The organism is Methylotetracoccus oryzae, assembly GCF_006175985.1.
Lineage (GTDB): Bacteria > Pseudomonadota > Gammaproteobacteria > Methylococcales > Methylococcaceae > Methylotetracoccus > Methylotetracoccus oryzae.
Window position 1 is genome coordinate 115,344 of record NZ_SRSH01000001.1, and the last position, 115,343, is coordinate 230,686.

101 protein-coding genes and 2 tRNA genes (1 of these 103 only partly in view) are annotated in these 115,343 nt (G+C 62.8%); 40 read left to right on the plus strand and 63 right to left on the minus strand.

Annotated features, from left to right (window positions below):
- Positions 1 to 156 precede the first annotated feature (156 nt).
- Positions 157 to 864, plus strand: a complete 708-nt coding sequence (locus BWR02_RS00530) for a glutamine amidotransferase (protein ID WP_139555836.1) — start codon at positions 157 to 159, stop codon at positions 862 to 864.
- A gap of 41 nt (positions 865 to 905) precedes the next feature.
- Here BWR02_RS00530 and uvrB read toward each other — a convergent pair whose 3' ends face one another.
- Positions 906 to 2,957, minus strand: a complete 2,052-nt coding sequence (uvrB, locus tag BWR02_RS00535) for an excinuclease ABC subunit UvrB (protein WP_139555837.1) — start codon at positions 2,955 to 2,957, stop codon at positions 906 to 908.
- 186 nt (positions 2,958 to 3,143) lie between these two features.
- Between uvrB and BWR02_RS00540 the strand changes: the two genes are divergently transcribed.
- Positions 3,144 to 4,328, plus strand: a complete 1,185-nt coding sequence (locus BWR02_RS00540) for a pyridoxal phosphate-dependent aminotransferase (RefSeq protein ID WP_139555838.1) — start codon at positions 3,144 to 3,146, stop codon at positions 4,326 to 4,328.
- Between the two features lie 46 nt (positions 4,329 to 4,374).
- Positions 4,375 to 5,700, plus strand: coding sequence for a tRNA (N(6)-L-threonylcarbamoyladenosine(37)-C(2))-methylthiotransferase MtaB (gene mtaB / locus BWR02_RS00545; RefSeq protein ID WP_139555839.1), 1,326 nt, complete (start codon positions 4,375 to 4,377; stop codon positions 5,698 to 5,700).
- Between the two features lie 70 nt (positions 5,701 to 5,770).
- Here mtaB and epsI read toward each other — a convergent pair whose 3' ends face one another.
- The 11 genes from epsI to BWR02_RS00600 form a co-directional block, all read right to left on the minus strand.
- On the minus strand, positions 5,771 to 6,451 hold the full coding sequence (gene epsI / locus BWR02_RS00550) for an exosortase-associated protein EpsI, B-type (protein WP_162559953.1): 681 nt from the start codon (positions 6,449 to 6,451) through the stop codon (positions 5,771 to 5,773).
- Complete coding sequence (xrtB, locus tag BWR02_RS00555) at positions 6,451 to 7,341, minus strand: exosortase B (RefSeq protein ID WP_139555841.1); 891 nt, start codon at positions 7,339 to 7,341, stop codon at positions 6,451 to 6,453. Before xrtB ends, epsI begins: the two co-directional genes overlap by 1 nt.
- 38 nt (positions 7,342 to 7,379) lie before the next feature.
- Complete coding sequence (epsG, locus tag BWR02_RS00560) at positions 7,380 to 8,273, minus strand: chain length determinant protein tyrosine kinase EpsG (RefSeq protein WP_201276082.1); 894 nt, start codon at positions 8,271 to 8,273, stop codon at positions 7,380 to 7,382.
- A gap of 138 nt (positions 8,274 to 8,411) precedes the next feature.
- The gene (gene rapZ / locus BWR02_RS00565; protein WP_139555842.1) at positions 8,412 to 9,284 is read right to left on the minus strand and encodes an RNase adapter RapZ; all 873 of its coding nucleotides are present in this window, start codon (positions 9,282 to 9,284) and stop codon (positions 8,412 to 8,414) included.
- An 85-nt stretch (positions 9,285 to 9,369) separates the two neighbouring features.
- Positions 9,370 to 9,666: a ribosome hibernation-promoting factor, HPF/YfiA family gene (hpf, locus tag BWR02_RS00570; protein WP_139555843.1), complete on the minus strand. Its 297-nt coding sequence runs from the start codon at positions 9,664 to 9,666 to the stop codon at positions 9,370 to 9,372.
- A gap of 38 nt (positions 9,667 to 9,704) precedes the next feature.
- Positions 9,705 to 11,162, minus strand: a complete 1,458-nt coding sequence (locus BWR02_RS00575) for an RNA polymerase factor sigma-54 (RefSeq protein ID WP_139555844.1) — start codon at positions 11,160 to 11,162, stop codon at positions 9,705 to 9,707.
- Positions 11,163 to 11,306: 144 nt separating this feature from the next.
- Entirely contained in the window at positions 11,307 to 12,032 is a 726-nt protein-coding gene (lptB, locus tag BWR02_RS00580; RefSeq protein WP_129882598.1) for an LPS export ABC transporter ATP-binding protein, read from the minus strand.
- A 12-nt stretch (positions 12,033 to 12,044) separates the two neighbouring features.
- On the minus strand, positions 12,045 to 12,554 hold the full coding sequence (gene lptA / locus BWR02_RS00585; protein ID WP_236101787.1) for a lipopolysaccharide transport periplasmic protein LptA: 510 nt from the start codon (positions 12,552 to 12,554) through the stop codon (positions 12,045 to 12,047).
- A 9-nt stretch (positions 12,555 to 12,563) separates the two neighbouring features.
- Positions 12,564 to 13,160 carry an LPS export ABC transporter periplasmic protein LptC gene (lptC, locus tag BWR02_RS00590; protein ID WP_162559954.1) on the minus strand — a complete coding sequence of 199 codons (597 nt, stop codon included), beginning with the start codon at positions 13,158 to 13,160 and terminating at the stop codon, positions 12,564 to 12,566.
- A 44-nt stretch (positions 13,161 to 13,204) separates the two neighbouring features.
- Positions 13,205 to 13,771: a KdsC family phosphatase gene (locus BWR02_RS00595; RefSeq protein WP_139555846.1), complete on the minus strand. Its 567-nt coding sequence runs from the start codon at positions 13,769 to 13,771 to the stop codon at positions 13,205 to 13,207.
- A gap of 43 nt (positions 13,772 to 13,814) precedes the next feature.
- Positions 13,815 to 14,828, minus strand: coding sequence for a KpsF/GutQ family sugar-phosphate isomerase (locus BWR02_RS00600; RefSeq protein WP_328591495.1), 1,014 nt, complete (start codon positions 14,826 to 14,828; stop codon positions 13,815 to 13,817).
- A gap of 243 nt (positions 14,829 to 15,071) precedes the next feature.
- Here BWR02_RS00600 and BWR02_RS00605 point away from each other — a divergent pair, with 243 nt between their 5' ends.
- Positions 15,072 to 15,488: a septal ring lytic transglycosylase RlpA family protein gene (locus tag BWR02_RS00605; RefSeq protein ID WP_236101789.1), complete on the plus strand. Its 417-nt coding sequence runs from the start codon at positions 15,072 to 15,074 to the stop codon at positions 15,486 to 15,488.
- Positions 15,489 to 15,774: 286 nt separating this feature from the next.
- On the opposite strand, the gene BWR02_RS00610 is transcribed toward BWR02_RS00605, so the two are convergent.
- Positions 15,775 to 15,851, minus strand: a tRNA-Arg gene (locus tag BWR02_RS00610).
- Between the two features lie 193 nt (positions 15,852 to 16,044).
- Positions 16,045 to 16,449, minus strand: a complete 405-nt coding sequence (locus BWR02_RS00615) for a hypothetical protein (RefSeq protein ID WP_139555847.1) — start codon at positions 16,447 to 16,449, stop codon at positions 16,045 to 16,047.
- Positions 16,450 to 16,900: 451 nt separating this feature from the next.
- Between BWR02_RS00615 and BWR02_RS00620 the strand changes: the two genes are divergently transcribed.
- Positions 16,901 to 18,391: an alkaline phosphatase PhoX gene (locus tag BWR02_RS00620; RefSeq protein ID WP_162559955.1), complete on the plus strand. Its 1,491-nt coding sequence runs from the start codon at positions 16,901 to 16,903 to the stop codon at positions 18,389 to 18,391.
- Between the two features lie 125 nt (positions 18,392 to 18,516).
- On the opposite strand, the gene BWR02_RS00625 is transcribed toward BWR02_RS00620, so the two are convergent.
- The 4 genes from BWR02_RS00625 to nhaD form a co-directional block, all read right to left on the minus strand.
- Positions 18,517 to 19,662 (minus strand): glycosyltransferase family 2 protein, encoded by a 1,146-nt coding sequence (locus tag BWR02_RS00625; RefSeq protein ID WP_139556186.1) that lies wholly within the window; start codon positions 19,660 to 19,662, stop codon positions 18,517 to 18,519.
- A gap of 222 nt (positions 19,663 to 19,884) precedes the next feature.
- Positions 19,885 to 21,339 (minus strand): polysaccharide deacetylase family protein, encoded by a 1,455-nt coding sequence (locus BWR02_RS00630; RefSeq protein ID WP_139555849.1) that lies wholly within the window; start codon positions 21,337 to 21,339, stop codon positions 19,885 to 19,887.
- A 230-nt stretch (positions 21,340 to 21,569) separates the two neighbouring features.
- Positions 21,570 to 21,968 carry a hypothetical protein gene (locus BWR02_RS00635; protein WP_139555850.1) on the minus strand — a complete coding sequence of 133 codons (399 nt, stop codon included), beginning with the start codon at positions 21,966 to 21,968 and terminating at the stop codon, positions 21,570 to 21,572.
- A 238-nt stretch (positions 21,969 to 22,206) separates the two neighbouring features.
- The gene (nhaD, locus tag BWR02_RS00640) at positions 22,207 to 23,565 is read right to left on the minus strand and encodes a sodium:proton antiporter NhaD (RefSeq protein WP_236101791.1); all 1,359 of its coding nucleotides are present in this window, start codon (positions 23,563 to 23,565) and stop codon (positions 22,207 to 22,209) included.
- 306 nt (positions 23,566 to 23,871) lie between these two features.
- Here nhaD and BWR02_RS00645 point away from each other — a divergent pair, with 306 nt between their 5' ends.
- Both BWR02_RS00645 and BWR02_RS00650 read left to right on the plus strand, forming a co-directional pair.
- Positions 23,872 to 25,527, plus strand: a complete 1,656-nt coding sequence (locus BWR02_RS00645) for a nitrite/sulfite reductase (protein WP_139555852.1) — start codon at positions 23,872 to 23,874, stop codon at positions 25,525 to 25,527.
- Positions 25,514 to 26,002: a DUF934 domain-containing protein gene (locus tag BWR02_RS00650; protein WP_139555853.1), complete on the plus strand. Its 489-nt coding sequence runs from the start codon at positions 25,514 to 25,516 to the stop codon at positions 26,000 to 26,002. Before BWR02_RS00645 ends, BWR02_RS00650 begins: the two co-directional genes overlap by 14 nt.
- A 110-nt stretch (positions 26,003 to 26,112) precedes the next feature.
- Here BWR02_RS00650 and BWR02_RS00655 read toward each other — a convergent pair whose 3' ends face one another.
- The gene (locus BWR02_RS00655) at positions 26,113 to 27,438 is read right to left on the minus strand and encodes a S41 family peptidase (protein WP_139555854.1); all 1,326 of its coding nucleotides are present in this window, start codon (positions 27,436 to 27,438) and stop codon (positions 26,113 to 26,115) included.
- 534 nt (positions 27,439 to 27,972) lie between these two features.
- Here BWR02_RS00655 and BWR02_RS00660 point away from each other — a divergent pair.
- The 4 genes from BWR02_RS00660 (at position 27,973) to BWR02_RS00675 (ending at position 30,382) form a co-directional block, all read left to right on the plus strand.
- Complete coding sequence (locus BWR02_RS00660) at positions 27,973 to 28,287, plus strand: ArsR/SmtB family transcription factor (protein ID WP_139556187.1); 315 nt, start codon at positions 27,973 to 27,975, stop codon at positions 28,285 to 28,287.
- A gap of 69 nt (positions 28,288 to 28,356) precedes the next feature.
- Positions 28,357 to 28,800 (plus strand): rhodanese-like domain-containing protein, encoded by a 444-nt coding sequence (locus BWR02_RS00665; RefSeq protein ID WP_236101793.1) that lies wholly within the window; start codon positions 28,357 to 28,359, stop codon positions 28,798 to 28,800.
- 46 nt (positions 28,801 to 28,846) lie between these two features.
- Positions 28,847 to 29,320 (plus strand): protein-export chaperone SecB, encoded by a 474-nt coding sequence (gene secB, locus BWR02_RS00670; RefSeq protein ID WP_139555855.1) that lies wholly within the window; start codon positions 28,847 to 28,849, stop codon positions 29,318 to 29,320.
- Positions 29,321 to 29,371: 51 nt separating this feature from the next.
- Positions 29,372 to 30,382: an NAD(P)H-dependent glycerol-3-phosphate dehydrogenase gene (locus BWR02_RS00675; RefSeq protein ID WP_139555856.1), complete on the plus strand. Its 1,011-nt coding sequence runs from the start codon at positions 29,372 to 29,374 to the stop codon at positions 30,380 to 30,382.
- Here the strand turns inward: BWR02_RS00675 and BWR02_RS00680 are convergent.
- The 8 genes from BWR02_RS00680 to secA form a co-directional block, all read right to left on the minus strand.
- The gene (locus BWR02_RS00680; protein ID WP_139555857.1) at positions 30,379 to 30,864 is read right to left on the minus strand and encodes a tRNA (cytidine(34)-2'-O)-methyltransferase; all 486 of its coding nucleotides are present in this window, start codon (positions 30,862 to 30,864) and stop codon (positions 30,379 to 30,381) included. The genes BWR02_RS00675 and BWR02_RS00680 overlap by 4 nt on opposite strands.
- A gap of 38 nt (positions 30,865 to 30,902) precedes the next feature.
- The gene (locus tag BWR02_RS00685; RefSeq protein WP_139555858.1) at positions 30,903 to 33,413 is read right to left on the minus strand and encodes a glycogen/starch/alpha-glucan phosphorylase; all 2,511 of its coding nucleotides are present in this window, start codon (positions 33,411 to 33,413) and stop codon (positions 30,903 to 30,905) included.
- Between the two features lie 175 nt (positions 33,414 to 33,588).
- Positions 33,589 to 34,995 (minus strand): nitrogen regulation protein NR(I), encoded by a 1,407-nt coding sequence (gene ntrC / locus BWR02_RS00690; RefSeq protein ID WP_129882615.1) that lies wholly within the window; start codon positions 34,993 to 34,995, stop codon positions 33,589 to 33,591.
- Positions 34,958 to 36,058, minus strand: coding sequence for a nitrogen regulation protein NR(II) (glnL, locus tag BWR02_RS00695; protein ID WP_139555859.1), 1,101 nt, complete (start codon positions 36,056 to 36,058; stop codon positions 34,958 to 34,960). The genes ntrC and glnL overlap by 38 nt, the downstream gene beginning before the upstream one ends.
- A gap of 270 nt (positions 36,059 to 36,328) precedes the next feature.
- Complete coding sequence (gene glnA, locus BWR02_RS00700) at positions 36,329 to 37,738, minus strand: glutamate--ammonia ligase (protein WP_139555860.1); 1,410 nt, start codon at positions 37,736 to 37,738, stop codon at positions 36,329 to 36,331.
- 162 nt (positions 37,739 to 37,900) lie between these two features.
- Positions 37,901 to 38,905 (minus strand): Nudix family hydrolase, encoded by a 1,005-nt coding sequence (locus BWR02_RS00705; protein WP_139555861.1) that lies wholly within the window; start codon positions 38,903 to 38,905, stop codon positions 37,901 to 37,903.
- The gene (gene argJ / locus BWR02_RS00710; RefSeq protein WP_139555862.1) at positions 38,874 to 40,073 is read right to left on the minus strand and encodes a bifunctional glutamate N-acetyltransferase/amino-acid acetyltransferase ArgJ; all 1,200 of its coding nucleotides are present in this window, start codon (positions 40,071 to 40,073) and stop codon (positions 38,874 to 38,876) included. The genes BWR02_RS00705 and argJ overlap by 32 nt, the downstream gene beginning before the upstream one ends.
- 15 nt (positions 40,074 to 40,088) lie before the next feature.
- On the minus strand, positions 40,089 to 42,806 hold the full coding sequence (gene secA, locus BWR02_RS00715; RefSeq protein ID WP_139555863.1) for a preprotein translocase subunit SecA: 2,718 nt from the start codon (positions 42,804 to 42,806) through the stop codon (positions 40,089 to 40,091).
- Between the two features lie 223 nt (positions 42,807 to 43,029).
- Here secA and uvrC point away from each other — a divergent pair, with 223 nt between their 5' ends.
- Both uvrC and pgsA read left to right on the plus strand, forming a co-directional pair.
- On the plus strand, positions 43,030 to 44,871 hold the full coding sequence (gene uvrC, locus BWR02_RS00720) for an excinuclease ABC subunit UvrC (RefSeq protein WP_139555864.1): 1,842 nt from the start codon (positions 43,030 to 43,032) through the stop codon (positions 44,869 to 44,871).
- A complete protein-coding gene (gene pgsA / locus BWR02_RS00725; RefSeq protein ID WP_407941046.1) occupies positions 44,868 to 45,431 on the plus strand; it encodes a CDP-diacylglycerol--glycerol-3-phosphate 3-phosphatidyltransferase in 564 nt (187 codons plus the stop codon). Before uvrC ends, pgsA begins: the two co-directional genes overlap by 4 nt.
- Before the next feature lie 61 nt (positions 45,432 to 45,492).
- Here pgsA and BWR02_RS00730 read toward each other — a convergent pair whose 3' ends face one another.
- The 3 genes from BWR02_RS00730 to arsS form a co-directional block, all read right to left on the minus strand.
- Positions 45,493 to 45,834 (minus strand): hypothetical protein, encoded by a 342-nt coding sequence (locus BWR02_RS00730; protein ID WP_139555866.1) that lies wholly within the window; start codon positions 45,832 to 45,834, stop codon positions 45,493 to 45,495.
- A gap of 207 nt (positions 45,835 to 46,041) precedes the next feature.
- The gene (locus BWR02_RS00735) at positions 46,042 to 47,163 is read right to left on the minus strand and encodes a DUF8838 domain-containing protein (protein ID WP_139555867.1); all 1,122 of its coding nucleotides are present in this window, start codon (positions 47,161 to 47,163) and stop codon (positions 46,042 to 46,044) included.
- Positions 47,160 to 48,155 (minus strand): arsenosugar biosynthesis radical SAM (seleno)protein ArsS, encoded by a 996-nt coding sequence (gene arsS, locus BWR02_RS00740; RefSeq protein WP_139555868.1) that lies wholly within the window; start codon positions 48,153 to 48,155, stop codon positions 47,160 to 47,162. The genes BWR02_RS00735 and arsS overlap by 4 nt, the downstream gene beginning before the upstream one ends.
- A 184-nt stretch (positions 48,156 to 48,339) precedes the next feature.
- Between arsS and BWR02_RS00745 the strand changes: the two genes are divergently transcribed.
- The gene (locus BWR02_RS00745) at positions 48,340 to 50,487 is read left to right on the plus strand and encodes a dihydrolipoyl dehydrogenase family protein (protein ID WP_139555869.1); all 2,148 of its coding nucleotides are present in this window, start codon (positions 48,340 to 48,342) and stop codon (positions 50,485 to 50,487) included.
- The gene (locus BWR02_RS00750; protein WP_201276083.1) at positions 50,480 to 51,160 is read left to right on the plus strand and encodes a TIGR04283 family arsenosugar biosynthesis glycosyltransferase; all 681 of its coding nucleotides are present in this window, start codon (positions 50,480 to 50,482) and stop codon (positions 51,158 to 51,160) included. The genes BWR02_RS00745 and BWR02_RS00750 overlap by 8 nt, the downstream gene beginning before the upstream one ends.
- Before the next feature lie 273 nt (positions 51,161 to 51,433).
- Here BWR02_RS00750 and BWR02_RS00760 read toward each other — a convergent pair whose 3' ends face one another.
- The 5 genes from BWR02_RS00760 to BWR02_RS00780 form a co-directional block, all read right to left on the minus strand.
- The gene (locus tag BWR02_RS00760) at positions 51,434 to 52,276 is read right to left on the minus strand and encodes a RibD family protein (RefSeq protein ID WP_139555870.1); all 843 of its coding nucleotides are present in this window, start codon (positions 52,274 to 52,276) and stop codon (positions 51,434 to 51,436) included.
- Between the two features lie 73 nt (positions 52,277 to 52,349).
- Positions 52,350 to 52,736 carry a cupin domain-containing protein gene (locus tag BWR02_RS00765; protein WP_139555871.1) on the minus strand — a complete coding sequence of 129 codons (387 nt, stop codon included), beginning with the start codon at positions 52,734 to 52,736 and terminating at the stop codon, positions 52,350 to 52,352.
- A 26-nt stretch (positions 52,737 to 52,762) separates the two neighbouring features.
- On the minus strand, positions 52,763 to 53,593 hold the full coding sequence (locus BWR02_RS00770; protein WP_139555872.1) for a hypothetical protein: 831 nt from the start codon (positions 53,591 to 53,593) through the stop codon (positions 52,763 to 52,765).
- A gap of 101 nt (positions 53,594 to 53,694) precedes the next feature.
- On the minus strand, positions 53,695 to 54,933 hold the full coding sequence (locus BWR02_RS00775) for a porin (protein ID WP_139555873.1): 1,239 nt from the start codon (positions 54,931 to 54,933) through the stop codon (positions 53,695 to 53,697).
- 728 nt (positions 54,934 to 55,661) lie between these two features.
- Positions 55,662 to 56,105, minus strand: a complete 444-nt coding sequence (locus BWR02_RS00780; protein ID WP_139555874.1) for a nucleoside deaminase — start codon at positions 56,103 to 56,105, stop codon at positions 55,662 to 55,664.
- Between the two features lie 255 nt (positions 56,106 to 56,360).
- On the opposite strand from BWR02_RS00780, the gene BWR02_RS00785 reads away from it, so the two are divergent.
- The gene (locus tag BWR02_RS00785; RefSeq protein WP_139555875.1) at positions 56,361 to 56,876 is read left to right on the plus strand and encodes a methyltransferase family protein; all 516 of its coding nucleotides are present in this window, start codon (positions 56,361 to 56,363) and stop codon (positions 56,874 to 56,876) included.
- A 309-nt stretch (positions 56,877 to 57,185) separates the two neighbouring features.
- Here the strand turns inward: BWR02_RS00785 and BWR02_RS00790 are convergent, their stop codons facing one another.
- The 5 genes from BWR02_RS00790 to BWR02_RS00810 form a co-directional block, all read right to left on the minus strand.
- Positions 57,186 to 58,472: an OmpA family protein gene (locus tag BWR02_RS00790; protein WP_236101795.1), complete on the minus strand. Its 1,287-nt coding sequence runs from the start codon at positions 58,470 to 58,472 to the stop codon at positions 57,186 to 57,188.
- A gap of 411 nt (positions 58,473 to 58,883) precedes the next feature.
- Positions 58,884 to 58,971: transfer RNA gene (locus BWR02_RS00795), tRNA-Ser, on the minus strand.
- A gap of 48 nt (positions 58,972 to 59,019) precedes the next feature.
- Entirely contained in the window at positions 59,020 to 59,733 is a 714-nt protein-coding gene (dnaQ, locus tag BWR02_RS00800) for a DNA polymerase III subunit epsilon (protein ID WP_139555876.1), read from the minus strand.
- Between the two features lie 11 nt (positions 59,734 to 59,744).
- Positions 59,745 to 60,206 (minus strand): ribonuclease HI, encoded by a 462-nt coding sequence (gene rnhA / locus BWR02_RS00805; RefSeq protein ID WP_139555877.1) that lies wholly within the window; start codon positions 60,204 to 60,206, stop codon positions 59,745 to 59,747.
- Between the two features lie 3 nt (positions 60,207 to 60,209).
- Entirely contained in the window at positions 60,210 to 60,977 is a 768-nt protein-coding gene (locus BWR02_RS00810; RefSeq protein ID WP_139555878.1) for a class I SAM-dependent methyltransferase, read from the minus strand.
- A 45-nt stretch (positions 60,978 to 61,022) separates the two neighbouring features.
- Between BWR02_RS00810 and BWR02_RS00815 the strand changes: the two genes are divergently transcribed.
- Entirely contained in the window at positions 61,023 to 62,798 is a 1,776-nt protein-coding gene (locus tag BWR02_RS00815) for a transglycosylase SLT domain-containing protein (RefSeq protein WP_139555879.1), read from the plus strand.
- A 229-nt stretch (positions 62,799 to 63,027) separates the two neighbouring features.
- Here the strand turns inward: BWR02_RS00815 and BWR02_RS00820 are convergent, their stop codons facing one another.
- A complete protein-coding gene (locus BWR02_RS00820) occupies positions 63,028 to 64,041 on the minus strand; it encodes a tryptophan--tRNA ligase (RefSeq protein WP_139555880.1) in 1,014 nt (337 codons plus the stop codon).
- A gap of 272 nt (positions 64,042 to 64,313) precedes the next feature.
- On the opposite strand from BWR02_RS00820, the gene BWR02_RS00825 reads away from it, so the two are divergent.
- Positions 64,314 to 64,607 (plus strand): PilZ domain-containing protein, encoded by a 294-nt coding sequence (locus BWR02_RS00825; protein WP_268921367.1) that lies wholly within the window; start codon positions 64,314 to 64,316, stop codon positions 64,605 to 64,607.
- Between the two features lie 89 nt (positions 64,608 to 64,696).
- Positions 64,697 to 65,158, plus strand: a complete 462-nt coding sequence (locus BWR02_RS00830) for a DUF1249 domain-containing protein (RefSeq protein ID WP_139555882.1) — start codon at positions 64,697 to 64,699, stop codon at positions 65,156 to 65,158.
- A 62-nt stretch (positions 65,159 to 65,220) separates the two neighbouring features.
- On the opposite strand, the gene BWR02_RS00835 is transcribed toward BWR02_RS00830, so the two are convergent.
- Positions 65,221 to 66,357, minus strand: a complete 1,137-nt coding sequence (locus BWR02_RS00835) for a 5-(carboxyamino)imidazole ribonucleotide synthase (protein ID WP_236101797.1) — start codon at positions 66,355 to 66,357, stop codon at positions 65,221 to 65,223.
- Complete coding sequence (purE, locus tag BWR02_RS00840; RefSeq protein ID WP_139555883.1) at positions 66,354 to 66,839, minus strand: 5-(carboxyamino)imidazole ribonucleotide mutase; 486 nt, start codon at positions 66,837 to 66,839, stop codon at positions 66,354 to 66,356. Before purE ends, BWR02_RS00835 begins: the two co-directional genes overlap by 4 nt.
- A 162-nt stretch (positions 66,840 to 67,001) precedes the next feature.
- Here purE and ubiG point away from each other — a divergent pair, with 162 nt between their 5' ends.
- The 4 genes from ubiG (at position 67,002) to BWR02_RS00860 (ending at position 71,294) form a co-directional block, all read left to right on the plus strand.
- Positions 67,002 to 67,727 (plus strand): bifunctional 2-polyprenyl-6-hydroxyphenol methylase/3-demethylubiquinol 3-O-methyltransferase UbiG, encoded by a 726-nt coding sequence (gene ubiG / locus BWR02_RS00845; protein WP_201276084.1) that lies wholly within the window; start codon positions 67,002 to 67,004, stop codon positions 67,725 to 67,727.
- Between the two features lie 93 nt (positions 67,728 to 67,820).
- Positions 67,821 to 68,207, plus strand: a complete 387-nt coding sequence (locus BWR02_RS00850; RefSeq protein WP_139555885.1) for a thiol-disulfide oxidoreductase DCC family protein — start codon at positions 67,821 to 67,823, stop codon at positions 68,205 to 68,207.
- Entirely contained in the window at positions 68,200 to 69,741 is a 1,542-nt protein-coding gene (locus tag BWR02_RS00855; protein WP_201276085.1) for a cryptochrome/photolyase family protein, read from the plus strand. Before BWR02_RS00850 ends, BWR02_RS00855 begins: the two co-directional genes overlap by 8 nt.
- 101 nt (positions 69,742 to 69,842) lie before the next feature.
- Positions 69,843 to 71,294 carry a cryptochrome/photolyase family protein gene (locus BWR02_RS00860; protein WP_139555886.1) on the plus strand — a complete coding sequence of 484 codons (1,452 nt, stop codon included), beginning with the start codon at positions 69,843 to 69,845 and terminating at the stop codon, positions 71,292 to 71,294.
- Between the two features lie 28 nt (positions 71,295 to 71,322).
- Here the strand turns inward: BWR02_RS00860 and cysZ are convergent, their stop codons facing one another.
- The 4 genes from cysZ to BWR02_RS00880 all read right to left on the minus strand — a co-directional run bounded on the left by cysZ (position 71,323) and on the right by BWR02_RS00880 (position 75,739).
- Positions 71,323 to 72,063 carry a sulfate transporter CysZ gene (gene cysZ, locus BWR02_RS00865; RefSeq protein ID WP_139555887.1) on the minus strand — a complete coding sequence of 247 codons (741 nt, stop codon included), beginning with the start codon at positions 72,061 to 72,063 and terminating at the stop codon, positions 71,323 to 71,325.
- 95 nt (positions 72,064 to 72,158) lie between these two features.
- Entirely contained in the window at positions 72,159 to 73,514 is a 1,356-nt protein-coding gene (locus BWR02_RS00870; RefSeq protein ID WP_201276086.1) for a sigma 54-interacting transcriptional regulator, read from the minus strand.
- Positions 73,507 to 74,202, minus strand: coding sequence for a hypothetical protein (locus BWR02_RS00875; protein ID WP_139555889.1), 696 nt, complete (start codon positions 74,200 to 74,202; stop codon positions 73,507 to 73,509). Before BWR02_RS00875 ends, BWR02_RS00870 begins: the two co-directional genes overlap by 8 nt.
- A gap of 19 nt (positions 74,203 to 74,221) precedes the next feature.
- Positions 74,222 to 75,739 carry a sensor histidine kinase gene (locus BWR02_RS00880; RefSeq protein WP_139555890.1) on the minus strand — a complete coding sequence of 506 codons (1,518 nt, stop codon included), beginning with the start codon at positions 75,737 to 75,739 and terminating at the stop codon, positions 74,222 to 74,224.
- Positions 75,740 to 75,903: 164 nt separating this feature from the next.
- Here BWR02_RS00880 and BWR02_RS00885 point away from each other — a divergent pair, with 164 nt between their 5' ends.
- A complete protein-coding gene (locus tag BWR02_RS00885; RefSeq protein ID WP_236101799.1) occupies positions 75,904 to 76,662 on the plus strand; it encodes an ABC transporter permease in 759 nt (252 codons plus the stop codon).
- Positions 76,659 to 77,405, plus strand: a complete 747-nt coding sequence (locus BWR02_RS00890; protein WP_139555891.1) for an ABC transporter ATP-binding protein — start codon at positions 76,659 to 76,661, stop codon at positions 77,403 to 77,405. The genes BWR02_RS00885 and BWR02_RS00890 overlap by 4 nt, the downstream gene beginning before the upstream one ends.
- Before the next feature lie 79 nt (positions 77,406 to 77,484).
- On the opposite strand, the gene BWR02_RS00895 is transcribed toward BWR02_RS00890, so the two are convergent.
- Entirely contained in the window at positions 77,485 to 77,778 is a 294-nt protein-coding gene (locus tag BWR02_RS00895) for a hypothetical protein (protein ID WP_139555892.1), read from the minus strand.
- Between the two features lie 266 nt (positions 77,779 to 78,044).
- Here BWR02_RS00895 and BWR02_RS00900 point away from each other — a divergent pair, with 266 nt between their 5' ends.
- Positions 78,045 to 78,464 carry a secondary thiamine-phosphate synthase enzyme YjbQ gene (locus tag BWR02_RS00900; RefSeq protein WP_129882941.1) on the plus strand — a complete coding sequence of 140 codons (420 nt, stop codon included), beginning with the start codon at positions 78,045 to 78,047 and terminating at the stop codon, positions 78,462 to 78,464.
- 24 nt (positions 78,465 to 78,488) lie between these two features.
- Here the strand turns inward: BWR02_RS00900 and BWR02_RS00905 are convergent, their stop codons facing one another.
- The 3 genes from BWR02_RS00905 to BWR02_RS00915 form a co-directional block, all read right to left on the minus strand.
- Entirely contained in the window at positions 78,489 to 79,427 is a 939-nt protein-coding gene (locus BWR02_RS00905; protein WP_139555893.1) for a hypothetical protein, read from the minus strand.
- 6 nt (positions 79,428 to 79,433) lie between these two features.
- Complete coding sequence (locus tag BWR02_RS00910; RefSeq protein ID WP_129882943.1) at positions 79,434 to 80,021, minus strand: LemA family protein; 588 nt, start codon at positions 80,019 to 80,021, stop codon at positions 79,434 to 79,436.
- Between the two features lie 63 nt (positions 80,022 to 80,084).
- The gene (locus BWR02_RS00915; RefSeq protein WP_129882944.1) at positions 80,085 to 81,131 is read right to left on the minus strand and encodes an AI-2E family transporter; all 1,047 of its coding nucleotides are present in this window, start codon (positions 81,129 to 81,131) and stop codon (positions 80,085 to 80,087) included.
- 146 nt (positions 81,132 to 81,277) lie between these two features.
- Here BWR02_RS00915 and glyQ point away from each other — a divergent pair, with 146 nt between their 5' ends.
- From glyQ to BWR02_RS00950, 7 genes are all read left to right on the plus strand, one after another.
- Positions 81,278 to 82,213: a glycine--tRNA ligase subunit alpha gene (glyQ, locus tag BWR02_RS00920; protein WP_236101801.1), complete on the plus strand. Its 936-nt coding sequence runs from the start codon at positions 81,278 to 81,280 to the stop codon at positions 82,211 to 82,213.
- The gene (gene glyS, locus BWR02_RS00925) at positions 82,206 to 84,281 is read left to right on the plus strand and encodes a glycine--tRNA ligase subunit beta (RefSeq protein ID WP_139555895.1); all 2,076 of its coding nucleotides are present in this window, start codon (positions 82,206 to 82,208) and stop codon (positions 84,279 to 84,281) included. Before glyQ ends, glyS begins: the two co-directional genes overlap by 8 nt.
- A gap of 37 nt (positions 84,282 to 84,318) precedes the next feature.
- Positions 84,319 to 85,095 (plus strand): lysophospholipid acyltransferase family protein, encoded by a 777-nt coding sequence (locus BWR02_RS00930; RefSeq protein ID WP_139555896.1) that lies wholly within the window; start codon positions 84,319 to 84,321, stop codon positions 85,093 to 85,095.
- 232 nt (positions 85,096 to 85,327) lie between these two features.
- Entirely contained in the window at positions 85,328 to 86,746 is a 1,419-nt protein-coding gene (locus tag BWR02_RS00935) for a TolC family protein (RefSeq protein ID WP_139555897.1), read from the plus strand.
- A 13-nt stretch (positions 86,747 to 86,759) separates the two neighbouring features.
- Positions 86,760 to 87,836, plus strand: coding sequence for an efflux RND transporter periplasmic adaptor subunit (locus BWR02_RS00940; RefSeq protein WP_139555898.1), 1,077 nt, complete (start codon positions 86,760 to 86,762; stop codon positions 87,834 to 87,836).
- On the plus strand, positions 87,836 to 91,075 hold the full coding sequence (locus tag BWR02_RS00945) for an efflux RND transporter permease subunit (protein ID WP_139555899.1): 3,240 nt from the start codon (positions 87,836 to 87,838) through the stop codon (positions 91,073 to 91,075). Before BWR02_RS00940 ends, BWR02_RS00945 begins: the two co-directional genes overlap by 1 nt.
- 47 nt (positions 91,076 to 91,122) lie before the next feature.
- Complete coding sequence (locus BWR02_RS00950; protein WP_139555900.1) at positions 91,123 to 91,533, plus strand: Dabb family protein; 411 nt, start codon at positions 91,123 to 91,125, stop codon at positions 91,531 to 91,533.
- A gap of 27 nt (positions 91,534 to 91,560) precedes the next feature.
- Here BWR02_RS00950 and BWR02_RS00955 read toward each other — a convergent pair whose 3' ends face one another.
- Entirely contained in the window at positions 91,561 to 92,799 is a 1,239-nt protein-coding gene (locus tag BWR02_RS00955; protein WP_139555901.1) for a DUF1015 domain-containing protein, read from the minus strand.
- A 202-nt stretch (positions 92,800 to 93,001) separates the two neighbouring features.
- On the opposite strand from BWR02_RS00955, the gene BWR02_RS00960 reads away from it, so the two are divergent.
- From BWR02_RS00960 to BWR02_RS00980, 5 genes are read left to right on the plus strand one after another with little or no spacing between them, the layout of a single operon-like run.
- Positions 93,002 to 94,141, plus strand: a complete 1,140-nt coding sequence (locus BWR02_RS00960) for an ABC transporter permease (RefSeq protein WP_139555902.1) — start codon at positions 93,002 to 93,004, stop codon at positions 94,139 to 94,141.
- A complete protein-coding gene (locus BWR02_RS00965; RefSeq protein WP_139555903.1) occupies positions 94,138 to 94,908 on the plus strand; it encodes an ABC transporter ATP-binding protein in 771 nt (256 codons plus the stop codon). The genes BWR02_RS00960 and BWR02_RS00965 overlap by 4 nt, the downstream gene beginning before the upstream one ends.
- Before the next feature lies 1 nt (position 94,909).
- On the plus strand, positions 94,910 to 95,833 hold the full coding sequence (locus BWR02_RS00970; protein WP_139555904.1) for an MlaD family protein: 924 nt from the start codon (positions 94,910 to 94,912) through the stop codon (positions 95,831 to 95,833).
- Positions 95,830 to 96,456, plus strand: coding sequence for an ABC-type transport auxiliary lipoprotein family protein (locus tag BWR02_RS00975; RefSeq protein WP_139555905.1), 627 nt, complete (start codon positions 95,830 to 95,832; stop codon positions 96,454 to 96,456). Before BWR02_RS00970 ends, BWR02_RS00975 begins: the two co-directional genes overlap by 4 nt.
- 44 nt (positions 96,457 to 96,500) lie before the next feature.
- A complete protein-coding gene (locus BWR02_RS00980; RefSeq protein WP_139555906.1) occupies positions 96,501 to 97,682 on the plus strand; it encodes a hypothetical protein in 1,182 nt (393 codons plus the stop codon).
- A 9-nt stretch (positions 97,683 to 97,691) separates the two neighbouring features.
- Here BWR02_RS00980 and BWR02_RS00985 read toward each other — a convergent pair whose 3' ends face one another.
- The 4 genes from BWR02_RS00985 to BWR02_RS01000 all read right to left on the minus strand — a co-directional run bounded on the left by BWR02_RS00985 (position 97,692) and on the right by BWR02_RS01000 (position 104,028).
- A complete protein-coding gene (locus tag BWR02_RS00985; protein WP_139555907.1) occupies positions 97,692 to 99,035 on the minus strand; it encodes a POT family MFS transporter in 1,344 nt (447 codons plus the stop codon).
- Positions 99,036 to 99,554: 519 nt separating this feature from the next.
- Complete coding sequence (locus BWR02_RS00990) at positions 99,555 to 100,262, minus strand: DUF1294 domain-containing protein (RefSeq protein WP_236101803.1); 708 nt, start codon at positions 100,260 to 100,262, stop codon at positions 99,555 to 99,557.
- Positions 100,263 to 100,344: 82 nt separating this feature from the next.
- Positions 100,345 to 102,312, minus strand: a complete 1,968-nt coding sequence (gene asnB, locus BWR02_RS00995) for an asparagine synthase (glutamine-hydrolyzing) (RefSeq protein WP_139555908.1) — start codon at positions 102,310 to 102,312, stop codon at positions 100,345 to 100,347.
- A gap of 3 nt (positions 102,313 to 102,315) precedes the next feature.
- Positions 102,316 to 104,028, minus strand: coding sequence for a glycosyltransferase family 39 protein (locus tag BWR02_RS01000; protein ID WP_162559956.1), 1,713 nt, complete (start codon positions 104,026 to 104,028; stop codon positions 102,316 to 102,318).
- A 377-nt stretch (positions 104,029 to 104,405) separates the two neighbouring features.
- Here BWR02_RS01000 and BWR02_RS01005 point away from each other — a divergent pair, with 377 nt between their 5' ends.
- On the plus strand, positions 104,406 to 106,700 hold the full coding sequence (locus tag BWR02_RS01005) for a glycosyl hydrolase family 28-related protein (RefSeq protein ID WP_139555910.1): 2,295 nt from the start codon (positions 104,406 to 104,408) through the stop codon (positions 106,698 to 106,700).
- Positions 106,701 to 106,727: 27 nt separating this feature from the next.
- On the opposite strand, the gene BWR02_RS01010 is transcribed toward BWR02_RS01005, so the two are convergent.
- The 7 genes from BWR02_RS01010 to BWR02_RS01040 all read right to left on the minus strand — a co-directional run bounded on the left by BWR02_RS01010 (position 106,728) and on the right by BWR02_RS01040 (position 113,800).
- Complete coding sequence (locus tag BWR02_RS01010; protein WP_236101805.1) at positions 106,728 to 108,224, minus strand: efflux transporter outer membrane subunit; 1,497 nt, start codon at positions 108,222 to 108,224, stop codon at positions 106,728 to 106,730.
- A complete protein-coding gene (locus BWR02_RS01015; RefSeq protein ID WP_139555911.1) occupies positions 108,221 to 109,207 on the minus strand; it encodes an efflux RND transporter periplasmic adaptor subunit in 987 nt (328 codons plus the stop codon). Before BWR02_RS01015 ends, BWR02_RS01010 begins: the two co-directional genes overlap by 4 nt.
- A 23-nt stretch (positions 109,208 to 109,230) precedes the next feature.
- Complete coding sequence (locus BWR02_RS01020) at positions 109,231 to 109,944, minus strand: ABC transporter ATP-binding protein (RefSeq protein ID WP_139555912.1); 714 nt, start codon at positions 109,942 to 109,944, stop codon at positions 109,231 to 109,233.
- 2 nt (positions 109,945 to 109,946) lie between these two features.
- Entirely contained in the window at positions 109,947 to 111,107 is a 1,161-nt protein-coding gene (locus BWR02_RS01025) for an ABC transporter permease (RefSeq protein ID WP_139555913.1), read from the minus strand.
- Between the two features lie 3 nt (positions 111,108 to 111,110).
- The gene (locus BWR02_RS01030; RefSeq protein ID WP_139555914.1) at positions 111,111 to 111,755 is read right to left on the minus strand and encodes a CerR family C-terminal domain-containing protein; all 645 of its coding nucleotides are present in this window, start codon (positions 111,753 to 111,755) and stop codon (positions 111,111 to 111,113) included.
- A 179-nt stretch (positions 111,756 to 111,934) separates the two neighbouring features.
- Entirely contained in the window at positions 111,935 to 112,327 is a 393-nt protein-coding gene (locus BWR02_RS01035) for a response regulator (RefSeq protein ID WP_139555915.1), read from the minus strand.
- A 621-nt stretch (positions 112,328 to 112,948) separates the two neighbouring features.
- On the minus strand, positions 112,949 to 113,800 hold the full coding sequence (locus BWR02_RS01040; protein ID WP_162559957.1) for a class I SAM-dependent methyltransferase: 852 nt from the start codon (positions 113,798 to 113,800) through the stop codon (positions 112,949 to 112,951).
- 254 nt (positions 113,801 to 114,054) lie between these two features.
- On the opposite strand from BWR02_RS01040, the gene BWR02_RS01045 reads away from it, so the two are divergent.
- Positions 114,055 to 115,343: the 5' portion of a lipopolysaccharide biosynthesis protein gene (locus tag BWR02_RS01045; protein ID WP_139555917.1), read on the plus strand. Its footprint extends 256 nt past the window's final position; the window shows 1,289 of its 1,545 coding nt (coding positions 1–1,289); the start codon lies at positions 114,055 to 114,057; the stop codon falls past the right edge of the window.

The window sequence follows — 115,343 nt, forward strand, 5'->3', positions numbered from 1 at the left end:
CAGGGCAAGCGCGCATAGTACCGGGAATTCAGACCTCGGGTCAAGCCCATCGAGATGCGACGGGGCAGCCACCTTGCTTCCGCCCTTTCACAGGACCGTAGTGCGAAAAATCATGTTAAATGTACCGAATCCCACTCGCTCACCGACCTCATCGCGATGAAAACAGCCCACGTCATTCGCCACGTCCCCTTCGAAGACCTCGGCAATCTGGCCCCCGCGCTCGCCGCTGCGGGCTTTACCGTGGACTATTCCGAAGCCGGGCTCGACGATCTGGCCTCTTTCGATGCGGCCGGCCCGGACCTTTTGATCGTGCTGGGCGGCCCGATCGGGGTTTACGAAGAGCATGCCTACCCATTTCTTGCCGATGAGCTGCGACTGCTCGAGCGACGCCTCGCGGCCGACCGCCCCACGCTGGGCATTTGTCTCGGCGCGCAACTGATTGCCGCTGCGCTCGGCGCCCGCGTCTATCCCGGCGCACGGGGCAAGGAAATCGGCTGGTCGACACTCCATCCCGGGTCCGACCTCACCGCTGCTTCTCCCCTGGCGGATCTCATCGCCGACGGCGTCGAGGTACTGCATTGGCACGGCGACACCTTTGATCTACCGGACGGGGCGACGCACCTCGCCGCAAGCACCCTGTACCAGAACCAAGCCTTCGGCTGGGGCAAGCGGACGCTGGCGCTGCAGTTCCACCCGGAAGTCACCCGCACCGGCCTCGAGCGCTGGTATATCGGCCATGCCTGCGAACTGTCTCAGGCCGGTCTGGATCCGGCGGCAATGAGGGCCGAAGGCGCTGTCAAGGCACCGCGCCTCGCCCAGGCGGCGGCGACTTTCTGGCAGGCCTGGCTGGCCGATGGCAGCTAAGCTCGCCCTCCGGAGAACGACCGGGCGGACCGCAGCCGACTTCAAGCCTCGAAGGACACGGATCGGATCTGCTGGATCTGGTCTCTCAGCCGCGCCGCTTCCTCGAACTCCAAATCCCGCGCATGGGCATACATCTTGTCCTCGAGCTGTTTGATAAGCCGCGCCGCTTCCTTCGGCGCCATCGGCGCGTATTCGGCCGGCGTCTCGGCCACGCGCTTGCGGCCAGGTTTGCTGTTCCGCGCAAACCCCACGCCCGGGATCGGCACCTCCAGGATATCGGTGACGGCCTTGCTGATGCCGCGCGGCGTCAGCCCATGGAGTTCGTTGTAGCTGCGTTGCTTGCACCGACGCCGTTCGGTTTCCTCGATCGCCCGTTCCATGGATCCCGTCATCCGGTCGGCATAGAGGATCGCCTTGCCGGTGAGGTTGCGTGCAGCCCGGCCAATCGTCTGAATGAGCGATACGGTCGAGCGCAGGAAACCCTCCTTGTCTGCATCCAGTATCGCGACCAGCGAAACCTCCGGAATATCCAGCCCCTCCCGCAGCAGGTTGATACCGACCAGCACATCGAAAACGCCGAGGCGCAGGTCGCGAATGATCTCGACCCGCTCCACCGTATCGATGTCGGAATGCAGATAACGCACGGCAACGCCATGTTCGAGCAGATACTCGGTCAGGTCCTCTGCCATGCGCTTGGTCAGCGTCGTCACCAGCACGCGCTCCTTCCGCCCGACGCGCTCACGAACCTCGGACAGCAGATCATCGACCTGCGTCGTAGCCGGCCGCACCTCGACCTCGGGATCCACCAGACCCGTCGGCCGCACGACCTGCTCGACCACGACGCCCGAGTGTGTCTGCTCATAGGGACCCGGCGTGGCCGAGATGTAGATGCGCTGCGGCGAGCGCAGTTCAAACTCCTCGAACCGCAGCGGCCGGTTGTCCAGCGCCGACGGGAGGCGAAAACCGTATTCGACCAGCGTTTCCTTTCGGGAGCGGTCACCGCGGAACATCGCGCCGATCTGCGGGATCGTCACGTGGCTTTCGTCGATGAACAGCAGTGCATCGGGCGGCAGGTAATCGAACAGCGTCGGCGGCGAGTCGCCCGCGGCCCGCCCCGAAAGATACCGGGAGTAGTTCTCGATGCCGGGACAATAGCCAACCTCCAGCATGATCTCGATATCGAACAGCGTCCGTTGCTCGAGTCGCTGCGCCTCGACGAGCTTGTTCATTGAATACAGCTGTTCGAGTCGCTCCTTCAGCTCGACCTTGATTTCCTCGACGGCGGCGACAATCTTCTCGCGCGGCGTAACGTAATGGGTCTTCGGGTAGACCGTATAGCGGGCAATACGGCTCAGCACCTCCCCCGTTAGCGGATCGAACAGCGACAGGCGCTCGATCTCGTCATCGAACAACTCGACCCGCAGGGCTTCCTTCTCGCTTTCCGCCGGGTGGATGTCGATCACGTCGCCTCGCACACGGAACGTACCGCGTCGCAACTCGGTCTCGTTGCGGGTGTACTGCAGCTCGGCGAGGCGCATCAACATCTGGCGCTGGCTGATCATGTCGCCGCGAACCAGATGCAAGACCATCGCAAAATACGAGGCCGGTTCGCCGAGGCCGTAGATGGCCGAGACGGTCGCCACGATGACCGTGTCGCGTCGTTCCAGCAGCGCCTTGGTCGCCGACAGCCGCATCTGCTCGATGTGCTCATTGAGCGACGCGTCCTTCTCGATATAGGTGTCGGACGACGGCACGTAAGCTTCGGGCTGGTAATAGTCGTAATACGAGACGAAGTACTCGACGGAGTTCTCCGGAAAGAACTCCTTCATCTCCCCGTACAACTGCGCTGCCAGGGTCTTGTTCGGCGCCAGAATCAGCGCCGGGCGCTGCACTGCCGCGATGACATTGGCCATCGTGAAGGTCTTGCCCGACCCGGTGACACCCAGCAAGGTCTGGTGGACCTCCCCGTCGGCGAGCCCCTCCACGAGCCGCCGGATGGCCTCGGGCTGATCGCCCGCAGGCGCGAAGCTGCTGTTAAGGCGCAGTTTCTTATCTTTCAGCGGATACAGATTGCTGGTTTGATCGGTTATCATATCTGGCTTTTTCAAGGTTTCAGCCGCATCGCGAGACAAAGCCGGCTGTGGAAATCCCTGTTTCGATTGTGTTTCGTATCGGGCATCACCGCGACGCGGTCCCCCTCGCTACGCAAGGCTTTCCATTCCGCCCATCCGGGCGGGCGCTTTGTTCAACTGTCTGACTTCCAGCTTCGAGCCTACCCCATGAGCATCCGTCTTTCCGATCGCGTTCAAGCCATCAAGCCCTCCCCGACACTCGCCGTCACCGCACGCGCCGCCGCCATGAAGGCCGCCGGCAAGGACATCGTCGGCCTAGGCGCCGGCGAGCCGGACTTCGACACGCCGGAGCACATCAAGGAAGCGGCGATCAAGGCCATACGCGACGGCTTCACCAAATACACCGCGGTCGACGGCACGGCGGGCCTCAAGAAGGCCATCGCCGCCAAGTTCAGCCGCGAAAACGCGCTCGAATACCCGACGAACCAGATCCTCGTGTCGTGCGGCGGCAAGCAGAGCTTCTACAACCTCGCGCAAGCGCTGCTGAACCCCGGCGACGAAGTGGTTATCCCGGCACCCTACTGGGTATCTTACCCCGACATGGTCATGCTGGCAGGCGCCACGCCGGTGATCGTCACGGCCGGACAGGAGCAACAATTCAAGATCACCGCGAACCAGCTCGAGAGTGCGCTGACCCCGCGCACCCGCCTGTTCGTGATCAACAGCCCGTCGAATCCGACCGGCATGAACTACAGCGAGAGCGAACTGAAGGCCCTGGCCGACGTCCTGCTTCGCCATCCGCAGGTGGTCATCGCAACCGACGACATGTACGAGCACATTCTGTGGAGTCGCGGCCCATTCAGGAACATCCTGAATGTCTGCCCGGCGCTGGCCGACAGGACCATGGTCCTGAACGGCGTGTCCAAGGCCTATTCGATGACCGGCTGGCGCATCGGCTATGCGGCCGGACCGAAGCCCCTGATCGAGGCGATGACGAATATCCAGTCGCAGAGCACATCGAACCCGACCTCGATCTCACAGGTCGCGGCCGAAGCCGCGCTGAACGGCGACCAAAGTTTCATCGAAACCATGGTGTCGGCCTTCAAACTGCGCCACGACTTCGTCGTCAGCTCGCTGAACCAGATCCCGGGCGTCGACTGCCTGGGGACCGACGGCACCTTCTACGTGCTGCCGAGTTTCCAGGGCGTCATCGACCGGATGCCGGCGGTTGCCGATGATCTCCAGCTCGCGGAGTACCTGATCGAGCAGGCGGGCGTGGCAGCCGTGCCGGGCTCGGCCTTTGGCGCGCCGGGACACATGCGCCTGTCCATCGCAACCAGCATGGGGAATCTCGAGAAAGCCGTCGACCGGCTCCGGACGGCACTGGCGTGAAACCTTGCCCCATCGGATAGCGAACCACCGGACCTAACCCGCGCGCATGCGAGTCGCCCTGCAAACACTCGGCTGTCGCGTCAACGAAGCGGAAATCGAGCGGTGGTCCCGAGAGTTTCGCGCGGCGGGACATCAGGTCGTGCCGCCATCCGAGAATCCCGAACTGGTCGTTCTGAACTCCTGCGCCGTCACGCAGGAAGCGGTGCGCAAGTCACGCGGCCTGCTCCGACGGATCCACCGCGAACACCCCGCAGCCAAGCTCGTCCTGAGCGGGTGCTACGCGACGCTGAGCCCGTCGGCAGCGGCCGCCCTGGGTGTCGATCTCGTGGTCGCCAATAGCGAGAAGGATCGGCTGCTGGAGCGGGTAGAACAGGAGTTGGCTGTCGCCACGATGCCGGCCATGGCTGCCGATCCGGACCAGGGTTCGCTGCTCTTGCCGGTCAACCGCCACCGTGCCTTCGTCAAGGTGCAGGACGGCTGCCGCTACCGCTGCACCTTTTGCATCGTCACGGTCGCGCGCGGCGCGGAACGCAGCCGGCCACCCGCCGACGTGGTCGACGAGATCAATACGCTGCACGCGAGCGGAGTCGAGGAGGTCGTACTGACGGGAGTCCACCTCGGCGGCTACGGCAGCGACCTCGGTCAAGGCTTGGACCAACTCGTGCGCACGGTGCTGGACCGGACTGCGATCCCGCGCCTTCGCTTCGGCTCGATCGAGCCCTGGGATTTGCCCGAGGCCTTCCTTGAGTTGTGGCGCAGCCCACGACTGATGCCACACCTGCACCTGCCACTGCAGAGCGGCTGCGACGCGACGCTGCGTCGTATGGCTCGCCGCTGCAAAACCAGGGACTACCGGCGGCTTGTCGACCAGGCGCGCGCGGCCATTCCGGAGCTCAACATCACGACCGACGTCATCGTGGGCTTTCCCGGCGAAACCGATCAGGAATGGGAGGCAAGCCTGGCCTTCATCCGCGACTGCGGCTTCGGCCACGTGCACATCTTCCCCTACTCGCCGCGCGAGGGCACCAAGGCAGCCGAGCTGCCTGGCGCCGTCCCCCCGGAAACGCAGAAGGCACGGGCCCTGAGCCTGCGGGAGGCGGCGATGGAGGCGCGCCGTGCCTTTCAGGCACGCTGCGTCGGGCAGCGCGTGGAGGTGTTGATCGAGGGTGACCTCAAGAAGGCGGGCGCCGATGAAATCCGGAGCCTGTCTGGTTATTCGCCGAACTACCTGCGGGTGGGAGTCGAAACATTTCCACCGCCGACAGCCGGGAGCCGGATCATGACCGTGGAGATCACCGGCACCGATCCACAGCGGGACACACTCCTTGGACGCAGCATTCCGGCCGCTGATCGGCGAACACCCCCGGCCTGATGGCCGGCGCGGTCGCGGGCTACGAACGGGAACGAAAACCCCATCCGTTCGCACCACCCGTTGTGCGCACTCACCCGGCAGGTTGACCGAAAATACGAGCCCGCGCCGCGCCGTCGAGCGCCTTCAGCAAGTCGTCGACGAAGCGTTGCTCAATTTCGAAGGCACCTTCGTTGTCGTTGTCGATACTCGATACCCGCACCAGAAAGCCGTCCGGCACGACTCCGGACAGTGCAAAGTGCAGCCGGACCAGCTTCGCGTCCCAGCCGGACTGGACCAGCCGGCCACCAATGACCATCCAGTACGTCACGGGCTCGTTGCGGAGAGACTTGCGGGCAACGAAGCGCATGACCGGCAAATCCCCGGCCAGGGTCTTCAGCGTCGCCTTGAACGGCTCAACCACTGCGAAGCCCTGAGCCCGATAACAGACCTTGGGTTCATGCAGGCGCAGGCTGTCGCTTTGGGCCGCACCGTAAGCGATCGACAGCATCACCTGCCGGCCGTCGGACGCGACGTACGAGCGCGCGATCGTTTGCGAATAAATCCGCTCCAACTCGGCCTGCGCATTGGGCTCCGGCACGACCGGCAGAATGCTGGGATCCTCGCGCCAGTCGCCGAAGGCCGCAGGAATGGTGGCCGCCAGATCGATCGCGTTGACGGCCGGGATCGCTCTCGGTCGCAGCGCCGACGAGGCCGCGACGCTGGCGATCATCAGCAGCGCAACGACTACGGCCCTGGCGCGCGGACCCGACATCATGCTCTGTGGCCGAGGTTGAAACCTAACCGCCGCGCCACCGGCATCAGCACTCCGTCCAGGGCCATCACCAAGCTCAACGCAACGGCGAACAACAACAGACCGGCAAAGGAATGCACGAAACCCTGCCCGGCCTCGTCGCCAAAGTGATAAGTCACGAGGACCAGCACGACCACACGGACCACGTTGGCGGCAATCGCGATCGGCACGGCGCAGGCTAGCAGCATCAAGTTGTAGGACAGACTGCGGTAACGCATCAGGTACAGGTAGAGCGCCGTCAGCGCCACCAGCGTAAAGATGGAATTCAGGCCCGAACAGGCATCGGCCACGAGCAACTCGTAGGGTCCAACGCTGAGAATCACCCCGCTGCGCGCAATCGGATATCCAACGGCGTAGAGCAGGTTCTCCGCGATCACCGAGACCAGCTGCTTCAGCGGGCCGGTGAGCCCACTGATGACAAAATCCGGGAGCGGAATCAGAAACAACAGAAAGAAGATAGGAAACCAGACCGTCCGCAACGACGGCCAACCACGGATCGCCAGGATCGCACCGGGAAACACCAGCAACTGCGACCCCAGACTCAGCATGTAGATGTCCTGCGAGCGGCCCAGGGCATAGAGCATCAGACCGACGGCGAGCGCCACCCAGCCAATCACACGTCCGGCAGCGTCATCGGCTAGGGCCGTGGCGAAATCACGCCATCGCTGCCATGCCAACCACAGGCAAACGGCGAGAATGATCGGGCCGTGAAAATCGTCCTCTATCGGCCACACGTCCTGGGCGAGGCCGATGTAAACCGGTACGTAGAGTACCGCGACACACAAAAATACCAGCAGGTAGGGCCAAGACGGGCTGTCAAGCCAGCGCCGTTGCTCCATTGAAGCAGTCATGTCACCACGTGCAGGACTACCCGCGGGAAAACACCCGATCAAGCGTCGATCAGCACTGACCCGAGCACGTTGACCCCCACTTGGCGGAGCGTCTCAGCGACGTTGCCAACGCCCGACAAACTGGTCTTGCCCTTCTTGGCGATAACCAGAGCCGCTCCGGCCGCCGCCGCGACGATATGTACGTCGGCGATGCCCTCAGCCTCGGGTGTGTCGAGAATGATCACATCGTAGTCTTCACGCAGTTCGTTGATACGCTTGTTGAAAGCGCCGCGGGCCAGCAGTTCCTGCGGATTGGGCGGCTTGGGACCAGCCGGCAGGACCCACAGGTCAACCAGATCAGGTATGTGGCGGATGGCGTCATTCCATGAAGCGCGCCCCGACAATACCGATGACAATCCGACCGAGGGGTCCAGCTGAAAGAGGTCATGCTGACGCGGATGACGCATGTCCGCGTCGATCAACAGGGTCTTCTCGCCCACCTGGCAAAAGACAATCGCGAGATTTGCAGCGAGCACGCTGCGCCCCTCACCTCGCGCCGGACTGACGATGACCAGCGCCCGGTGACCCGGCTCGCCGGTGAACCACCGCAGCATGATGTGGCTGCGAAGTGCCCGCAAGGCTTCGGCACGCTGGCCGTACGGTTCGAACGCCGCGACCAGTTCGGGTGACAATAAGCTGGATTCGCGCGCGAGATAGGGGTAATTGAATTGTCTCGCCAGCGCGTACTGGATATCTTCGGGCGTCAGCACCCCAATCGCGATGCCGGCCTCGCCGAATTCGAGTCCCTGGTCCTCCTGAACGTCGCGAATGCGGTCGAGATCCTCGGGCGACAGACGGCCCGTCTCGATCAGGATTGCACCCAGCGACAGATTGTATCCGGGTTCGCTCACGTCGTCGGCCGACGGAAGATTCATCGTCCTTTCTTTGGTCATCGGTCCAGGCCTGAGTTATGAGAGATACGTGACGAGCGCCGCTAGAATACCAGAAATGCCCGAGTCGCTGGACTTCGGGGCACGGACCGATGATGGCAGGGCTCGTCTTCTGTAACCACTGCACGGCCGCCGGGGGCGTTACAGGACCTGCGTATCGCCGACCTCGCGGTGTCTGACGAGAACGTCCCAGGCGCCGGATTCGAAGCGGCGGGCCAGCGTTTCGGCAACGTAGACGGATCGGTGCTGCCCCCCCGTACAGCCGATGGCGATCGTCAGATAACTCCGGTTCTCGGCCTGGAAACGGGGTATCCAACGGCTCAGAAACCCCGTCAGATCGTCGAGATACCCGTTCACATCGCTGCTGTTCGATAGAAACTCGGCCACGGCAACGTCCTTGCCTGTCATGGCACGCAAGGTGGGCTCCCAATAAGGGTTGGGCAGACAGCGCACGTCGAACAGAAAGTCCGCGTCGAGCGGCACGCCATGCTTGAAACCGAAAGACAGGAAATAGAGTGACATGAGCGGCTTCCGGTCGGTATCGAAGCGTGCCCGCACCAGTTCCCGCAATTGCCGTACGTTCGTATGCGTCGTGTCAATCACGACATCCGCACGACAGGATACCGGCTCGAGCAATTCGCGCTCGAACACGATCGCCTCCCCTAGCGGCAGTCCCGAACCCGTCAGCGGATGCTTGCGGCGCGTTTCGCTGAAGCGCTTCAGCAAGGCGCCGTCTTCCGCCTTGAGAAATAAAACCCGGGCATCGATGCCGAGTTGCCTGGCCAGTTCCAGACTGCCCGGAAACTGGTCGAGGCTGACCTGCTGACTGCGGGCATCGATACTGATCGCCGTGCGCCGGAAGGCGTCTTGTGAAGATGCGACCGCCTGCGTCAGGAAAGACTCCAGCAGCGTGACGGGCAGATTATCGATGCAGTAGAAGCCGCAGTCCTCCAGCGTTTCCAGCGCAACGCTCTTGCCGGAACCGGAGAGTCCGCTGACAACGACCAGCTTCATGTCATCCCCCCGTGGGTAAGTCGCACTTTCGGCCACTGCGCCACCTGAACAGCCGAGCTTGCCGCCGTTTGACGCCGCCTGCGAATCAGCCCCGATTGACGAGCTGGGTCTTTTCCTTGTGGCGCAGGACCTGGCGATCCAGCTTGTCGATCAAGCCATCGATCGCCGCATAGAGGTCCTCCTGCACGTCCTCGGCATGGATCTTCGCACCGTTGAGTTGTACGGTCGCTTCGGCTTTCTGCTCCAGCTTCTCGACGGTCAGAACGACATGCACGTCGATCACGTGGTCGAAATGACGTTCGATGCGGCTGAGTTTCTCGGACACGTACGCGCGCAACGCGTCAGTGAGGTTCACATGGTGGCCGGTGATACTGATTTGCATGGCTGTCTTCCTTAAGGTGTCGTGATGTGGGCAGGCGTTCAGATCACCTGCCTGCGCTCGTTGGAAGGCGGTATGGCCAGCGCCTCCCGGTACTTGGCGATCGTGCGGCGTGCCACGTTGATACCCTTTTGCTTGAAGATATCCGCTATGGCGTGATCGCTCAGGGGCTTTTCCGGGTTCTCGGCATCGACGATGGCGCGCAGATGCGCCTTTATGGCCGTCGCCGAACACTCGCCGCCAGCATTCGTCGACACGTGGCTGGAAAAAAAATACTTGAACTCGAATATGCCGTTCGCAGTGTGCATGTACTTCTGCGTGGTGACCCGCGAGATCGTCGACTCGTGCATGCCAACCTCCTCGGCCACATCCCGCAGTACCAACGGCTTCATGGCCATGGGTCCCTGCTCGAGAAAGTCCTTCTGGTGCTCGACGATGGAGCGCGCGACCTTCAGCAAGGTTTCATTGCGACTGTGCAGACTCTTGATGAACCAGCGTGCTTCCTGCAGGTGATTCTTCATGGCGACATTGTCGGCACTGCTGTCGGCCCGGCGCACCATGCCCGAGTAGAACGGGTTGATCCGGAGCTTCGGCGCGATATCCGGGTTCAGGTTCACCACCCATTGCGATCCGACCTTCGACACGAAGACGTCGGGAACGACATACTGCGATTCCCCAGTCTGGACCAGGCGCCCCGGTTTGGGCTCGAGCGTGCGGATCAGCGCGACGATTTCCGCCAACTGGGCATCGTTGACGTCCAGAACCCGCTTCAGACGCGCCAGATCCTTTTTGCCGAGCACCTCGAGATAGTGCTGGACCAACTCCAAGGCCTTTTTGCGATGTGGCGTCGCCTCGGGCAGCTGACGAAGCTGGATGGCAAGGCAATCGGCCAGATCGGCTGCGGCCACGCCCGCCGGGTCGAGGTTCTGAACCAGATGCAGGACCGCGGTGACTTCCTCCGGGTCCAGTCCGTCCAGCTGTGTCTGCAGAGACTGCACGATGTCGTTGATCGGGCTGCTCAGGTAACCCTCATCGTTGACCGCATCGACGATGGCAAGGCCGATGGCATGGTCTCGCTCGCTCAACGGCAGCATGTCGAGTTGCCAGCCAAGATGATCCCGCAAGCTCTGTGGTTGAGCCCGCTGGAAGACGAAATCGTCGCCATCGCTGTCGGGGAGCGAGTTGGAGTAGGACTGCAGTCCTTCATAGACCTCATCCCAGGAGGAGTCGATCGGCAACTCCTGAGGAATATCGGAGGCTTTGTCGAGGTCAGGCAGCTCCTGAAAATCCGTCGTGGCCGACTCCACGGGAACGGTGTCGGACGACTCCGGAAAGGCACCGTCATCCTCTGCCGCCTCGAGCATCATGTTGGAGTCCAGAGCCTGCTGGATCTCCTGATGCAGTTCGAGGGTCGACAACTGCAGCAGCTTGATGGCCTGTTGCAGCTGGGGCGTCATCGCCAGCTGCTGGCCCAGACGGAGTTGGAGGCTTTGTTTCATTGGGCAATCGAATCGCGCTGAGCGAAAAAGTCTACTGCTGGACGACCTTGCCCGAGGCTCTCGGCGCGTCGCCGGACCAGGCGATGACATCGCCTCGCCCCACCTGAGCACCACCCGTCAAAGTTCGCCGTCATGCCACCGCGCCTACATTGAGAAATTTTCACCCAGATACACCTGGCGCACTTCGGGATTAGCGACAATCTGCTCGCTGTCCCCCTCAGCGATCACACGGCCACCGGCCAGGATATAGGCGCGGTCGCAAATTCCCAGGGTTTCCCGAACATTGTGCTCGGTGATCAGAATCCCAATACCCCGATCCTTCAGGTGATTGATGATTTTCTGGATGTCGATGATCGAGATGGGGTCGACACCGGCAAAGGGCTCGTCGAGCAACATGAAGCGCGGCTCGCACGCCAAGGCGCGAGCGATCTCCACACGTCGCCGCTCGCCGCCCGAGAGTCCCATCGCCTTTTGCGCATGAAGGTGTCCGATGGCGAATTCCTCGAGCAATTCTTCGATGATCAACTCTCGCTGGCCATTCGTCAGTTCGTCGCGCAATTCGAGCACCGCACGCAGATTCTGACGGACGGTCAGCCGCCGAAAGATCGACGGTTCCTGCGGCAGATAACCAATGCCGAGCCGAGCTCTGGCATGCATCGGCAGGTGAGTCACGTTTGCCTCATCGATCGCGATGCCGCCGCTGTCCGGCCGGATCAGGCCGACGATCATGTAGAAGCTGGTCGTCTTGCCGGCGCCGTTCGGGCCCAGCAGGCCGACAATCTCCCCGGACTGTATGGAGAGGCTGACGCCGTCCACCACCTTCCGTTTGTGGTAATCCTTGCACAGATTGACGGCGGACAGTACGGTCATCGGTCATTCACACTATTTGTCTTTCGGCTGCAGCGTCACATGGACGCGCTTGCTCGCGGATGCGGGGCTGCCCGCTTTAGCGACGCCCTTCGCACTGTCGTACTCGATCCGATCGCTCTCCGTCGTCATTGTGCCCTGGGTCACCACGGCCCGCTCGAGCAGAATCAGAATGCCGGTTTCCGGAAAGTATTCCATCCGCTGGGAGACCCCATTCAGTTCCTCGCCGCCCCCCTCTGGCGTCTGTTTCAGGCGGACCGGACGGCCTACCGCGACGACCTTGTCAGTCTTTGAATCCTTCTGGTACACGGTCATCTGATCGGAGTTCACGACCAGACTACCCTGCGTAGCCTGAACATCGCCGATGTAGACGGTCTCCCCGGTCGTCTCGTCGAACGTCGCCTGATTGGCCTCGATGAAGATAGGCTGGCTGGAGTCGCTGTCCAACGCCAGTGCCGGGGTCATCCACAGCGCCCCTGTCCCCAGCATCAAACAAACACGACGCAAGACCCGAATCGTCAACATAAGCTCAGCCTATTTTCTTTTCCCGGCCTGCTGCGGCCGCACCTTGCGTCGCGGCCGCGCGTCGGGCGCGCGGACCACGTCGTGCCTGCGTCGCACCGACGACAGCACCGTCACCTTGAAAGCCTTTCCGAAATGTGCCTGCATGCCCACGCCCGACAACTCGTCGGGGGGGCTTACGATCTGCACGAAATCGTCCGTTTCACCATACTCCTCGTCGGGCAGGATCTTGACGTTGGAGGCTTCCGCCCGGACCGTGCGTCCATTGCGGTCGGCATCACGCAGAACCAGCACCGGCCCCTTGAGAAAGACCTCGCTGCCGCGAGACGACACGGTGCCCTGTTCCCCGTGTACGACCCAGGGCGGCCCGTCTCCGGAGAACATCGTCAGCACCGGCTTTTCCAGCTCCGAATGGTCATCGTTGTCATAATGCGTCAGCCTTTCGGCGTACAGGATATTCTTGGTCTTCCCCGCTTCGTCGGCAATGGTGCGCAGCAGGTTTACCGCATAATAGTCGACCGTGCCCTTGGGCTTAGGTTCGATCGGCTCGGCGGGTGGCGTCAACCGCTGGGCCAGCCAGCCCGTGCCGCCGACGATCAGCAGCAGCACCCCATACAGCAACACGCTCCGCGGCGACGCGGACGTCGGGAGCTTCATGCGTAGCGCTCGATCACCCCAGGCAAAGTCCCTTGCGCATACATGACGAGATCACAGACCTCGCGCACCGCTCCGTGCCCGCCGGTTTGCCGCGTCTGCCAGTGCGCGATGGCAAGCAGCGTGAAATGCGCATCGGCCACGGCAATGCCAAGCCCCACCCTCCGCATGACCGCCAGATCCAATAAGTCGTCGCCGACATAGGCCACCTGATCGAGGGACAGCGCCTGCTGTGCACAGAGAACCTGCAGGACCGGCAGCTTGTCCTCGATACCCTGAAAGACACGATCGATCCCGAGGTTTTCCATACGCCGCGACACCGACTCGGACTTGCGCCCGGAAATCACCGCGGTCTCGACCCCGGTCGATCGCAACAGCTTCAGACCATGGCCATCCCGCGCATGGAAGGCCTTGTACTCCCTCCCCTGTTCATCGAAAAAGAGTTTGCCATCGGTCAGAACCCCGTCGACATCGAAGACCACGAGCCGGACCTTCGCCGCCCGCGCCACCACGTCGGGAGCGACGTCAAGCGCGATGGGTGGCAGAGGCGGGGGAAGACTGTGCATAGAAGCAGGGCTCGGCAAAGGCGTTCAGTCGGGTCGCAGGTAGCTACATCACTCCGGCACGCAGCAGGTCATGCATGTTCAAGGCTCCCATTAGGCGGTGTTCCGGATCAACGATCAGCAAGGCATTGATGGACAGTTCCTGCATCAGGCGCAGTGCTTCCGCGGCAAGCACATCGGGGCCCAGCGTACGGCAACCCCGCGTCATGACGTCGGCGATCGGTGTGGCATGAATGTCATGAGCCTTTTCAAAAAGTCGACGCAAATCGCCATCCGTGAAAATGCCGCAAACCCGGTCGTCGGCGTCGGCCACCGCCGTCATGCCCAGCTTCTTGGCGGTCATTTCCAACACGGCGTCGCTGACCGCTACGGTGGGCGGAACCACCGGGATCTCATCGCCCTGATGCATGACGTCGCGAACACGTAGCAACAGGCGCCGGCCAAGGCTGCCGCCCGGATGGGACAAGGCGAAGTCTTCCTGGGTGAACCCGCGGGCTTCCAATAGCGCAACCGCCAAGGCATCGCCAATCACCAGTGCCGCGGTCGAACTCGAGGTTGGCGCCAGACCGAGCGGGCAGGCCTCGACCCTGACACTCGCATCGATGTGGGCATCTGCCTCGCGGGCCAGCGTCGACCCTGGGTTGCCGGTAATGGCCACCAGAGGGACACCCAGACGCTTGATCAAAGGAAGGATGGTCAGTAACTCCTCGGTGCAGCCCGAATTCGATAGCGCCAGCACGACGTCCGCGGCGGTGATCATGCCCAGATCCCCATGGCAGGCTTCGCCCGGATGAACGAAAAAGGCGGGACTGCCCGTGCTGGCCAGGGTCGCCGCAATCTTGCCGCCCACATGCCCTGACTTTCCCATGCCTGTCACGACGATGCGTCCGGCACACTCCATCAAAAGGCGGCAGGCATGAGCGAATTGCCTATCGATGCGCGCCTCAAGCGCCGCCACCGCTTCGGCCTCGATCGCAATCACCCGCCGCCCCATGGCAAGGAAGGTGTCGTCAGCGGATGACTTGATTGCAGCCAGAGTAGCAGCCGATGGTTTGCTCATTTCAATAATTATGCCATGAACATTCCCGGCTGTACCCGTCACACTCATCCTGAAGTGCCTCAGAGGTATTGATGAACTCCTCGGAACGGCATCGATGAGGCGCTGTGCACCGCGAGGAGGCGCGTCGTGCTGGACGCGGATGTGAGGCCCGGTAATAAGCAAACGCGGGGGAAGTTTGACAAATCATATCTGTTGCTTATCATGGGGTCGCGGAGGCTTTTCCGCCAACCGAAGGAGGCCCGCGTGGCTTTGTCAACAAAAAAGTTTAAATTTTTATTTTTATTGGTTTTTTTTGGAGCACAAACAATAAGCTCCCTGGCTTCGGCGCATCAGACCGCAGTAGGCACGGCGTCGTTCTACGCAGAACGCTTCCACGGCCGGAAAACTGCCAGCGGCGAACGCTACAACATGCACGACCTCACAGCCGCAACCGTGCATTCGCGCTATCCGTTGGGTTCCATTCTGCGGGTGACGAACCTTGGCAACGACCGTAGCGTCGAGGTACGCGTAAACGATCGAGGCCCGTTGCCGCGCGGACGCGTTCTCGACCTATCCAAGCGCGCCGCCACGGAGCTGGGCTTTTTGCACGCTGGCCTGGCCCGTGTAAAGGTGGAAGTCCTGCGTTGGGGCAGATCGGAATCTGGAAACGAACCGTCCTGAGGGATAGACGGAACCTCTAACATCGGAAAACCTTGGATATGACCGAAGTTTTCGGCGATGTTACTCGACTAGCACGCTCCGCAACGGCAGCGTGCCGTTACCGTGACCTGAAGCGGATCGCCAGTAAGCGCCACCCCGCCCCGTGAGGGCGAGCTCCGGAAGCGAACTGGCGATACGCTCCCTCCTTCAAGGACACCCCAGCGAAACGGGACGCCCCGGCACAAAGACGGGGCAGATTCCAAAAGCGGGGCTTGCAATTATCTCCGCCCCAGAGAACCTAAAGAGTTGGCGCGCCCGGAGGGACTCGAACCCCCGACCACCTGGTTCGAAGCCAGATACTCTATCCAACTGAGCTACAGGCGCTTCTGCCGCTCTATTCTACGGACACCGCCGGCGCGCGTCACCTGGGCTCGATTCCGTCTGGCGATTGCAGGCGACCGAGACGCCTCGCCGAACAGGTCTCGCGGGCACGCTCCACAAGGACGAGAGCCTTGATCCCCTCCCCGGCCGTGAGTGGCATCCTTGGTGAGCCCCTGATATGAAGGACCCTGCCAACTCACCGTAATGGCGAACTGACCAGCACCTTGTTGGCGCTGTCCCGGAGATCCAGATTGCCTCGTACCAGCGCTTTTGCCTCGTTGATCCAGATCTTGCAGGCATAGACGGAACCGCCTCCGATGTCGCCGCTGACGAGACACGTCTTGTTCGGCCCCAGGGGCAAATTGAAATGACCGCAGTGCCCTTCCTGAGTCGGGAGGGTTACGTCGGTTCCCGACTGATCGAGGATTCTGCGAGCACCAAAGGTGATACTCGTTCCGCTAGCGTTGAACACGTAACAGTAAGCCTTGACCTGCGAGGATCCACCATGGACTCCCCCGACGGCAAGCAGGGATGCCGCGGCCGAGGGCATACTGCAGACCAGCAGCATTGTGCTGATAGCAGGGGTTAGCACGTTCTTCATGGCACGCTTCTCCGTTCAAAACGCTGTCAAGCCGTTGTCAGTGACTCTCTCGTCGGCCCTTTATCGCCGCTCACGGGGCAGGCCGTTTAGTTGAGTCATGGCCGTGTGTCCAGCGAACTCCGCACCGCCGCGGTGCGACGGCCGATTCGCCCCCGCCCTTCAACACCCTACGACCGTCGCAGAATCCAGTCTATGGGCAGGACTGCCTAAGCCGAAACAGCGCAGAGAACTCCCGCCCGGCAACTCCGCTGGTGTGATCACACGGCCGCTTGTCGGCCGCGCTAGGTGCTTGACGGCGAACTCACGGCGCAATCTCCATCTACGAACCGCAACGGTAACGCTACCGTAAGTAGCACGACACATCCGCCGTATATCGTCGCGCCGCCGAGACCCTCTCGGCCATCGCCTATGCGCGATGCAAACCCAAGCTGAATTTCTAATGGGAAACACCATGAGTTTGATGCTACGACAAGCGATCACGTCCGCGCTGGCCCTAACTTCTAGCTTTGCTTTCGCGGCCGGCAACAGCCCAGACTTCGGTCTGCGCGTCCAGCGCATGCTCGGCAACGCCAGCCTTAATTACTTCGGCGTCGAAGCGCCCCTGGCAAAATCTGCCGTCGATCCGAACGGGGAGGACACGCCTTCCCGAGATCCCGGCCAAGCCGCATCCAGCCTGATCACCCTGGCCGATGGATTATCCGCCCGCTACCTGACGCGGTCTGCCGCCGATAGCACCGACATGATGGCCTTCTGGCCCAGCGACGATGCCCCGACGCATATCATCAGTTGCGTCGAAGGCGGTCTAGAAACGCTCGGAAACGGCCTCAAGAATCCTTCCGTGCAACGCATTCGGCTGTCGGACGGCAAGGTCGACACCATTCTGCGCGGCATGGAGGGTTGCGACGGCATACGGCTAACGCCCTGGGGAAGCATCCTGGCCACGGAAGAAACCGATGACGGCGGTGCCTACGAGATCATTCGCCCCACGCTCATCAACGATTCGACGATCACCGATCGCACCACCGGAACCATCGTCAAGGCGGACGACGCGGTAGAAACGCGAATCGCCAAGCGCCCGGCTTTGGCGAAGCTGCGTTGGGAAGGTCTCCAGGTGTATCCGAACGGCGTCGTCTATTTCGGCGATGAATTGCGACCGGGCGACCGGGAGGATGCCGGCGGCAACAAGATCGCAGATTCCGACGGCGGCGCGATGTACAAGTTCGTGCCCACCACCCCTCGCACCGGTGCGGAACGGATCAACGCCCTCAGCGATTCGCCCCTGGTTTCGGGGAACAACTATGCCATGCGCCTGTCCTGCCTCGAAAGCGGCGTACAGTACGGGCAGGGCTGTGAGGTCGGTAGCGGGAGCTGGGTCCCGGTCAGCGCCAGCAATGCACCCGTTGACGCCGCGAAGGCCGGAGCCACTGGTTACTACCGACCGGAAGACCTGCACAGCGATCCGCTTTACGTAGCGCGCAAGTCAATGCCCAACGGCGTTCGCTTTTGCTGGACGAATACCGGTCGCGCGGACAACGCCCATTACGGTGAGGTGATGTGTGCCGAAGATGTCGATTCCTCAGCCGCCGATTCGAAAGTCACGACCCAGCGCCTCCTGGAAGGAGACCGTCAACTGAATCAGCCAGACAACCTCGCATTCCAGCCGGTCACTGGCAACGTCTACGTTATCGAGGACAATCCCAATGGCGATGTCTGGGCCTGCCTGAGGGACGGACGCGACCGGGACAACAAGAGCGATGGCTGCGTGCGCATGTTGTCGGTGGTCGACGCCTCAGCCGAGCCGACCGGATTCTTCTTCAGCGCTGATGGCACCAAGGCCTACGTGTCGATACAACATTCCGCCGACGACAACATGCCGCTGGTAGACGGGTACGGCACTGACGACGTACTCGAGATCAGCGGGTTCAAGATGACCTCACCCTAAGCTCGGGCCAGTTTAGGCCGCGGCGGCCGGGGACGCAGGAAACGCGGCTCCCGGCCATCTCGGTCCCGACTACCGTCGCCAAGCCCGGAACGGGAGACACCCCCTCTGAACAGGGCGGCATGGCGCTATGTCGACTTCCACGTGTAAATCGACGTGACGGCATAGTTCCAGACCGCACCCACCACGATGCCCGCGATGGCCGACAGCACCCAGAAGGCTTTCTCTTCCTGAAAGAGATAGGTCGCGATTCCGACGTTGGCCAGGGCTCCGACGCTGCAAGCCAGCACGAAGGTGATCCAACCCCAGAGCCAGCCCCAACCCGACAGTCGGCGGTCGCGGTACGTGAACACGTTGTTGACGATGAAGTTGAACGTCATCGCCACCAGGGTCGCCACACTTTGCCCCGACAGGAAGCTGCTTCCCGCCAGCTTGAACATCGAGGTCAACACGGCAAGATGCACGAACACGCCCAACCCCCCGACCATCATGAACACGACGAAGCGCACGGGTATGAATCGCCCGAGCGTCTTGTCGAGAATCAGCATCAGATAATCCCAAGCGACCTTGGAATCCAGCTTGCTCTCGCCCGCGATCCGCTCTCTGAACTGATAGGGCAGTTCACGGACGCGCAGGCCTTGCGCCGATGACGCGAGAATATCCAGCAGAATCTTGAAGCCGATGGCCGATAGGTGGCGCACGGTGTCATGCAGGACCTCGCTACGCAGCGCGAAGAACCCGCTCATGGGGTCGCTAAGAGGCACCTTGACCGCAAAGCGGGCCAGCCGGGTGGCGAACCGGCTTTTCCGGAGTCGGGAGGCGTCCCAGTTGCCCACGCCACCGCCCGCGACATAACGGCTGCCGACCACGACATCCACGTCGCCCGTACGCAGCGCACGCAGCATGTCGGGCAACAGGCTTTCGTCGTGCTGCAGATCGGCGTCCATGACCGCGACGTAGGGCGCAGAACTGGCCAGCATACCCTCGACGCAAGCCGACGACAGTCCACGCCGCCCGACTCGCTGCAGACAGCGCACACGCCGGTCGACACGGCCGAGTTCCCGTACCGCATCGGCGGTCCCGTCGGGCGAATCGTCATCCACGAAGATGACTTCCCAGTGGATCCCGGCCAGCACGCGCCTGAGCCTCGCTACCAGTTCGGCGACGTTCGCCCTTTCCTTATAGGTCGGGACTACGATCGAGAACTCGGGCCCGTCTGCGGCGAGTTCAATGCGGCTGCCCTCGGCGCTCAGCTCGTCGCTATCCACCAGCATCAAGTCAAAAACTCCATCGGATAATCGGATTGGTCATCGCACCGTCAAGTCTGTCGACGCAACATGGAGCGACCGGAAGGGGAAGATCACAGGACCGGGCAGGAGAACGCTTGGCGTCGGCGACTCACCGCAGGGCGACAGCCGCCCACATCATCCACGTACCCCGCGCCCGATGCGCGAGGCTGTTGTCACCGGCTGTGACGGCATTACCAGCCGCTAACGTCATAGATCATGACGCAGGATGTCGGAGACCCGGCGGCACAATTCACGGCCGTAATCGGTCCAGAGCCCCTGCCCCCAGTAGCGATAACAGCTTGTCTGGGCGGTCATCAGGTGAAACAGCGCATTACGGAAACGCGGATCGTTCTTGGGGATCCCGGGCTTGATCGCCCGTTCGTAGAACAGCGCGCTGGCCTCGTCCATCGGACGAAGAACGTCCTCATATCCGCGCACCCACGAGATGTCGTTCGTCCAGCTGCCACCCTCCATGTGGAAATGCGGAATTTCCTGCTTCAACTCCTCGATCAGCGCAGCCATCTTCTCCGGACCCGCTCCAGGACTGAAGCGATCCCATATGGGCTTCTGGAGGATGGGTTGGAGCACCGGAAGCTCGTCCGGTGTAACGCCGGCCGCATAGAGCAGTTCGAGATACTCGCTGACGTTCATCAACGGAGTCTGCGAACCGCTGCCCTCGCGCACGACCTCCATGTACTTCCCTGGAAACTCATTCATCATTACACCGCCGTTCTCCCCATCGGCGATCTGGGTCACCAGCGGGGGTAACCGCCGGCCGGCAAGCTCCTGTCGTTCAAGGCTCTTGGCTTCGTAATAGGGTTGCATCTGCGCCACCAGCTTGGTGTCGCTGCCCTGCGTCTTGATGATGGCGATGATACTCGCCGACTCGCCACGGGAATTTGTGCAGACCAGCCGATGCGGCAAATGCTTGAGGGATGGCCCCTGTCCCGTCTCGGGGTTCTCGACCGTGTGCTCCTGCACCAGCACCCACTGGTAGCCACAATCGCGAAGCGTCTTCACGAACTCGTAGGCGACGTCGGGGTGGTTCGGCAAAGCCATCTCCGAGGGCGAAAAGCCCCTTACCCGCGTCAGCGCCTCGAGCCCGAAGATCGCCGCGAAGTGGTGCTGCCACGCGCGCACGTGCAAATGATAATCCTGCGTCGGCGTCGAGGGCGCGACCGCATGCCCCCACGGTGCGCCCAGCCATTCGACAGCGCGTTGATAACGCGGCTCGCATGTGACCACCCGCAGGGCATCGAACACGTCATGGAGGCCCATCTTGCGGAGACCGTGGAACAGCGTTCCGGAGTATTCCAGCATGACGCGGGGCTCCTTGCCCTCATCCATCAGCTGCGGAACGATCTCGCCCATCCGCTTGTAGCACCAATGAAAACCGGGGGCGTTGTGGTTGTCACCTACCCCCTGGTTCTCCATCATGTACTGCAGGTTGCTGATCAGTTCGGCGGTCGCGAGATCCTGCCCACCCGCCGGAATCAGGGGCTGATGCATGTGCAACGCGACGGCACATGCGCTCTTGATGCTCTCGAGCGCAGGCGTGCCCGGCGTCTTGTAAATCCATTGGCGACCCTGCCCGAGAGCATTCTCGATCTCGGCCTCGGAACCGCTGATATTGGGCAAACCGTCGACGTACTCACTGAGCATAAGTCGGAAACCTCATCCTATTGAATGGACTTTCAAGGGCGTCGGCATCCTTACCCTGAAAGACGCCACACATGGGCTCACGCCCGCGAGCCGCCTCCTCGTCACTCCCCGCGTGCGAATACCTTGTCGGTCGGGATACTGAGATAACGGGCGACGCATGCCGGCGCTGCGTGCAAGACCAGAGGGCTAAGGCGCATGCCTCCCCCCACAGCGGACGGCGGGCCGGTCGGCTAATCTGCCGCGTCGTCACTGTAGGTCGCCAGGAGACCTGCAAAAGCCGCGAGGAAACCGTTGACCATCATCCAGAAGGGCAGTCGTGCCAGCTCCGGAAACGGCGCATCCATGGTGACCGACCACAGTGCTGCGGCGAGCGCAGACAGCAGCGTGCCCAGAGCGCCCACGCCCAGCCCGTAGAAGAATCCGTTCTTGCCAGAAACCGTTGCCGCCACGTATCCCGACGCCATACAGGTCGCCAAGCCGAGGAACTGATGCACGCCGAATACGATCGACTCGGCGTCACCCTTTGCAAAGGCCTTCGACAGCCATGGCAGGATCAGCAAATGAATGCAGTACAGGGCGATGAATACCAGCGTACCCTGCATCAGCGCTCGAACATTGATCTGTTTCATGACGTCTTCCAGTTTCGACGAAACCACCCTTCGTTGACGGGTCGAGGCAAGCCCCCACGACGCAGGACTCACGTCGAGGCTCAATTCGCGCGATGCGCCCGGGTCCCGACCACAGAACCAAGCACTTGCTCGTCAAACTACGTTCCTGGCCCCCAGGCGGACGCCGGCGTTCCCCCCACACTCCGGTCGTCCGCCCGTCCCGCGGCTCCCTTGCCCCCGGCAGAAATCCGAACGGATCCTAGCCGTTGATCCAGTAATGCGTCAGGATGCTCGCGGCGTAACCTGCCGCAACCGCGGGAGTCCATTTGATGTGACTGAAGAAGGTGTACATCCCGCGCGAAGTCCCCATCAGTGCGACGCCAGCCGCCGATCCGACCGATAGCATCGAACCGCCCACACCCGCCGTCAGCGTGACCAGCATCCACTGATACAGGTCCATGTCGGGGTTCATGTTCAGCACTGCAAACATGACCGGGATGTTGTCGACGATCGCCGACAGGATGCCGATCAGAATGTTGGCTGTCGTTGCGCCGAGCCCGTCGTACATCGCGATGGAGGCCAGCTCGAGATATCCGATGTAGCCCAGACCACCGACCGCGAAGACCACCCCGAAAAAGAACAGCAGCGTGTCCCACTCGGCGTCGCGCACGTTATTGAAGACATCGAACCGGTCTTCTGCATCGTGAAAAATCATTTTCAGGCGGTAGCCGAAGAACATCAGAATCGACAGACCAACCATCATGCCCATGAACGGCGGCAGGTGAAGAAACTGCTTGAACGACACCGCGATGGCGATCGTCAGGATGAACAGACCACAAATCACGAGGGCCCCGGGCTTCATCTGCACCTGATCTTCCTCGGGGAAACTCGGCAACTCGTCCGGGATCGCAAAATGCATCATGGCGGCCGGCACGACGAAATTGACGACCGACGGGACGAACAGCATGAAGAAGTCGAAGAACTCCGCGCGGCCAGCCTGCCAGACCATCAGCGTGGTAATGTCGCCGAACGGGCTGAAAGCGCCACCGGCGTTCGCGGCGATTACCAGGTTGATGAAACCCAGACTGACGAACTTGGGGCTGTTGGCCCCGACGGCCATGACCACCGCACCGACCAGCAGGGCGGATGTCAGATTGTCGGCGACCGATGACAGGAAGAACGTGATGACGCCGGTAATCCAGAACAGTTTCCGGTAACCGAACTTGCGACTGACCAGCCAGGACCGCAGCGCCTCGAACACGTTGCGCTCGGCCATCGCGTTGATGTAGGTCATGGCCACCAGCAGGAACAGCATCAATTCGGCGTATTCCTTCAGGTCATGCTCGAATGCCTGATGGACCTGTTCCGACGGGACGTTGCTGGTGCTCGCCATGTAGGCGACCTGTGCCCAGATGATGCCCGCCGCCAGGATGACCGGCTTGGACTTGCGCAGGTGTGTGAACTCCTCGGTCATCACGAAGGCGTAGGCGATGACGAAGATCAGCAGACAGTAGATGCCGCGTTGAGCGCCGGTCAGTCCAAGATTTTGAAACTCTTCAGCGAACGCCACCTCCGGCAGGAGGAGCGACAGGGACAGGAATACAAGCGCGCGTGCCAAGTTGGAACCCTCTTCTTTCTCGATGCGGTGACTGGAACCCATCACACCAACTGCCGCTCATTGTGCGGCGTTGGCCACTCCCAAAAAAACCCGCCGATTATATAGGAGCGTCCTCGGGTTGGACACCTCCGCGCCCATGCCGTCCCCTTTCGGGCAGGGTCTCGGGCACAGCGTGTTGAATTTCCACAGCCTCACCTGAAGCTAAAAGTTATAAGGCTAGCATTTTTTATCACTTCCGAACGGGATGCGTGACATGTTAACCTGAGCGGCAAAGTAGGCTTTACCGGATGTACAACAGAGTTTTCCATGTATCAGTACGATGAATTCGATCAGCGGATTGTCGACGAGCGGGTGCGGCAGTTCCGCGACCAAACGGCCCGCTTCCTCGCTGGACAACTGACCGAAGACCAGTTCCGCCCCTTGCGGCTGATGAACGGCTTGTACCTGCAGCGGCACGCACCGATGCTGCGGGTGGCGATTCCCTATGGCCTGTTGTCGACCAGGCAACTGCGTATGCTGGCGCACATCGCCCGCACCTATGACCGGGGCTACGGGCATTTCACGACTCGTCAAAACGTCCAGTACAACTGGCCTGACCTGGACCGAGTCCCCGACATTCTTGCGGACCTCGCCTCCGTCCAGATGCATGCGATCCAGACCAGCGGCAACTGCATCCGTAACGTCACCAGCGACCCTATCGCCGGCGTGGCCGCCGACGAGCTCGAAGATCCGCGCCCCTACTGCGAGATCATCCGCCAATGGTCGACGTTCCATCCCGAATTCAGCTATCTGCCGCGCAAGTTCAAGATCGCCGTCACCGGGGCCGAACAGGATCGCGCAGCGGTGCAGGTGCACGACATCGGACTGCGCCTCGTTCGGAATGAGGCCGGCGAAGTGGGTTTCGCAGTGCTGGTCGGGGGCGGCCTGGGCCGCACCCCGATCATCGGGGAAACGATACGCCCGTTTCTCGCGAAGCGGGACCTCTTGTCCTACCTCGAAGCGATACTCCGCGTCTATAACCGCTTCGGGCGGCGCGACAACAAATACAAGGCGCGCATCAAGATTCTGCTGAAGGAGACCGGGGTCGCTGCCTTTACGACGCAGGTGGAACAGGAGTGGCAACAGATCAAGGATCACCTGGTGCTCGATGACACCGAAATCGAGCGCGTGAAAGCCCACTTCACCGAGCCGCCCTACGAGAACCTGCCTGCGGAACTGCCGGGGGCCGTGGCACAGCGGACCGAATCCGATCCGGCCTTCGCGGCCTGGTTCCGCCACAACACGTTCGCGCACAAAGTCCCCGGCTATCGCATCGTCTTCCTGTCGCTGAAACCCCCCAAGGTGCCGCCCGGCGACCTGGACCACCGGCAGATGGACGCCATCGCCGAACTGGCCGACCGCTTCAGCTTCGGCGAAATCAGGGTTACGCACAACCAGAACATGATCTTCGCGGATGTGCGGGCGTCGGAGCTCCACGCGCTCTGGACGGAGCTTCGCGAATGGGGCGTAGCGACCCCGAACATCAACAAAGCCACGGACATCATCTGCTGCCCCGGGCTGGATTTCTGTTCACTCGCCAATGCCAGCTCGATCCCGATCGCCGAGGAAATATATTCACGCCTCGACAATTTCGATTATCTGTATGACCTGGGTGACCTGCGTATCAATATCTCCGGCTGCATGAACGGCTGCGGCCACCATACCGTGGGGCACATCGGTATCCTCGGCGTCGACAAGAAGGGCGAGGAGTGGTACCAGCTGACCCTGGGCGGCTCATCCGCCAACGAAGCCGCTCTGGGCGAGCGCCTCGGGCCCGCCATCGCCAAACCGGACGTGGCCGACGCGGTCACGACCATCTTGAAGACCTACGTGGAACTCCGCGCACCGGACGAATCCTTTCTGCAAACGGTGCGCCGGATCGGCATTACCCCCTTTCAGGAGCAGGTTTATGGTCATCATTAAGGACGGTCGGGCGATAGCCGGCGAATGGCTGCACCTGGACAATGACGCGGCGATACCGCCGTCCGGTCAGGTGACCGTGTCCCTGCACCGCTGGCAGGCAGAGCGGACAGCACTGATGGCAAGGCCCGAACCGGTCGGTTTGCGTCTCGAAGCAGGGGATGCGCCTGACGCGATTGCCGACGACCTGCAGCGCTTCCCGCTGATTGTACTGAGCTTTGCCACGATGGCCGATGGGCGCCTGTTCAGTCTGGCGCGCCTGCTGCGCGAGCGTTTCGGGTTTGCCGGCGAGTTGCGGGCCCGCGGTGACTTCATCGTGGACCAGATCTTTTTTCTGAATCGCGTTGGTGTCGATACCTTCGAGCCGACCGAGGACATCAGCCCGGAAGCGGTGGGGCAAGCGATTAGGACGTTTTCGGTCCGTTATCAGGCAGCCACCGACGAGAAACAACCGTTATATCGTCGGGAGCGCAGATAGGCACCGAGAGTGAGGATTAGGTAGCGGGTGAACGGCACGCGGGAATCGCTTCGGCGACGCGTTGAGAACCTACTCCGCGCCAACCGCCTTGAAGTCGGCGCTGGTGAGCGTTACTTCTTCGCGAGTCCCTTGCTACCCGTATGCCGCATGATGTTGATCCCCTTCAGCAGGTTCAGGGCCTCGTTCAACGGAAAATCCTGAACCGCCAGAGCATCGTCGTCCTTCGCCGCCTCATCGCCCTTGCCCTCTTCCCCGGCGGGCGCTTTCTCGTTGGTCAAGTGGTTGGCCAAGTCGGCCTCCTTGATCGGTGCAAATTCGGACTTCTCCGCCATCTGCAGCTTGACCTTCGAAATGGGGACGTCCGGAGCGATCCCCTCGGCCTGTATCGAGCGGCCCGATGGCGTGTAATAGCGGGCCGTCGTGAGCTTTACGGCACCGCCATTGCTGGTAGGCATGATCGTCTGCACGGAACCCTTGCCAAAAGTCTTCTCGCCCATGATGACGGCGCGCTTGTGATCCTGGAGCGCCCCGGCAACGATCTCCGAAGCCGATGCGGAACCCGCATTGATCAGCACCACGATCGGCGCACCCTTCAACACGTCGTTCGCCGTCGCACTGAACTTCATCTTCGAGTCCTCGATGCGACCATCCGTGTAAACAATCAGACCGCTCTCGAGGAACGCGTCGCTGACCGCGACGGCCGCGTTGAGCACGCCACCTGGATTATTTCGCAAATCGAGCACCAGCCCCTTGATCTCCCCCTTCTTCCCGAGTTCGTCGATCGCCTCGACGACGCTGTCGCCGGTTTGTGACTGGAAACTGGTGATGCGGACGTAGGCGTAGCCGTCCTCCAGCAGGCGGCTCTTGACGCTCTTGATGCGGATCACGTCGCGGGTGATCGTGATCTTCAGCGGTTGCTGCACACCCTCTCGCACGACGGTCAGGACGATGTCGGTGCCGGGTTCCCCGCGCATCATCTTCACTGCATCATTCAGCGCCATGCCCTTGACCGGGCGATCATCGAGACGAATGATCAGGTCGCCCGCCTTGATGCCGGCCTTGTCGGCCGGCGTATCGTCGATCGGTGCGATGACCTTGACGAAGCCGTTTTCCATACCGACCTCGATACCCAGACCGCCGAACTGCCCGGTCGTACCCACCTTGAGTTCGTTGTACTGCTCCTGATCGAGGTAAGCCGAATGCGGGTCGAGACCCGTCAGCATGCCTCGAATGGCGTCCTCGAGCAGCTTTTCGTCAGGAACGGACTCGACATAGTCCTGCCGGATTCTCCCGTAGACTTCCGAGAACGTGCGCAGCCCCTCGTAGGGAATCGCACCCACTCCCGGCTCGGGCTGTTTGTCGGCCGCCAGCGGAGCCGTACCGCCCAGCAGCGTTAGGATCGTCAGCCGAGTAGCGAACTGGCGTGTGCTCAACATCGAAATCTACCGGAAGAAAAACGGGGAAAGGGACGGGAGGCCCCAGGAAACCGATGGCCTTCGCGCCGCCGGGACCCTGGCGGCATGCCGCGCTCGATCCGCAGGCGGATCTCCCGCATCGCTGACGCGGACCCGGTCAGCTGAAAGCTCTCGGTTGATGTGCCACGGGCAGGGCTCTACGCATTACCTTCGAACTTCTGCCCGAACTCAGGCCTGGACACCCACGACCGAGAAATTGACGCCATGCACCGCGCGCCGCAAAACCGGGCCGAGCATCAGCATACGAACCCGCAACGTGATGGGGCCGGCCGCTCCGAGACCACGGCCGGCCGGGGCTGGCCGCGGAGACAAATGGTGTGGCAACCGAATGGATCAACGTATACTGCAACAATGCAATTGGACCTTAAGGATCTCAGTGGCGACCGCCGGCCACCACCTGTTTGGACATCGACAATAGCATGATTGTATCTTTTTTGAGAGCATAAGTCGTTGCCCGACACGAGCCTGTTCCCGGAAACGCAGCGTAGCCCCGAGATGACCGAACCCAAGAAGAGCCTGCTGATCGCCGATGACGCCGACATTCGGCGCGCTGCCCATTGCCTGAAGGCCATGTCACATCCCTTGCGGTTGAAGATTCTATGCACGCTGGGTCATGCAAGTATCAGCGTTCAGGATATCGTCGACAGCGTCGGAACCACGCAGAGCAACGTGTCGCAGCACCTCGGAATCTTGCGAGAGAAAGGCATTCTGGCTTGCAGGAAGGACGCAAACCGGGTGTACTACTACGTTGACGACAAGCGGACACTGCAGCTGATCGAGATGATGAAAGAGGTGTTCTGTCCGCACTGAGCTCGCTACCGGTCAGCGGCTGCTTCGCCCTCCTCGCCCGTTTCCCCGTCAAATCTCAAGGCCCCTTGTATGGATCTGGATCGTATTTTCGAATTTCTCGGCAACCATTGGATCATGGTCGGAGCGACCGTCGTAGTCGCAGTCTTGCTGGCCCAGGATCTCATCGAGACCTTGCTGCGGAAGCACAAACTGGTGACGCCCGCCGGTGCAGTTGCGCTCATGAATGGCGAGGAGACCATCGTGATCGATGTCCGGGAACCTCACGAATTCTCGGCAGGGCACATTGAAAATGCGCGCCACATACCACTTGGCAAGATCGACGACCGCGCCTACGAGCTGCAGGAATCCAAAACCTCCCCGGTGATCGTCGCCTGTCAGTCGGGTACCCGCTCTCCGCAGGCATGCCGCAAGCTGGCAGCGCTCGGATTCACCGACGTTTACGAACTGCAAGGCGGGATGGTGGCCTGGGAAGAGGCCAAACTGCCGATAAGCCGCAAGCGTTCGAAGAGTTAACACCACCCCTCATCAACCCTACAATCACTTTCACGAAGGTTCTCGGATGGCCGACGAAGACAAGCAACCCGAAAGGCAGCTCGCGCTGCAGAAGCTGTATGTCAAGGATGTCTCGTTCGAGACCCCCAACAGCCCCAACGTGTTCACGCTCAAATGGGAGCCTGCGGTTGAGTTCAACCTCAATACCAATGCCACTACGCTGCAGGAAGACCTCTACGAAATCACCCTGACGGTGACCGTCACCGTCAAACTCGAGGACAAGACCGCTTATCTCGTGGAGGTGTCTCAAGCCGGCATCTTCGCCCTGATGGGTTTTTCCGCGGCAGAACTCGGCCCGCTGATCGGTAGCTATTGCCCCAACATCCTGTTCCCGTTCGCGCGCGAAGCGGTCTCGGATTTGGTCATCAAGGGCGGGTTTCCACCGATGCTGCTCGCGCCGGTGAACTTTGACGCGCTTTATGCCCAACACCTGCAACAGGCTCAGGAGGCCTCGCCCGACGCCTCACAGCGCAGTCATTGACCGCAAACCAACCTGCGGGATACGAGGCTTGAGGGCGATAAGCCGGGTTAGATGACGGGGTCGACGATCGCAATCCTGGGTGCCGGTTCGTGGGGTACCGCTCTGGCGATCCGGCTGGCGCGCAACGGCCATCGCTGCATGCTGTGGGGCCACGATCCGGCCCATATTGCTCGGCTTCGCGCCGACCGCAGCAACCAACAGTATCTGCCCGGCATCCCTTTCCCTCCGCAACTCGATGTTTGCGAGGACCTCCAAGCAACCGTCGCCGGTGTCGGATTGGTCGTGCTCGTGCTGCCCAGCCATGCGTTTCGGTCCTGTCTGCAGACCGTCGCGCCGTGGCTGGCTCCGGACGTCCACATCGCCTGGGCGACCAAGGGTCTGGAGCTGACCACCGGGCGACTGCTGGATGACGTGGTATCCGAGCTCCTCGGTCCGGCCACACCTGCCGCCGTGATCTCGGGACCCACTTTCGCCGCAGAGGTCGCAGCGGACCTCCCCACCGCCGTCACGGTCGCCTCGCGTCAGCCCGCGTTTGCCCAGGAAGTCGCTGCGCGGCTGCACAGCGAGCAGTTCCGCGCCTATACCAGTGACGATGTGATCGGCGTACAGGTTGGAGGCGCCACGAAGAACGTGCTCGCGATCGCCGCCGGAGTGGCCGATGGTATCGGCTTCGGAGCCAATGCCCGCGCCGCCCTGATCACTCGCGGCCTGTCGGAAATCATGCGGCTCGGCCTGGTTCTAGGCGCGCGTAGCGAAACGCTGATGGGGCTCGCAGGCCTGGGCGATCTGATCCTCACCTGCACCGACAATCAGTCACGCAATCGGCGGTTCGGACTGGGCCTGGGTCGCGGACTCCGCAGAGAAGATATTGCCGCGGAGATCGGACAGGAAATCGAAGGAGTCGTCACGACGCGACTCGTCTATCAGCGCTCACGGAATCTGGGGGTCGACATGCCGATCACCGAGCAGGTGTACCGTATGCTCTACGAAGATCTGCCCGCCGTCGACGCGGTGAGGAATCTGCTACTGCGCAGCCAGAAAGCGGAGACGATCGGCCGTTAACCAGCCGCCTCCGTGACGATGGGATCGCTCACGAACCCGCATTGTCGCCAGGCCTCGTACGCGATCACCGCCACACAATTCGACAGGTTCATACTGCGGGAACCGGCCGCCATCGGCACCGACAAGCGGGAGCCGGCATCAAACGTATCGAGCAGGCTCCTGGACAGGCCGCGCGATTCCGGACCGAACACCAGGCCATCGCCAGCTTGAAACTGAACCTCGGCATAGCACCGCTCGCCCTTCGTCGTAATCGCGAAAGTCCGCTGCGGACGAACCGCCTCGACGAAGCCCATCCACGACACGTGTTCGCTGACTCGAGCCAGATCTCGATAGTCCATGCCAGCCCTTCGCAGATGCTTGTCGCTGAGTTCGAACCCCAGCGGGTGAATCAGGTGCAGATGCGCCCCCAAGTTCGCGGTGAGGCGGATTATGTTGCCCGCATTGGGCGGAATTTCCGGCTCGACGAGCACGATGTGGAACACGCACCGCCTCCCAGCCCGCGAACGAGTGCGTCCGATAGCTAGAGCGCGGCCCGCGCCGGGATTGGTCTGAGCCTCCAGATATCCCGGTTGTACTCGCTGATCGTGCGGTCCGTTGAAAACTGCCCGCTGGCAGCCGTGTTCAGGATGCTCATGCGCGTCCAATCGTCCTGATCCCGGTAGGCCGCTGCAGCCTGCTGCTGAGCCAGCACATAGCTCGCGAAATCGGCGGCCGTCATCCAGGGATCGTAGGCGCTGCGGACGGAATGCACCACAGGCTCGAAGATGCCCGGCTCATACTGGTTGAAGTAGCCGGTCTCCAACAGATTCATCACCCGCTTCAGGTCGTCGTTACCCTCGATGATCGACGTCGGGTCGTAGTAGGCTCGCGTCGCTTCGACCTCTTCTGCCGTCAAGCCGAACAGGAAGAAATTCTCGGCTCCCACTTCGCGGCGGATCTCGATGTTGGCACCATCCAGCGTGCCGATCGTCAGGGCACCGTTCATCATGAACTTCATGTTGCCCGTGCCGGACGCTTCCTTACCGGCCGTGGAAATCTGCTCGGACAGGTCGGTACCCGGACAGATCACTTCCATTGCGGATACGCGGTAATTCGGCAGGAAAGCGACGCGCAGCAAATCCTTCAGTGCCGGATCGCGATTGACGACTGTCGCCACATTGTTGATCAGCTTGATGATCAACTTGGCCATCGCATAGCCGGGCGCCGCCTTGCCGCCGAAGATCACGCAGCGCGGCGTCCAGTCGCTCCCGGCATCACCGCGCTTGATGCGGTCGTACAAGTGGATCACATGGAGGATATTCAGGAGCTGGCGCTTGTATTCATGGATCCGTTTGACCTGCACATCGAACATCGAGAAACGATCCACTTCGAGACCCAACTCACGCCGCTTGAAATCGATCAGTCGATCCTTGTTCTCCTGTTTGACCTTGCGCCACCGCTCCCGGAATGCCCGATCTTCGGCAAAGTCGCGCAGGCGGCTCAGTTGCCCCAGGTCTGTGACCCAGCCGTCGCCGATCGCTTCCGTGATCAGCGCGTTCAACCCGGGGTTGCAGCTGGCCAGCCAGCGCCGCGGCGTGATGCCATTGGTCTTGTTGTTGAACCGCTCTGGCCAGAGCTCATAGAAGTCACGAAAAAGTCCCTGCATCAACAGGTTGGAGTGGAGCTCCGCCACGCCGTTGACGGAATAACTGCCGACGATCGCCAGATAGGCCATGCGGACCTGCTTCTGGTACCCCTCTTCGATCAGCGACATACGGGCCAGACGATCGAGGTCCCCGGGCCACCGGTTCGCAACTTCCCCCAGAAAGTTGGCGTTGATCTCGTAAATGATTTCGAGCAAACGCGGCAACATCTGCTCGAACAGTCGCACCGGCCATCGCTCCAGCGCCTCCGGCAACAGCGTATGGTTCGTGTAGGCCATGGTCTGATTGGTAATGGCCCAGGCTTGGTCCCATGACAGATCGTGCTCGTCGATCAACAGGCGCATCAACTCGGCAACGGCAATACTCGGATGCGTATCGTTGAGTTGGAAGGAGTTCTTTGCGGCAAACTCGGTGAAATCCTGGCCATGCTTCAACACCCAGTTCCGCAACACGTCCTGCAGACTGGCCGAGGCCAGAAAATACTGCTGGCGCAGCCGGAGTTCCTTGCCGTTCTCGCTGGCATCGTTCGGATAAAGAACCATCGTGATGTTTTCGGCCAGATTCTTGGCGCGCACCGACTCGGCATAATCCCCGGCATTGAACTCGTTCAGGTCGAACTCATCCGTCGCTGCGGCTTTCCACAGGCGCAACGTATTCACCGTGCCGTTCCGGTAGCCGGGAATGGGCACGTCGTAGGGCACGGCCAGCACGTCGTGCGTATCGGTCCAGCGTACCCGACGCCGGCGATCCTGCTCCGAATAGTGTTCGACGCGCCCGCCGAAGCGGATGCGTAGTGTCAGTTCCGGGCGCTCCAGCTCCCACACATGGCCGTTGCGAAGCCAGTGATCCGGTTCCTCGACCTGAAAGCCGTTCTCGACATTTTGGCGAAACATGCCGTATTCATAGCGAAGCCCGTAGCCCATGACCGGCAACTGCAGCGTCGCACAACTGTCGATGAAACACGCAGCCAGCCGCCCGAGACCACCATTGCCGAGGCCCGCGTCCTGTTCACAAGCAACCAGCTCCTCCAGATCCACACCGAGTTCGGTGAGAGCCGTACCGAGCGGCCCTTCGACACCGAGATTCAGAATCGCATTGCTCAGCGCGCGACCGAGCAAGAACTCGAGCGACAGATAGTAGGTCTTGCGGCTGTCGGCAGACTCGTAGGCAGACTGTGTGTTGCGCCAGCATTCCATCAGTCGATCGCGCACGGCCAGCGCCAAAGCCGTGTAGGCGTAGTGAGCCGACTTGCAGTTCTTGTCCCGACCCAACGTGAAGTTGAAATGACGGCGAATGTCACCGCAGAACGCCTCGGTGGACTCACCCAGGATCGGTGACTCGCTAAGGCGCGGAGTCGAACTGCTTTTCGTCAATTTTGTTGCAGGCATGGCTCGGATTGGAATCGGGTATCGGAATGTAATGAGACTGTCTGGACGGGCCAGGGAAGCGAAATGGTCGGTCACCCTGAGGCGCTGAAAACTCTCGCCCCAGGCGACATGGTGACATTATCTCATGCCGCAAGCAGCGCGGCGAAAGCCGCCACCCGCCGAGCAAACCGCGACACTAGACGTCGAGGTTAAGCTCGTTGATCTTGCGGGTCAGCGTGTTGCGACCGTAGCCAAGCAGTTTGGCAGCTTCCTGCCTGCGCCCGCGGGTAAACTGCAGGGCCGTGGCGATCAGGATGCCCTCCGCGGAATCGATTGCGTCCTTGGCGACATTGTGGTCACCGCGCCGCAGCCGGTTGTCGACCCACTGCCGGAAGGTCTGCTCCCAGGTTTCGGCAAATGCCGTGGACTCAGGCTTGATCTGCAGCAACTCCGGCGGCAAATCGTCGAGGTGCACTTCCTTGCCCGCCGCCATTACGGTGATCCAACGACAGGTATTCTCGAGTTGACGCACGTTGCCTGGCCAGTCGAGCTGACACAGATAATCCTCGACTTCCGGCAACAGAATCTTGGTCTCGACGTTGAGCTCAAGACTCGCTTCCGCCAGAAAATGGCGCAGCAGCAGCGGGATATCCTGGCGCCGTTCCCGCATCGGAGGGATATGGATCCGGATGACATTGATGCGATGGAACAAGTCCTCCCGGAAGCGGCCTTCCGCCACCAGGGTCTCGAGATTCTGATGAGTGGCCGCGATGATGCGGACATCCACCCGGCTCGGCGTATGGGCCCCGACCGGGAAGAACTCCCCCACGGCAAGTACGCGCAGCAGGCGCGTCTGCAGTTCGGCCGGCATGTCACCGATCTCATCCAGGAACAGCGTTCCGCCGTCCGCCTGTTCGAACCGACCCGAACGCCGCGCCTGGGCTCCGGTGAAAGCGCCGCGCTCATGCCCGAACAGCTCGGACTCGAGCAGGTCGCGCGGAATCGCCGCCATGTTCAACGCGATGAAGGGCTTTTCGGCCCGTGGGCTATGGCGGTGCAGGGCCCGGGCGACCAGTTCCTTGCCGGTCCCGGACTCACCGTTGATCAATACCGTGATGTGCGAGCGCGCCAGACGCGCGATCGCCCGGAAGACCTCCTGCATCGCGGGGGCCTCGCCGATGATCTCGGGCGTTCGTCCCGCGACGGCCGGTTCGGTCGCGGCATCGCGACGGCGGCTGTGAGCACAGGCCCGCTGCACCAGATCAACCGCTTCGTCGACATCGAAGGGCTTCGGCAGATACTCGAAAGCGCCCCCATGAAAGGCGGAGACCGCACTCTCGAGATCCGAGTGCGCGGTCATGATGATCACCGGCAACTCGGGATAGCCGGCCTGAATATTCTTCAGCAGCTCGATGCCATCCATGCCGGGCATACGGATGTCGGTCAGTATCGCATCGGGCTTGTCGAACGAGAGCGCATCCAGTAGAGCGTTACCGTTCGTGAAGCTGCGCGTCTCCAGTGAGGCTTTCTGGAGTGCCTTCTCCAATACCCACCGGATCGAACGGTCATCGTCGACTACCCAGACCTGGGCTGCGCTCTTCATGCTCCTTCTCCAACGGCAAGAAAATCGAGAATACCGTGTGCCCCGGGGAACTGCTGCATTCCACCAGACCACCATGTTGATTGATCAGGGACTGGGCGATCGAAAGACCGAGACCCGTACCTTCGCCACGCCCGGTGACCATCGGGTAGAAAATCTGCTGCAGCAACTCGGGTTCGATACCAGGCCCGTTGTCGACGATGTCGATCCGAATCGCCAGCGGACTGCGCCGGTGACCGATGGTCACCTGGCGGTGGATGCGCGTCTGCAGCACGATCTCTCCGCAGTCACCGACCGCCTGCAAGGCATTGCGTACGATGTTGAGAATCGCCTGTATCAGCTGGTCGCTGTCACCGTAAACATCGGGAATGCTGGGATCGTAATCGCGGACGATATTGACACCGTCCGGGGCTTCCGCCTGTACGAGTTGGCGGACACGTTCCATGACCCGATGGATGTTCAACAGGCTTTTCCGTGGTGGCTTGTTCGGCGCAAGCATCCGGTCGACGAGCGACTGCAGCCGGTCCGATTCCTCGATGATGATGCGCGTGTACTCGCGCAATTCCTCTTCCGGCAATTCCCGGTCGAGCAACTGGGCGGCGCCCCGCAATCCGCCGAGCGGATTCTTGATTTCGTGCGCCAGACCCCGCAGCAGCATCTTGGCCGCGTTCTGCTGTACCAGCAAATGTTCCCCCATCGAGACTCGCAGGTGTCGATCCACCTGCTGCACCTGCAACAACACGCCGGGAGTCTTTCCGATGAACAGCGGCGTGACGTTAACGTTGACGGTCATGGACCGGTTGAGCTGCGACAACAGGATATTGCGCTTGGTCAGCGATATCCCGGAATCCACGACATGCCGGAATTCCGCTTCCGACAGCTGGTCCTCGGCGAAGAGAACGTTCAACAGCTTGGTGTCCTGTACCTGCCGCGAACTCAACCCGAACATCATCTCGCCAGCGGAATTCATGTAGCGCAGGCGCAGGGCATCGTCGAAAAGGAGCACGGCATCCGACAGGTGATCCAGGATCTGTCGATAGAAGGAAATCGATCGCCTGTCACTCATAGGTCATCTGCAAGCAATACACGAGCCAATATTTAAAAAACTCATCGGCGTCACGAGGCATCACAGCGCGCCGATCATCTCCCCGGGAAGTCGTATCGCCAGAGCGACCACTGGCACCGCCGAATCGCAACCCCACCGGACATCGCTCCGACTGCCCTGACTTCCGGACAACTCCTTGCTATCGAATGCCACTCTCGCCCCGGCGCCTTGCGGAAAAAAAAAGGGGCGCCCCACTTTGGGGCGCCCCTTTGGTCGGCGTCGCTCGACGAACTACAGGCTGTAGTACATATCGAATTCCACCGGGTGGGTGCTCATCCGGAGACGGGTGACGTCCTGCATCTTCAGATCAATGTAGGCATCAATCACGTCGTCGGTGAACACACCGCCACGCTTCAGGAATTCGCGATCCTTGTCCAAGGCTTCCAGCGCCTGATCAAAGGAGTAGCAGACCTGCGGAATGGCCTTCTCTTCTTCCGGCGGCAGATCGTACAGGTCCTTATCCATCGCATCGCCGGGATGGATCTTGTTCTGGATGCCGTCCAGACCAGCCATCAGCATCGCGGCGAAGGCCAGATACGGGTTCGCAGTGGAATCCGGGAACCGCACTTCGATACGGCGTGCCTTCGGATTGGTCACGTACGGGATGCGGATCGAAGCCGACCGGTTACGCGCCGAATAGGCGAGCATCACCGGCGCCTCGAAACCCGGCACCAGACGCTTGTAGCTGTTCGTCGACGCGTTGCAGAAGGCGTTCAGCGCCTTGGCATGCTTGATGATGCCGCCGATATAGTACAGCGCGGTCTCGGACAGGCCGCCGTAAAGATCGCCGGTGAAGAGATTCACCCCACCCTTGGCGATCGACTGGTGCACGTGCATGCCGTTGCCGTTATCACCAACCAGCGGCTTCGGCATGAAGGTGAGGGTCTTGCCGTAGGCGTGCGCGACGTTTTGCAAAACATACTTGAGGATCAGCACCTCGTCGGCTTTTTTCACCAGGGTGTTGAACTTCAAGCCGAGTTCGCACTGCCCGGCAGTCGCAACCTCGTGGTGGTGCACTTCGACGACCTGCCCCATCTCCTCCAGGGTGTTGCACATCGCGGCGCGAATGTCCTGCAGCGAGTCCACCGGCGGCACCGGGAAGTAGCCACCCTTGACCGACGGTCGGTGTCCGATATTGCCGTCCTCATAGACCTTCTCGGAGTTCCAGCCCGCTTCTTCGGAGTCGATCTTGAAAAACGACCCGGCCATCGACGCGCCCCAGCGAACGTCGTCGAAGACGAAGAATTCGTTCTCCGGACCGAAGAACGCCGTATCACCAATACCGCTGGCCTGCAGGTAGGCTTCGGCCCGCTTCGCGATCGAACGCGGATCGCGCTCATAACCCTGCATCGTCGACGGTTCCACGATGTCGCAGCGCAAGATCAAGGTCGCGTCGTCGAAGAACGGGTCCATAACGGCCGTGCTGGGGTCAGGCATCAGGATCATGTCGGATTCATTGATGCCCTTCCAACCGGCGATCGACGAACCGTCGAACATCTTGCCGTCCTCGAACAAGTCCTCGTCGATCGTGTGCACCGGCACGGTGACGTGCTGCTCCTTGCCGCGGGTGTCGCAAAAACGGAAGTCGACGTACTTGACTTCCTTTTCCTTGATCAGTTGCAGGATCTCTTTGGGTGTCATTATTCTCCCCTCTTGGGACGTTTGTACAAATATCGGCCAAATAAGTTAGCAGAAAACATACCAACCACTAAGTGGACCTACCTCGATATTTCGCCCCCCTTCTCGCCGCCAGCCAACACGAATGACGCACCATTTTCACCCATAAAGCACCAGACAGGTGCGTCATAACAGAAAGGCACGAACGGCAGCAATTCCCCGTGCGCCAGAATGACGCGCTCTGGCAAGATCGACCTCGGCCAACCCGCCCAGCGCATACACCGGAAAGTTCACTGCCTCGACCAACTCCGCAAAACGCCCCCAGCCGAGCGGAGTCATGCCGGGGTGGGTCGTCGTCGCCGCCACGGGCCCGAGCACCGCGAAATCGACACCGATGCGTCCGGCATGCTGCAACTCCGCCGCATCGTGACAGGATGCCGCGACCCAGAAGGCGTCGTTGCCTGGCCGCTCACGAAGGCCCATCAGACGCCGTGAGGTCAGGTGTACCCCATCCGCGCCCAACGTGTGGGCCACCGCCGGGTCAGCGTTGATCAGGACACGGATACCGCGCGCGTGACAGAACTCGACGACCTGCCTGGCGAACGCAGGGAATCCCGGCTGAACCTGCAAGGCTTTCACGCGACACTGAATCAAGTGGATGCCGTTTTCGGTCAGGCGTCGCAGATTCGCCAGCAGCAGTCCGGGATCGGGAGTGTCGGCCTCCAGGATTGCGTAACGCTCGGGTAATCGGGCCGCTGTGGCAATCGGGCGATTCGCCGCGGGGAACCTGATGCCGCTCAGCGCCTCGGCGGCGACCCACTGCAGGGGTTGGCCTTGCCGGCCCTCCGGCCGGCCCGCAAACGCCGTCACCTCCCATACGTCGAGCAACACGCGGCGCTCCGGGTAATCGTGCCGGATCCGGAGCAGGGGCATGGCGGCGGTAACCGCGATCCCGAGTTCCTCTTGCAACTCACGGATCAGGCCGCTACGCGGCGTTTCCCCCGGCTCGAGCTTACCGCCGGGAAATTCCCAGAGCCCCGCCAGGTGCGTTCCGGCGAGGCGTCGTGCGATCAGGATCTCGCCGCGCGGATTGCGGATGACGCCAACCGCGACGTGAATGGCATCCGGCAGCGTGCCCGGCACGGCGGAAGCGCCGCCGTCACGTCCGGTAATCGGCGTTGATCCGGACATAGTCGTAGGACAGATCGCATGTCAGCACGGTCTGTACCGCCTGCCCACGACCGAGCGCAACCCGCACCGTGATTTCGCTCTGCTGCATGACCGCTTGTCCAGCCTCCTCGGTGTAATCGGGCGAGCGCGCTCCGGCAGAGACGATCGCCATATCGTTCAGCCAGACGCCGACTCGGTCGATGTCGAGCTCATTCACTCCGGCGCGGCCAACGGCGGCCAGGATGCGCCCCCAGTTCGGATCACTGGCAAAAAATGCGGTCTTCACCAAAGGCGAATGGGCTATCGTCAATCCCACGGCACGCGCCTCCGCGGCGCTCGCCGCCTCTTCGACCCGAATGCGCATCAGCTTGGTGGCTCCCTCGCCATCGCGCACGATCGCCTCGGCCAGGTCGCCACAAACGGCCGCGAGTGCCGCCTCGAAACGCTGCAGGTCCGGGCTTCCGACGGCGAGTTCCGAGCCGCTGGACACCCCACTGGCGACGAGGACGCAGGCGTCGTTCGTCGACGTGTCTCCATCCACCGTAATGCAATTGAACGTGTCGTCTGCGACGCGCTCCAGGCAAGCCTGCAGCACCGGCTGGGCTATCCTGGCATCCGTGGCGATGAAGCTCAGCATCGTGGCCATATTCGGGTGGATCATGCCAGCTCCTTTGGCGATGCCGGTGATGGTCAGACGGCGTCCGGAGACCTCCACCGAGCGCGACACCAGCTTGGGGCGGGTGTCAGTGGTCATGATCGCGCGCGCAGCCCTGCCCCACGCGTTCTCGTCGAGGCTGGCCAACGCAAACGGCAGCGCCGCCTCGATGCGGTCGACCGGCAGATACTCGCCGATGACGCCGGTCGAGAACGGCAGGACCTGCACGCCAGCCCCACCGGTCAGGGCGGCTACCGCTTCACAGGAGCGGAGCGCATCGGCCATACCCCGCTCGCCGGTGCCGGCATTGGCGTTGCCTGAGTTGACCAGCAGCCAGCGCGGCGCGTGGGTCAGATGCTCGCGGGCCACTCGCACCGGCGCGGCGCAGAACGCATTGCGCGTAAACACGGCCGCGACGCTACCGCCTGGTGCAACCTCCATCAACAACACATCGTCACGATCGGACCGCTTGATGCCCGCGGCCGCCGTGCCAAGGCGGACGCCGGGGACCGGCGCGAATGCCAGTTCGGTCATGGACGGGGCTCCCTGTCAGGCCAGCTTGCCATGACAATTCTTGTACTTCTGACCGGAACCGCAGGGGCAGGGCTCGTTGCGACCGACCTTTCGCTCATCGCGAACGAAAGGCTTGGCCTCCGCTTTGGCGGACACCTCATCGGGGAGGGATTCGGCCTCCGGTTCGAGTCCGCTGACGTGGGCATGCTGGTACTGCATGTCCTCGATCGCCGGCTGATTCTGCTCCTCGATCACACGGATGTCTTCTTCGCCACGTACCTGGACACGGGACACTATACCGATGAACTCGTCCTTGATGCCTTCCAGCATCGACGTGAACATCTCGAACGCTTCCCGCTTGTACTCCTGCTTCGGATCCTTCTGGGCATAGCCGCGCAGATGGATCCCCTGTCGCAAATGATCCATGGCCGCCAGATGTTCCTTCCAGGCGTTGTCCAGCACCTGCAGCAACACCGACTTCTCGAACGGATGCATGACTTCCGGCCCGATCGCCTCGACCTTGCCGCGGTAAATGGCTTCAGTGGACTCGATGATCCGTTCCCGCAAAGTCTCCTCGTGCAGATCCGGATGCTCGTCCAGCCACGCGCCGATGGGCAGCGCCGCGCCCAACTCCCGATCCAGGGCTTCCTCCAGCCCCTTCACGTTCCATTGCTCCTCCATCGTCATCGGCGGGATGTACTGATTGATCAACGTGGTGAGCATGTCGGCGCGCATGCTGGTGACGGTCCCGGAGATATCTTCCGCTTCCATCAACTCCTCGCGCATGTGATAGATCACCTTGCGCTGATCATTCGCGACGTTGTCATACTCCAGCAACTGCTTGCGGATGTCGAAGTTCCGCGCTTCGACCTTCCGCTGTGCGTTCTCGATCGCCCGGGTCACCCACGGATGCTCGATTGCCTCGCCCTCCTGCATCCCCAGCTTCTGCATCAGCGCCGACACCCGCTCGGACGCGAAAATGCGCATCAGAGGATCTTCCAGCGCAAGATAGAAACGGGTGGAACCCGGATCGCCCTGACGGCCTGAGCGGCCGCGCAACTGGTTGTCGACGCGACGCGATTCGTGACGTTCGGAGCCCACTACGTGAAGCCCCCCCGCCTCGATGACCTGCCGGTGACGCTCCTGCCATTCGGCGCGCAGACCCGCGATGACGCCGGGGTCGTCAGTGCCGGCTCGCGCGATATCCTCCTCGAGGCTGCCGCCGAGCACGATATCCGTACCGCGGCCGGCCATGTTCGTCGCGATGGTCACGGCGCCGGGACGCCCGGCCTGCGCGACGATGTGGGCCTCCATCTCGTGCTGTTTGGCGTTCAGCACGTTGTGGGCGATACCGGCTTGCCGTAACAGACCCGCCAGCAGTTCCGAGTTTTCGATCGACGTGGTGCCGACCAGCACGGGCTGCCCGCGTTCGACGCAATCCTTGATGTCCTCGATGATCGCCAGGAATTTCTCCCGCGTCGTCAGGTATACGACGTCACCCAGGTCCTTCCGGACCATCGCCTGATTGGTCGGAATCACCACGACCTCGAGGCCATAGATCTGATGGAACTCCGGTGCCTCGGTGTCCGCGGTGCCAGTCATGCCGGACAGCTTGTTATACAGACGGAAATAGTTCTGAAAGGTGATCGATGCCAGCGTCTGGTTCTCGTTCTGGACCGGCACGTTTTCCTTGGCTTCGATCGCCTGATGCAGCCCCTCGGACCAGCGCCGACCCGGCATGGCGCGCCCCGTGAACTCGTCGACGATGATGACCTGATTGTCCCGAACGATATATTCGACATCCTTCTGAAACAGCACATGCGCTCGCAGGCACGCATTGATGTAGTGCATCAGACGGATGTTGACGGCGTCGTAGAGGCTTTCGTTCGGGCTCATCAAACCGTTGCGCACGAGCAGGTTCTCGATGCGCTCGTGCCCGGCATCGGTCAGGTGGACCTGCCTGGCTTTCTCATCGACCGAATAGTCCCCCGGACCGTCCTCCTTCTCCTGCTTGGTCAGCGACGGGATGATGGCCGTCATCTTGTGGTAAAGGTCACTGCGGTCCTCGGTCGGACCCGAAATGATCAGGGGCGTCCGGGCCTCGTCGATAAGGATCGAGTCAACCTCGTCCACGATTGCGAAAAACCGCCCGCGCTGGACCTTCTGATCCAGCGTAAAGGCCATGTTGTCGCGCAGATAGTCAAAGCCGTATTCGTTGTTCGTGCCGTAAGTGATGTCGGCGGCGTAGGCGTCACGCCGCTCTTCCTGGCTGAGCCCGGCAACGATGACTCCGGTGGTCATGCCGAGAAAGCCATAGATCTTTCCCATCCAGGCCGCATCGCGACGCGCGAGGTAGTCGTTGACCGTCACGACATGGACGCCTTTGCCGGGCAGTGCGTTCAGATAAGCCGCCAGAGTCGCGACCAGCGTCTTGCCTTCACCGGTCTTCATTTCGGCGATCTTGCCGTCATGCAGCACCATGCCGCCGATCAGCTGCACATCGAAATGGCGCATGCTCAGCGTCCGGCGCGAGGCCTCGCGAACCGCGGCGAACGCCTCCGGCAGCAGGTCGTTCAGAGTCTCACCGGCTGCCAGCCGCTCCCGAAACTCGACGGTCTTCTGGCGCAGCGCGTCATCCGAGAGTGCCGAGTAGGTGGACTCGAGCTGATTGATCTTCTTGACGATCCGCCGCTTCTTCTTGATCAGTCGCTCATTGCGACTGCCAAGGATGGTCTTGAATAGCTTCTGGAGCATCTTGGCGATAGTTCCGTGGCGACAAATAAACCGGCGATGATAGCGCAAATGTGCCCCGCGGTAATCATCGGCTCCCGTCCGACTGCCCCGGCTCGCTCGCTGGCCGCGGCCTCCGTGCCACGAATCCCGCAAACCAAACCGCAACGCACTTTAATGCAGAGGGGCCGCCTTTCAAGGCGGAACCTTACATATAATGGCGTGCCCGCGAACCACGTCCCCTTGAATGAACACGCCCGACACCAACCCTCTACCGTTCGACGCACCGTCCTTCCTGGCGACACTGACCCAGCGGCCGGGTGTCTATCGGATGCTCGACGAAGAGGGTGAAGTGATCTATGTCGGCAAGGCCAAGAATCTAAAGAAACGTCTGGCAAGCCATTTCGGACAGGGTGACGCGTCGAGCAAACAGCGGGCGATGATCACCCGAGTCCGCAACGTACACGTCACGGTCACCCATACCGAGCGCGAAGCCCTGTTGCTCGAGAATCAGCTGATCAAGGCACACAAACCGCGTTACAACATCAACCTGCGGGACGACAAGAGCTACCCCTACATCACCGTCTCGACCCACCAGGAATTTCCCCGAGTGTCGTTCCACCGCGGCGCGCGCCCCAAACAGGGCCGCCACTTCGGCCCTTTTGCCAGCGCCGGCGCAGTGCGCGAAAGTCTGAAGCTGTTGCAGAAGATCTTTCAGGTACGGCAGTGTCGGGACTCTTTTTTTCGGAATCGGAGCCGGCCTTGCCTGCAGCATCAGATCCAGCGCTGCACGGCGCCATGTGTCGGGCTGATCGACGCGGCCGGCTATGCGGAAGACGTCGCGGATACGGTGCTGTTTCTGGAGGGCAAGGGCGAACGGTTGATCGGGCAACTGATCGAACGCATGCAAAAGGCCTCGGAACGACAGCACTTCGAACTGGCCGCCCGCTATCGCGACCAGATCGCCAGTCTCCGAACCGTGCTGGCGACGCAGGCCGTGGCCGGCGAAAGCGGCGATCTGGACATCATCGCGGCGGCCTCCCACGGCGCGATGGCCTGCGTCCAGGTGGTTTTCATTCGGACCGGGCAACTCGTCGGAGACCGTACCTTTTTCCTTCAGGCACCCGGCGACACCGATGCCGCAGACCTGATTGAGGCGTTCATCCCTCAGTACTACCTCGACCGACCGGTGCCGCGCGAACTCATCGTCAGCCACGAACTTCGGAACGAAACCTTGCTGGCCGAGTTCCTGACCGTTCAGGCGCAGCATCCGGTCGGAATCTCCTCCCGTGTTCGGGGCGAACGCCTGAAACGCCTGCAACTCGCGATGACGAATGCCGAAAGTCTGTTGAAGTCCAGGCTGTCCTCGCGCATGGACCTGCGCGACCGCTTCGATGACCTCGGCCGCGCACTTGGATTGACCCAGACGCCGAACCGGCTCGAATGTTTCGACATCAGCCATCTGCAGGGAGACCAGACGGTTGCGTCCTGTGTCGTTTTCGATCGTGACGGACCGCTGAAATCAGCGTATCGTCGGTTCAACATCGAGGGCGTGCAGCCCGGCGACGATTACGCCGCACTGGCCCAGGCGGTGGATCGACGTTACCAACGCATACGCCGCGGCGAGGTGGAAGCACCCGACATCCTGTTCATCGACGGCGGCAAGGGACAGGTTCGCGCGGTCCAGGATGCGCTCGATGCGCTCGGCATGGGCGAGATCGCGGTGCTCGGCGTCGCCAAGGGACCCGATCGCCGCGCGGGGATGGAGGTCCTGTTCCGGCCAGACCAGGTCATAGGCATTGAACTGCCCGCAAGCTCGCCCGCGCGCCTGCTGATCCAACACATCCGCGATGAGGCACATCGCTTCGCGATCACCGGGCATCGCCAACGGCGCCGTTCCGGCGCAACGACTTCCATTCTGGAATCGATCGAGGGACTCGGTCCCAAGCGGCGGCAGACCCTGCTGCAACATTTCGGTGGGCTGCGTGAAATCGGGCGGGCCGGCGTCGATGCTCTATGCGGTGTTCAGGGCATCAATCGCCAGCTTGCCCAACGCATTTATGAGACCCTGAACGAGCGGGATTCCTGACCATGGAACTCAATCTGCCTACCGCCCTGACCCTGTTGAGGATCGTACTCATCCCCTTCCTGGTCCTGGCGTTCTACCTGCCCTGGAAGGGTGCGCACATCATCTGCGCGGTCATCTTCCTGATCGCCGCAATCACAGACTGGCTCGACGGCTATCTGGCACGCAAGATGAGCCAGACAACACAGTTCGGGGCGTTTCTGGACCCCGTGGCGGATAAACTGATGGTCGTCGTCACGCTGGTACTCGTGGTGCAGGCAGACCCGAGCCCCTATGTGGCCATCGCCGCGGCGGTCATCATCGGACGGGAGATCACGATTGCGTCCCTGCGCGAGTGGATGGCGGAAATCGGTCAGCGCAACCGCGTCGCGGTAAGCTGGCTGGGTAAATGGAAGACGACCACGCAGATGGTTGCGATCATCACCCTGCTGTTCAGCATGGACGTGTGGGAACAACCGCTGAAACCCATAGGCCAGGCACTCCTTGCGATTTCCGCTGTCCTGACGCTCTGGTCGATGATTTGCTATCTGAAAGCGGCCATCCCGGCACTCCGGGAACCGTGAGCGGGCCAGCCGCAGCCCGGCCGATCAGCAAAGCCCCGTCCGCACTTGCTGTCTCGGCCGATTACTTGGTCGTCAGCGCCTTTTCTAGCTTGTTCTGCAGAATACTCGCTTCCTGGGCATCATCACTGGCGACAAGGATCATCACGAAGACGCCCGTGTCGATCTTCAGACACTCCACGATCCCGGCCGTCTTTTCACTCCACGAACGCACCGAATCGTTGTCCTTGACGATCCGCCCGGTCTTGTCGCCCAGCATGACAGCCTCGGCCTTGCTCAGGCAATCCGCCTGATTCAAGACCGTATGGACGTGATGCCAATAGACATTGGGCGCAGCGTTGACACCGGCCGCACCGCTCACCAGCAGCGCACCGACCGCGAGAGACGATAAACGCTTTACAGACATGGCATTGCTCCCTTGCTTTGGCTGAAATGGAACCGGCGACGGACTGACTCGCGCCCCTCCCAAGGTTGCAGGGTACGACCGGCGGACTGACCGCTGCCGTGGGCGCACCACCCGCCGCGACAAGATCATACACGCATTTCGAGCGGGGTCATCAAGTACGGCAGCGAGTCGGCACATCATCCTACCTGCCGTGAGCCGGGCAATCGATCAGCAACAGCCGCCGGATCGACCGCGGTCGGCCATCTGCCGCCCCCCTTTGGTTTCAGCTGGAGCCCGCCGCGTGCCCGCCGGCGCGCACCAGGCCTGCGGCTCGGCCAGGGTACGAGGCACAATCCCGATGAAGTCGCCGCGGTTCGGACCCTCGGTGAGTAAACCGAAAGTCCGCTCACAGACGGCGATGCGCTCGCCGCGCGGAAACACATGGCCTTCCTCATCGCGCACCTCGGCGTAAGGACCGCGGTAGAGCACCGCATGTCCGCGATCCACGCATTCGGACCCGCGGCCTTTCACGGCACAGACCGTCACCGCGCGAAACTCGATCCCGTCGATCACCTGCCACGGATCGACCGCCCACTGGTCGATCCGGATCGCCCCGAATCCTGCCCTGACGAAGGCATCGACGAACGCGTGCTCCTGGAATGCCCCGGCAATGCAACCGCTCCACAATTCGGGCTGTGCCTTGAACTCCGACGGGACCGGTTCATCGCAGACGATGTCAGAAATCGCGACCCGTCCACCCGGCTTCAGCACCCGAAAGATCTCGCTGAACAAGCGGAACTTGTCGGCATCGCCGACCAGATTCAGGACACAGTTCGAAATGACCAGATCGACCGACTCATCCGCCACCAACGGGCGATACTGCCGCTGTTCATCCTGCCAGGCGCGCAGCGCGTGCCATGACGTCACGTCAGCGACCGGGTGCTCCCTCAGGAAACGCTCCATCGCCTCGACGTCGAGCGCCAGATCCTGGATAAAACCCTTGCGGAAAGTTACCCGGTTACCACCTAAGGCTGCGGCCATCTCGGCCTGGTACTTTCGGGCCAGCGCCAGCATGTCGTCATTCATGTCCACGCCGATCACATGCCCCTCCGCCCCCACGAGCTGCGCAGCAATGTAGCAAACCTTGCCGCCACCCGAACCCAGATCTAGGACATGGTCCCCTTCACGCACGTAGCGCGACGGATCGCCGCAGCCATAGTCCTTTTCGATGATCTCCGGGGGCAGCTGCTGCAACAGCTCACGGTCATAGTCTACCGGGCAGCAAAGCGACTCCTCGCGTTCGCGGGCGCCCTGGCTGTATCGTTCGAGGACCGAATGTTCTACGTTCATCGGGGGCTTTCCTTCAAGGTCGTGGAAGCGGAATGGTCGAGACCCAGGGCCCCGCCGCAACTGCTGCCGGGACCGGCAGTGCAGCCGTAGCAGTGGCTCGCCGTCGCGATCGACGCCCCGGTCAGGCGGCCGGGGTCCAGTTGGCTGATGTGAACGCGCGCCCCACCGAGCGGCAGACCCAGCATCTGGTTGAAATCGCAGTCGTAGACGTAGCCGCGCCAGTCGATACTGATCAGGCTGCGACACATCACGCTCCCCAGGTTATCTGGTCGGTGAGCGTTACGCAGAAGGCGCATATACTCGTCGAACTCGCCACGGGACACCAGCGTACTGCCGAAGCGCTGGATCGGCATGTTGGTCAAAGCAAACAACTGATTGAAGCGTATGCCGTAGCGCGTGGCCAGTTCCCGCCGGTAGTTCGCTTCGAGTTCCCGCTGGGGCGGCGGCAATACCGGCCGCTGTGGATTGAACACGAGATTCAACGCCAGACCCGAACCGTCCAGGCCATAACCCAGTGCGTTGAGCCGGCGCAACGCGCGCACGCTGGCGTCGAAGACGCCACGGCCGCGCTGGCGGTCGACATTATCTTCCAGGTAGCATGGCAACGACGCGACAACCTCGACCGCATGTGCCGCAAGAAAATCGGCCAGGTCGCCATAACCGGGCTCTTCCAGAACCGTCAGATTGCAGCGATCGATGACCTTGACCCCCAGCCCCCGCGCTGTTGTGACCAGGTGACGGAAATGCGGATTCATTTCCGGGGCGCCGCCGGTGAGGTCGAGGGTCGCTGCTCCGGAGGCCCGCAGAAACCCGAGCACCTGCTCCACGGTCTCACGCACCATCATCTCCCGGCGCGTCGGTCCGGCGTTCACATGGCAGTGCACGCAGGCCTGGTTGCATCGATACCCGAGATTGACCTGGACGACGTCGAGCGCGGCCCGGTCAATGGGAGGGAAATCGCTATCGTGAAGGAGAGGCAAGGTGGCATGCATCGCAAGTCTCGGCTAGTGGCGGGGTCGGCTCGGGCTGCCACGGCAATGGCGCACTTGCGCATGAGACCGCGTCTTCCCGCGACGGTTCGGCACCGACGCGAGCGCTGCCGCACACTCCATGGTACGTTACCGTTCGCGCACCGCATTTTCAAACACTGACCAGCCACGGCGAGGTCGCACTCGGATGCAACGTTCACGTCTCCTGGTGTTTTTGGTTGCCGTCGCATGCGTCGCCGCCTTTTTCGCGCTCGGCCTGGATCGCCTGCTGACGCTGGAGGCGCTGCATGCAAGACAGGCCGCTGCGATCGCTTACCGCGAAGCCCACCCTCTGCTGGCTGCCGGTGCCTACGCGGCCATCTACGTGGTCGTGACCGGACTCTCGCTACCCGGCGCAACGGTGCTGACGCTGGCGGGCGGCGCGCTGTTCGGGCTTCTATGGGGCACGGTGATCGTATCCTTTGCCTCGACCATCGGTGCCACGCTCGCCTTTCTCGGCGCACGGTTCCTGTTTCGAGATGCCGTTCAGGCGCACTTCGGCGAACGCATGCAGACCATCGACGCCGGCATGGCGCGCGATGGACTACTTTACCTGTTCACGCTGCGGCTCGTGCCGCTCTTCCCGTTTTTCATGATTAATCTGCTGATGGGCTTGACGGCCATGCGTCCGCTGAGCTTCGCCGCGGTCAGCCAGCTCGGCATGCTCGCCGGCACGGTCGTGTACGTCAATGCGGGCACGCAGCTCGCCCAACTCGATTCCCTGGCCGGCGTCCTGTCCCCGCGGCTGTTGTTCGCCTTGGCCTTACTTGGCGTCTTTCCGCTGTTCGCACGCCGGGCCGTCGACCTGCTACGGGCACGCAGGGTCTATCGGGGATGGTCGAAACCTGCGCGCTTCGACCGCAACGTGGTTGTGATCGGTGCCGGCTCGGGCGGGCTCGTCAGCGCTTACCTGGCGGCCGCCCTGCAGGCCAGGGTGACCTTGATCGAAAAGCAACGGATGGGAGGCGACTGCCTCAATACGGGCTGCGTGCCATCGAAGGCGCTGATCCGTACCGCCAGACTCCTGGCACAAATCCAGCAGGCCCCGCGCTACGGGATCCGCCGAGCCAGCGCGGACTTCGACTTCGCGACCGCCATGGAACGCGTGCAGGACGTGGTCCGCGCGATCGCACCACACGACTCGATGGAGCGCTATGCCGAACTGGGCGTCGAGGTCATTCAGGGCGCCGCGCAAATCGTCAGCCCGTGGGCCGTCTCCACCGAGACCGAGTGCGGCCGCATCACGCTGACGACCCGCAACATCATCGTTGCGGCCGGCGCGCGGCCGGTCGTCCCTCCGTTGCCCGGACTCGCCGAAGCCGGCTACCTGACTTCCGACACGATCTGGGACCTGCGCACCCTGCCGGAACGCCTGCTGGTCCTCGGCGGTGGCCCGATCGGCTGTGAACTGGCGCAATGCTTCGCCCGCTTCGGCAGCCGCGTCAGCATCGTCGAACTCGCACCGCAGCTGATGGTTCGCGAAGACCCGGAGGTGTCCGAATCGGTCGCCGGGCACTTGCAGGCGGATGGCGTTGAGTTGTACTTGCGGCACCGCGCGCTGCGGGTCATCAACGACAATGGCACCACGCAACTGGTAGCAGATCGACAAGGTACCGAGATTCGGATCCCATTCGATGCGGTACTGGTCGCTGTCGGCCGGATCGCCAACACCACCGGCTACGGGCTGGAGACGCTCGGCATCCCGACCAGTGCCCGGGACACCATCGAAGTCAACGAATTTCTACAGACGCGCTACCCGAACATCTATGCCTGCGGCGATGTGGCCGGGCCGTTCCAGTTTACCCATGCCGCCGCGCATCAGGCCTGGTACGCCGTGGTGAACGCCCTGTTCGGAAGCCTCCGACGGTTCCGCACCGACTATTCGACGCTTCCCTATGCCACTTTCACCGACCCGGAGATCGCCCGCGTCGGACTCAACGAACAAGAGGCACTCGCCCGTGGCATCCGGTACGAAATCACGCGCTACCCGCTGAAGGAACTGGATCGAGCGATCATCGACAGCGTCGCCGACGGCTTCGTCAAGGTTCTCACCGCACCGGGCCGGGACCGCATCCTCGGTGTCACGATCGTGGGCGAGCATGCCGGCGAGCTGATCGCCGAGTTCGTCATGGCGATGAAGCACGGCATCGGATTGAACAAGTTGCTGGGGACCGTGCATATCTATCCGACACTGTCAGAAGCCAACAAATACGCGGCCGGCGTCTGGAAGCGGGCCCACGCGCCGGCGCGCCTGTTACGCTGGATTAAGGGCTACCAGGCATGGCTGCGTGGCTGAGACCCTCTCCATCATCATCCCCACGCTGCATGAGGCGGACCGGATCGACAACCTCCTGGGTTCACTCGCCCCGCTGCGGGCGCAAGGCCACGAGCTCATCGTCGTCGATGGCGGCAGCGCCGACGGCACGGCCGAGCGCGCACGATCCGGTGCGGACCGGGTCTGCGCTGCGTCACGGGGACGGGCGCTGCAGATGAATGCCGGCGCCGCGATCGCCGGCGGGTCAGTGCTGCTGTTCCTGCACGCGGATACGGAACTGCCTCCGACTGCCGCTGAGGCCGTGCTCGAGGGACTGAGGAGGAGCGGCCGGGACTGGGGCCGTTTCGACGTGGACATCGCAGGGCGGCATCCGATGCTGAGGGTCATCGCCTGGTGCATGAATCATCGCTCCCGACTGTCCAGGATCGCGACAGGGGATCAGGGAATGTTCGTCCGTCGGGCGACTTTCTGGGCAGTCGGCGCCTTCCCCGAGCAGCCGTTGATGGAAGATATCGAACTGTCGAAGCGCCTGCGGCGTGTGAGCCAACCGCTGTGCCTCCGAACGCGGATCACCACCTCGGGTCGACGCTGGGAAGCGCACGGTGTCTGGCGAACGATCGGGCTGATGTGGCGGCTGCGCTGGCTCTACTGGCGCGGCGTTTCACCGGAGCGGCTTGCCAGCCTGTACCAATGACGTTCCTTGGCCTGTCCGGGCATTGCGCAATATGCGCATTACCCGCCGATCAACGACACCGGCCCCCTTGGTACTGCACCGCAGGACGGCGGACCGAACCATTTGAGCAGAAAACGCAGCCGTCACCCGGTCAGGGCTGCAGCGAGCCTGTGCCGCCTGGGCATTCGAGAAGAACGGGCATGCATCGGTCGGCATCTGTTCCCGCTCGGCATGCCCACAGCGGGGAAAAACGACGGGCGACTCCAGCCCGGAGCCAGTCACTATGATGAGGTTTCAGGCTCCGCTGACCCTCATCGGGCGGAACTGGGCGAACACCTGCCCGGTACCCTCGGGTGAACTGTCGTCGTAATACATCGAGACGAGCTTAAGGTGTCCTGCAGACCCGAGTTCGGGCCCTGGTAAAAGCGTACGGAAGGCCTGCCCACCGAGCAACTGGTGCGTGGTCGTCTGAAACAGGCGCGCCAGACACCCGTCCCGCAACATGGTATCGAGCAGGTGAGGACCGGCGATCAGATATGGCCGACGGTAACCTCGCTGCCCCAGCGCGCGAATCAGCGCCGCACCTTCGACCGTCTCCCCGGCCCCTGTCACCAGCACCTCATAGCCCTTCGCCTGCCACGCCGCGATCCTCCCTGAATCGGCACCGGCGCCGGTCGCGATGCAGCAGCGCTGACCATGGTGGGCAAGCGAGTCGGGCATCGGAAAGTCGAGGCTCGCACTCGCCACGACGACATCCGGCTGTGGGGGCAATCCATTCGCCACGCGCCAGGCGAGCAGATCGCGATGGGGTTCCACCAAACCGATTTGCAGAATGTTGCCCAGCCTGCCTTCTGCCAGGGAGCGCAGGTAGCCGCCATGCGTGATCAGGCAATCCGACTGCGCAGCCAGTTCGAGGAACAAGCGGAAGTCGTCCGGCGTCGTCAGCGTCTTCGGCAAATAGGTCTGACCCGTGGCGTCCTCCAGCGCAATCCGTCCATCGAGGCTGCACAAAAAGTTCGCATAAACGAAGGGATCGGCTGGCGTTCCAAGCTGATGAAGCGCCAGATCGAGATACAGTCCCTGTAACGGAACGCACTCGGCCGGGGAGGGGAATAGTCGGAGGAGTTGCTTGGACACGAATCAGAGGTCAGCGTGCTGTATCGCAGCGAAGTGCCGCCGCGTTCCGTCTCGACTCCGGCACCACTGGCATTCAGCCAGTCGGATAATGTACGGCCAACCAGATCGCAGCCGGATGACTCGACGTCCACTCGACGCGATGCCGGCAACCCGCCGGAATCGTCAGGAAGTCGCCAGGCTGCAGCGCTCTCAGCCCCTCCCTTTCAAAACGCAAGGTCGCTTGCCCCTGAAGGAGAACGACCCACTCCGTGTCCGGCTGATCGTACCACGTCCCGGGCGGCGTCACGTGCCCGATCGATACGATCCGCAAGATTCGGGTGTCTGCCGACGCCGCCAGACATTCGATCCGCTCGTCCTGCAGCACTGCCGGCACGCCGGAAAACAGATTGCCCCAACCGATCGCATTGTCATCCGGTTCGGTACCATGGGTACCAGGGAATATCGCAGACGGGGCGGACATGTCCGGCGTCACCAGCGGAAGACGGCCTAGCAGAGGGCCGCGGCGGGCAGCGCAACTGCAGCTGCCGAACACTCCGCCTGCTGCAGTGGACGTGCCACCAGCAAGCGGGCAACGCGAACCTCCGAGTTGTAGATAACCGCCGCCGTGACATCGCGTGCCTCGACCGTCGCGACGATCCCGATGCCCTTTGCGAAGAAGCGGTACTGGACGTCGCGCAAGCGCGCCGGCCCGATGCTGCCGTCAAACACCGACCTCGTCAGGATGACATCATGGACGCCACTCGGCGTATTGATGCGGTAAGCGCCCAGGTAGCGATGAGCCAGTTCCAAGGTGCCTCGGTGCACGACCTGCGTGGGATCGGCGGGATCGTAGACTTGCACCTCCATGCGCCGCGTCCGTTCCTCGCCGGGAACCATCCCTTTCACCAGCAGTGGCTCCGCCGGCGTGTAGCGGGTCAGGGCCTTCTCCTTCAAATCCTCGATCCCGGAGATCTCGAAGCTGCCGTCTGGCGTGCGTTCGACCAGACCGGTCTCGGAATCCCCTGCCCGATAACGCCAGGTCGTTTGCATGCTCTGCATGCCCGAAGCCTCCCAGCGGTGAGTCTCGTCAAGCTCACCGTTATCGCGGTCGCGTACACGGTAAACCCGCGGTGCCGCATCCAGTTCGAGGAACTGAGCCGGATTCGATAGCCGGGGCGCGGGCAATGCCGCGACGATAAGGCCCGCGCCGGCCACGTCTTCAATAGCCTTGCGGTCGCGGGCCGGCAATTCCAGCGTCGGGTCGGAGGGACCAGCCGCAACGGCCCCGGTCCAGAGCAGGGCACAGGCCGCGCGAGCGAAAACGTAGGGTAGCTTCAATCGAGACTCCGTAGAATACGGGCAACCAGGGATCCGAGGCACGTTCGGATCAAGACCCGCAGCCACGGGCAAACTCGGTCCGACGGGGACAGGTCTTGCCATCAGTACTGCACTATGATGTCGGTCGCGAACATCAACTGATCCTGCCGCTTGCCGGCATCGAAAGCATTGGCCTGGTCTGCCCAGTCATAGCGCAGCTCCGGCCGCACGGTAACCCACTTCAGAGGCGACCACCGCGCACCCAACGTGAATTCGTAGTAACTGGAGCCAATACCGGGGGCTGAGCTTGCCGGCCCGACCGCATTGATCGGCGCGCTCCCGGGGCGATCGTTGTAACGGAAACGCACGCCATCCTGGTCGCGCTGCCACTCGCCACGCAAACCGAAGGCCAACTCATCGTCGACGTTGTAGAACACGTAGCTCTGGATGCCGTACCACGAGGTGTCCTTGCCGTTTCGCAACGGATCGTTCTGCTGGATGCCGTTCGTCCACTGGAGAACGCCTTCCCAGTTGGTCAGGAACTTGTGCTCGATGCGGAATGTGTAGCGGGTCAGGTTGTCCAGGTTCGGCTGGTCACCGGTGATGATCGCAAAACTGGCGTTGGTACCCTTGTCGTCGCTGGTCCAGCCGAACTTTCCGAGGAAGTTCCAGACCGACATGTACGCGTTGACGTTGTTCCAGCCCATCACGCCGCCGGCCGTCAATTCGAAGTTGTCGTCAATCTGGTAGGTCGGCAACACACCGGTATGCGTGAAGGGACCATCCCACATGAAGCTCATGCTGTGGGAATAAAAGAAGTTCTTGGTCGCCATGACCGACTCGTAGTTGGTCAGACCGTAGAAATGGCCGACCTTGGTGGAAAGGCCGTTGCCAAGCGGCGCGTAGACTTCGGCGTACAACTGCGGCAACGCGAGGTTGTAGAAGCGCGACACACTGGTCGGAATCAGGCCCTTGTCCCAGTTGTTCGTGGACTGAGCGATGAAGGCATCGGTACCGTAGAGGACGTCAAATCGCCCGCCGATGTCCCAGGCGTCGCTTTTCTTGACGAGGCGCTCGAGCACGAAATAGAGCTGGCTGATCCGCGGCTCCGCAGTGCGGTCGATCAGACCAACCGGGCCATTGAAATTATCCGGCGAGGCGTTGAAGTTCGTCGCGATACCGGCGTCGATCCAACCGCCGAAGGTCAGGTCCAGATCTTTCATCCACTGTGGCTTCTGGACAGTAGGGAAGGCAGCTTCCCAGGCGTTCGCCGTATCGCGGAGCGCTTTCGATTCCGCAACCGAGCAAACGAAAAGCCCCGTGGAGAATAAGGCGACCGCAATCCGGGTATGTCGTGTCATTTAAAGTGTTCCTTGTTCCTGCCGGAACAGATGATGGAGCCGATACAGGACGTGTTGCACATCGGACATTTGCTGATGCTTAAAGTACACAACATGTTGCTTGTTAGCAAGTGTTGTGCGCCGCGCCACCAGCCTATGCCGTGGTCGAGGGCCTGCCCGGGCCTATGCAGGTCGCCATGACCCCTGTTAAGCGAGAGCCACGGCATGAGGCGCTGTTCGCGAACTCCACGTGCCGGTTCTTGCCCTTCCGGCTCGTGCAGCCGTTCCGTGGTGAACTTTTCGCAAGCTGGGCCGTCGCTTTTGTCGCCTAAGGTCAGAGCGTCGCCGCGAGGCGGGGTGGAACGGAACGGGACTCGCACGAAAAGCCCATCGGCTGACGAGCCCGATCCGGCGGTGTGCGCAGCGAACCCGCTCATTCAGGGCGAAGTCCGGAGATCGCCAAACGCACTGAGGTGGCGGGGAAAAACGGTATGGGGCCGGAATTAAGCCGCGCGATCTGGACGGCGCAAGGGGTTGCACCGGTCAACGGTGCGGCAGTAACGACCTGTGCGCTGTCGCCCGGCTGTTCGTACTCTATCCAAACTGACCTGCGGAGGAATACTCCAGGACACCACCGACAGGAGAGCCGTGTGCCAGGAAACCGCGTGCAGGGTGGGTTCGGCGTAGTGAATACGCCTACCCTACCTCCCCGATTCGTCCAACCCGAGGCATGCAAGACGGTAACGTAGCTAAACGCCAATGTCCTCGTGCCAGAGCGCGGGAGCACGCTCGATAAATTCTCGCATCAGCTGTATGCACTCCGCGTCCTGCAGTACGTCGAGTTCGACGTTCTGTGAACGCAGCCAATCTTCGGCACCGAGGAAAGTCCGGTTCTCGCCAATCACGATCTTTGGAATCCGGTACAGCAGTGCGGCGCCACTGCACATGGGACAAGGCGAGAGCGTCGTGTAGAGCACGCACTCTCGATAAACCTTCGCAGACTGGCGGCCCGCCGCCCGGAAGGCACTCATTTCACCGTGCAGCAGTGGATCGCCATTCTGCACTCGAAGGTTGTGGCCTCGTCCAATGATCTTGTCGCGGTATACCAGCACGGCGCCGATCGGGATACCGCCTTCGGCCAAACCCCGCTTCGCCTCATCGACTGCCGCCTGGAAAAATGCATCCCGGTTCATCGCCAACTCCCACATCAAGCCCTCGAAGCAACGGCGCAGCAACGCGGTCCGCCCGTCCTAGCGTAACAGTCTCCCGCTCCGCTGGATGCAGATCAGGGCCATGCTGCTCGCCTCGCAGCGCCCATCGACACTGTCCTCCGCCTCCACCGCGTTTGACAGAGCCGAACCCGGCGCGCATGCTGGCCCGTCCGGGCAAGCGAACGCTGCTCGCAATTCCGTTCCCGAATCACTCACGCAACCGGTAAGCGCTGAGCCATGAATCCACCGCGCAACCCGGCGACAGCGATCAATCGCCCATGGTATGGAACCCGAGGCGAAGTGCTCGTCGTGCTGCAGTTCTTGCTCGTCGGCACCTTTTTCTTCGCCCCGCCGTGGAATCCCTGGTTCGCTCCGGACGCTCTCGCCTCGACTGGCATTGCACGCTCGGCCGCGCTATCGATCCTCAGCGGTACGGCGGCTGCGATGGCAGCACTCGCCCTGATAAAGATCCGCCGCTATCTGACGCCCCTGCCCCACCCCGTTGCTCATAGCGAACTGGTGACCAGCGGCATCTACGGCTGGGTCCGCCACCCGCTCTACAGCTGCCAACTCATCGCCGGCCTGGGCTGGACGATCTACACCCTCAGCGCATTACATCTCGGATTGCTCGTGGCCGGCTTTCTGTTCTTCGACTACAAGGCCACGATTGAAGAGCGGTGGCTTACTGAACGGCATCCTGGCTATCCTGCTTACGCCAAACGGGTGCGTAAGCTCTTGCCGTGGTTGTATTGACAAGCGAAGCCACTCGATACCCAGTCCAGCGACGGCGTTGAACCAAGCCCTCCCATCCCATCGCGGGTGTCGGCACGGTCCACCGCCCCGCGAGCTTGCGGCGGTGCTAGCGGGTGCACGAAGCCGGCGAGCCACTCCAACCGAGGGTTCGGCAACGCCGGACGGCGACAGAAAGCCTGGCGAATCCGAACGGCTGAACCCATCGCATGCCCCGCGTGCAACAGGCAGGTCCAGAAACGACAAACCCGCCATGCGGCGGGTTTGTCCGGGCCCTTCCGTGGGCCTGATTCGGTCCTGACCCGTCAGGCGTTATTCGCCCATCCAGACCAGTTCCACGCGACGGTTAACCGAACGCTCTTCCTCGGTGCGGTCCGGCGATACCTTCGGGTACATCTCGCCGTAGCCCTTCGGGTACAGGTTGTTCGGCACACCCTTCATCTTCAGGTAGTCGACCACCGACGCCGCGCGACGCTGCGACAGCTTCATGTTGTACTGGTCGGTACCCTCGGTGCTGGTGTGGCCCTGCACTTCGATGTCCTTGGTCTCGCCCGAGGCGATCAGACCGGTCGACACTTCGTCCAGGATGCCCTTCGCCGTCTCGGTCAGTTCCGCCGAGTCGTAGTGGAAGTTCACACCGCGCAGTTCGATGCGCACCAGGCAGCCGTACTCGTCGACCTTGGCGCCCTTCATCGTGCCCGGGCACTTGTCGTCGCAGTCGTTGACGCCGTCGCCGTCCGAATCCTTCGTCGAGCAGTCGTCAACCGCCGCCGGCGCTGCCGCCGCCACCGGCACCGGCTTCTCGCCCAGCGGAATCACGAAGCCCGCATTCACGACCAGATCGTTGAAAACGTCCGCGTTGCCGACGTTGTTCGGCACGCCCGTGCCGGGCATCCGGTACTGCATGTTCGTCGGAGCGGTCTGCAGTTGATAGCGAACATCGGCCCGCAGCAGGAAATTATCAGCCAACTCGACCTCTGCCCCGAGACCTGTCTGGAACAGGAACGCCGAATTCTGCGACCCATAACCCTGACCGGTGCGCCAGCTTTGGTTGACGCCACCGACCGCCGCGACCCAGTAGGGCGAGAACACATCGCGGTCAAAAAAGAACAGCGCATCGAACGTGCCGCCGGTCAGATCGGTTTGGCCACCCACGTCCGGGATGTTGTTGGAATAGTTCATCCATAGGCCGCGGACTTCGAGGTTCAACCATTCGTTGATCATCTTGCCGATGCCCATGCCGCCGCCCCAGCCACCGAAGGCCTTGCGGTCACCGCCGGGCTGCATGAACGTGCCGAACGGGGACAAGTACCAGCGATCATCGACGCAGCGCGAGTCGGCCGACGGTACGGAACTACCGTCCGGACAGGTGTAGGTCGAGGTCATCGCTGCCGCCGCCGTATCGGCTTCCGCCGGCACCGCCTCGGTCGCCGTCGCCATCGGATCCGCGACCGCCGGGTCGGTGGCACCGCTCATCGTCGTGTCGGGCGCGACCGCTTCGGTGCCGGTCGCCATCGTGTCCTGCCCGTACTCCGCTGCCTGCGCGCCGGGCGCAAGCACGCCGAGAAGTGCGGCCGCGTACAAATATGTCGCTCTCATTTCCGTCCCTCCCACAAAAAAACAACAGTTCTGCGCGAAACAGCAACATCATACGCGCCTGACTTGGCGCAGGAAAGCATCCAGCGTTAACGGCATCGTCCTGGAACAACATGCGTCGCGTCACCAGCCAGCGAAAGCTATCAGGGCGCAGCGCCATACTCGGCGTCTTGACGCAAGTTGCGGGCGCGGTGGAATCGGACTACAGCAGAACAAGGCGCTGGCAAGCGTCTTGGTAAGGACCGGAGCGACGCGGCACCGCCTAGGAAAATGGCTGATTTGCCTGACGAGATCGTCGAGACCGTCGGGTAAACTCGACTCAGGGCAACCCGCGCAATCCGCAGATTCCGCAGCATGCGAGGACCGACCGAAGGATGACCTATTTCGGCTGGAAGGAACGTTTCACGACAACAGTGGCGGAGAGGGAGGGATTCGAACCCCCGGATGGTCTCCCATCAACGGTTTTCAAGACCGCCGCTTTAAACCGCTCAGCCACCTCTCCCGGTTATGACGCGGGAAGGTTACCGAAAAAGGCCACCCTTTACCAGAGCTAACGCCGCCAGAGACACACGCCACCACTGGCCTTGTCGAGGGCATCCAGTCGCGCTTCATGGGCAATGGCCTCCGCGTCGTTGCAGTACGCCACCCGCAGCGCACGGCCGAATCCGGAGCGACGCTGAGCCCCAGCAGCAGCGCTCACATCCGCATTGACGGCCACGTCTTCATCGAGGCCGAGGGCGATCTGCCCACCGGTCATCAGCAGATAGACTTGCGCCAGAATCTCGGCGTCCAAAAGCGCGCCATGCAGATCGCGGTGGCTGTTGTCCACCTGATAGCGCTTGCATAAGGCATCGAGACTGTTGCGCTGCCCCGGGTGCTTCTTTTTGGCCAGAGCCAGCGTATCCGTGATCGCACAGTAGTCGCGCAGCGGGTTGAACGCTTCGGCATTCGCCAGACGCAACTCGTGATCAATGAACCCGACATCGAATGGCGCGTTGTGGATGATCAACTCGGCACCGGCAATGAACGCCAGAAAGTCGCCCACGATGTCGGGAAACAGGGGCTTATCGGCAAGAAACTCGTTCGTGAGCCCGTGCACCTCGGCCGCGCCTGAGTCGACCTGCCGCTGCGGATTCAGGTAGACGTGGAAGCGCTGACCGGTCAGCATCCGGTCGATGAGTTCGACGCAACCGATCTCGATGATCCGATGCCCTTCCTCCGGAAACAGGCCGGTCGTTTCGGTATCGAGAACAATCTGCCGCATCACCCTACTGCCTACTGCCGGACCAGACCTGACGCCTCGAGCGCTTCAACCAAACCCTGATTGGCCAAGCTGTCGGCCCTTTCGTTCTCGGCGTGGCCTGAGTGGCCCTTGACCCACTGCCACTCGACCGTGTGTATCCGCTGCGCGGACACCAGGCGTTGCCAAAGGTCCGCGTTCTTGACCGGTGTCTTCGCGGCAGTCCTCCAGTCGCGTCGCACCCAGTTCGGCAGCCACTCCGTGATCCCCTGGAGCACATACTTGGAATCGGTGCAGATCGACACCGAACAGGGGCGGGTCAGCGTTTCGAGCGCCTGGATGGCGGCCATCAACTCCATCCGGTTATTCGTCGTGGCAAGCTCCCCACCGCACAGCTCACGCTCGCGGTCGCGGAAACGCAACACCACACCCCACCCCCCAGGTCCGGGGTTGCCTCGGCAGGCCCCATCCGTATAGGCGAACACCTTCTCAGTCATGCCTTAATCTGTTTGCTTGAGGATACGCGACATTTCGGCTCCCTGCCCTGCCAACATGGCGGGCGCCTTGGCCCACGATGGCTCTATCGGGATGACGGTATAGTTTCGCTTGATGGCCCGGGTCGCGTAGGCGAGCGATACGAAGGCCTGGGAACGCTTGAAGAAGCTGTCGGGTGACTCGATGATCCGGGCGGTCGTGGCATCGAAAGCGACGTCGAAATGGGCCTCGAATTTCAACAGCCTAAGCCAGTCGTGCAGTCGCACCGCGGGTACGAAGCCCTGCGCGCGGAAGGCATCGCGGCGAGCCACTCGTCTCAAGATACCATGGATGCTGAAGGGGTTGAAGGTCAGGAGGACCAAGCGTCCCTCCGGCCGCAGGACCCGTTCGACTTCCCTCAACACCGCGCGAGGGTTTGACTCGAACTCGATGACATGAGGCAGTATCAGTAGATCAATGGATTCCGAGGCGATCGGCAAGCTGGCGGGCTCGGCCTCCACATCCCAACCACGCCGTTCGCGGCAGTCGCTGCCGAGCGACAACACAGTGAATTGTTGCCGGAATTCATCAGGTATGTATCGGTGTTCACAACCCAACGACCCAACTTGTAATATCCGTTGCTTATAAGTAAGCTGTAGCGAGTCTCTAAGATAGGACACCTCAACTTCCTGGAGGATCCTTCCCAATGTCGCAGAGCGATACCATTCGATGAAGAACTCGCGCCCATGCGGGTTTGCGGTGTTCTGGTCCCCTCTAAACAGGTTGAGCAGCATAGTTGGTCGGTCGCTCAGCAGGCATGAAACCGTGAGGTGCACGCCATGAAATTCGGTAAAAACAACCCCCGTCTCCTTTGCTACATGTCGGCGGTTGCGCTTTCCTTAGCGGGTTGTAGCCAGCACACGACAAAGACGAAGCCGTCGCCCGTCTCAGTGTCGGACGATGCGCCCGAACCGGCGACCGTTGTCAGTTCGGTCACTCCACCGCAGTCCGAAGCGCGCCTCTTCCACTTTTCGAAGAAAGGGGTTCGTCAAGTCAACGTTACGGACACGAATCGCACCAAGCGAGTTCAATACGAATACGCAAATCTTTGGGAACGGCTATTCGACAACTACGCACTGCCCGACGTACAAAATCGCGCAGTCGATCGAGAACTGTCCTGGTTCGTGAACCATCCGACTTACCTGCAGCGAGCGCAACAGCGCGCCGAACCCTTCCTGTACAACATCGTACAACAGATCGAGCGGCAGGGCGTACCGGGGGAACTGGCCCTGTTGCCGGTCGTGGAAAGCGCCTTTCAGGCACAGGCCGTGTCTCCCGCAAAAGCCGCGGGGATCTGGCAATTCATTCCGACGACCGGGCGCAACTACGGGCTCAAGCAAAATCATGCTTATGATGGACGCCGGGACGTTTACGCATCCACGAAGGCGGCCATCAAGTACCTGAAGAAGCTCAATCGCCAATTTCATGGTGACTGGTTCCTTGCGGTAGCGGCCTACAACTGCGGGGAGGGCGCGGTGGAGCGTGCGATTCGACGCAACGCCTATCAGGGCCTGCCCACCGACTTCTGGTCACTGGACCTGCCTCAAGAAACCAGAGCGTACGTGCCACGACTGCTCGCCGTATCGCGACTGTTCGCAGGTGCGGACCGTTACGGCCTCGACCTCCGCGACATTCCTAACGAGGCAAAATTCAAGACGGTGAAGGTCAGCCACCAACTTGACCTCGCCGTTGCGGCAGATGCCGCAGACATGTCTCTTGAAGCCTTTCGCGCCGTGAATCCCGGCTTCAAGAACACCTTCGTCGACCCGGACGGATCGGTCCGGCTCTTCGTGCCGGCACACAAGAGCAAGACGTTCAAAAAGGAACTTGCCCGGCTTGCCAGTACCCAGGGCGACTTGTTGCGCCGCGAGTTCGAGAGCCGTCCGCTACAGTCCGAACCCGATCGCTACACGGTGACTTCCAGCGACTCACCCCAAACCGGGAACCCGATGCAGCAGCCTCGGTCTTCCTCCATGAGGGTTAGCGCCCTGAGTGACGCTCTGAAGGAGCCCACCCGGCAGCCAACGACGGCTTCACGCTCGACATCGTTCAGCGAGCAGCCATTCCAGGCTGAGACTGACCCCTTCAAGCCAACGTCGTTCGCCACAGATCCCGACCCAGCGCCAGCAGAGCCAGCCCCGCGCCGGTCCTCGGCGCACAGCAAGGAGCGGAGCAGTTACGCAGCGCCTCGCACCAACACCCACAACGAGGCAACCGCACGCGAGCGTTCCGCGAGCACGACGGGCAAGGCGCGGCCCACCCCGACCTCGAGCAGCGAGCACCACGCCGCGACGAAGTCCAGCCGGACCGCGACGCCGGCCCCGACTCGCGCCACAAACCACGTTGACCGAGTGACGACTGATTCGCGGAAGTCAGGCAAAGTCGCCACAGCCACACCGCAAAAAGCCCTCACGAAGGGAAAAGCCGAGCGTTCTTCGACGCTCGCCAGCCCCGCATACAAGACTGTGGTGGCAAGGAGCAATGAATCGCGCAAGGGAGCGGAGAAGATCGTAACGGCCAAAGCCGATACGGTCCGGCTTAAGCCCAAGCGCTGAACCAACACCCCGTCTCGCCAGCAGTTGCCTCCCCTTCAGCCGTCGGGGAGGCTTTAACGCGATGTGCTGAAACGGGCTCGCGTATCGCGTTGCCTCGAACGGATCGCAATGGGGCGTCAGCGCCAGCAGAGTGCGATCTGCGCTCGTCGGGCTGGCTGGGCGGCGACGCCCCTCTGACGCGCCTGCATCAAACTCACCTTCCCTGTCTTCCTTCGCGGTACCTGCTCCGTCAGGCCAGGGGCCGAATCCCGACACTAGCCCGCAACGCCTGCATGAAGGGCCGCGCCTGCGCGCGCGCTTTCTCGGCGCCGTCCTGCAGAGCCTGTTCGATTTTCCCGGGCGTTTCGATCAAGGCCTCATAGCGCTCGCGGCTGGCTTCGAGATGCCGGTTCAGGTACTCGAACAAGAAAGTCTTCATCTCGCCCCAGGCAATTCCCTCTTCATAGCGCTTTCGCACGGCAGCGGACTCGTCGGCGGTCGCAAACGCCCGGAAAATGCCAAACAGGGTGCACCCGTCAGGATCCTTCGGCTCGCCCGGGAGCAGCGAGTTGGTCTTGATCTTCATGATCAGCTTGCGCAGCGCCTTCTCCGTGGCGAACAGGGGAATGATGTTGTCGTAGCTCTTGCTCATCTTGCGGCCATCGAGCCCACATAGCAGAGCCGATTCCTCGGAAACCTGCGCCTCAGGCAGCACGAAATGCTCACCGTAGATGTGATTAAACCGGGCCGCGACATCTCGAGCCATCTCGATGTGCTGGATCTGGTCTCGTCCGACGGGCACCCTGTTGGCACGGAACAGGAGGATGTCCGCAGCCATCAGGATTGGATAGTTATATAGGCCCATGGTGACCCCTTTGTCAGGATCGGCCTCTCCACTCTCCTGATTGGCCTGAACCGCCGCCTTGTAAGCATGCGCCCGGTTCATCAGACCCTTAGCCGTCACGCAGCTGAGGATCCATGCCAACTCGCCAATTTCGGGAATGTCCGATTGTCGATAGAACACGGCATTGGCCGTGTCGAGACCGAGAGCGAGCCAAGTCGCTGCGACCTGCAGCGTCGACTCGCGCACCCGTTCCGGATCCTGACACTTGATCAGCGCATGATAGTCGGCCAGGAAATAGAAGGGCTGCACATGCTGGTCCATGCTGGCCTCGATGGCCGGACGTATGGCACCCACATAATTGCCGAGATGCGGGGTCCCAGTGGTGGTAATACCGGTGAGTACGACAGATTTCTTGGTCATTCGGGGATCCGCTTGCTGAGTTTGGATGCGTCCTGGCCGACCTTTCGCTGGTGTGGCACCGTCGGCGGAATTCCACGGCAGTCATTCAGGGGTTGGCTGCCATACGAAGTCCGAGCTTGGTATCAGGCAGGTCGGGACGCAAAGTGCCGCAATATGACATAAATCAATCGTCGAGCCAACGACTGGCCGGACCCCACGTTTCCGCGAAACCGAGCGGGTTTGGTTTAGAATAGCGAGGTCTGGTTTTACCGCACGATCAACGAGGCCCGCAGTTGGAACGTCAAGAGCGGCGAGACTCCCCGCGTAACCGAATCGACTGTGCCATGAGTTTCCGACTGGCCGGTAAAGACGTGTCGCACGAGGGGTTTTGCATCAATATCAGTGGCTCCGGCGTCTTGTTCGAGGCCGATGATCCTCTGACGACCGGAACGGCCGTGGAAATACACCTGGTCCCCCAGCGCGGCGTCGCTGCGCCCCTGACCGCCTTTATCGAAGTGGTGCGCTGCGTGGCGACCGACGCCGGGCCGTACCGCATCGCTGGAGCGATCAAGGGCATCAAGAGTTGACTCAACGACCCGACCTCGACGCGCGATCGGACGGTTCTTCCTGTCGCCATCGCCGAGGCGCACCGGACCCGCGCGGTCTACAGCCGAACATGAGCCAATTCCGACCCCGAAACCGATCCTACTGGCTGGCACAACTGTGTGAGTCCAATTTCCGTCAGCTCTGCGAGTTGGTTCCGGACCTCACCACGCTATCCGATGACGCCACTGCCCGCGCCCAAGGCAAACCGCCCCTCCACCTGAAGGTGATCGAGCGCTCGCCCTACACGCTGACACTGGAACTCAGTCACTGTTTCGGACCCGAAGTCGACCGGCGCTTCGAGCCCAGCATTTGTGTGCGTGTCTACCTGGACGGCCGCTGCGCCGAGGCTCTCCCCCCCCACCGACCACCGCTCGCCTCTCGCCGTCACCAACCCCACGCCGGCGGCGCTGAAGTGCTGGAGGAAAAGTGGAGTTCGAACTATTTTCTGCAGCGCTGGCTGGAGCATTGTCTGCGCAGCCAATACCGGTTCGGACTCTCGGCCGGCGTTGCCGGACCGCCCGCCCTCGCGTGACCGTCGCAGCCGGTGCCTCATTCGGGCGAAACCGGCGTACCGCTCCGTTCAGCTAAACGGGCTCAGCTGCCGAGAATAAGTTTGAGTTGCTCCGCCTGACTCAACGCCGTCTCCACATTCGCGGCGAGGACGTTGAAATGACCCATCTTTCGACCGATACGCGCAGTCTTCTTGCCGTAAAGATGCAACTTCACGTTGCTTTCGGTCAGCAACGCGTCCCAGGCCGGTTCATCGTCACGCCAGATGTCGCCCAACAGGTTAACCATGACGACCGGCGTCAGCATCCGCGTATCGCCGGGGGGCAATCCGCACAGTACGCGAACCTGCTGTTCGAACTGGTCGGTCGCACATGAATCGAGCGTGTAGTGGCCGCTGTTGTGAGGGCGCGGGGCGATCTCGTTAATCACGATCTCGCCGTCCTGCAGCACAAAGAACTCGACCGCCAGCACGCCGACATAGTCCATGGCATCCGCCAGCCTCAGTGCCATGTGCCGCGCCCGTTCCGCCGACGCTTCGTCGATGCGAGCCGGCACGATGCTGACATCGAGTATCCCCGCGGCATGCTGATTCTCGGCCACCGGAAAGGTGCGAACCTCGGAAGCGGATGTGCGGACGACAATGACGGACAGTTCCTTGTGCAACGGCAATTGCCGCTCCAACACACACGACTTGCGACCAAGTTCGGCGAACGCGGACCGACACTCGGCCGGGCTCGCGACCCGCAACTGCCCCTTCCCGTCGTAGCCGAAGCGCGCCAGTTTCAAAATGCCCGGTAGCAGCGGTTCCAGGTCGCCCGCCAGATCCTCTTCCGTTTCTACCGGAATGAACGGAGCGACGGGCAGGCCCGCACTGACTATGAAGCGCTTCTCGCGAATGCGGTCTTGAGCGATCGCGACGCTCTCGGGAGCCGGGGATACGCGCAGGGAGGCGCCGAGATAGACCAGGCTCTCGGCCGGGACATTTTCGAACTCCGTCGTGACAGCGGCGCAGCTGGCAATGATCCGGTCCAGTGCCGCGCGATCGTCATAGGCCGCACGCAGATGGACGTCGGCGATCGACCCGGCCGGGCTTTCGTCGTCGGGGTCGAGGACGGTCACGCGATACCCCATGCTGCGCGCAGCGATGGTAAACATGCGCCCCAACTGTCCGCCACCGAGTATGCCCAACATCGCATTGGGCAGGATATGGCGCACACTCATGGCAGCGGCAACTCCATGTTGAGCACCGAGGCGGTCTGTTGGGCACGAAAGTCGCGCAGGCGCGTCGCGAGGCTTTCATCCCGCGTCGCCAGTATTGCGATGGCGAACAATGCGGCATTCGCGGCCCCGGCCTCACCGATAGCAAAGGTCGCCACGGGAATCCCCTTCGGCATCTGCACGATCGAATATAAGGAATCCAGACCCTGCAGATGGCGACTCGGCACCGGCACGCCGAGCACTGGCACTTCGGTCTTGGCCGCAAGCATGCCCGGCAGATGAGCGGCGCCGCCGGCGCCGGCGATGATACACTTCAAACCGCGGGCGGAAGCGTCGGCAGCATATTCGAACAGCAGGTCCGGCGTCCGATGGGCAGACACGATCCGTGCTTCGAAAGGCACACCGAACTCCTCGAGCCACCCTGCTGCGTGCTGCATGACATCCCAGTCACTGCGGCTCCCCATGACCAGACCGACGTCAATCATACGGTACCTTTCTGCCAAGAAAAACGCGTAGGATAGCGCGTTTTTGACTCAACGGTGGGTTCGGGACGCGCATACCCCCCCATCGCGGTGATCCGCCCGCGACGACGGCACACGAAATACATGTCATCATCGAACCAACACACCGACTCTGCCCCCCGCAGCGTGGACCCCGCCGAAGCGGCCTATTTCGAAGCCCTGGCCGCGAAGTGGTGGGACGCGGAGGGTCCGTTCTGGCCGTTGCATCGCCTGAACTCCGTGAGGGTCGACTACCTTCGCGAGGCGCTGATGCAGCGATTCGGCGCCGCAGGCGACCCGATTGCCCCGCTCTCAGGTCTCCGGATATTGGACATCGGCTGCGGTGGCGGCATCCTCAGTGAGTCGCTGGCGCGACTCGGCGCCCGGGTCCATGGCGTCGATATTGTCGAGAAGAACATCCATACCGCGCGCCTCCACGCCAGAACCAGCGGACTCTCCATCCGCTACGAGTGCGGCAGCGCCGAGCGCCTGGCAGAGGAAGGCGCGACCTACGACGCCGTGATGAACCTCGAGGTCGTCGAACACGTCGCCGACCTCGAAACCTTCCTGTCCGCGTGCTGCCAGTTGATCCGGCCCGGCGGGCTGATGGTCATCGCGTCATTGAACCGCACCGTCCTGTCGTTTCTGGGTGCGATCGTCATGGGCGAGTACGTCCTGGGCTGGCTGCCGCGCGGCACGCATCGCTGGTCCCGATTCCCGCGCCCCGAGGAACTGGAACGCCTGTTGAAGACGCAAGGTCTGGAGGTCACGGACCGCGTGGGTGTCCGGGTCAATCCTTGGACCCGCCGTTTCAGCCTGAGCCGTTACTACCCCATCAATTTCATGCTAACGGCGACCAAGCCTGCCGTATAGGAAGCGACGGTCCGACGGCACGGAAACGCTCCCTTCCGGGCTAGGCCAGGGAACTCACCGGACGGGCCCGGTTCCAACGGTCAGATAACGCTCATGGCGCACGAAATGAATGACGACCTGACCGTATTTTTCGATGGCGGTTGCCCGCTATGCAGCCGCGAAATCGCTCACTATCGGCGCCTGAAGGCCCTCGAATCCATATCCTGGGTCGATATCATCCGTGAACCGTCAAGGCTGGACCGATTTGACCTCGATCCGCGGGTGGCGCTCGCAGCCTTTCACGTGTGGGACGACAGCGCCGCGCGCATGTACACCGGAGCGGCTGCATTCGTGCGACTCTGGTCATCGCTGCCGGGCTATCGATGGCTGGCCCGCTGCATTACCAAGCTGCACCTCACTCCGCTGCTGGAGCTTGTATACCGTCGCTTCGCTCGCCGCCACTTTCTGAAACGCTGCCGCGAAGGCGCTTGCAGTGCCTGAGGCCGTGGTCCGCCGACTGATCGTGGTACTTGGCGACCAACTGAATCGAGACTCCGGCGTTTTCGATGACTTCGACCCGGCGCAGGATCGGGTCTGGATGGCCGAAGTCGCGGGCGAGGCCCGTCATGTCTGGTCGCACAAGGCGCGCATCGCGCTTTTTTTGAGCGCGATGCGGCACTTCCGGGAGACCCTCATCGCCGAAGGTGTTCCGACCATCTACCACCAACTCGGCAACCATCCCTTCGCGACTCTGTCGGACGCCCTATCGGCTGACCTCGTCGCCTTGAAACCATCTGCGATACTGATGGCCCGAGCCGGAGAGTTCAGGCTTCAGGAAGCTGTCGCGCGATGCGCAACCGATCATGGCCTGCCGCTCTACCTGGCTCCCGATCGTCACTTCATCATGTCGACCGGCGACTTCGCGCTGTGGGCGCGCAATCGGAACATGCTGCGGTCCGAGCATTTGTATCGTTTACTGCGGCGTCGCACCGGCATCCTGATGGTGGGTACCGAGCCTCGGGGAGGGCGGTGGAACTACGACGCCGAGAACCGGCACGCATTTGGACGCCAGGGTCCGCCACCGGTTCGGCCACCAGCGAGGTTTCCGCCCGACGCCATCACGCGGGACGTTCTCCGCGACGTCGAGACACACTTTCCATCGCATCCGGGGCATACCGTGGATTTCGACTGGCCGGTGACCCCGACCCAGGCGAAGTCGGCGCTGACCGACTTTGTGGACCACCGCCTCGCCCAATTCGGTCGCTACCAGGATGCGCTATGGACCAGAAATCCTTACCTGTTCCATGCACGGCTGTCGCCTGCCTTGAACCTCAAGCTGCTCGCGCCCAGCGGAGTACTCGCGGCGGCCATGGAGTCCCTCGATGCCGGCAATGCGCCGCTGGCCGCCGTGGAGGGCTTCGTCCGTCAGATTCTCGGCTGGCGGGAGTTCATCCGCGGCATCTACTGGACGCAGATGCCCGCTTATCAGGACCACAACGCACTCGAGGCGAGGAATCGTCTGCCGGACTTCTACTGGACTGCCGACACGGACATGGCCTGCCTGCGCGAAGTCATCGGACAAACCCTGCGCTACGGCTACGCGCATCACATACAGCGGCTGATGGTGACCGGCCTTTTCGCACTGCTGCTCGGCGTCGAACCGCGGCAGGTGCATGAGTGGTTTCTTGCGGTTTATGTCGATGCGGTCGAGTGGGTTGAACTACCCAACACCCTGGGGATGTCTCAGTATGCCGACGGCGGTCTGGTCGCCTCGAAGCCCTATGTGGCGAGCGGGCGCTACATTCAGCGCATGAGTAACTACTGCGACGGTTGCCGGTTCAAGCCGGATCAGGCAATCGGCCCAACAGCGTGCCCGTTCACGACGCTGTACTGGGATTTCCTGATCGGTCACCGGGCACGGTTTGCGCACCACCCGCGCACCGCGCTGCAATGGCGCAGCCTCGAGCGCTTTGACGAACCCACCCGAGTTGCCATAGGCCGTCAGGCGGAGGAACTACGCACCCACCTCGCGTAGGTCCCGGGAATCCCGGGCAGCGACGCGAGCTATCGGCGCCAGCAACACGCCCCGGCAGGTGTGCCAAACCCTTTGAAAATGCTTGATTTCATCACCCCGGAATGAGCACCTCTTTAGTCTGGTTTCGCCGAGATCTTCGCCTGAGCGACAACCCGGCGCTGGCGGAGGCCATCGAAGTCGGCGGCACCGTCATACCGGTTTTCGTTGACGACAGCGCCGACGGCCTGCCCTGGCCTCCCGGCAGCGCCAGCCGGTGGTGGCTGCACCATAGCCTGCAAGCCCTGGACAGAAGTCTCAACGCGCGTGGCTCTCGCCTCATCATCCGCCGTGGGCCAACGGCCATCGCGCTGCAACAGTTGATTGCCGAGACAGGTGCTACCCGGATCCTCTGGAACCGCCTCTATGAGCCCGCCTACATTGCGCGGGACCAGACGTTGAAATCCCAGCTGAGGAAAGAGGGACTGGACGTTCGGTCGTATAACAGCGCCCTGCTGTTCGAGCCCTGGACCGTGGCGACGCAAAAGCAGGAACCCTATCGGGTTTTCACGCCCTTCTGGCGCTCGGCCCGCGGCATCGGCTTCCCCCCCCCAAAACGCACGCCGGTCGAACGGCTTCCTTCGGTATCACCGACACTGCCCAGCCTCGATGTCGCCGAGTTGGGACTGCTGCCACGAATCGCCTGGGACGCAGGATTGAAGGCAACCTGGACCCCCGGCGAAGACGCTGCGACCCAGAGCCTCGAAGATTTCATCCGGCAGCCCCTGGCAAGCTACGCCGACGACCGCGATCGCCCGGACTGCGTTGGCACGTCCCGCCTGTCGCCCCATCTGCATTTCGGCGAGATCGGGCCTCGGCAGATCGTCGCTGCGCTCCATCATGCCCGGGGCCGGCAATCAAGCCCTCCTGCTCCGCGCCATTTCGAGACCTTTGTGCGCGAGATCGGCTGGCGCGAATTCGCCTACCACCTCCTCTATCATTTCCCCGCGACGACCGACGCACCGCTGGATCCCCGCTTCGTGGATTTCCCCTGGGCCGACGGCGATCAGGCCGAAACCCTCGCGCGCTGGCAGCGGGGCCAGACCGGAATCCCCCTGATCGACGCCGGTATGCGCGAGCTATGGCATACCGGCTGGATGCACAACCGCGTCCGCATGGCCGTCGCGTCATTCCTGACGAAGAATCTCCGCCTGCCCTGGCTGGCGGGAGCGCGATGGTTCTGGGACACCCTGGTCGATGCCGATCTCGCGAGCAACACGCTGGGCTGGCAGTGGAGCGCCGGCTGCGGCGCCGACGCCGCCCCGTATTTTCGCGTCTTCAATCCGGTACTGCAGGGTCAGCGGTTCGACGGACGTGGGGCCTATGTCAGGCGCTGGGTGCCCGAACTGGCGCGGCTAGACGACAAGGTGCTGCACGAGCCGTGGATCGCCGATCGCCAGCGGCTCGCCGCAGCCGGTATCGAACTGGGCCGGAGTTACCCCGAGCCGATCGTCGATCTGCGCGAAAGTCGCCTGCAGGCCTTGGCGGCCTACGCGATGATGAAGGAGAAGAACTGAACCGGTGGCGGCGCACCGGGAACAACGCTCACGTGCGCCTTCGCTCCCGGTCGACCACGGCGAGCGACGCGGCCGCCACCGCGGCCGGCGGCACCAGAACGTTGAGTAACGGCACGCTCAGACCTACTTGCACCGTCAGGCCGAACAGCAATCGCAGCAGGCCCATCTCCTTTAGCCGGGATTCCTGCTCCGCGAACGTCAAGCCCAGGGTATCCAGTGGATAGGAGAAGTAGTTCCGGGTGATGTACCACGCCGTGACCCCGAGCCACAGCGGCGGCGCGATCATGTTGATGCCCGGGATCACGAACAGCACCAAGACAGGCAAGGCGCGCAGCAGGAATCCGAGAACGCGCCGTAGCTCTGCGGACATGCTGCGCCAGGTCGAGCGAACGATGCCGTCGCCGCGAGCGCGATCCAGCACGCCGGCCTGGCCAAGCAACCGATCGGCCAAGAGTGCATGGAACGGGGCCCCGAGGACATTGGCCACCAGCGTGAACGTGAAGAACACCAGCAGCACGAACAAGGCCCCAAACACCGGCCATAGGATCCAGCGCAGAAAATCGAGCCAGGCTGGCAGAATCCACTGCAGGAATAGCTCGAAATAGTGCCCCGCGACCCACAAGGCCAACGAAAATACGACGAGGTTGATCAGTAAGGGTGCGATGACCAGCAGACGGATGTCCCGCTGCCTGAGCCGGGTGAAGCCCCGTAGCAGCAGCGTGGCCCCGGCCAGCGCATTCGGCTTGTGTTGCTTGGTGGCGGATGACATGAGCTTTCGGATCGAGTTCAGCGTATGAGCGGAATGACCGCGGCGACACCCCCTCACGCTTCGTGGCACTTAAGCCTGGGGCGATGCCTCAGGGCTCAGGATTCAGAGGTTTCCTTGAAGAAGCTGGGGTTCATACCGTAGCGACTCAGCAGTCGATAGAACTCCGTCCGGTTCCGTTTGGCGAGTTTGGCGGCCTGGGAGACGTTGCCGTTGGTGCTTTGGAGCAACCGGGCAAGGTAATTGCGTTCGAACTGTTCCTTGGCCTCCTGCAACGGGAGAAATGTACCGGGCGCATCACGCAGTGCATTCTGCACCAGGCTCAATGGAATCAGCGATGTGGTCGACAGCGCCAGGCATTGCTCTACGACGTTCCGCAATTGCCGAATGTTGCCGGGCCAGTGGAACGACACCAGCACCTCCATGGCCTCCGGCGAAAACCCACGAACATCAGCCGCATATGTTTCCGCAAGTTCGCGCAGGAAGTGTTGGGCGAGCAGCGTGATGTCCTCGGGGCGTTCCTGCAGCGTCGGCAGCGTCAGTGTGACGACGCTGAGACGATAGTAGAGGTCTTCCCGGAACTTGCCCTCGGCCATGGCCTGTTCCATGTCCATATGCGTCGCGCAAACGATACGCACATCAACCGACTCATCCTGCACGGCCCCGATCGGCCGCACCGACATCTCCTGCACCGCGCGCAGCAACTTGGCCTGAAACGGCTTCGGCATGTCGCCGATCTCGTCCAGGAACAAGGTTCCGCCGGAAGCCGCGCGAAACAGCCCGTCGTGGTCTCGCAGCGCACCCGTGAAGGCGCCCTTCCGGTAACCAAAGATCTCGGCCTCGAACAAATTGTCGGGGATCGCGCTGCAATTGACCGCGATGAACGGCCCTTCGCGCCGCGGACTTGCCTCATGGATGGCGCGCGCCATCAGTTCCTTGCCAGTGCCGCTCTGCCCGCTTAGGAACACATTCGCGCGTCCCTGAGCGACCCGGAACGCCTGACTCAGCAATTCCTCCATCAAGGGGCTCTTGGTGAGCACCGCTCGTCGCCAGGGCTCCACGTCCTCGGCCACTTCGGACATGCCGTTGTAGCGCGTGGCCTCGTTCAGTTTCTCGATCAGTAAACTGTGGTTGACCGGCTTCGATACGAAGCCGAAGACCCCTTCCCGCGTGGCGTCAACCGCGTCCTCGATGGTACCGTGCGCCGTCATGATGATGACAGGTAACGTCGGGTACTGTTCGCGGAGAATCTTGAACAGACCGATCCCGTCGATGTCGTCCATCCGCAGATCGGTGACGACCACATGCGGACGGAACAGGACGCAGCACGTCAGGGCTTCCTGACTGCCCGCAACACTTTCAACAGTAAAGCCGGCGGCCACCAGGCGCAGCTTAAGCAGACGCAGAAGATCCGGGTCGTCGTCGACCAGCAGAATTCGCTTGCGACTAATCATAATCTTCTCGCCTCTCGGTTTCGTTGATCTCCCGCTCGATGGACTTCAGCGCGTCCAGCTTCTCCTTCAGTTGCCGGGCCTCCGCATCGCGCGATCTGACCGATTGACTCAGGCCCTGCTCGACCGATTTCAATTCGTCTACGCGTTGTTTCAGTTGCCGCGCCTCGGCATCGCGCGACTTCATCCGCCGGTAGGTGTCCCGCACCTGACTGATCGACTGGCGGTGCCGTGACATGGATTGTTTCAGGTTATAACGCGCTCGACGCAGCGCGCGTTCAAGTTCCTGCCGCTCGGCGGCGGCCTCGACCCGTCCCTCCGCAGCAAGTATCTGGACCGTTAGAAAGTTTCGAAGCATCGGATCGGTGACGACGGCCCGCATGGCCTGCACTTCGCGCGTGGTCGCACGTAGATCGCCGCATCCGGGCGGCGCTGTCTGCGCAATGAACAGGTGGAACAGTACCGGCAGCTGACGATCACCCCGATAGATGCTCAGCACCCGTTGGCACTCGAAGGCACGGCCAGCGGCATCAAGCACCGCCAGCGAGGCCCCGTAGGCCACCAGTGCACTCGCGCTGGCCTCACGGTACGGTCCGGCAGATGCAGGAGGCAGGTACGGATCTTTAGCCCTCGGCGGGTCGAAGCCGGCACAGGACGCAAGCCCGAGAGCCGCTGCGAGGCACATTGCCATGGTCGCCACAGCGCTCAAATCATACCTGCGGATCGATCGGCATCCGCACGCGGAAGACCGCGCCGGATTGGCCGGATTCAGCATCGGAAACGTCGATCTTCCCTTGATGGCTGGCCACGCACTCGCGGACAATTGCCAGTCCGAGCCCGCTGCCCTTGACCCCGGCATCGCGTCCCGATGATGACCGATAGAACGGCTCGAAAATCAAGCCTCTCTCATCGGGCCTGACCCCCGGACCGTCGTCGCGGATTTCCAAGTGGAGATAGCCATCCCGCTCGGCCAGCAGAATGTCTATCGTTCCACAGTCCTTCACGTATTTAACCGCATTTGACAACAAGTTATCAACGACGAGGCGCAACTGGGCACGATTGCCGGACATCACCACGGGGCTCAGGCGCTGAACCAGACTGACCGATTTCGCCCGCAGCCGCAGTTCATAGTCGCGCACCACGGCGCGAACCAACTCCCGCATATCCACACGCTGGAACTTCACACCCTCCCGGGATGCGCTGGCGGAACCGTAGTGGATCAATTCGCTGATCAGATGCTCGAGCCGGCTGGTGTTGCTCAGCATGATTTCAATGATGCCCCGCTGCTCCGAGTTGATTTCCCCGACGATCTGGTCAGCCAGCAGGGTGGCACCCTCATGAATGTTCGCGAGCGGTGTCTTGAGTTCATGCGATACATTTCGGACGAACTGCTGTTTGGCCCACTCCAGCGTCGTCAACTGATCGCGCAGCCACTCCAGACGCTGGCCCAGGTAACGAAGGTCGCTGGGTCCGGAAACGCTGATCGTGTCCTGGAGGTTGCCGATCCCCAGTTGCCGGATGGCACGGTCGAACTGTCGCACGGGATGGGTGATCAGATGGATAAAGACCGCAATGACCAGCAGCGAAACGGGGACCAGGATTCCCGTCGTTAGAAGTATGCCGTTCTGTACGTCCGACGCTTCGAGTTCGAGTTCAGCGACCATCCGGTCGATGGATGCAGCCGCCGTCAGGCCAATCTCTTCCCCGAGTTCGTTCATTTTGTCGAACAGCGCGTCCGGGAGCTGATTCAGTGCCGGCTTAGCGGCTTTGACTGCCGCTGCCTCACGCTCCGGCGCCAGCGACGCATTACCGGTTCCCGGCAGCGAGGCCAAACGATTCACCTCGCGAAACAGGGTCTCGCTGAGATTTCGCAGCGACTGCAACTGAACATGCAGCCCAGGGTCATCCGTCTGTGTGACCAACTGTGAGATGATCTGATTGACCTGTCGATGGGTCACCCAGGAGGCCTCTTCCAGCGCCGGCTCCTTCAGTACCAGGAACTGCTTGACCTTGCGCTCATTGGCTAGCAGGCGTTCGCGCAGGACCTGCGTCTTTTGCGAGATCTCCGCCACCCGATACGCCGTGCGCTTGGAATATCGGGCGAATTCCTCCAGCGCCGCAAAGCTGAAGGCGACCGCCAGCACACTGGGCAGCACACTCAACGCAAAACCCGCAATCACCAGGCTTCGCAGCGAGAACCGGGAGACCAGCGTGGTTGAAAGTGACATCGCGATGAACGCGCTTACCGGGAACACGGCTCTCCTGCTGAATGTCCGGGGGGACGGTCAGGCATGCCGGCTGTTGAACCTGGGACGCAAGTCCATCGGCGCGCCGCCGGCGCGTTACAATTCGCCGCCATGGCCGCCACCCTCAGACTGACCGGGACTTTTTCATGGCATCGCTCGATATGAGGCCTGAACGCTGGTACCCGTTCGCCGCCCTCGCGCTGCTCTTGGCGTCATGGCACGCCGCCGCGCTCTGGGCCACCTCCCCACTGCTGCCTACGCCGGTGCAGGTGCTCAAGGTATTTATCGTCGAAGTGGCAGAAGGAGGGCTACTGTACCATCTGGGTATTACGATGGCCCGGCTGGCAGTCAGTTTTGTGCTCGCCATGACCCTCGGCGGCGCGCTCGGCGTGATGCTGGGTCGATACCGGGCTCTCGACCGCTTCTTTGATATCTGGTTGATGCTGTTTCTGAATATTCCGGCACTCGTGACGATCATCCTGTGTTACGTGTGGCTCGGGCTGAGCGAGGCAGCAGCCATAACGGCCGTGGTCATCAACAAGGTTCCGAGCGTCGTCGTGACCCTGCGAGAGGGAACTCGGGCACTCGATACGGACCTGCTGGAGATGGCTCGGGCGTACCGCTTCGGAAGCTGGAAGACCCTGCGCCACGTGATCTGGCCCCAACTGCTGCCGTACATGATGGCCGCCTCACGCACGGGCCTCGCTCTGATCTGGAAGATCATCCTGGTCGTCGAACTGTTGGGACGCAGCAACGGGATGGGCTACCAGCTGCAGCTGTTTTTTCAAATGTTCGACGTTTCGGCCATTCTCGCCTATACCTTCGCCTTCGTGATCGTCGTGCAGACGGTCGAATCTTTCGTATTCAAGCCGCTGGACCTTCGCTCCAGACGCTGGCGCCGATGACCACTCAAGTGCGGATCGAGGTTTCCCGCAAAGTTTTCCCGGCAAGTGTCAATGGCCTGCCGCTGACCGTGCTTGCCGGCCTGTCGTTAACGCTGGACGCCGGCGAGTTCGTCTGCCTGGTGGGACCTTCCGGATGCGGCAAGAGCACGCTGCTCAACATCGTCGCCGGTCTCGACCGCAGCTTCGAAGGATCGGTGGAGTTCGGCGACAGCGCCGAGCCACATCGCGTCGGTCACGTTTTCCAGGAGCCGCGGCTGTTGCCCTGGCGCACGGTAAGGCAGAACATCGAACTCGCGCTTACGGCCGAGGATGCCGATGCCGATCTGGTCGATCATCTGCTCGATGTCATGGAGCTTTCGGCATTTCAGCATCAGTACCCGGAGCGCCTCTCGCTCGGCATGAGTCGGCGCGTCGCCCTGGTTCGCGCGTTCGCCATCAAACCGACACTCCTGATCATGGACGAGCCCTTCGTGTCGCTGGACGCCCCCATCGCGCGCCGGATCCGGGAACAACTGGTCCGAGTCTGGCACGAGCGGCCCCACACCGTGTTGTTCGTCACGCATGATCTCCGCGAGGCAATCGCCCTGGCCGACCGGCTGGCGTTCCTGTGCGCGCCACCGGCGCGCGTCGTGGCTGAGGTCCAGGTCGACCTGCCGCGCGATGATCGCGGCCGGGAGTCTGCCATAGAAGCCTTTCGGAAACGCCTGATAGCGGACCATCCCGACGTGGCCCGGCTGGTCTGAAGTAGAACGCGGAATCCTGCAACGGACCCGCTGGGCCGGCGCACACCGGGGCGGTCGCCGCATTCGGACTGAAGCCAGGTCAATAGCGCTCGTAATAGGCGCGGAACGACGCGGACACCGGCCAGAATACCGTCTCCGCTGCGGCCGTGACGGGCAACACCAGACCCGCGGCGACGCGCTCCGGTATCGTCGGCGTGGTCTGCATCGAGAATTCGCTAAGCAGGGTCTTTCGGTCGTCCGTGACCAGGGCGTACTGCAGTCGCGTATCGTGGAAACTGGCGGGAGTTTCGCCGATGTCGCGCACGGGTGGCGTGGTGCAGGCCGCCAGCGTCGACAGCGCGATACCAGCACCCGCCGACGTGCACCGCATCATCAGCGACCTGTCGGCTGAGCTTCGGGGAGACCCGTCGGCACGGGGCGCATGACTGCCGGTCATCGACGTGAGACCTCGCTGCAGAATCGTCGGAAAGAATGCGTCGTCTTCGGCTTTCCCGAGCCAGAGAGCCTCGCTGCTGTGTGACCTCGACAGCACTTCGAGGCTATCATTTCGAAACGCTCTGGCTACGCCGGGCCGCCCCGGTGCGGCGACCACACGCCAAAGCGATCTCCAAAGCCTTCTCAGAGTCTGTCGGAGCAGCCATGAAAAGTTACCGTAAGGAATTGTGGTTCACTGTGCCAACCCGCATGGGTTTCGTCAACATCACCCCCGAGATCGAGGCCTGTCTCGCCGAAAGCGGCGTGCGCGAGGGCTTGGTACTCGTCAACGCCATGCACATTACCGCCAGTGTCTTCATCAACGACGATGAACGGGGCTTGCATCATGACTACTCGGTGTGGCTCGAGCGCCTGGCGCCGCACGAACCGATTCGCCAATACCGCCACAACGACACCGGCGAGGACAACGCCGATGCGCACATGAAGCGGCAGGTGATGGGACGCGAGGTCGTCGTCGCGATCACCGAGGGTCGCCTCGACTTCGGACCATGGGAGCAGATCTTTTATGGCGAATTCGACGGTCGCCGCAGAAAGCGCGCACTGGTCAAGATCATCGGCGAGTAAGGAGCACCGCCGGCAGGCGGCCCCTCACCCGGCGAACCGGATGAGGAGCGCGGCGACCAGCGCCACGGACGACAGGATCAGGCATGCGGCGCTGGCGAGCGCATGGCGGGAATAGTCGGCAGTCAGGCGCGGAAACGGACGGCAGGACAGGAGGAAGGGATTGCCATCCGTGGGGCAGTCCAGCACGTACACATCGCGCGGCGCGTCATCGTCCGTCGCACTCTCGCTGACGGCCGTCTCGGCCGCCTGCTGCGCCGCATCCCACTCGTTCAGGTCGATCGCGCCATCGTGGTTGCCGTCGAAACGGCGCAACAAGGCCGGCCGGTCCTTCTTCCATATCGCCAACAACTGCGAGACCTGTAGATTCGTATCGAGAAACCCGCCGCCTTGCACGGTTCGGAAGCGTCCAGCAGCCCACAATCGCTGGCCGTCCTGGATACGCGCTTCCCGATAACGATAGACGCCCCGGTTACCGACATGCCGCAGCAGCGGTGAATCCGGAGCGAGCCCACCCGGCCGGCGATAGCGGCCGCGCCAACAGTCTTCACGCGCCGCGTAAACCTCGGCGCTGTCGGGATCGACGACACATAGCGCAGTGCCGTCATCGAGCCCGAAGAGCCCGTCGCTGACACCCTGTTCGATCGGCTCGGCGCCCTCGAACAAGCCGTCCTGATCGGGGTCGCGGGCCGTCTTTTCAACGGAGTAGCGGTACCAGACACAGGGCAGACCACTGAGTGGCGCGATGATGGGTTCGCCTGCAAGCCTACGCACCACGCCTTCCAGTTCAACGTAACCCTGGGCTGCTGAGCGAATCCGGGAGGTAGGTGTGTCGGACAGCAGACGCGACCGGTGTATCGACCTGAACAGGTGGACCAGGCCGGCCAACGCTACGACGGCCAGTACGCCGAAGGCGAGCCAGAATTGGTGCGGAGCGGTACCGCTGATCCACCCTACAATGGACACGGCGGCTCAGGCGAAGAGTTGGCGCAGATCGACGTCGGCGAGATCGTCAGCATCGAAACTCAGCAGTTCCAGGGGCTCGAAGCCGAAGACGCGGGCGATGATCACGTCGGGAAACTGCTCCAGACGGATGTTGTTGCTGTTGACACAGTCGTTGAAGAACTCCCGCCGATCCGCAATCGCGTTCTCCAAATCCACAATCCGGGTCTCCAGGCGACGGAACGACTCGTCGGCCTGCAGTACCGGGTAGGCCTCGACGGCGGCAAAAACGCTGGACAATCCCTGCCGAAGCTGCGCCTCGGCAGCTCCGAGTCGGGTCATGTCACGCGCGTCGCTCGCCTCCGCTACCGCCCGGCGTGCATGGAGCACTGCGACGAGCGTAGCCCTCTCGTGCGTCATGTACCGCTTGCAACTTTCGACCAGTTTCGGAATCTCGTCATGCCGTTGCCGAATCAGCACATCGATGTTCGACCACGCCTTCAGGGCTTCGTGCTTGAGACGGACCAGACGATTGAAGATCAGAACGACATAGGCCGCGACGGCCACCGCCAAGAGCAGGAGCACGACCGTACCCCCGAAGACAATGAGACTGAACATGGCGGTGAACCCTCACGCCGACGCTACCTGGTCAGCAGTATAGGACCGGAGCCGCCGGGCGAGTCAGCCGGAGGGCACATGGTGGGCCTGCAGCCATTCGCGCCAGACGGCGAGCGCCATCGCCAGGATGACCGGACCCGTGAACAGGCCGATGAACCCGAACGCGGCGAGGCCTCCCAGCACCCCGAACATCACCAGCACGAAAGGTATCCTCGTCGAACTGCTGATCACCAGCGGGCGAATGATATTGTCAACCCAACTGACGACCAGGGCACCCCACAGCAACAGCGAAATCCCTGCCCAGGTCTCGCCATGGATCAGCAGCCATGCGCTGGCAGCGACCCACACGAAGGGCGTTCCGAAGGGAATCATCGCAAACAAGGTCGTGATGATCGCCAACAGGATCGGCGCCTTCACGCCGACCAGCCAATAGCCGATACCCGCAATGGCGCCCTGCGCCAGAGCGGTCAGAACGATGCCGTAGACGACGGCCTTGACCGTCGTTTCGATCGTGTGCAGGTAGCTCTTCGTCCGTTCTCCGAGCACGGGATCGAACACGGCCCGGACCTGCTCGACGACGATCGCACCGTCCCGGAACAAAAAAAACATCGTGAACAGGGTCAGTAACAGGACCAGCGCATTCTGTCCGATGTCCGTCATGACCCCGAGTGCGGGCGTGCCCAGACGCTTGAGCCAGGGGATTCCATGTTCCTTCAGCAAACCGCGCAGGTCGTCGAAAGGCTCGAACAGTGTCGTCAACTGATTGCCGATATAGGGCAGACGGGAAACGAAGGGCGGCACCACCGGCTTCTGCTCCAGCCACTCCGGCAACACCCGGACCAGGTCCACGAGTTCGTGCTGCAGCAACACGGTCAGCCAGACGAAGGGCGCGAGCAGCATCGAGGCCAGTGCGAGCGTCGTCAGCAGGGCGGCTGCCGTCCGCTGCCGCGTCACGGCCTGCCGGATCCAGCGATAGAAGGGCCAGGCGACGTAGGAAATGATGACAGCCCAGGCAACCGGCAGGATGAAGGGGCGGATGACGACATAGGTCAGGGCCAGAAGGCCGCTCAACAACAACCCGACCGTAATCAGGCGAACAGTGCGATTCATAAAGCTCGTGAATGGTAGGGCGATTCGGAGACAGTGCAACGGGCCATGCGCAGCGTCCAGAACACCGCGGCTTGCTGCCGGCACCGGGAGAGGCGGCGATTATCGGCTATAATCGCCGCCCATCAAAAGTACCGATCGAGGCTGTAGTGGCGAACTCCATTTCGCAGGCCCCCGACGTTTCGACCTTCCAGGGACTGATTCTCGGCCTGCAACAATTCTGGGCAGCCAACGGCTGCGTGATTCTGCAACCGCTCGATATGGAAGTGGGCGCCGGCACGTTTCACCCGGCCACCTTCCTGCGCGCGCTGGGGCCCGAGCCCTGGAATACCGCCTACGTCCAGCCTTCGCGCCGACCCACTGACGGCCGCTACGGCGACAACCCGAACCGCCTGCAGCACTACTATCAGTTTCAGGTACTGCTGAAGCCCTCCCCCGAAAACATCCAGGATCTCTACCTGGACTCGCTGCGCTACCTCGGGCTGGATCTGCTCGAGCACGACATCCGTTTCGTCGAGGACAACTGGGAATCGCCCACACTCGGCGCGTGGGGGCTGGGCTGGGAGGTATGGTTGAACGGCATGGAAGTTACGCAGTTCACCTATTTTCAGCAGGTCGGCGGCATCGACTGCCGACCCGTATCCGGTGAAATCACCTATGGCATCGAACGGATCGCGATGTATCTCCAGGGAGTCCAGAGCGTGTTCGACCTGACCTGGACACGCGGCCCGCATGGGACGGTGACTTACGGCGACGTCTACCACCAGAATGAAGTGGAAATGTCCGCATTCAACTTCGAACTCGCCGATACGGAGGGCTTGTTCCGATCGTTCGATCACTACGAAGCGCAGTGCCGGCGTCTGGTCGAACGCGCCCTCTCGCTGCCGGCCTATGAGATGGTGCTGAAGGCCTCGCATACCTTCAACCTCCTGGATGCGCGGCGGGCGATTTCCGTCACGGAGCGCCAGAGCTACATCCTCCGCGTACGCGAACTCGCGCGATCGGTGGCCGAATGCTACTACGCCGGACGCGAGCGGCTCGGCTTCCCGATGCTGAATGCTTCCGGGGAGACGGCGTATGTCTGAACATCGCGATCTGCTGTTCGAACTGGGTACCGAGGAACTGCCGCCCAAATCGCTGCGCGTCCTCTCGGAGACGCTCACCGGGAATGTCACCGCGGGGCTCGCTGCGGCGGGGCTCGAACACGGCACCGTGCGAGGCTTCGCGACGCCGCGGCGGTTGGCCGTGCTGGTCGAAGGTCTCGCCACGGTCCAGGGGGATCGCGTCATCGAACGCCGCGGCCCGGCACTGAGCGCCGCGCGTCAGGCGGACGGCAGCCCCACCAAGGCCGCGGAAGGTTTCGCCCGCAGCTGCGGCGTCACCGTTGACGATCTGATCGTGATCGCCGGCGACAAAGGCGAATGGCTGGGTTTCCGCCAGTCGGTCAGCGGCGCCGAGACCCGTAGCCTGCTGCCGGATCTGATCAATCAGGCCCTCGTCAACCTGCCGATCGCCAAGCGGATGCGCTGGGGCTCCGGCGACACGGAGTTCGTCCGGCCCGTGCATTGGGCGGTCCTGCTGTTCGGATCCGACGTCGTCGACGCCATCGTTCTCGGCGTCAGAACCGGACGGACCACGCGTGGACATCGCTTTCACTGCCCGGAGCCTTTCGAACTCTCCGTGCCGGCGGATTACGCCGACGCGCTCGAACGCAAGGGCAAAGTCATCGCACGCTTCGACGACCGCACGGCCGCGATTCGCCAGCGGGCGAACGAACTGACCGTATCCGTCGGCGGCACACCGCATCTCGATGCCGATCTGGTGGACGAGGTCGCGGCGCTGGTCGAATGGCCGGTACCAGTCATCGGTCGCTTCGATCCCCGCTTCCTGGAGCTCCCTGCCGAAGTCCTGATCACGACGCTGCAAGGCAACCAGAAGTATTTTCCGATCAAGGATGCCAGTGGCGCGCTGCTGCCCTACTTCGTGACCTTCAGCAACCTCGAGAGTCGCCAGCCGGCAACCGTCAGCGCCGGTAACGAACGCGTCGTCACACCCCGGCTCGCCGACGCGGAATTCTTCTGGAAGCAGGATCGTCGGCGGACGCTGGATAGCCGCGTCGCGGACCTCGGCGCGGTCACCTTCCAGGCCAAGCTCGGTTCTCTGCTGGCCAAGAGCGAGCGCCTGCAACGTCTCGTGGAATCGATCGCCGCCGCCACCGGTCACGACGCCGCCCTCGCCCTGCGCGCCGCCCGGCTCGCCAAGGCCGATCTACTGACCGAAATGGTGGGTGAGTTTCCGAACCTGCAGGGCATCATGGGCCGATACTATGCCCTGGCCGAGGGCGAGCCCGATGAGGTCGCCGCAGCGATCGAGGAGCATTACCGGCCGCGCCAGTCGGGCGGTACCCTGCCCGACACGAGTGCCGGACGGATCCTGGCGGTCGCCGACAAGATCGATACGCTGGCGGGCATTTTCAGCGTCGGCCTGCTGCCTTCCGGCGATCGTGATCCCTATGGCCTGCGCCGGGCCGCGCTGGGCACCCTGCGCATCATCATTGAACGCCAGCTCGATCTCGACGTACCGCAACTCGTCGATCAGGCGCTCGGACTGTATTCCCACACCTTCGACGCTGGCAAGACCGCCGCAGCGGTGATCGAATTCGTCACCGAACGATTGCGCGGGCACTTTCTCGAACAGAAATGGCGCCCTGACGAGATCGACGCCGTGCTCAGCCTCGGCCTTGCGCGGCCACTGGACGCCGAGCGGCGGCTGCGCGCCGTGGCGGATTTCCGCCGGTTGCCGGCGGCCGAGAGCCTGGCCGCTGCCAACAAGCGGATCCGGAATCTGCTGCGGAAATCCGACGCCGAAATCGTCGCCAACGTCGCGCCTGAGCTGCTCGTCGCGGGCGCCGAGAGCGAGCTTTTTGCCGCCGCGCGGAGAGCTCAGGAAGACGTCCTGCCGCTACTGCAGCGCGGCGATTACGGACCGGCTCTGGCGCGCCTGGCCGAACTGAGGGAGCCCGTGGACCGGTTTTTCGACGACGTCCTCGTCATGGCCGACGACGAGGCGATCCGGCGCAACCGGCTGGGGCTGCTCGCGCTGGTCGAACGCCTGTTCCTCAATATCGCAGATATCGGCCGGCTACAGCCGTAACTCACCGGCACCCCGGCACGGTTCGTTCGCTTCTGTCATGACCCGATCCGACAGTCCCTTGCCCAACGCGCTCGGGCTCTACCTGCGCTCGAGCCTGTTCTTCGTGACCATGGCGACCTCGGGCATTCTGATCGGACTGCTGACGGTGATCGCCTACCCGCTCGGCTTCGAGACGCGGTATCGGGTCGCCAGCCAGTGGGTGCGCTTCGTTCTTTGGTCTTTGCTGAAGATCTGCAAGCTTGGCTTCGAGGTCGAGGGACAGGAGCACGTGCCGGCGACCAACTGCATCGTCTTGTCGAAGCATCAGTCGACCTGGGAAACGATCGGGTTGCAGACCGTCTTCCGCCCCGTGTGCTTCATCCTGAAAAAGGAGTTGCTGCGCCTACCGTTCTGGGGTTGGGCCATGGCCTCCCTGGAACCCATCGCGATCGACCGTTCGGCCAGAACGGCGGCCATCAAGCAGATCCTCCGCGACGGCGAAGCGCGTCTCAGGAAAGGCCGCTGGCTGATTCTGTTCCCCGAGGGAACCCGCGTCGCACCCGGTACGAAGGGACGCTACGGCGCCAGTGGCGGAACCCTGGCGAAAAGGTCCGGGTACCTCGTCGTCCCGGTGGCCCACAACGCCGGCGAGTACTGGCCCCGGCATGGTTTCCTGAAGCGTCCCGGCACAATATCTGTGCGTATCGGGCCGCCGATCGACCCCACGACGCTGACGGCAGCCGAGATCAATGAACGCGTCGAGACGTGGATCGAGGCAACAATGGGCGAGATCACCCTGACCCGCCGCCCCGCCCCGTCGGCTCAGGACTCATAGCCTCCCGCGCCTCCGTCGACCTCCCGCACACCCGGCGCCTCAGGCGCCCTCGACTGCCAGGCCGGGATCGTCGTCGGCAGTCCGTGCCGATCCTTGCCAAAGACATCAGCATTTTCTAACATTCGACCGGTAATCGCAGCCACGCAGGAGACACCAGGACGCCTTAATAAGGCATGGTATAGTTCGGTGCGTCGCGAGTGCTGGTCCACAACAAGGAAAACCAAACCGCTTCATGAACGGCGCGAATTTTCGTCAGGCGTGCGTGGCTGCCTGCGTCATTGCGAGCCTGGCAACCGCCACCACTCCGGCGACGGCCGCACGGGAAGCCCGCAAACCGCTCGCGCTGGCCGCGCCGGAAGCGGAAACGCTACATAAGCAACCGGCAGCCGTCAGCCCTGGGCTGACGCTACAGCAGGCCATCGACCTGGCGTTCGAGCGCAACCCCAGCCTGCGCGCCGCGGCCGAGCGCTATGGTGAAGCCCAGGCGAAGGTGGAGCAATCAGTCGCCGCGTTCTATCCGCGCGTATCGGCACGAGTCGCATATAACTACACGGACAATCCGGCCGAGGCATTCTTCTACATCGTCTCGCAACGGCGTTTCAACGAGTCCCTGAACATCAACGATCCGGGATGGGTCGAGAACTTCCGGCCGGAGGTCGTCGGCGTCTGGTCGCTGTTCCGGGGCGGGCAGGACTTCTACAAGCGCAAGGCCGCGGAACTCGGCGTCGAACAGACCGAACTGGAGCAGTCTGCGCTCCACAATCATTTGGCCGCGGCGGTTACCTCAGCCTACTACGCCCTGGCGATAGCGCCGCGCCAGGTGGAAGTTGCGCAGCGTTCGCTCGAAGCCGTGACCAGTGAGTTGCTGCAGGCGCGTGCACGCCATGCAGAAGGAACCGGTCTGAAATCCGACGTGCTTTCGCTCGAGGTGCGCCTTGCCGAGGCCCGCGAGTCCGAAGTGCAGGCCCTGAATGCCGTCGAATTGGCCCGATCGGGCCTGATGGCGCTGCTCGGTGGCAACGACGGCAAGCCTCTTGCGATTGCGGACACCGAGGGTCCGGAGCCCGCCACCGGTGTCGTTGACCTCGCCAAGGTGCTGGAGGAAGCTCACGCTCGGCGCCCCGAACTGCAGGCGGCCGACCGGCTCGTGCAGATGCGGGTTTCCGAACTGCAGGCCGAGCGCGGGGCTCACCTGCCGCGCGTGAATGCCTACGCCGCATACGGGCAGAACTTGCGGTCACCCGGGTTTTCCACGGCCAAGCAAAATACCAGTATCGGCATCAGCGCCGAACTCGATCTGTTCACGGGCGGAGAAACGACTGCGAAGGTTTCCGCTGCTGAGCGCCGTGTCGCGGAGGCCGAAGCCCAGCGCGAACAGAACCGCTTGGAAATCGAGAAGGAAGTGCGCGATGCGCACACCCGGATCAAGGATGCGATGGAGCGTCTGAGGGTCACGCGTGCCGCGGTCGCAGCAGCCGAAGAAGCCCTGCGGCAGGTGCATGAACAATACCGGGGCGGCGCCACGACGGTCACCCGCTATCTCGAAGCGGAAGCGGATCGGGCCGGCGCCCAGGCGCGTTCCCTGGCCGCACGCTACCAGGCCTACGTCACCGAAGCGAACCTGAAAAAAGCGGCAGGCTACTGGCGTTGAGGCAAGGGGATCCATGAGCGAACATTCAGACGGCACAGGCCGTCGCACACTGATTTACGGCACGCTTTCCGTCGCGGCGCTGATCCTGCTGCTCGTCTGGCTCGAAGGGGGATTCCGGGACAAGGTCCCTCCCGGCGAGGCCTCCGTGCCGGCCAGCAGCGGCATTCCCACGGTGACCACCGCGGTTCGCCTCCAGGACATCGGCGAAGTGGCTTCCTGGCCTGGCACGGTGAGCTCACGCACGGAGGCCCAGTTGTCACCGAAGATCGCCGCTCGAATCGAGACCATCCAGGTCCGCGCCGGTGACCGGGTCAGCCGCGGCGACCTCCTCGTGACCCTGGACGATCGCAGCTTGAAGGCCAAACTCGACCAGGCGCGCTCGGCACTACAGGCAGCTCAGGCCGAAGCTGCCCGTTACCGGGCCGATGCGCAGCGTACCGAGGCGCTGTACCGTAAGGAGGCCGCCACCCGCCAATCACTGGATGCGGCTATGGCCGCCACCAAGGCCGGAGATGCCCGCGTGCGCGAGGCCGAAAGTGGCGTCCGGGAAATCGAAACCCTGTTCTCGGAAACGGCTCTGCGCGCCCCATTCGACGGCGTGGTCCAGCAACGGCACCGCGATCCGGGCGATACGGCGCTCCCGGGGACGCCGATTCTGACGATACTCGAGTCCAGTCGCCTGCGAGTCGAAGTGCCCATCCCCGAACGCTGCGCCGGAAGCCTGCGCGTCGGTAATCCGCTGACTCTGGTCGAGCGCGCCACATCGCGACGACTCACCGTTGAGGTGTCGGAGATCGCCCCGTCCGCAGACCCGCAGACCCACACGGTGCTGATCAAGGCCAACGTGCCGTCCGGCTCGTCGCTTAAACCGGGGGCCTTCATCTGGGTCGAGCAAGCCTGTGGTCAGCGCCGAGTCCTGCTGATCCCGGCCTCCGCCGTCAGGCGCGTCGGGCAGATCGAAAGCGTGCACCTCGTCCGGGAAGGGCGCGCCGAGTTGCGCCATGTGCGTACCGGACAAGCCTACGGCGATGTGCTCGAAGTGCTGTCCGGTCTCAAGGAAGGTGACCTGATCGCAACGAGGAACCCGTGATGGCGGACATTGCCGAGCGCGGCTTCACGGCGAAGATAGTCCACCTCTTCATCACCTCCAAGCTCTCGCTGCTGCTGCTGATCGCATCGCTGCTACTCGGTGCCGCGGCGCTGCTTCTGACACCCCGCGAGGAAGAACCCCAGATCATCGTGCCGGTAGCCGACGTCCTCGTCCGCGCACCGGGAGCCTCGGCCGAAGAGGTTGAGAAGCTCGTCGCGACGCCGCTGGAGACGAAGCTGCGCGAGATCGACGGCGTGGAGTACGTCTACTCGGCCTCGCGCGCGGGCGAGGCACTCGTGACCGTTCGGTTCTACGTTGGCGAAGACCGTGAGGACAGCCTCGTCAAGGTGTGGAACAAGGTGATGTCGCACCGCGACATCATCCCGCGTATCGTGACCGACTGGTCGGTCAAGCCGGTCGAAATCGACGATGTGCCCATCGTCACGCTGACACTGTCCTCAGCCGATCCCACCTACGACACCGCAGCGCTGCGACGACTGGCGGACGAACTGTGCGACAAACTCAGTGCAGTCGACGACACCGGTCGAATCACCGTGACCGGCGGCGAAACCCGCCGGGTGCTGCTCTATCCCGATGTGACGAAGATGTCAGCGCACGGCGTGACCTTGCTGGAACTGCTCGGGAGCGTCGGCCGCGCGAACGTCAAGCTGCAGGCGGGGACCTTCGACCGGGCCGGCGAACGGGTGCGCCTGGACGTAGGCCGCGACTACGTATCGGCCGACGAGGTCGCACAAACCGTGATCGCCAGTCCTTCGGGACACCCGGTATACGTGCGTGATGTGGCCCAGGTTGTTGATGGTACGGAGGAGCCGGAATCCTACACACGAATCGGCTTTGGCCAGGCAGCGGCCCAAAGCCGTGAAATCGGGGAATCCACCGAAGCGCGCGTCGGTGACGAACGTCAAGCCGTCACGCTGGGCATCGCCAAGCGGAAGGGGGCCAACGCCGTCACCGTCGCAGAACATGTGATCGAGACCATGGAAGGACTCAAGGGGAGTGTGATCCCCGAGGACGTCACCGTAACACTCACACGCGACTACGGTGAAACGGCTGACCACAAGGTCAACGAACTGGTCAAGCATCTGTTCATCGCCATCGCGACGATCGTCGTGCTGCTGGCGCTGACGCTCGGTCCCAAGGAGTCGTTCATCGTGGCCCTGGCCGTGCCGATGACGCTCGGGATCACGCTGTTCTGCGACCTGCTGTTCGGTTACACGATCAACCGCGTGACGCTGTTCGCACTGATCCTGTCATTGGGTCTGCTGGTCGACGATCCGATCGTCGACGTCGAAAACATCTTTCGGCATTTCCAGCTGCGGCGCGAGCCGCCACTGGAAGCCGCGCTGACCGCCGTCGATGAGGTACGACCGCCGACGATCTTTGCGACCTTCACTGTCATCGTGTCCTTCCTGCCGATGTTCTTCATCACCGGCATGATGGGGCCCTACATGGGCCCGATGGCCTTCAATGTCCCGGTCGCGATGCTCATGTCGCTGCTGGTGGCTTTCACGGTCACGCCCTGGGCCAGCTACCACCTGCTGCAAAGCGAATACGGTAAACACGGCGACGAAGGCCTCGACATCAAGTCCAGCGGCGTGTATCGCTTCTACGAGCGGACGCTGGGCGGATTGATCAAGACGCCGGCGCGTTCCGGCTGGTTCTTGCTGGCCATCGTCGCGGCCCTGGTTGCATCGAGCCTGCTTGCCGTGACGCGCCTGGTCCCGCTGAAGCTGCTGCCGTTCGACAACAAGAACGAGCTGCAACTGGTCCTTGATCTGCCTCGCAACACGACGCTCGAGGATACTGACGCGCTGGCACGGGATCTCGGTGCTTATCTGGCCACCCTCAACGAGGTGACCGATTACGAAACCTATATCGGCATCGCCTCGCCGATGGATTTCAACGGCATGGTTCGCCACTACTACCTGCGTCATGGCGGCCACGTCGGCGAGATCCGCATCAACCTGTTGCCCAAGGAGCAGCGCGAGCAGCGCTCGCACGAAATCGCGCTGCGGATCCGCCCGGAGATCGAGAAAATCGGCCAGCGCCATGGCGCGGTCGTCAAGATCGTCGAAAGCCCGCCGGGTCCGCCGGTGCTGTCGACCTTCGTGGCCGAGGTCTATGGGCCGCTGGACGCCGACTACCGCGAACTCGCTCGCGTCACCGAGACGGTGCGCACCGAAGTGACGCGAATCTCGGGGATCGCCGACGTGGACGATTATGTCGACGATCCCCAGACCACGGCGCAGTTTCGCCTCGACCGCAACAAGGCTGCGCTGCTCGGCGTCAGCGTCGCCGACGTGGCCGAGACCTTGCGGGTCGGCATGGCGGGCACCGCCGCCGGCACTGTGCATGCCCCGCATGAACGTGAACCGATGGACCTGACGCTGCGCCTGAGCCGCTCCGACCGATCGGCGCTGGCTACCCTGACCAGTCTCAAGCTGCGCGGCGCCTCTGGCCAACTGGTTCCGGTTAGCGAGCTCGGCCACTTCGTGGAAGAACCGGCGGACCTGACGATCTACCACAAGAATCTCAAACGGCTGAACTATGTGATCGCCGAGATGGTTGGCCGCAGCCCGGTCGAGGCCGTTTTCGACTGGTGGGACATCGAAACTGCGAAGCCGCTGCCACCGGGTTACACCGTCGACCTATCCGGCGAGGGCGAATGGAAGATCACGGTCGACGTATTCCGCGATCTCGGACTCGCGTTCGGCGCCGCGCTACTGATGATCTACGTGCTGCTGGTGGCGCAGACCGAATCGCTCGGCATGCCCCTGATCATCATGGTTGCCATCCCGTTGACCGTGATCGGCATCATGCCCGGCTTCTGGGCGCTCAACGTGTTCTTCACCGAACCGGTCGCCGGCTACGACACGCCCATCCTGTTCACGGCCACCGGCATGATCGGCATGATCGCTCTGGCCGGCATCGTCGTCCGCAACTCGATCATCCTGATCGATTTCATCGAACGCCTGCGGGAGCAAGGCGCACCGCTCGCCGATGCGCTGATTGAAGCGGGCGCCACCCGCCTGCGCCCGATCTTCCTGACCGCCGGAGCGGCCATGTTCGGTTCGTTCGTCATCACGCTGGACCCCATCTTCTCGGGACTGGCCTGGAGCTTCATCTTCGGCATCTTCGCGTCGACCGCCTTCAGCCTGCTGGTCGTTCCGGTCGTCTATTACCTGATCTATCGGAAAACGGCCGCTGCGAGTGCATAATTCGGTCGCCGCGAGCCCGCGGTATCGACTCCCGCAGGATGAAGACCATGCTCAGCAAAACCCTCCGGGCACTTGCCCTCCTCTGCTGCACGTCCCTACTACCCGCCGGGCCCGCCTTTGCGGAGCTCACTGCCGCGGCGCCGGTAGCGCGCGTCCATCACGTCGTAATCGTCTGGCTCAAGGAGCACGGCAATGCCGATGCGCGACAGCGCTACATCGACATCAGCCGCGCTCAGGCCAAGCTGCCGATGGTCCAGCGCTATCAGGTCGGCACCGCTGTGCCCGGCGGACGGGAGGTCGTCGACAGTTCCTACGACGTGGCCATCGTCGCGAGCTTCGAAGACAAGGCGGCGCTCGATGCGTACCTGCAGCACCCCGAGCACAAGCGCGTGATTGACGAAGGGCTCAAGCCCCTCGTGGACCGTTTCGTCGTGTACGATTTTGCGGAGGCGCCCTGACCGGCGCCACCGGCACGGAGCGAGGGTTCAGTCCAGCAGGTGCGACACCATACCGTCCGCCAGCTTGGGCTCGAACCAAGTGCTCTTGGGCGGCATGACCTCGCCGGCATCCGCAACGGCCATCAGGTCCGCCATGCTGGTCGGGAAGAGCGCCAGCGCCAGCGCCATCTCCCCTGAGTCGACCCGCCGCTCCAGCTCCGCCATGCCACGGATCCCGCCAACGAAATCGATTCGTTTGTCGCGGCGCGGGTCGGCAATCCCGAGGACCGGCGCGATCAGGTGGTCCTGCAACAGCGAGACATCGAGCCGTCCGACAGGATCGTTCGGCACGCGGTCCGGGTGAATCCGCAGCTTCCGCCAGCGGCCGTCCAGATAGAGACCGAATTCGCGCGGGCTGGCCGGTTGATAGCCCGCCGGAACCTCCTCGACCGTGAACGCCGCAGCGACCCGCTCCAACAACTTTGCCTCGGTCAACCCGTTGAGATCCCGGATCACGCGGTTGTAGTCGAGAATCCGCATCTGGTGGTCGGGGAAGCTGACCGTCAGAAAGTAGTTGTAATCCTCCGCTCCGGTCGCAGATGGGTCGGCTTTCCGGCGTGCCGCCGCGACGCGCGAGGCGGCCGCCGCGCGGTGATGACCATCTGCGATATACAAAGCCGCCAGCGCATCGAAACTCGCGGTGATCTTTGCGATCACGCCCGCATCACGAATCGTCCACAAGCTGTGGCGGACTCCGGCCTCCGACACGGCATCGGCTTCCGGCTCGGTGGCCGCAATGGCTGATAGAATCGCATCCACTTCCGGGCAAGCGGGATAGGCGAGCAACACCGGTCCGGTCTGGGCCCCGACCGCCTCGATCTGTCGTACGCGGTCGTCCTCCTTGTCGGGTCGTGTGAACTCGTGTTTCCGAATGCGGTTCACATCGTAGGCCGCGACGCTTGCCGCCGCCGCCAGGCCGACCTGGGTGTGTTCGCCCATGACGAGCCGGTAGGCATAGTACAGCGGCTGCTCATCGCGCCGCAGAACCCCATCCGCAACCAGCCGGCCCAAGTTTTCGGCGGCTTTGGCATAAACCTCGGGGGCATACAGGTCGGTACCGGACGGCAGATCGATCTCCGGCTTCGAGATATGCAGGAAGCTGCACGGCCGACCCGTGGCAAGCCCACGCGCCTCCTCGGAACTCAGGACGTCGTAAGGCGGGGCGATCACGTCGGGAGCGCGGCCCGGCGCAGGCCGCAGCGCGGCGAAGGGGCGTATCAGGGACATGAGATAATTCCTGCGTAAAGGGACACGATTTTAGCATTCCTCACACAGCACTCCGGCACCCGGTGACAGCGTGGCGACCGACGCCCCGGGCCGATAGCGGAATGCCACGTCCCGTCTGGAAAAGAACGTACCATAGCCGGATAATCAAGAGCTGTAGCTCGCGCTCACCTTCTTTGGACACGGCCGTTCACTCATCTCCCCGATGATCACACCCGACCCAGCGAACGGTTCGCGCGCCGCGCTCGAACTGCGCGAAACGGACGGCGGCCCGTCGGTGACACTCACGGGGCATTGGAACCTGCGCGGTCTGGCCGCCGCCGGGCCCGGCCTGCATCAGGCGCTTGCGGCAATGGTCGGGAGGACCGAGCTGGAATGGGATCTGACCGGGATCGAAAGACTGGACAGCGCCGGCGCCCTGGTATTGTGGCGCGCGTGGGGCGCAGCGCTGCCTCCGCGCCGCCGGCTGCGGTCCGAACAGCAATCGGCCTTCGCACGCTGGGAGAACGGCAAGATCCCGTCCATGCGCGATGCTTCCCGTCCGGCACTGCCGCTGCCGCTGCGACTGCAACGCCTCCTGGCCGCGCTGGTCGACCATCTGCTGTCCTTCATCACCATGCTGGGACAGTTCGTGCTGGACAGCTTGCACCTGTTCCGCCGTCCCAGCGACACCCCGCTGCGCGAGATTTCCGCGATGATCCATGAGACCGGCGGCCGGGCGCTCGGCATCACGGCGCTGGTCGGCTTTTTGATCGGTGTCGTCGTGAGCTATCTGTCATCGTTTCAACTCCAGACCTTCGGCGCACAGATCTATATCGTCAACATCCTGGGGCTTAGCATCATTCGCGAACTCGGGCCGCTGCTGGCGGCGATCCTGGTGGCGGGACGCTCGGGCTCCGCGATGACGGCCGGCATCGGGGTCATGCGCGTGACCCAGGAACTCGACGCCCTCGAGGCCATGGGCATTTCCGCATCGCTGCGATTGATTCTGCCCAAGGTCATCGCGCTGAGCCTCGCACTGCCGCTGCTCGTCGTCTGGACCGACATCATTGCCCTTGCCGGCGGCGCGACCTCGGCCCAGTTGGAACTCGACATCGGCTTCCACCAGTTTTTCAGCAAGCTGCCGGAAGCGGTGCCGGTTGCCAATTTCGCGATCGGACTGGGCAAGGGTGCTGTCTTCGGCTTGTTCATCGCGTTGATCGCCTGCCATTTCGGCTTGCGCATTCAGCCGAACACCGAGAGCATCGGTCACGAAACCACGAACTCGGTCGTCGCCTCGATCACGCTGGTAATCCTGGTCGACGCCGTGTTTGCGATCGTGTTCCGCGGCGTGGGGATGCCGTGACCACCGTACCCGTCATCCGACTGGAACACGTCTGGACGCGCTTTGGCGACAATCTCGTGCATCAGGACATCAGCCTGGAACTCGGTCCCGGGGAGATCCTGGGGCTGGTCGGCGCGTCGGGGTGTGGCAAGACTGTCCTGATGCGGGAAATGATCGGGCTCCAGGAGCCGACCGAGGGACGCGTCTACCTGTTCGGCGAACTGCTGCAACAGGCGGGCATCGAACTCCGCCAGCAATTGCGGAACCGCTGCGGCGTGCTGTTCCAGGGCGGTGCCCTGTTCAGCGCACTGAACGTCTTCGACAATATCGCTTTCGGGCTGCGCGAGCTGAGGGTGCACGACGAAGACCTGATCAGCCAGTTGGTCTGCATGAAGTTGGCGATGGTCGGCCTGACCGCCAACGACGCGTTGCTGATGCCGGCCGAGTTGTCGGGCGGCATGATCAAGCGCGCTGCGCTGGCGCGCGCGCTGATCCTGGAACCCGAACTGGTGCTGCTCGATGAGCCGACCTCGGGCCTGGATCCGGTACTCAGCGAGGAGTTCGTCAATTTGCTCGGGGCATTGCAGCAGGAACTCGGCTTCACAGTGGTCATGATCACCCACGACCTGGATACGCTTGGGGATCTGTGCACGCAAGTCGCCGTGCTCTCGGAGCATCAGCTCGTCGCCCATGGACCGCTGGCCAGCGCATTGGCCTGCCCGCATCCATTCACGCGGCAGTTCTTCCACGGCAAACGCGCCCAGCGCGTTTTCGACCGGACCGGCTGAGATGACGAAGGAAAGTTACGCACTACTGACCGGCCTGTTTGTGATCGTCCTGGGGGCGGCGCTGATCGGGATCAGCACCTTCCTCGGCAGCTACGGCATCGTCCGGGACACCTACATCGTCGTGACCACGGACACGGTCTCCGGGCTGAATGCCGAGTCGACCGTGATTTACCGCGGCGTGGCAGCCGGCAAGGTCACCGCCATCGATTTCGATCCGCAGGACGTGCGCAACATCCTGGTCAAGATCGAAATCAATCGGGGGCTGCCGATCACGCAAGGGACCTTCGCAACACTGCGGACCCAGGGCCTCACGGGCCTCGCTCAGGTGGAACTGAACGACAAGGGAGAGAACCCCGAGCCACTGCAGACACGGCCCGACGATCCGGCCCGGATCCCCCTGAGACCCTCGCTGCTCGACCGATTGACCGAATCGGGCGAGGATCTGCTGCCCAAGCTGACCCAGCTCGCGGACCAACTCAACAGCGTCGTCGGTGCAGAGAACCGCAGTCGCGTGCAGGCGATCCTCACCAGCGGCGAGATCGCCGCGCGAGACCTGGTTGCTCTGGAAAAGCGGGCTAACGACGTGCTGACCAGTATTCCGGCACTGACGCGGCAGGCCGGGCAGTCGCTGAGCGAAATCAGCACGTTGACCGACGATTTTCGAGTCACCTCGAAACATGTCCGCGACGCAGCGGATTCGACCGCATCCTTCGCCCAGTCCGGTCGCGCCACGTCGGAAGCGATGCAGACGATTGCCAAGCAATTGCTGCCGCGCGTCGAAACCCTGATTGGCGACCTGCAGCGAACCACGGACCAGATCCGACGCTTCTCGGCCACAGTCGAGAACGACCCCCAAGCGCTGCTGCTCGGTCATCCCACACCGAATCCGGGGCCGGGTGAACCCGGTCATGAGGAGTCACCATGAACTGTCGATCCACCCGGATCTGGAGCGCCCTGATGCTCGCACTGACCAGCGTGAGCTGCTCCGTGCTGCCCGACCGCCCCGCACCACCCGCCGTTCACGACTTCGGCCTGCCGGCAGCGGACAAGCGCTCGGCAACCGGCGCATGGACGGCGGCAACGGTCACTGCACCCGACTGGCTGCGCGATCCAAGACTGCGTTACCGGCTGTTGTACCGGCAACCGACCCGTATCCAGTTTTACGCACTGGACCGCTGGATCGCTCCGCCGCCCGATCTGCTGGCGCAGCGCCTGTCAGCCGCCGCCGGCCCCGCGGGCTGCCCACTGCGAGTCGACTTGCAGACCTTCGAGCAGGTGTTCTCTCAGCCGGGTCAGGCCCGTGTCATCGTCGAACTTCAGGCCCGTGCGGCAGCACCGGGCGCCATCGCGGACCAGCCGTTGGCCGAGCAGCGCTTTGCGCTCAGCCGCCCCTGCCCGACCCCCGATGCGGCCGGTGCCGTCGCTGCGTTCTCACTGGCGATGGACGATGCGGTAAGCCGGTTGGATACCTGGCTGCGGACGCTGCCCGCGGGCGTGGCCGGCGCCTGCCGCGGCGCACAGCAAGATTCCGGGACATCCGTTCACTAATCACCTATTCGCTGCGCGTCTGGCGCGCATGGGCTCTGCTTTCCATGAAACCATCACGCATCCTGACCGCCATCCTGCTTTGCCTAGTGCTGGTCCCCGCGCAGGCAGGGACCCGCGAAGTCCCGGTCGATGCAGCGATCGATGCCGAACTCGGCTACCTGTTGGGGCTGGTCGGCACCGGTAGCCGGAACGCCGCCTCGTTCCGGACGGAACGCCTCGACAAGACGCTGCAGTTCCTCCTCGGCCCCAAGGACGCCGGCACGCTCCTTTATGCCAAAGACCGGAACGGGGCACCGTCCGCCTATCTGCAACTGGACCTGCGCCGGCCGATGGCCGACGTGCTGCGTCTGACTTACGACACCGCATTGCCGGCTGTCGTGACCTCGCCGTCGACGGTGAGAACAGCCCGATGGAATCGGATCGATTCCTCCGACGGACGACTGCCGCCATTCTGGGAGCGCAGAACAGACGCGCCGGAGACGCTCATCGCCACCGGCATCGAGCATCTGACCAACAGCCCGGACGCACATACCGGAGCCTATTACGAGTACGACCTGGACCGGACCCTGATCCTGACGCGTTGGCGGGACCGTCCGCTGTTCATCAGCCTGTCGGCGCAAAAAGGCCGTTCCGAGGTTGGCAAGCAGGGCCTCATACTGGGCGACGACAGTCGCTGGACCTACCTCTACTCCGGCATCCCGGGGCTTGTGTGGCCCGGTTTCGGCTGGGTCGATTCCTACCTGTATGATTCCTATTCGGTCGTGTTCTATCTAGGCACCGCAACCGGTGATGCTCCGACACGCTTCGGCATCTTCAAGTGGATCAGGGCCGGCTGGGTCGGCATGAACATGGCGCAAAGAGCCCACATCCACGACGGCCTCCGACGCTATGCCGACGCGTTCAAGCTGATTCTGGAGAGCCCCAGAACCGGGGACGTGACCAGCATCATTCGCCGGTTCAGCGCGATACGCGAAATGCCCGCCGATCAGTTGGCCGCCGTGACGGCCCGCTATCTGGCTGCGCTGCGCACCGAACTCAATGCTGCACCGAAAGCCGACGGCGCCGACCGGGCACTGGAATGGCTGGGTAACGGCCGTTATCTGGAAACGATCGGAACGGAAGAGAGGATCTCCATCGCCAGCCTGGAGCAACTGAAAGCGCTGCTGGGCAAACCCCACCATGTCACGCTGAACCCTGCGCCAGAGCGCCTGCCGCATCGTCGGTGACCGGCGGCCTCACGCATCCGCACGATCCGGCTGCAGATAGGAGCCGGCCCGATAGCGTCGTGCATAAGCGGCAAAGACCAGTACCGTGACGGCCATCAACACACAAAAGAACCAGAAATAGGCCGCGCCCGCCAGCCGACTCCCTCCGTCCGGCGTCGAAATCAGGAAGTTGATGCCACTCGTGAAGACGTTACCCAGTGCGACCGAAGCCATGTAAAAGGCCATGACCAGGGACTTCATCGTCAATGGTGCCTGCGTGTAGGCGAACTCGAGCCCGGTCACCGACACCATCACTTCGGCCGAGGTCAGCAGAAGATAGGCGAGCAACTGCCACGCGATGCTCGGCCTGGCGCCATGATCCACCGCGTTCTGGATCATTGCGACGACCGCGAACGACGCCGCCGCGAGGGCCATGCCGAGACCGATCTTTCGCAGCGATGTCAGCGACATCCAACGCTCCAGTGCGGGGTAGACCACACGCCCGAAGAGCGGTACCAGCAACAGGATCAGCAGCGGGTTCGCAGCCTGGATCTGCGAGGGCAGAATCTCGTGACCGGCTATTTCCCGATCCAGCTTGGCGGCCTGCAGCACCCAGGACGAACCGGTCTGGTCGAACAACGACCAGAAAATGGCGATCAGGCCGTACAGCACGACAAGCTGACCGAGGCGGCTCAACTCTCGGGCTTGCAACGCCTCCCGCAACACGCCCAGTCCGGCCGGCGGCACGTGCGCGAACTGCCAGCGTCCGAGCCAGAACAGGGTCGTGGCAACCGCCATCAGCACACCGGGTACGCCGAAGGCCACCGCGGCGCCGAAGCGCACCAGAAGCCAGGGCGTGACCAGCATCGACACCAGGGCGCCCAGATTGATTGCCAGGTAGAACCACCCGTACACCCGTTCGAGCAGGTGCCGGTTGTGGACGCTGAACTGATCTCCGACGTGGGACGAGACGCAGGGCTTGATCCCGCCCGCGCCGAAAGCAATCAAGGCTTGCCCGACCAGGATGCCGCTGCGCGTGTCGTCCATGGCCAGGGCGAGGTGCCCCGCACAATAAACCAGTGACAGCAGGATGATGGTCCGGTACTTGCCCAGAAAGCCATCGGCAAGCAGTGCGCCGAGCAGCGGCGTGAAATAGGTGGCCGAGACGAACAGGTGAAAGTATGCCTGCGCCTGGGTTTCGCTCATCGTGTCGGGTCGACCGGCGGCATCCATCAGGTACTGCGTCATGTAGACGACCAGGATCGCCCGCATCCCGTAATAGCTAAAGCGCTCGGCTGCCTCGTTGCCGATGATGTAGGGCAGTCCCGGCGGAAGCCCGGGACCCGGTAGGGGAAAACTGCGATATCGGCGCATGCGCGGTATCCGTCAGGGTGTCAGCGAGTCAACGCGACGCTGGCTTCGGCCAGGCCGCAGGAATGACAGGTCCTCGAAAAACACTTCTATCGTTTCCCAGCATGAACTAAGCTCTTTCCGAAATAGTCTGAGCGCTGTGAACACAGACTGCTGCGAAAGGCTGGGCCGCCGCCGCGTCAGGGTCCGACGGGCCAATGGTAGCGACCTCCATCGCAACTGCGCTATCGAAGCGCTGCGGCTGGGAGGAAAAGAGCACATCGTCGTGGCCTCGGTTTCGCCCACCAACCCGATCGGCCGCTGGGGAGAACAAGAAAAATGATGAATGTCCACGACAGAAGAAGAACCTGGAGCGAGTTCACCCAGTCGGTGACGGTTACGGCCAGCTGGATGATAGGCTGGACGGCAGTGCTCATCCTGTTTGGGATGGGCTGGATCGGCTAGGCGCCGTGCCAGCATCGTCCCGCCCTGGTCCACGGGATGATCCGCCCGGATCAATGATGCCCCTGTCTCGGAAGGCCGCTACCCGACGCCAAACACCCACGCGAAGGCCTGGTTCATGAAGGCGTTAAATGCCCGTCCCAGGGCAGTGACCGAGAAATCGTGTAGGGCCAGCATCACCCACAGCGCCCCGTGACCCGCGATGATGCTCCAGAAAACCCGCTGGTAGCTGTCCTTGGTGAGCTTGTGCCGAAAGTTGGTTTGGGCCAGCAATGCACCGGGCCACCCCCCCATGAACTCGATCAAGTGCAAATAGAACTCGGGAATGCGCCAGCGGTGGGCCAGCGCGCGCCGCTTGTCCGCGCCGTAGTACAGAATGGCCAGAGTACTCATGAACACATAAACCAGCAGAGGAATCGGGTTATGGTGCTTCCAGAGCACCCAGCAGGACAGCAGAATCGGCAGCCGGATCAGTCCGTAGACCAACCAGGAATACGCGCGGCGCCACTTACGGCCCGTCTCCGGCTCGACCGGCCGGACGGCCACGCCCTCCAGCACGGCCTGTGCGATTCGCTTCTTGTCCGGAATCTCGCGCGCCAAGCGGTATCGAACCGCATCGCCGATCTCGGGCCGGCGGCTGAGCCCTCTCCGGAAGGCACTGATGTGGACGAAAAAATCCTCGCCTCCCGCCTCCGGACGCACGAAGCCGAAGCCACGGTCGTCGTTCCAGAGCACCAGGGTGCCGCGTTGCCATTGCGGTGCGCCAGCCATCAGCGTGTAACCACCCACCCGATTTTTCGGCGCGGGCCGGCGACCCCGGCGCGCGCGGGCTGATCGCCGGCGACGCCGCTACCCGGCCGCACCGCCGATATCACGACAGCGCGCAGGCGGAAGCCTCGCAACAGGACTCGCCGCTGCTTCTGGCCATAGGCTCAGCACCAGCCGGCGCCGCTGCATGAATTCCCGACGCCGGCGGCAACGATCGGAACAGCCCTGTATCGACGGTTTCCAGCCAGATGTCGAGCACCGCCAGAGCCCACAGCGTGCGCGTATGGTCCGCCGCACGTGACAGGTGTTCCTCCATGAGCCGGAACGGGACGTCCCGGGCAATACCGACGGATGCCAGTCGTCCGGAGCCGAGTCGCCCGGCCAGCCAGTCAGCCAGCGGGCCGCGCAGCCATTTGGTGAGAGGCACGGACAGGCCGCGTTTGCGACGCTCGACGATATCCCGCGGCAGATAACGGACGGCATAGGACTTCAAAAAAGCCTTGGTCTTCAGGCCGCGAACGCGCTCATTGCCTGCCAGGGCGGCCGAGAATTCGAGTACCTTGGAATCGAGGAACGGGGTCCGGATTTCGACCCCGGTACTCATGCCTGACCGGTCGGCCTTGGTCAGCAGACCCTCGCCCAACCCATGCTCCAGATCGTAGCGCTGCACGCAGTCCAGGGCCTCGCCGACAAAGTCGGTTGCAGCGATGGGCCAGGAATGCGAGCCGATCAGTGCCTCCAGCACAGGCGGCGGCGTGTGCGAAGTCCACAGACGATGCCGCTCCGGGGGCGGGAGGTTGATGCCCCGCAGAAAGCGCTTCACCAGATAGGAAACCGGCATTTTCTTGTCCGAATCGGGCCAGCGTTCCACCACTGCCGAGATGCCGCGTTGCAGCCAATGAGGCAGCGCCAGGAAGCCGTTGGCCAGCCCGATACCGGCATAGGTCGGATAACCGCCGAACAATTCGTCCGCGCCTTCGCCGGCCAGCGCCAACTTGATCTCTGCCGAAGCGGCACGCGCGCACAACGCCGCCGGCGCCCAGGCCGGATCAGCCAACGGCTCGCCGCAGAGCCGGACGAGCCGCTCGATTTCGTCCCGGATCTCGTCTGGGCCGACCCAGATGTCGCGCTTGTGAAAATCGAACAGCGCGGCGACCTGGTTCGCGTAGTCGCCCTCATCGTAGGACTCTTCCCTGAACCGGATCGTGTAAGCGGTAATCGATGACTGCGGGCGCAGCGAGCGCAACACCGCGGAAACGAGCGACGAATCGATGCCGCCGCTAAGAAAGACCCCATAGGGCACATCGACGTCACTCTGCCGGTCGACCGCGGCCCTGAACACCGCGTCGAAAGCGTCAACCGATCCGCGCTGCTTGGGGCGTTCGACCACCGGCCAGCGCCAATAGCGGCGCGTCTCGCGCTGCGCGTTGGCCAGGTCGAAAGTCATGATCTCCCCCGGCCGCAACTTTTCAACTCCCACAATGGGCGTATCCGGCGCCGTGAAGAAGCCGAAGGTCAGATAGCGGGCCACGGCATCCGGCCGGCACTCAGGCGTTTCGAACTGACTCAGCACACCGGACAATTCGCTGGCGAAGCCGATCGTCCCGTGAGTCTGCCAGTAGAACAGCGGCCGCTCGCCGGTCAGATCGCGGGCAATGATGAGTTTGGCCTGCCGGGGATCGTAAACCGCGCAGGCGAAGGCACCTTCCAGCCGCTCGACAAACGCCGCGCCTAGTTCGAGATACAGCCCGGGGATGACGGCCACGTCGGTGTCCTTCAGCACGGGGCGCCCCCGCTGTTCCAGCCAGGCTCTGAGTTCCCGGTGATTGTCGATCTCGCCGTTGCAGACGGCAACCACGCCGCTGTCCGCATCGACGATCGGCTGCATGCCGTTCAGCAAGCCACGTATGGTCAACCGGCTGGCACCGAGTGCGCCATGCGCCACCGGCAAGGTCGCTCGTCCGTCGGGACCGCGATGCCCCATCACCTGCAACATCGCGGCCACCCGGGGCTCGGCCTCATCCAGGCGAGCACCCGGCCCCGTCGACAGCAACCCACAAATTCCACACATGCTCTACATCTCCTCGGGCAGGAGCAGAGCCCCCGCAAACTCGTCCGTCAAGGGGCCCATGGTCGCGCCGCGCTCGGCCAACAGCGGACGGACTTCGGGCGCGTCGGCGCGTCTGGCGAGGATCATGGCCGGCACCCGGAGCGTCGCCAGCCAGCGGGGAAAGTCTTTATCCCGAATCATACGTTCCGGCCACACCTCGGTCCCCTGCAGCGCGAACCGGATGTAGTTGCTCTGTAACTCATAGCCCTCGCTCGCCGTCACGACGGTCACCAGTTGTTTGGAATAGAAGGACCACCCGTTGGGATAACAGCGGAAACAGACCAGGACAGTTTCGGATGGCAGCGGCGGCAGGCTCTGCATCAGGGCCTTCGCGGAGCGATGCTGCACGTAGGGGTTCATGCCGGCCGTCAGAACCGGCACCAGCGCCAGAGGAAAGAACATGAACGTTAGCCCGGCCAAACGCGTGTCGCGCCGCAGGAAGGCCGTCAGCGCAGCCAGCGCCGCTGCCGCGAAGACGGTAGCCAGCCAGGCCAGCGGGGTCGCCAGCGTCCCGAGGTAGCGGGCCGGACGAGGCGCGACGTTCGCGACCCACTCGGGCGCAATGACCGGCACCGCCGCCGCGCCTGCGCACACGACCGCCGCACAGGCAAAGGCCAGCGTGCCGTGCCGCAGCACTGCGGACCGCAGCCGGTCTGCCGTCAGCCCGAGCGCGGGAGCGAGCAGACGCGCGACCAGCACGCCAAGTGCGACCGCTGCCGTGAGGATGTAGCCGGGCAGTTTCGACTGCGATAGCGAGAAAAAGATGACCACAACCACCGCCCAGCTGACGAACAGCCGATCGGCCGGCCGCAGGTCACGGTGCTGCTGCCACACTCGAACCACGGCTTCGGGCACGAGCAGGCTCCATGGAAACAAACCCACGAGGACGACGACGGCGTAGTAATAGAACGGCGCGGTGCGCCGAAACTCATCCGTCGTGAAGCGCTGGAACGACTCCTTGACCAGGCCGTAATAGGGGAAGTCGGGATGCTGTAGGCTGACGCCGACGAACCAGGGCACGACCAGTGCCAGAAAGACCAGTAAATTCCGCCACGCGAACGCGTCGCGCCACCAGTTCCGCGAGCCCTGCCAGGCATGAAAGACCCACAACACCAGCGTCGGCACGATGAACCCCACCGGACCTTTGACCAAGGTTGCGGCACCCGCGCAAGCCGCCGACACGGCGTAGAGGCGACGCTTCAAGAGCCCATCGGACTCGGCGGCACGATAGGCTGCGAGGATGGCTCCGGTCACGAAGAAGGCCAGCGTCATGTCGAAGATCACGAACCGCGCAAAGGCGAAAAACAGCGGCGAGGTCGCGATGACGAGCAGGGAAACCCGCGCGGTGACGTCGTCATACACGCGGCGGCAGAATGCGTAAACCAGTCCGAGGGTGCCCAATGCGAACAGGGCCGAGGGCAGGCGCGCCGCCGTGTCGGTTTCGCCGAAGAGACCGAGCGACAAGGCGACGGCCTTGAAGAAGAAGGCCGGCTTATCGAGATACGGCAGGCCATTGTAAGTTGGCACCAGCCACCGGCCGGATTCCAGCATTTCGCGGGCGATCTCGGCGTTGCGCCCTTCGTCCGGCTGCAGCAGCGGATACGAACCCAGGCCCCAGAACAATGCAATGAGGACGCCTGCCGCGGCGAGACCGGACAGTGTGCGGGTCGAAATCATGCCGTCAGGGACATCGACCTGCGACCCGGGACGACAGGGGAAGACTCCAAGTTGAGGGGCAAAGCGAGGAATTCCGATAAAGCGCCATGGTGCCATATTCCCCTGCCCCTGCCCAGTCTCCGCCCGGGTCCACCAGACCGCCGGTGCGGCGCGTGGCAGCGCGGACCGGTATCCGGGATCTCCCCCGGACGCCGGATGGTAAAGGCTGCGATAATCAGCGAGCAAGCCCGCAGCCGGAAGGTGCGCCGACGAAGTTCCTCGCCACGAACTGCAGCCAGCTAGGGGCACACGGCGATCGTTACTGCCGTGGTTGCGTGCGGGATCACCGCCCAATGCCGGAATCGGAAAAACACTGACGCAAGGGAGACCCCACCGCCATGACGCCAACTCCGCCGGACTCCGGCGCCTCTGCCCGTGGTCAGTCACGGCAGCGCGCGCCGGCTTGCCGACAGCTTGTAATCTGGGCGACCACCCTACTGCTCAGCCTGTCCGCGTGTGCCACCACCCGGCACGGCAATTCGGCCGCAGGGGGACCGGGTAGTCTGCCGATCCCGCCGGGCATTGCGCGGGACAATGCCCTGTTGCGGGCGGGATTCCTCGACGCGACGCTGTACCACAATCGCAAGGGCGCGGACCGCCCGGTCGACCCCAAGGGCGTGCAGGACTCGACCCGCGGCCTGCAGGACGCGCTCGACGATGCCTACGAGTACGGCCTCACCCTGTATCTGCCCCGCGGTACCTATCTGGTATCGGACACGCTGCGACGAGACCAGGTCTGGCAGCATCGGGGCTGCGCCGAACAATTCGCCAGCGGCAATGGTCCGGGCGCTTACGGAACGCCATATGCCATGCGCAAGGCCCCAGCGATCGTTGGTCAAAGCGGTGGAACTCGCCCACTGATCGTGCTGCGCGACGGAAGCCCTGGTTTCGACAACGCCACTGCGAACGGCGCCAAACCCATCGTTTATCTCAGAAACGCGGGCGAAGGCGACGAGCGCGAAACCTGGACCGGTGACGACAGCTGTGGCTTCGGACTGGTCTTTCGCGGTGTCGACATCAAGACCGGCCGCAACCGGGGTGCCGTGGCTCTCCAAATCCCGGCCGCGCAGTACAGCTACATCGAGGATGTCCGGATCGATGCCTCGGGCGGCTATGCCGGCATCCGCGGGCTGCCCGGCCGAACCAACTCGGCGACCAATGTCGAAGTCGCCGGCGGACAGTTCGGCATCATTGTCGAGAATGGGCGCGGCTTCAATCTGGTCGGCATCGATCTGCAGGGGCAGACGACTGCCGCGCTGAGCATGCGCATAGGGGAAATGGTCGCCGTCACCGCCTTCCGCTTCGCACCCGCGGATGGCGGAGTCGCGGTCGACATTCCCCGCCCACGCAACGGCGTGTTTCTTCAGGACGGATTCATCGCGATGCCGAAAGGAACGCGACAACCGGTCATCCGCAATGCCGGAGAGGGCGGGTTTGTTATGCGCGATGTGACCGTGCAGACGGACGGCGTCATCGCGGCTCAGGACGCCGCCGGGCAGCTGCGCAAGGCCAGCGGCCAACCGCAGCGGATCGAGGAATATGCTTATTCGCCGGATACCACGGCCATGGCGATGGTGGTGAACGGCCAACGCGGCAAGGACCGGGTCAGGCTGTCGGTGGCGGACGGCAAGGCTGAGCGAGCCGCGGCGCCGTTGACTCGGCGGTCTTGGCAGACGCTGCTCTCGTTCGACGAAGCGGGCGTCGTCAACGTGCAGACCCTCGGCGCCAAAGGTGACGGCCGTGCCGACGACACGGCGGCCATCCAACGCGCCATCGACCGCGCCCCCGACGCCAAGGTGTTCCTGCCCCGCGGCGACTACCGGATCACCAAACCGCTCGTGCTCGGACTACGGACCCGCTTGTTCGGCGTGCCGGGATACCGCTCCCGCATCGCAGCCGATTTCGAGTCGGCCACACCCGAATATGCGATCCGGACGGTCGCGGATCCCGCCGGCACCGCGTCGACCTATCTCGGCGACATCTCGATCCTGCTGCTCAACAATACCGAAAACCAGACGAGTATCGGCGGCGTGCTGTGGCAAACCGGCGGTACCTCGCTCGGACGGCAGGTCGCCGCCGGCAGCTTCTGGCGCGCCGATCCGAAAACTCGGGCGCGGCAGTTGCTAAAGATCTCCGGATCGCGAGCCGGAGGGAACTGGTTCGGTTTCATCGCCGGACCGTCCTTCATCGCGGTACATCCCGATTACCGGGGCATCCTGATCGAGGATACCGCAGGCCCCGTCAATCTGTACGGGCCCAACGCGGAGCGCAGCGGCGGACGCTTCAATCTCGAGATTAACCGAGCGTCCAATGTGAGCGTCTTCGGCACCAAGACCGAAACCACCAACTGGCCCGGCAAAGGCGACCTGTGGCAAACGCCATTTGCGCTGGTACAGAAGTCGTCGAACGTCGTGCTCGGCGGCTTCACCGGCACCAGTATCAGGACGCAAGGCCGTACTTCTCCGATGGATACCTTTCAGATCATCGACTCGAGCGCGGTGACCGCGGCGGTGATCAACTGGGCAGAGAAACAGAAGTCCACCGCCCAAGGCGCGATGCTGATCGAGGAACGCGGAGGCCAGCGCCTCGCGATCCCGGGTTCGCAGAACGTGATCCTATTCCGACGCGACTGATGCGCCTGGGGCTGCGCGGCCGCACAATCAGGGCATGACCAGTGACGGCAGCGGCGCCGTCGTCGCTGCATTCACGGTCGCGGCCAGTTGCGGGTCGACCTCCCAGCCGCCCCCCAGGGCCTTGTAGACCGCGACCAGATTTGCCGATACCAGGCCGTAGCTGTTCGCGAGCTGACTCTGCGTCGTCAACAGCGCACGCTGCGCGACCAGCACCGTCAGAAAACTCTCGAGACCACGCAGATAGCGTTCCTGCGCCAGCTTCACGGCCAGCTGATCGGCTTCGAAAGCGTGCTGCAAGGACTCGAGGCGCTGCTGCTCGGTCGCGTACTCGACCAGGGCATCCTCGACTTCCCGATAGGCGTTCAACACGGCGGTCCGGTAACCCAGCAGCGCCTGTCGCTGCCCTGCTTCCTTCCCTTCCAGATTCGCCATGTTGCGACCCCAGTTGAAGATCGGCGCGGTCAGCGTCGAACCGATGGACCAGGACTTCCCGAGCAGCGTGAAGTTCGTCGGATCGTTGTTCTGGAAACCCAGGAAGCCCGAAAGATTCAGCTTGGGATACAACTCGGCGGTCGCGACACCGACCTGCGCCGTCGCCGCAGCGAGCTCGCGCTCCGCGAGACGGATATCCGGTCGCCGTCGGAGCAGTTCCGACGGCAGTTCCGCGAGCACGCGCGGCGGCGCGAAAGGAATCGGCCGGGGTTGCAGCAACAACCGGTCGAGTTCGCTCGGCGTGCGGCCAAGCAATTCTGCCAACGCATGGGTCGCGACCTGGATGCGTGCCTCCTGCTGCGGGATCTCTGCCTCCGTGGTCGCGACCTGCGAGGACGCCTGGGCCACGTCGAGCTCGGAAGTCAGCCCGGCCTGATTGCGATGCCGCGTCAGGTCGCGCGTATCGGCCTGTGCGGCGAGATTGTCCCGCGCAATCGCGATCTGCCGCTGGGCCAGCCGCAGTTCCAGATAGTTCTGCGCCACCTCGCCCAGCAGCGTGACCATGATGTCGCGGGTGTACTCGATCTCGGCGTCGATGCCGGCATTCGCCGACTCGATGCTGCGCCGGATGCCGCCGAACACGTCCAGTTCCCAGCTGGCGTCGAAACCGAGTTGCAGAATGTCGATGTGCTGGCTGCTCAACCCGAAGCCGCCGGTCGTTCCGATGACCGTGCCGCCGGTCTGCCCGGTGAAGTTGTTCTGGCGGCGATTGGCGAAGCCATGGCCGCTGATGATGGGTAGGCCCGCGGCAATGGCAATGACCCGCTGGGCCCGGGCCTGAACGATGCGCTCCTTGGCCGCCTTGATGTCCAGGTTGAAGCCAATCGCCTCGGCAATCAGCGCATTCAGCACCGGATCGCCGAAGGACTTCCACCATTCCGCCGTCGCCCGGATGCGTCTGGCGTCCGCAGTGTGCGGCTGTTCCGACCAGGCCTTGGGCGCTTCCGGAGTGGGTGCGACGTAGTCCGGGCCGACCATGCAGCCGCCCAGCCACGGGGCGACCAGCAGCAACCCAAACGCCAGGCGACTCACGGCAACACCCGGGTATCTGGCGGCGGTCGGTCCGCAGCAGTCTGCGGGATCATGTCCGGCGCCTCGATGAACACGTCCATCTGTTGTCCGACATAGGCCGCGAGTTGCGACGGATCGAAGCGGTACAGTACCTGCAGAACCCGGGTATCGACCCGTTCGGTGCTGTCCCCGGTCAGCGAGCGCTTCGGTATCACATAGGGTTCGACATAGGCGAAGCTCAGCTCGGCCTTGAGGTCCCGGTTTCCACGCAGGTAGGCCACCGCCTTCGCCTCCTTCCGAAAGCGCCAGGCATCGTTCTCATCGATATCGACGCGAATGCGCAGTTCGGTCAGATTGCCCAGCACCAGCAACGGCGGGTTGGTGATGCCGGCCATCGCGAACTCGCCCGGATGGATGTTGACCTTCAAGACCTCGCCATCGATAAGCGCCCGCACGCGCAGGCGGTCCAGCGTCGTGCGCACCGCAGTCAATTCGGCTTCCGCCTGGCCGACCTGCGCCTTCGCGCTGTCGAGCCGCGAGCGCGCGATCGCATGCGCATTGCGGCGCCGCTCAAGTTCCTCGACACTGATCGCGCGGCGGTCGTCCACGTTTTCCGCGAGCTGCAGCAGGATGGCCGCTTCCTTCAGGGACGCTGCGGCCTCCTCGACGCCGGCACGCGCGCGGGCGGTCGCCGCACGACGCACGCCTTCCTCGGCGCGCGCTTCCCGGTCGTCCAGCTCGAACAGGATCTGGCCGGCCTTGACCCTCTCGCCGGCTCTCACCGCGACGCGCGTGACCACGCCCGGCAGCGGCGTTCCAATCGCGATGTTCTCGCTGCGCGCCTCGACCAGTCCGGAGCCTGCGATGAAGCTCGCGAAAGGCGCCTGAGCCGGCTGGGCGACCGCCTCGGCGACCGGGATCGGCTTGTTGCCCGTCACGACCATGTAGACGCCGAACAGGAAACCCGCGAGCGCCAGCAGCGGCAACAGGTATCGGGTAAACATCAACGGTCTCCGCGGGATCGGGTTCAGTGGAGCTGTGAGGAGTTCGTGACGACGCGGGTCACCCGGCCATCGTCCATTTCGGCGATGCGGTCGGCGAACTCGAAAATGCGTGCATCATGCGTGACGATCACCAGTGTGCGATCGCGCCCCATCGCAATGCCCTTGAGCAGTTCCATGACCTTGTGGCCCGTTTCGTGGTCCAGCGCACTGGTCGGCTCGTCGCAAACGATGAGCCGGGGCTCGTGGATGATCGCGCGGGCGATCGCGACACGCTGCTGCTGGCCGCCGGACAACTGCGACGGCAGCGAGCGGGTCCGCGTGCCCAGACCGACCTGTTCCAGGACCTGCTCAGCCTTTTTTAGGGCCTCCTTGCGCCCGACCCCATTGATCAACAGCGGCACGGTCACGTTCTCCGCCGCTGTCAGCGTCGGGAGCAGGTTGTATGCCTGAAACACGAAACCGATGTTTCGAGCGCGGAAGGCGAGCTTCGCGTGGTTGCGCAGATGCATCAGATCCTGCCCGAACACGCGGCAGTCACCCTCACTCTGGTCGAGAATCCCGGCCATGACCGAGATCAGCGTCGTCTTGCCGCAACCCGACGGCCCGACCAGCATCATCAACTCACCCTGCCGGACGTCGAGATCGACGCCTTGCAGCGCGGTCACCATCGCCTCGCCGGTCCCGTAGGTCTTCAACAGGCCGCGGCAGCTGACCGCGAGATCCTGATCTGCCGCCATGCTCAACTCTTGAACACCACGGCGGGTTCCAGCCTGATGACTCGCCGGATGCTGATCAGTGCCGCGAAGGCACAGATCAGCGTGACGCCGATACCACTGAACAACAGCAGGTACCACGGAAATTTGAAGGCGAGGATGGTGTTGCGCATCGCCCAGCCGAACAGCGAGGTCAATCCGACGCCGAGGCCATAGCCGATCATGCCGACCAGCGTTGCCTGCAGCAGGATCATGCGCAGCAGCATCCAGTTGCTCGTGCCCATGGCCTTCAGCACGCCGAACTGGCGGAGGTTCTCGCGGGTAAAGCTGTAGAAGGTCTGACCGGCGATGGCCGCGCCGACGATGAAGCCCAGCATAACCGACACGCCGAAATTGATCGGAATCCCGGTGTTTTTCAGAAAGTAGCGAAAAGTCACGCCCATGAACTCTTCGCGGCTGTAGGCCGCGAGCCCGGTCGTCGCCCCGATGCGGCGCGTCACCGCCGCCAGCGACTCGTCGGACGCCGCCTTGGCGAGGATGAACGACAGCATCTTCCGTTCGCGCGGCGCGAACTGCTTGGCCCGGGAATAGGTCGTGTAGAGCACCGGCTGCGACAGGATCGTGCGCGTGTTCTTCGAAAACCCGACGACGACGGCGCGGTGGTCGTTGAGTTCCAGGGTATCGCCGACTTTCAGCTCGACCCGCTTGCCGCCGGGCACCGCCGGCGGCTGAGACAGCTTTTCCCGAGCGCCATCGATGTCGATGATGACGGCATCGGCGCGGCGCAGGTCGGCGAGTCGGCCCTCCACCATGCGCGGCGGACCACCGACCAGCGTTGCATCGTCCAGACCGACGACGATACAGGTCTGGAACATGCCATTCGGCAGGCGCGCCTTCAGCAAACCCTTGTACAAGGGCATCGCCCAGGCAACGCCGGCCACGCCGCGGACGCGATACAACTCGGTGTCCTGCAGCGGCTTGATGTCATCGACCCATTGCACCTCCGGATCCATGACCCAGATGTCGGGCAGTCCCAGGTCGGTGATGAAACTGTAAGATCGCATGATCAGGCCGACAAAAATCGCCGGCTGCTGGGTCATGATCAGCGATGCGAAGGTCAGGCCCATGATGATCCCGAGATACTTGCCGCGGTCGCCCATCAGCATCTTCAGCGCGATCCGGTACATCGCTCAGGTCCCGGGCGTTGGCGGCAGGTGCGTCAGCGCCGCGAGCACGAAGCGGAACACATGCTCGGCCGTGGCCTCGCGATCCTCCGGGCCGGCGACGATCTGCGGGCGCATCTGATCGATCACCGACCGGGCGTGCCGATAGACCAGACACTGCCCGAAAATGCTGAGCACGCAGCGCTCCAGACTATCGTCGTCCAGCGGGTGCGGAACCAACTGAATCACTATCCTGCGAACGGCGTCGAAACGCGGCTTCATGATGCTGTCGACGATGGGCACCAGCGCTGCGGTCGGCGACAGGATCTCCCGCGTTATCAGCTTGCCGTGCCAGCCCAGATGCGTGTCGTCGAGCAGCCGCATCAGAAAGTTACGTATGAAATGTCGCAGGCGCTCGGCCGGAGTTACGCCCTCGCCTTCCGGGCAATCGAAGGGATAGCGCTCTTCGGCCTCTTCGAACGCGAAGCTCAAGGCTTCGCAATACAAGGCCTCCTTGTTCCGGAAGTAGTAGTTGACCGACGCAACGTTGACGCCAGCCTTGCCGCAAATGTCCCGCACCGTCGCATCGCGAAAGCCGCGCTCCGCGAACACCTCGCCGGCGGCGCGCAGCACGCGCTCACGGGTGACTTCGGCAAGCTGGGAAGGGATCATCGAGACAGCTCAATCAAGCGTTTCAAACGATGCTATTAAACATTCGTTTGAAACGCAAGGCAGCATTGTGGCGTGGGCGCACGAAAGCGCCGCTTCGACGTCAGGATCGAGTGAGGAAACACGGGCCACGGCCTGGCCGCCCCCGAGGATTGGGGCCGGCTGCGGCCGTGAGCGGAAGCTCAGTGGGATTTGCGGTCTGTTCCCGAACTGCCAGCGGCGGCATAGCGCAGTACCGACCGGATCCGTGCCGTGACTTGCCGCGCCGTCCCCGATGCGGCCGTCTCGCACCGCGTATCGACCGAGCCTTGCCCATCGAGGAAAAACAGCACGGGAATCCTGTCGGTCGCAGGGTCGTCCGCCAGCAAGCGCTGCAGGTCCTTTGCCCCAGAGCCACCGACGGGTGTGGCCCAGATCACGGCGTCAGGGTGTCGCTGCCGGACAAACTCCAGACCGGTCCAGCCATCGCAGGCCGTAATGACCTCGAACCCCGCATGCTGCATGGCATCACTCAGTTGCGCCAGACCGGCCGTATCGTCGTTGATCAGTAGCACTCGCAAGATTCGATCCCCCATGGCTATGTCCCTGCCGCGGCTTACGCCAAGATTCAAAGGTTCCCGAGGGATCACCGATTTCCCCGCGGGCCAGGGCGGTCTGACCAACGCAGCGTGTTCACCAACCTCCTTGAACTCGATGAAGCAGGAAGTCTGCCAATAACCTTGGCCAGCGCGGCGCCCAGGTAAAACCCCGTACCCGAGTACGCTTAACCCTCAACGTAACAGCAGCTTGTAGAAAGGACCGATTATCGGGACCGGCGGGCTATCAGGTCGACGAAGCCCCGCTCACCCTGGCGTGTTAAATGGATTGACACCCGGGCAGCGTGTCCGGGGATGGCAAGGGCGCCTGGCCGCGGCTCGGCCCAGGCCCCGGAGCCGGACCTGCGAGTCGCGGCTCGCTTGCAAGACCATCAACCTGCATTCTCCGTGGCGCGATGGGGAGATGCCGGCCGGTGCTCGAAGGCCTGTGCGGCAATTTCCCACCCCGCGGGCCCGCGGTGTGGGCGCAATGCTGCGGCAACGGTTCCACGTCATCACGCACCAGCCGCCGGGATGCTACCCGGAGCGGGAATGTTGCCTGATGAACGGATTTCGAGAGGGCGGGCGAGGGCGCCCCGACACGGGCGCCGCGGAGTGTGCTCAGGCGACGGTTTTCGTCAGCAGGAAATACGCGTAATTGCGGTCATTGATCGCGGGGTCGAGCGGAACCAGGGAGACCATGCGGGGCGTGAAGCCGAGTTCCTGAGCCTTGATCCAGAATTCCTCGATCTCGTAGGTGGCATGCCAGTTGAGGTTACGCTCGTAGGCCCACCGCCGCGTCGCATGCCGCCGCCGTGACCCCGGGTACTTTATCTGAATCAATGCCATACCCCGATCGGACAACAGGTCCCGCGCGATCTGCAGCACACGCAAACCGTATTCGGGTGTCGGCAGCAACTCAAAAACGTAAGTTGAAAGGAACAGATCGCAGGGACCACCGATCTGGTGCACCGCCGCTTCGGGGCACGATGAGTCAATCAACACCGGGCGGAAGTTGCTGAAGCCGGAGGCGGTCATTTGCCGTCCGCACTCGGCCAGACTCTCGGGAGAGATGTCGACACCACAGTATTCGGGCGTTGCCGCGGCGAAGTGCACAGCGTTCATGCCCCCACCACACCCCCACTCGACGATGCGCTGCAACGGCGGCGTCAAGCCGACTGCTGCGGCGAACTCCGTGTAGAGACGGATATGCCGGCGCCCGAGTTCGAGCCAGAGCGCATCGTCAGCGAAAACACCCTGACCGCGCCAATGAGAATTCTCCTTGAAGGCTGGAGCACCGGCATCCTTCCAGAAGTCCTGCGCATCGCTGACCAGCTTGTCCTCCGGCTCGTTGATGCCGATCAGCTGGCGCAGGTTCAACTCCACGCCTGCCGCCAGCCCGCGGAGCCGGCTCGCGAGTTTCGTCAAGGCACCTGATTCGCCCCCGCCACGGCGGACGTCTGGTTGTTGCATGCCGCTTCCTCCGGACCAAAACCTCAGCTCGGGCGACACTCGCGCCCGCGTCCCGATCTTCTGTCGAAGACCTCGGTGCCGCGGAGAATACCACGCCGCGCTCCCGGCCCGCAGCGGACGCATCGGCGACATCCGCCCGGACATGTAAGATAAGCACCCTAGGGGATGCCCGGCGGCTCGACGGCACGGCGCTCTCCCGAGACCCCACACCGGTTCGCCCCGGTCACTCCCCCTGTTCAAGAGGCCCCCCCAGCGTGCTCGACGTCAAGAAGATCGCCTTCAACACGGCCATCATGTACGTGTGCCTGATCGCTCAAACTCTGGTCACCCTGTACATGTCGCGCGTGATCCTGCAGGCCCTGGGCGTCATCGACTTCGGCATCTTCAATGTCGTCAGTGGCGTCGTGTTGCTGATGCAGTTCCTCAACAACACGATGTCCGGATCGGTGCAACGGTATCTGAGCTTCGAACTGGGCAAGGGCCGGCCCGACAACGTCACGCGTTTTTTCAATGTCGCGATTGCGGTGCATCTAGGTATCGCGCTACTCGCCTTCATCCTTGGTGAATCAGCCGGCTTCTGGTTCCTGCGAACCTATCTCAACATCCCGCCCGATCGACTGGCTGCCGCGGAGTCGGTGCTGCACTGTGTGATCGCAATTTTCATGTGCACGGTCATGACCGTTCCCTGCACCGGACTGTTGAATGCAAAAGAGAACATGGTCGCGGTGTCGCTGCTGACCCTGGCCGGCGCGGTGGCAAAACTGGCTGCCGCCTTTGCGCTCGTGGCCTTCGAAGGCGACAGACTGGAGTTGTACGGAGTCTATCTGCTGCTGATTGCCGCGGCGACGCTGATCACGAACTACATCATCTGCTGGAGCCTATATCCGGAGGCGCGGCTGCGGCTCGTGCGCGAGAAGCGCATCTACCGCGAGCTGACCGGCTTCGCTGGGTGGGGCCTGGTCGGCGATCTGGCCAGCATCGCCAAAAACCAGGGCACGACGATCCTGTTCAATATCTTCTGGGGTCCGGCGGTCAACGCTGCCAATGGCATTGCGGCCCAGATCAGCGGACAGGTCCAGACCTTCTCCACCATGCTGATCGGGCCGACGGACCCGCAGATCGTCAAGAGCTATGCCCGTGGCGATAAGGAGAGCATGTTCAAGCTGGTCTTCCAGACGACCAAGATCTGCTTCTTCGTGATGTATACCGTCTGCCTGCCCCTGGCCTTCGAGATGGAATGGGTGCTGCGTCTATGGCTGGCGCAGGTTCCCGAGTACACACCCATCTTTGCCAGACTCGTGCTGGCCGACGGTCTGGTCCTGATGCTGTCATCGCTGCTACCGACGGTCGCTCGGGCTACCGGCAAAATCGCGGCATTCCAGCTGATCGTCGGTCTGATCATCTTCATCAATCTGCCGTCCGCCTACTTGCTGCTGGCCAGCGGCTTCCCACCCTATACGGTGTTTCTGGTCAGCATCGCCGTTTCCTGCATGGCGCTGTTCGCCCGTCTGCTGCTGCTCCGGCCAATGGTCGGCTTGAGCCT

Bases quoted from the DNA above. Each gene is read 5' to 3' on its own strand.
- BWR02_RS00530 (WP_139555836.1), top strand. From the start codon at position 157: ATGAAAACAGCCCACGTCATTCGCCACGTCCCCTTCGAAGACCTCGGC.
- uvrB (WP_139555837.1), bottom strand. From the start codon at position 2,957: ATGATAACCGATCAAACCAGCAATCTGTATCCGCTGAAAGATAAGAAA.
- BWR02_RS00540 (WP_139555838.1), top strand. From the start codon at position 3,144: ATGAGCATCCGTCTTTCCGATCGCGTTCAAGCCATCAAGCCCTCCCCG.
- mtaB (WP_139555839.1), top strand. From the start codon at position 4,375: ATGCGAGTCGCCCTGCAAACACTCGGCTGTCGCGTCAACGAAGCGGAA.
- epsI (WP_162559953.1), bottom strand. From the start codon at position 6,451: ATGTCGGGTCCGCGCGCCAGGGCCGTAGTCGTTGCGCTGCTGATGATC.
- xrtB (WP_139555841.1), bottom strand. From the start codon at position 7,341: ATGACTGCTTCAATGGAGCAACGGCGCTGGCTTGACAGCCCGTCTTGG.
- epsG (WP_201276082.1), bottom strand. From the start codon at position 8,273: ATGACCAAAGAAAGGACGATGAATCTTCCGTCGGCCGACGACGTGAGC.
- rapZ (WP_139555842.1), bottom strand. From the start codon at position 9,284: ATGAAGCTGGTCGTTGTCAGCGGACTCTCCGGTTCCGGCAAGAGCGTT.
- hpf (WP_139555843.1), bottom strand. From the start codon at position 9,666: ATGCAAATCAGTATCACCGGCCACCATGTGAACCTCACTGACGCGTTG.
- BWR02_RS00575 (WP_139555844.1), bottom strand. From the start codon at position 11,162: ATGAAACAAAGCCTCCAACTCCGTCTGGGCCAGCAGCTGGCGATGACG.
- lptB (WP_129882598.1), bottom strand. From the start codon at position 12,032: ATGACCGTACTGTCCGCCGTCAATCTGTGCAAGGATTACCACAAACGG.
- lptA (WP_236101787.1), bottom strand. From the start codon at position 12,554: ATGTTGACGATTCGGGTCTTGCGTCGTGTTTGTTTGATGCTGGGGACA.
- BWR02_RS00595 (WP_139555846.1), bottom strand. From the start codon at position 13,771: ATGCACAGTCTTCCCCCGCCTCTGCCACCCATCGCGCTTGACGTCGCT.
- BWR02_RS00600 (WP_328591495.1), bottom strand. From the start codon at position 14,828: ATGAGCAAACCATCGGCTGCTACTCTGGCTGCAATCAAGTCATCCGCT.
- BWR02_RS00615 (WP_139555847.1), bottom strand. From the start codon at position 16,449: ATGAAGAACGTGCTAACCCCTGCTATCAGCACAATGCTGCTGGTCTGC.
- BWR02_RS00620 (WP_162559955.1), top strand. From the start codon at position 16,901: ATGAGTTTGATGCTACGACAAGCGATCACGTCCGCGCTGGCCCTAACT.
- BWR02_RS00625 (WP_139556186.1), bottom strand. From the start codon at position 19,662: ATGCTGGTGGATAGCGACGAGCTGAGCGCCGAGGGCAGCCGCATTGAA.
- BWR02_RS00630 (WP_139555849.1), bottom strand. From the start codon at position 21,339: ATGCTCAGTGAGTACGTCGACGGTTTGCCCAATATCAGCGGTTCCGAG.
- BWR02_RS00635 (WP_139555850.1), bottom strand. From the start codon at position 21,968: ATGAAACAGATCAATGTTCGAGCGCTGATGCAGGGTACGCTGGTATTC.
- BWR02_RS00645 (WP_139555852.1), top strand. From the start codon at position 23,872: ATGTATCAGTACGATGAATTCGATCAGCGGATTGTCGACGAGCGGGTG.
- BWR02_RS00650 (WP_139555853.1), top strand. From the start codon at position 25,514: ATGGTCATCATTAAGGACGGTCGGGCGATAGCCGGCGAATGGCTGCAC.
- BWR02_RS00655 (WP_139555854.1), bottom strand. From the start codon at position 27,438: ATGTTGAGCACACGCCAGTTCGCTACTCGGCTGACGATCCTAACGCTG.
- BWR02_RS00660 (WP_139556187.1), top strand. From the start codon at position 27,973: ATGACCGAACCCAAGAAGAGCCTGCTGATCGCCGATGACGCCGACATT.
- BWR02_RS00665 (WP_236101793.1), top strand. From the start codon at position 28,357: ATGGATCTGGATCGTATTTTCGAATTTCTCGGCAACCATTGGATCATG.
- secB (WP_139555855.1), top strand. From the start codon at position 28,847: ATGGCCGACGAAGACAAGCAACCCGAAAGGCAGCTCGCGCTGCAGAAG.
- BWR02_RS00675 (WP_139555856.1), top strand. From the start codon at position 29,372: ATGACGGGGTCGACGATCGCAATCCTGGGTGCCGGTTCGTGGGGTACC.
- BWR02_RS00685 (WP_139555858.1), bottom strand. From the start codon at position 33,413: ATGCCTGCAACAAAATTGACGAAAAGCAGTTCGACTCCGCGCCTTAGC.
- ntrC (WP_129882615.1), bottom strand. From the start codon at position 34,995: ATGAAGAGCGCAGCCCAGGTCTGGGTAGTCGACGATGACCGTTCGATC.
- glnL (WP_139555859.1), bottom strand. From the start codon at position 36,058: ATGAGTGACAGGCGATCGATTTCCTTCTATCGACAGATCCTGGATCAC.
- glnA (WP_139555860.1), bottom strand. From the start codon at position 37,738: ATGACACCCAAAGAGATCCTGCAACTGATCAAGGAAAAGGAAGTCAAG.
- BWR02_RS00705 (WP_139555861.1), bottom strand. From the start codon at position 38,905: ATGTCCGGATCAACGCCGATTACCGGACGTGACGGCGGCGCTTCCGCC.
- argJ (WP_139555862.1), bottom strand. From the start codon at position 40,073: ATGACCGAACTGGCATTCGCGCCGGTCCCCGGCGTCCGCCTTGGCACG.
- secA (WP_139555863.1), bottom strand. From the start codon at position 42,806: ATGCTCCAGAAGCTATTCAAGACCATCCTTGGCAGTCGCAATGAGCGA.
- uvrC (WP_139555864.1), top strand. From the start codon at position 43,030: ATGAACACGCCCGACACCAACCCTCTACCGTTCGACGCACCGTCCTTC.
- BWR02_RS00730 (WP_139555866.1), bottom strand. From the start codon at position 45,834: ATGTCTGTAAAGCGTTTATCGTCTCTCGCGGTCGGTGCGCTGCTGGTG.
- BWR02_RS00735 (WP_139555867.1), bottom strand. From the start codon at position 47,163: ATGAACGTAGAACATTCGGTCCTCGAACGATACAGCCAGGGCGCCCGC.
- arsS (WP_139555868.1), bottom strand. From the start codon at position 48,155: ATGCATGCCACCTTGCCTCTCCTTCACGATAGCGATTTCCCTCCCATT.
- BWR02_RS00745 (WP_139555869.1), top strand. From the start codon at position 48,340: ATGCAACGTTCACGTCTCCTGGTGTTTTTGGTTGCCGTCGCATGCGTC.
- BWR02_RS00765 (WP_139555871.1), bottom strand. From the start codon at position 52,736: ATGTCCGCCCCGTCTGCGATATTCCCTGGTACCCATGGTACCGAACCG.
- BWR02_RS00775 (WP_139555873.1), bottom strand. From the start codon at position 54,933: ATGACACGACATACCCGGATTGCGGTCGCCTTATTCTCCACGGGGCTT.
- BWR02_RS00780 (WP_139555874.1), bottom strand. From the start codon at position 56,105: ATGAACCGGGATGCATTTTTCCAGGCGGCAGTCGATGAGGCGAAGCGG.
- BWR02_RS00785 (WP_139555875.1), top strand. From the start codon at position 56,361: ATGAATCCACCGCGCAACCCGGCGACAGCGATCAATCGCCCATGGTAT.
- BWR02_RS00790 (WP_236101795.1), bottom strand. From the start codon at position 58,472: ATGAGAGCGACATATTTGTACGCGGCCGCACTTCTCGGCGTGCTTGCG.
- dnaQ (WP_139555876.1), bottom strand. From the start codon at position 59,733: ATGCGGCAGATTGTTCTCGATACCGAAACGACCGGCCTGTTTCCGGAG.
- rnhA (WP_139555877.1), bottom strand. From the start codon at position 60,206: ATGACTGAGAAGGTGTTCGCCTATACGGATGGGGCCTGCCGAGGCAAC.
- BWR02_RS00810 (WP_139555878.1), bottom strand. From the start codon at position 60,977: ATGCTGCTCAACCTGTTTAGAGGGGACCAGAACACCGCAAACCCGCAT.
- BWR02_RS00815 (WP_139555879.1), top strand. From the start codon at position 61,023: ATGAAATTCGGTAAAAACAACCCCCGTCTCCTTTGCTACATGTCGGCG.
- BWR02_RS00820 (WP_139555880.1), bottom strand. From the start codon at position 64,041: ATGACCAAGAAATCTGTCGTACTCACCGGTATTACCACCACTGGGACC.
- BWR02_RS00830 (WP_139555882.1), top strand. From the start codon at position 64,697: ATGAGCCAATTCCGACCCCGAAACCGATCCTACTGGCTGGCACAACTG.
- BWR02_RS00835 (WP_236101797.1), bottom strand. From the start codon at position 66,357: ATGAGTGTGCGCCATATCCTGCCCAATGCGATGTTGGGCATACTCGGT.
- purE (WP_139555883.1), bottom strand. From the start codon at position 66,839: ATGATTGACGTCGGTCTGGTCATGGGGAGCCGCAGTGACTGGGATGTC.
- BWR02_RS00850 (WP_139555885.1), top strand. From the start codon at position 67,821: ATGGCGCACGAAATGAATGACGACCTGACCGTATTTTTCGATGGCGGT.
- BWR02_RS00860 (WP_139555886.1), top strand. From the start codon at position 69,843: ATGAGCACCTCTTTAGTCTGGTTTCGCCGAGATCTTCGCCTGAGCGAC.
- cysZ (WP_139555887.1), bottom strand. From the start codon at position 72,063: ATGTCATCCGCCACCAAGCAACACAAGCCGAATGCGCTGGCCGGGGCC.
- BWR02_RS00870 (WP_201276086.1), bottom strand. From the start codon at position 73,514: ATGATTAGTCGCAAGCGAATTCTGCTGGTCGACGACGACCCGGATCTT.
- BWR02_RS00875 (WP_139555889.1), bottom strand. From the start codon at position 74,202: ATGGCAATGTGCCTCGCAGCGGCTCTCGGGCTTGCGTCCTGTGCCGGC.
- BWR02_RS00880 (WP_139555890.1), bottom strand. From the start codon at position 75,739: ATGTCACTTTCAACCACGCTGGTCTCCCGGTTCTCGCTGCGAAGCCTG.
- BWR02_RS00885 (WP_236101799.1), top strand. From the start codon at position 75,904: ATGGCATCGCTCGATATGAGGCCTGAACGCTGGTACCCGTTCGCCGCC.
- BWR02_RS00890 (WP_139555891.1), top strand. From the start codon at position 76,659: ATGACCACTCAAGTGCGGATCGAGGTTTCCCGCAAAGTTTTCCCGGCA.
- BWR02_RS00895 (WP_139555892.1), bottom strand. From the start codon at position 77,778: ATGATGCGGTGCACGTCGGCGGGTGCTGGTATCGCGCTGTCGACGCTG.
- BWR02_RS00900 (WP_129882941.1), top strand. From the start codon at position 78,045: ATGAAAAGTTACCGTAAGGAATTGTGGTTCACTGTGCCAACCCGCATG.
- BWR02_RS00910 (WP_129882943.1), bottom strand. From the start codon at position 80,021: ATGTTCAGTCTCATTGTCTTCGGGGGTACGGTCGTGCTCCTGCTCTTG.
- BWR02_RS00915 (WP_129882944.1), bottom strand. From the start codon at position 81,131: ATGAATCGCACTGTTCGCCTGATTACGGTCGGGTTGTTGTTGAGCGGC.
- glyS (WP_139555895.1), top strand. From the start codon at position 82,206: ATGTCTGAACATCGCGATCTGCTGTTCGAACTGGGTACCGAGGAACTG.
- BWR02_RS00930 (WP_139555896.1), top strand. From the start codon at position 84,319: ATGACCCGATCCGACAGTCCCTTGCCCAACGCGCTCGGGCTCTACCTG.
- BWR02_RS00935 (WP_139555897.1), top strand. From the start codon at position 85,328: ATGAACGGCGCGAATTTTCGTCAGGCGTGCGTGGCTGCCTGCGTCATT.
- BWR02_RS00940 (WP_139555898.1), top strand. From the start codon at position 86,760: ATGAGCGAACATTCAGACGGCACAGGCCGTCGCACACTGATTTACGGC.
- BWR02_RS00945 (WP_139555899.1), top strand. From the start codon at position 87,836: ATGGCGGACATTGCCGAGCGCGGCTTCACGGCGAAGATAGTCCACCTC.
- BWR02_RS00950 (WP_139555900.1), top strand. From the start codon at position 91,123: ATGCTCAGCAAAACCCTCCGGGCACTTGCCCTCCTCTGCTGCACGTCC.
- BWR02_RS00955 (WP_139555901.1), bottom strand. From the start codon at position 92,799: ATGTCCCTGATACGCCCCTTCGCCGCGCTGCGGCCTGCGCCGGGCCGC.
- BWR02_RS00960 (WP_139555902.1), top strand. From the start codon at position 93,002: ATGATCACACCCGACCCAGCGAACGGTTCGCGCGCCGCGCTCGAACTG.
- BWR02_RS00970 (WP_139555904.1), top strand. From the start codon at position 94,910: ATGACGAAGGAAAGTTACGCACTACTGACCGGCCTGTTTGTGATCGTC.
- BWR02_RS00975 (WP_139555905.1), top strand. From the start codon at position 95,830: ATGAACTGTCGATCCACCCGGATCTGGAGCGCCCTGATGCTCGCACTG.
- BWR02_RS00980 (WP_139555906.1), top strand. From the start codon at position 96,501: ATGAAACCATCACGCATCCTGACCGCCATCCTGCTTTGCCTAGTGCTG.
- BWR02_RS00985 (WP_139555907.1), bottom strand. From the start codon at position 99,035: ATGCGCCGATATCGCAGTTTTCCCCTACCGGGTCCCGGGCTTCCGCCG.
- asnB (WP_139555908.1), bottom strand. From the start codon at position 102,312: ATGTGTGGAATTTGTGGGTTGCTGTCGACGGGGCCGGGTGCTCGCCTG.
- BWR02_RS01000 (WP_162559956.1), bottom strand. From the start codon at position 104,028: ATGATTTCGACCCGCACACTGTCCGGTCTCGCCGCGGCAGGCGTCCTC.
- BWR02_RS01005 (WP_139555910.1), top strand. From the start codon at position 104,406: ATGACGCCAACTCCGCCGGACTCCGGCGCCTCTGCCCGTGGTCAGTCA.
- BWR02_RS01015 (WP_139555911.1), bottom strand. From the start codon at position 109,207: ATGTTTACCCGATACCTGTTGCCGCTGCTGGCGCTCGCGGGTTTCCTG.
- BWR02_RS01020 (WP_139555912.1), bottom strand. From the start codon at position 109,944: ATGGCGGCAGATCAGGATCTCGCGGTCAGCTGCCGCGGCCTGTTGAAG.
- BWR02_RS01025 (WP_139555913.1), bottom strand. From the start codon at position 111,107: ATGTACCGGATCGCGCTGAAGATGCTGATGGGCGACCGCGGCAAGTAT.
- BWR02_RS01030 (WP_139555914.1), bottom strand. From the start codon at position 111,755: ATGATCCCTTCCCAGCTTGCCGAAGTCACCCGTGAGCGCGTGCTGCGC.
- BWR02_RS01035 (WP_139555915.1), bottom strand. From the start codon at position 112,327: ATGGGGGATCGAATCTTGCGAGTGCTACTGATCAACGACGATACGGCC.
- BWR02_RS01040 (WP_162559957.1), bottom strand. From the start codon at position 113,800: ATGCAACAACCAGACGTCCGCCGTGGCGGGGGCGAATCAGGTGCCTTG.